The 113,697-nt window shown below is 71.8% G+C and carries 104 protein-coding genes, 3 tRNA genes and 5 pseudogenes (1 of these 112 only partly in view); 66 read left to right on the forward strand and 46 right to left on the reverse strand.

Going from position 1 to position 113,697, the window contains the following annotated elements:
- A protein-coding gene (locus RNL97_RS19280; RefSeq protein WP_313750987.1) for a VOC family protein crosses the window boundary here: on the forward strand, positions 1-86 show its end. It extends 724 nt beyond the left edge of the window; only the last 86 of its 810 coding nucleotides appear in the window; the start codon falls outside the window, past its left edge; the stop codon is at positions 84-86.
- 184 nt (positions 87-270) lie between these two features.
- The gene (locus tag RNL97_RS19285; protein ID WP_030578444.1) at positions 271-2,688 is read left to right on the forward strand and encodes an outer membrane protein assembly factor BamB family protein; all 2,418 of its coding nucleotides are present in this window, start codon (positions 271-273) and stop codon (positions 2,686-2,688) included.
- Between the two features lie 171 nt (positions 2,689-2,859).
- On the opposite strand, the gene RNL97_RS19290 is transcribed toward RNL97_RS19285, so the two are convergent.
- Positions 2,860-3,486, reverse strand: a complete 627-nt coding sequence (locus tag RNL97_RS19290; protein WP_243314748.1) for a hypothetical protein — start codon at positions 3,484-3,486, stop codon at positions 2,860-2,862.
- A 196-nt stretch (positions 3,487-3,682) separates the two neighbouring features.
- Here RNL97_RS19290 and RNL97_RS19295 point away from each other — a divergent pair, with 196 nt between their 5' ends.
- Positions 3,683-4,210: a hypothetical protein gene (locus tag RNL97_RS19295; protein ID WP_030578438.1), complete on the forward strand. Its 528-nt coding sequence runs from the start codon at positions 3,683-3,685 to the stop codon at positions 4,208-4,210.
- Positions 4,211-4,249: 39 nt separating this feature from the next.
- On the opposite strand, the pseudogene RNL97_RS19300 reads toward RNL97_RS19295, so the two are convergent.
- The 3 genes and pseudogenes from RNL97_RS19300 to RNL97_RS19310 all read right to left on the reverse strand — a co-directional run.
- Positions 4,250-4,711 (reverse strand): annotated as a pseudogene (locus RNL97_RS19300) (enoyl-CoA hydratase/isomerase family protein); the annotation flags it as partial.
- A 205-nt stretch (positions 4,712-4,916) separates the two neighbouring features.
- Positions 4,917-5,096 (reverse strand): hypothetical protein, encoded by a 180-nt coding sequence (locus RNL97_RS19305; protein WP_030578431.1) that lies wholly within the window; start codon positions 5,094-5,096, stop codon positions 4,917-4,919.
- Between the two features lie 194 nt (positions 5,097-5,290).
- Positions 5,291-8,254: an AfsR/SARP family transcriptional regulator gene (locus RNL97_RS19310; protein ID WP_243314751.1), complete on the reverse strand. Its 2,964-nt coding sequence runs from the start codon at positions 8,252-8,254 to the stop codon at positions 5,291-5,293.
- Between the two features lie 290 nt (positions 8,255-8,544).
- Here RNL97_RS19310 and RNL97_RS19315 point away from each other — a divergent pair.
- Positions 8,545-9,444 (forward strand): annotated as a pseudogene (locus RNL97_RS19315) (amidohydrolase family protein); the annotation flags it as partial.
- Here RNL97_RS19315 and RNL97_RS19320 read toward each other — a convergent pair.
- Together RNL97_RS19320 and RNL97_RS19325 are read right to left on the reverse strand one after the other, a co-directional pair.
- Positions 9,445-10,269 (reverse strand): MerR family transcriptional regulator, encoded by an 825-nt coding sequence (locus RNL97_RS19320; RefSeq protein ID WP_030578425.1) that lies wholly within the window; start codon positions 10,267-10,269, stop codon positions 9,445-9,447.
- 153 nt (positions 10,270-10,422) lie between these two features.
- Positions 10,423-10,626, reverse strand: a complete 204-nt coding sequence (locus RNL97_RS19325; protein WP_003967102.1) for a cold-shock protein — start codon at positions 10,624-10,626, stop codon at positions 10,423-10,425.
- A gap of 342 nt (positions 10,627-10,968) precedes the next feature.
- Between RNL97_RS19325 and RNL97_RS19330 the strand changes: the two genes are divergently transcribed.
- The 4 genes from RNL97_RS19330 (at position 10,969) to RNL97_RS19345 (ending at position 16,077) form a co-directional block, all read left to right on the forward strand.
- Positions 10,969-11,850 carry a menaquinone biosynthetic enzyme MqnA/MqnD family protein gene (locus RNL97_RS19330; RefSeq protein WP_030578422.1) on the forward strand — a complete coding sequence of 294 codons (882 nt, stop codon included), beginning with the start codon at positions 10,969-10,971 and terminating at the stop codon, positions 11,848-11,850.
- A gap of 276 nt (positions 11,851-12,126) precedes the next feature.
- Entirely contained in the window at positions 12,127-14,112 is a 1,986-nt protein-coding gene (locus RNL97_RS19335; RefSeq protein WP_313750988.1) for a serine/threonine-protein kinase, read from the forward strand.
- A gap of 71 nt (positions 14,113-14,183) precedes the next feature.
- A complete protein-coding gene (mqnC, locus tag RNL97_RS19340) occupies positions 14,184-15,383 on the forward strand; it encodes a cyclic dehypoxanthinyl futalosine synthase (protein WP_030578418.1) in 1,200 nt (399 codons plus the stop codon).
- Positions 15,384-15,390: 7 nt separating this feature from the next.
- Positions 15,391-16,077, forward strand: coding sequence for an imidazolonepropionase-like domain-containing protein (locus RNL97_RS19345; protein ID WP_030578417.1), 687 nt, complete (start codon positions 15,391-15,393; stop codon positions 16,075-16,077).
- Positions 16,078-16,097: 20 nt separating this feature from the next.
- On the opposite strand, the gene RNL97_RS19350 is transcribed toward RNL97_RS19345, so the two are convergent.
- From RNL97_RS19350 to RNL97_RS19360, 3 genes are read right to left on the reverse strand one after another with little or no spacing between them, the layout of a single operon-like run.
- Positions 16,098-17,156 (reverse strand): DUF3152 domain-containing protein, encoded by a 1,059-nt coding sequence (locus RNL97_RS19350; RefSeq protein ID WP_243314755.1) that lies wholly within the window; start codon positions 17,154-17,156, stop codon positions 16,098-16,100.
- Positions 17,153-18,109, reverse strand: coding sequence for a hypothetical protein (locus tag RNL97_RS19355; RefSeq protein ID WP_243314756.1), 957 nt, complete (start codon positions 18,107-18,109; stop codon positions 17,153-17,155). Before RNL97_RS19355 ends, RNL97_RS19350 begins: the two co-directional genes overlap by 4 nt.
- 9 nt (positions 18,110-18,118) lie before the next feature.
- Positions 18,119-18,628, reverse strand: coding sequence for a SigE family RNA polymerase sigma factor (locus RNL97_RS19360; protein WP_078654751.1), 510 nt, complete (start codon positions 18,626-18,628; stop codon positions 18,119-18,121).
- 525 nt (positions 18,629-19,153) lie between these two features.
- Between RNL97_RS19360 and RNL97_RS19365 the strand changes: the two genes are divergently transcribed.
- The 5 genes and pseudogenes from RNL97_RS19365 (at position 19,154) to RNL97_RS19385 (ending at position 23,641) form a co-directional block, all read left to right on the forward strand.
- Positions 19,154-20,047, forward strand: a complete 894-nt coding sequence (locus tag RNL97_RS19365) for an ABC transporter permease (protein ID WP_243314757.1) — start codon at positions 19,154-19,156, stop codon at positions 20,045-20,047.
- Between the two features lie 53 nt (positions 20,048-20,100).
- Positions 20,101-21,152: pseudogene (locus RNL97_RS19370) on the forward strand (taurine ABC transporter substrate-binding protein).
- Positions 21,136-21,963 carry an ABC transporter ATP-binding protein gene (locus RNL97_RS19375; RefSeq protein WP_030578399.1) on the forward strand — a complete coding sequence of 276 codons (828 nt, stop codon included), beginning with the start codon at positions 21,136-21,138 and terminating at the stop codon, positions 21,961-21,963. The pseudogene RNL97_RS19370 and the gene RNL97_RS19375 overlap by 17 nt, the downstream one beginning before the upstream one ends.
- Positions 21,964-21,994: 31 nt before the next feature.
- Positions 21,995-22,918 carry a TauD/TfdA dioxygenase family protein gene (locus tag RNL97_RS19380; RefSeq protein ID WP_243314759.1) on the forward strand — a complete coding sequence of 308 codons (924 nt, stop codon included), beginning with the start codon at positions 21,995-21,997 and terminating at the stop codon, positions 22,916-22,918.
- 30 nt (positions 22,919-22,948) lie between these two features.
- Entirely contained in the window at positions 22,949-23,641 is a 693-nt protein-coding gene (locus RNL97_RS19385; RefSeq protein WP_313750989.1) for a demethylmenaquinone methyltransferase, read from the forward strand.
- On the opposite strand, the pseudogene RNL97_RS19390 reads toward RNL97_RS19385, so the two are convergent.
- From RNL97_RS19390 to RNL97_RS19405, 4 genes and pseudogenes are all read right to left on the reverse strand, one after another.
- Positions 23,638-24,090, reverse strand: a pseudogene (locus tag RNL97_RS19390) (IS5/IS1182 family transposase); the annotation flags it as partial. The gene RNL97_RS19385 and the pseudogene RNL97_RS19390 overlap by 4 nt on opposite strands.
- A gap of 102 nt (positions 24,091-24,192) precedes the next feature.
- Positions 24,193-24,927 (reverse strand): maleylpyruvate isomerase family mycothiol-dependent enzyme, encoded by a 735-nt coding sequence (locus tag RNL97_RS19395; protein ID WP_050499951.1) that lies wholly within the window; start codon positions 24,925-24,927, stop codon positions 24,193-24,195.
- A complete protein-coding gene (locus RNL97_RS19400; protein ID WP_030578384.1) occupies positions 24,924-25,490 on the reverse strand; it encodes a carboxymuconolactone decarboxylase family protein in 567 nt (188 codons plus the stop codon). The genes RNL97_RS19395 and RNL97_RS19400 overlap by 4 nt, the downstream gene beginning before the upstream one ends.
- A 431-nt stretch (positions 25,491-25,921) precedes the next feature.
- Complete coding sequence (locus tag RNL97_RS19405; RefSeq protein ID WP_243314764.1) at positions 25,922-26,449, reverse strand: GNAT family N-acetyltransferase; 528 nt, start codon at positions 26,447-26,449, stop codon at positions 25,922-25,924.
- 97 nt (positions 26,450-26,546) lie between these two features.
- Here RNL97_RS19405 and RNL97_RS19410 point away from each other — a divergent pair, with 97 nt between their 5' ends.
- On the forward strand, positions 26,547-27,830 hold the full coding sequence (locus RNL97_RS19410) for a geranylgeranyl reductase family protein (protein ID WP_030578379.1): 1,284 nt from the start codon (positions 26,547-26,549) through the stop codon (positions 27,828-27,830).
- A 71-nt stretch (positions 27,831-27,901) separates the two neighbouring features.
- On the opposite strand, the gene RNL97_RS19415 is transcribed toward RNL97_RS19410, so the two are convergent.
- A complete protein-coding gene (locus RNL97_RS19415) occupies positions 27,902-28,501 on the reverse strand; it encodes a CGNR zinc finger domain-containing protein (protein WP_313751648.1) in 600 nt (199 codons plus the stop codon).
- A gap of 443 nt (positions 28,502-28,944) precedes the next feature.
- On the opposite strand from RNL97_RS19415, the gene RNL97_RS19420 reads away from it, so the two are divergent.
- Positions 28,945-29,121 carry a hypothetical protein gene (locus tag RNL97_RS19420; RefSeq protein ID WP_199814153.1) on the forward strand — a complete coding sequence of 59 codons (177 nt, stop codon included), beginning with the start codon at positions 28,945-28,947 and terminating at the stop codon, positions 29,119-29,121.
- Between the two features lie 333 nt (positions 29,122-29,454).
- On the forward strand, positions 29,455-30,741 hold the full coding sequence (locus RNL97_RS19425; protein WP_030578373.1) for a Cmx/CmrA family chloramphenicol efflux MFS transporter: 1,287 nt from the start codon (positions 29,455-29,457) through the stop codon (positions 30,739-30,741).
- Between the two features lies 1 nt (position 30,742).
- Here the strand turns inward: RNL97_RS19425 and RNL97_RS19430 are convergent, their stop codons facing one another.
- Entirely contained in the window at positions 30,743-31,600 is an 858-nt protein-coding gene (locus RNL97_RS19430; RefSeq protein ID WP_243314766.1) for a C40 family peptidase, read from the reverse strand.
- 823 nt (positions 31,601-32,423) lie between these two features.
- Here RNL97_RS19430 and RNL97_RS19435 point away from each other — a divergent pair.
- From RNL97_RS19435 to recQ, 15 genes are all read left to right on the forward strand, one after another.
- Positions 32,424-32,783: an NADH-quinone oxidoreductase subunit A gene (locus RNL97_RS19435; protein WP_003967084.1), complete on the forward strand. Its 360-nt coding sequence runs from the start codon at positions 32,424-32,426 to the stop codon at positions 32,781-32,783.
- A gap of 18 nt (positions 32,784-32,801) precedes the next feature.
- Positions 32,802-33,356 carry a NuoB/complex I 20 kDa subunit family protein gene (locus tag RNL97_RS19440; protein ID WP_010060943.1) on the forward strand — a complete coding sequence of 185 codons (555 nt, stop codon included), beginning with the start codon at positions 32,802-32,804 and terminating at the stop codon, positions 33,354-33,356.
- Complete coding sequence (locus RNL97_RS19445; protein ID WP_030578367.1) at positions 33,353-34,084, forward strand: NADH-quinone oxidoreductase subunit C; 732 nt, start codon at positions 33,353-33,355, stop codon at positions 34,082-34,084. Before RNL97_RS19440 ends, RNL97_RS19445 begins: the two co-directional genes overlap by 4 nt.
- Entirely contained in the window at positions 34,084-35,406 is a 1,323-nt protein-coding gene (locus tag RNL97_RS19450) for an NADH-quinone oxidoreductase subunit D (protein ID WP_030578364.1), read from the forward strand. Before RNL97_RS19445 ends, RNL97_RS19450 begins: the two co-directional genes overlap by 1 nt.
- 29 nt (positions 35,407-35,435) lie before the next feature.
- Positions 35,436-36,260, forward strand: coding sequence for an NADH-quinone oxidoreductase subunit NuoE (gene nuoE / locus RNL97_RS19455; RefSeq protein WP_313750991.1), 825 nt, complete (start codon positions 35,436-35,438; stop codon positions 36,258-36,260).
- Complete coding sequence (gene nuoF, locus RNL97_RS19460) at positions 36,257-37,639, forward strand: NADH-quinone oxidoreductase subunit NuoF (RefSeq protein WP_199814152.1); 1,383 nt, start codon at positions 36,257-36,259, stop codon at positions 37,637-37,639. The genes nuoE and nuoF overlap by 4 nt, the downstream gene beginning before the upstream one ends.
- A complete protein-coding gene (locus RNL97_RS19465) occupies positions 37,636-40,146 on the forward strand; it encodes an NADH-quinone oxidoreductase subunit G (protein ID WP_030578355.1) in 2,511 nt (836 codons plus the stop codon). Before nuoF ends, RNL97_RS19465 begins: the two co-directional genes overlap by 4 nt.
- Positions 40,143-41,546, forward strand: coding sequence for an NADH-quinone oxidoreductase subunit NuoH (gene nuoH, locus RNL97_RS19470; protein ID WP_030578352.1), 1,404 nt, complete (start codon positions 40,143-40,145; stop codon positions 41,544-41,546). Before RNL97_RS19465 ends, nuoH begins: the two co-directional genes overlap by 4 nt.
- Positions 41,539-42,237, forward strand: a complete 699-nt coding sequence (gene nuoI, locus RNL97_RS19475) for an NADH-quinone oxidoreductase subunit NuoI (protein WP_032764988.1) — start codon at positions 41,539-41,541, stop codon at positions 42,235-42,237. The genes nuoH and nuoI overlap by 8 nt, the downstream gene beginning before the upstream one ends.
- The gene (locus RNL97_RS19480) at positions 42,234-43,103 is read left to right on the forward strand and encodes an NADH-quinone oxidoreductase subunit J (protein WP_030578346.1); all 870 of its coding nucleotides are present in this window, start codon (positions 42,234-42,236) and stop codon (positions 43,101-43,103) included. Before nuoI ends, RNL97_RS19480 begins: the two co-directional genes overlap by 4 nt.
- Positions 43,100-43,399 (forward strand): NADH-quinone oxidoreductase subunit NuoK, encoded by a 300-nt coding sequence (gene nuoK, locus RNL97_RS19485; protein ID WP_007451729.1) that lies wholly within the window; start codon positions 43,100-43,102, stop codon positions 43,397-43,399. Before RNL97_RS19480 ends, nuoK (RNL97_RS19485) begins: the two co-directional genes overlap by 4 nt.
- 13 nt (positions 43,400-43,412) lie before the next feature.
- Entirely contained in the window at positions 43,413-45,308 is a 1,896-nt protein-coding gene (gene nuoL, locus RNL97_RS19490; RefSeq protein ID WP_243314770.1) for an NADH-quinone oxidoreductase subunit L, read from the forward strand.
- Positions 45,309-45,312: 4 nt separating this feature from the next.
- Entirely contained in the window at positions 45,313-46,884 is a 1,572-nt protein-coding gene (locus RNL97_RS19495) for an NADH-quinone oxidoreductase subunit M (protein ID WP_030578341.1), read from the forward strand.
- Complete coding sequence (gene nuoN / locus RNL97_RS19500; protein ID WP_243314772.1) at positions 46,881-48,545, forward strand: NADH-quinone oxidoreductase subunit NuoN; 1,665 nt, start codon at positions 46,881-46,883, stop codon at positions 48,543-48,545. Before RNL97_RS19495 ends, nuoN begins: the two co-directional genes overlap by 4 nt.
- 166 nt (positions 48,546-48,711) lie before the next feature.
- A complete protein-coding gene (recQ, locus tag RNL97_RS19505; protein WP_030578337.1) occupies positions 48,712-50,733 on the forward strand; it encodes a DNA helicase RecQ in 2,022 nt (673 codons plus the stop codon).
- Positions 50,734-50,959: 226 nt separating this feature from the next.
- Here recQ and RNL97_RS19510 read toward each other — a convergent pair whose 3' ends face one another.
- The 7 genes from RNL97_RS19510 to RNL97_RS19540 all read right to left on the reverse strand — a co-directional run bounded on the left by RNL97_RS19510 (position 50,960) and on the right by RNL97_RS19540 (position 58,023).
- Positions 50,960-51,226 carry a DUF4235 domain-containing protein gene (locus RNL97_RS19510; RefSeq protein WP_030578334.1) on the reverse strand — a complete coding sequence of 89 codons (267 nt, stop codon included), beginning with the start codon at positions 51,224-51,226 and terminating at the stop codon, positions 50,960-50,962.
- Positions 51,223-51,777, reverse strand: coding sequence for a DUF3618 domain-containing protein (locus tag RNL97_RS19515; RefSeq protein ID WP_030578331.1), 555 nt, complete (start codon positions 51,775-51,777; stop codon positions 51,223-51,225). The genes RNL97_RS19510 and RNL97_RS19515 overlap by 4 nt, the downstream gene beginning before the upstream one ends.
- On the reverse strand, positions 51,774-52,190 hold the full coding sequence (locus RNL97_RS19520; protein WP_030578327.1) for a phage holin family protein: 417 nt from the start codon (positions 52,188-52,190) through the stop codon (positions 51,774-51,776). Before RNL97_RS19520 ends, RNL97_RS19515 begins: the two co-directional genes overlap by 4 nt.
- 188 nt (positions 52,191-52,378) lie before the next feature.
- Positions 52,379-53,086, reverse strand: coding sequence for a GOLPH3/VPS74 family protein (locus RNL97_RS19525; RefSeq protein WP_243314773.1), 708 nt, complete (start codon positions 53,084-53,086; stop codon positions 52,379-52,381).
- On the reverse strand, positions 53,083-54,312 hold the full coding sequence (gene fahA, locus RNL97_RS19530; RefSeq protein WP_030578321.1) for a fumarylacetoacetase: 1,230 nt from the start codon (positions 54,310-54,312) through the stop codon (positions 53,083-53,085). Before fahA ends, RNL97_RS19525 begins: the two co-directional genes overlap by 4 nt.
- A 172-nt stretch (positions 54,313-54,484) precedes the next feature.
- Positions 54,485-56,479 carry a CocE/NonD family hydrolase gene (locus RNL97_RS19535; protein WP_030578318.1) on the reverse strand — a complete coding sequence of 665 codons (1,995 nt, stop codon included), beginning with the start codon at positions 56,477-56,479 and terminating at the stop codon, positions 54,485-54,487.
- A gap of 44 nt (positions 56,480-56,523) precedes the next feature.
- Positions 56,524-58,023: a peptide MFS transporter gene (locus RNL97_RS19540; protein ID WP_030578315.1), complete on the reverse strand. Its 1,500-nt coding sequence runs from the start codon at positions 58,021-58,023 to the stop codon at positions 56,524-56,526.
- A gap of 159 nt (positions 58,024-58,182) precedes the next feature.
- On the opposite strand from RNL97_RS19540, the gene RNL97_RS19545 reads away from it, so the two are divergent.
- From RNL97_RS19545 to RNL97_RS19595, 11 genes are all read left to right on the forward strand, one after another.
- Positions 58,183-59,193 (forward strand): polyprenyl synthetase family protein, encoded by a 1,011-nt coding sequence (locus tag RNL97_RS19545; protein ID WP_030578312.1) that lies wholly within the window; start codon positions 58,183-58,185, stop codon positions 59,191-59,193.
- Positions 59,194-59,392: 199 nt separating this feature from the next.
- Positions 59,393-60,649: a LolA family protein gene (locus RNL97_RS19550; RefSeq protein ID WP_243314777.1), complete on the forward strand. Its 1,257-nt coding sequence runs from the start codon at positions 59,393-59,395 to the stop codon at positions 60,647-60,649.
- A 99-nt stretch (positions 60,650-60,748) separates the two neighbouring features.
- Positions 60,749-61,780: an ABC transporter ATP-binding protein gene (locus tag RNL97_RS19555; protein WP_030578306.1), complete on the forward strand. Its 1,032-nt coding sequence runs from the start codon at positions 60,749-60,751 to the stop codon at positions 61,778-61,780.
- Positions 61,767-62,681, forward strand: a complete 915-nt coding sequence (locus RNL97_RS19560; protein ID WP_313750993.1) for an ABC transporter permease — start codon at positions 61,767-61,769, stop codon at positions 62,679-62,681. Before RNL97_RS19555 ends, RNL97_RS19560 begins: the two co-directional genes overlap by 14 nt.
- Before the next feature lie 234 nt (positions 62,682-62,915).
- Entirely contained in the window at positions 62,916-63,506 is a 591-nt protein-coding gene (locus tag RNL97_RS19565) for a TetR/AcrR family transcriptional regulator (RefSeq protein WP_030578299.1), read from the forward strand.
- 348 nt (positions 63,507-63,854) lie between these two features.
- Complete coding sequence (locus tag RNL97_RS19570; protein WP_030578296.1) at positions 63,855-64,460, forward strand: ATP-binding cassette domain-containing protein; 606 nt, start codon at positions 63,855-63,857, stop codon at positions 64,458-64,460.
- On the forward strand, positions 64,457-65,326 hold the full coding sequence (locus RNL97_RS19575; RefSeq protein ID WP_030578293.1) for an ABC transporter permease: 870 nt from the start codon (positions 64,457-64,459) through the stop codon (positions 65,324-65,326). Before RNL97_RS19570 ends, RNL97_RS19575 begins: the two co-directional genes overlap by 4 nt.
- A 192-nt stretch (positions 65,327-65,518) precedes the next feature.
- Positions 65,519-67,237: a polyprenyl diphosphate synthase gene (uppS, locus tag RNL97_RS19580; RefSeq protein WP_398866976.1), complete on the forward strand. Its 1,719-nt coding sequence runs from the start codon at positions 65,519-65,521 to the stop codon at positions 67,235-67,237.
- A 259-nt stretch (positions 67,238-67,496) separates the two neighbouring features.
- The gene (locus tag RNL97_RS19585) at positions 67,497-68,453 is read left to right on the forward strand and encodes an IS481 family transposase (protein ID WP_313750281.1); all 957 of its coding nucleotides are present in this window, start codon (positions 67,497-67,499) and stop codon (positions 68,451-68,453) included.
- A 137-nt stretch (positions 68,454-68,590) separates the two neighbouring features.
- Entirely contained in the window at positions 68,591-70,723 is a 2,133-nt protein-coding gene (locus tag RNL97_RS19590; RefSeq protein ID WP_313750995.1) for an ATP-binding SpoIIE family protein phosphatase, read from the forward strand.
- Between the two features lie 61 nt (positions 70,724-70,784).
- Positions 70,785-71,534 (forward strand): DUF1838 family protein, encoded by a 750-nt coding sequence (locus tag RNL97_RS19595; protein ID WP_030578281.1) that lies wholly within the window; start codon positions 70,785-70,787, stop codon positions 71,532-71,534.
- A 28-nt stretch (positions 71,535-71,562) separates the two neighbouring features.
- Here the strand turns inward: RNL97_RS19595 and RNL97_RS19600 are convergent, their stop codons facing one another.
- From RNL97_RS19600 to RNL97_RS19635, 8 genes and pseudogenes are all read right to left on the reverse strand, one after another.
- On the reverse strand, positions 71,563-72,312 hold the full coding sequence (locus tag RNL97_RS19600) for a calcium-binding protein (RefSeq protein WP_106978390.1): 750 nt from the start codon (positions 72,310-72,312) through the stop codon (positions 71,563-71,565).
- Positions 72,313-72,459: 147 nt separating this feature from the next.
- On the reverse strand, positions 72,460-73,308 hold the full coding sequence (locus RNL97_RS19605) for an HAD family hydrolase (protein WP_030578277.1): 849 nt from the start codon (positions 73,306-73,308) through the stop codon (positions 72,460-72,462).
- A gap of 111 nt (positions 73,309-73,419) precedes the next feature.
- On the reverse strand, positions 73,420-73,887 hold the full coding sequence (locus RNL97_RS19610; protein WP_243314783.1) for a MarR family transcriptional regulator: 468 nt from the start codon (positions 73,885-73,887) through the stop codon (positions 73,420-73,422).
- A 153-nt stretch (positions 73,888-74,040) separates the two neighbouring features.
- Entirely contained in the window at positions 74,041-75,048 is a 1,008-nt protein-coding gene (locus RNL97_RS19615; protein WP_030578275.1) for a 1-aminocyclopropane-1-carboxylate deaminase, read from the reverse strand.
- A gap of 72 nt (positions 75,049-75,120) precedes the next feature.
- Complete coding sequence (locus RNL97_RS19620; RefSeq protein WP_050499950.1) at positions 75,121-75,864, reverse strand: GntR family transcriptional regulator; 744 nt, start codon at positions 75,862-75,864, stop codon at positions 75,121-75,123.
- 453 nt (positions 75,865-76,317) lie between these two features.
- Positions 76,318-76,527, reverse strand: a complete 210-nt coding sequence (locus RNL97_RS19625) for a DUF397 domain-containing protein (protein WP_030578270.1) — start codon at positions 76,525-76,527, stop codon at positions 76,318-76,320.
- Positions 76,524-76,865: pseudogene (locus tag RNL97_RS19630) on the reverse strand (Scr1 family TA system antitoxin-like transcriptional regulator); the annotation flags it as partial. The gene RNL97_RS19625 and the pseudogene RNL97_RS19630, both read right to left, overlap by 4 nt.
- 371 nt (positions 76,866-77,236) lie before the next feature.
- A complete protein-coding gene (locus tag RNL97_RS19635) occupies positions 77,237-78,247 on the reverse strand; it encodes an alpha/beta hydrolase family protein (RefSeq protein ID WP_313750997.1) in 1,011 nt (336 codons plus the stop codon).
- Positions 78,248-78,455: 208 nt separating this feature from the next.
- Here RNL97_RS19635 and RNL97_RS19640 point away from each other — a divergent pair, with 208 nt between their 5' ends.
- Positions 78,456-79,052 (forward strand): TetR/AcrR family transcriptional regulator, encoded by a 597-nt coding sequence (locus tag RNL97_RS19640; protein ID WP_030578255.1) that lies wholly within the window; start codon positions 78,456-78,458, stop codon positions 79,050-79,052.
- A 63-nt stretch (positions 79,053-79,115) separates the two neighbouring features.
- On the opposite strand, the gene RNL97_RS19645 is transcribed toward RNL97_RS19640, so the two are convergent.
- Positions 79,116-79,577, reverse strand: coding sequence for a VOC family protein (locus RNL97_RS19645; RefSeq protein WP_243314787.1), 462 nt, complete (start codon positions 79,575-79,577; stop codon positions 79,116-79,118).
- A 22-nt stretch (positions 79,578-79,599) separates the two neighbouring features.
- Here RNL97_RS19645 and RNL97_RS19650 point away from each other — a divergent pair, with 22 nt between their 5' ends.
- Positions 79,600-80,247, forward strand: a complete 648-nt coding sequence (locus tag RNL97_RS19650; protein ID WP_032764980.1) for a CGNR zinc finger domain-containing protein — start codon at positions 79,600-79,602, stop codon at positions 80,245-80,247.
- Positions 80,248-80,441: 194 nt separating this feature from the next.
- Here the strand turns inward: RNL97_RS19650 and RNL97_RS19655 are convergent, their stop codons facing one another.
- The 4 genes from RNL97_RS19655 to RNL97_RS19670 all read right to left on the reverse strand — a co-directional run bounded on the left by RNL97_RS19655 (position 80,442) and on the right by RNL97_RS19670 (position 84,733).
- Positions 80,442-80,981 carry a hypothetical protein gene (locus RNL97_RS19655; RefSeq protein WP_313750998.1) on the reverse strand — a complete coding sequence of 180 codons (540 nt, stop codon included), beginning with the start codon at positions 80,979-80,981 and terminating at the stop codon, positions 80,442-80,444.
- Between the two features lie 19 nt (positions 80,982-81,000).
- Positions 81,001-82,689, reverse strand: a complete 1,689-nt coding sequence (locus tag RNL97_RS19660) for an FAD-dependent monooxygenase (protein WP_313750999.1) — start codon at positions 82,687-82,689, stop codon at positions 81,001-81,003.
- A gap of 66 nt (positions 82,690-82,755) precedes the next feature.
- Positions 82,756-83,727 (reverse strand): EamA family transporter RarD, encoded by a 972-nt coding sequence (gene rarD / locus RNL97_RS19665; RefSeq protein ID WP_030578240.1) that lies wholly within the window; start codon positions 83,725-83,727, stop codon positions 82,756-82,758.
- A gap of 145 nt (positions 83,728-83,872) precedes the next feature.
- Positions 83,873-84,733: an SDR family oxidoreductase gene (locus tag RNL97_RS19670; RefSeq protein ID WP_243314791.1), complete on the reverse strand. Its 861-nt coding sequence runs from the start codon at positions 84,731-84,733 to the stop codon at positions 83,873-83,875.
- Between the two features lie 105 nt (positions 84,734-84,838).
- Between RNL97_RS19670 and RNL97_RS19675 the strand changes: the two genes are divergently transcribed.
- Positions 84,839-85,303, forward strand: a complete 465-nt coding sequence (locus RNL97_RS19675) for a winged helix-turn-helix transcriptional regulator (RefSeq protein WP_050499949.1) — start codon at positions 84,839-84,841, stop codon at positions 85,301-85,303.
- A gap of 10 nt (positions 85,304-85,313) precedes the next feature.
- Here the strand turns inward: RNL97_RS19675 and RNL97_RS19680 are convergent, their stop codons facing one another.
- The 5 genes from RNL97_RS19680 to RNL97_RS19700 all read right to left on the reverse strand — a co-directional run bounded on the left by RNL97_RS19680 (position 85,314) and on the right by RNL97_RS19700 (position 92,419).
- Positions 85,314-86,387, reverse strand: a complete 1,074-nt coding sequence (locus RNL97_RS19680; protein ID WP_030578231.1) for a 2-oxoacid:ferredoxin oxidoreductase subunit beta — start codon at positions 86,385-86,387, stop codon at positions 85,314-85,316.
- Positions 86,380-88,344: a 2-oxoacid:acceptor oxidoreductase subunit alpha gene (locus RNL97_RS19685; protein WP_010060861.1), complete on the reverse strand. Its 1,965-nt coding sequence runs from the start codon at positions 88,342-88,344 to the stop codon at positions 86,380-86,382. The genes RNL97_RS19680 and RNL97_RS19685 overlap by 8 nt, the downstream gene beginning before the upstream one ends.
- 289 nt (positions 88,345-88,633) lie before the next feature.
- The gene (locus tag RNL97_RS19690; protein ID WP_030578225.1) at positions 88,634-89,293 is read right to left on the reverse strand and encodes a response regulator transcription factor; all 660 of its coding nucleotides are present in this window, start codon (positions 89,291-89,293) and stop codon (positions 88,634-88,636) included.
- 334 nt (positions 89,294-89,627) lie between these two features.
- Positions 89,628-90,989, reverse strand: coding sequence for a sensor histidine kinase (locus tag RNL97_RS19695; RefSeq protein WP_030578222.1), 1,362 nt, complete (start codon positions 90,987-90,989; stop codon positions 89,628-89,630).
- Between the two features lie 248 nt (positions 90,990-91,237).
- Complete coding sequence (locus RNL97_RS19700; protein WP_243314796.1) at positions 91,238-92,419, reverse strand: sensor histidine kinase; 1,182 nt, start codon at positions 92,417-92,419, stop codon at positions 91,238-91,240.
- Between the two features lie 242 nt (positions 92,420-92,661).
- Here RNL97_RS19700 and RNL97_RS19705 point away from each other — a divergent pair, with 242 nt between their 5' ends.
- The 14 genes from RNL97_RS19705 (at position 92,662) to RNL97_RS19770 (ending at position 105,835) form a co-directional block, all read left to right on the forward strand.
- On the forward strand, positions 92,662-93,093 hold the full coding sequence (locus RNL97_RS19705) for an NADH-quinone oxidoreductase subunit A (protein WP_078651958.1): 432 nt from the start codon (positions 92,662-92,664) through the stop codon (positions 93,091-93,093).
- Positions 93,084-93,746: an NADH-quinone oxidoreductase subunit B gene (locus RNL97_RS19710; RefSeq protein WP_030578214.1), complete on the forward strand. Its 663-nt coding sequence runs from the start codon at positions 93,084-93,086 to the stop codon at positions 93,744-93,746. Before RNL97_RS19705 ends, RNL97_RS19710 begins: the two co-directional genes overlap by 10 nt.
- Positions 93,743-95,389, forward strand: a complete 1,647-nt coding sequence (locus RNL97_RS19715) for an NADH-quinone oxidoreductase subunit C (protein WP_313751000.1) — start codon at positions 93,743-93,745, stop codon at positions 95,387-95,389. Before RNL97_RS19710 ends, RNL97_RS19715 begins: the two co-directional genes overlap by 4 nt.
- Positions 95,386-96,354 (forward strand): complex I subunit 1/NuoH family protein, encoded by a 969-nt coding sequence (locus RNL97_RS19720; protein WP_030578196.1) that lies wholly within the window; start codon positions 95,386-95,388, stop codon positions 96,352-96,354. The genes RNL97_RS19715 and RNL97_RS19720 overlap by 4 nt, the downstream gene beginning before the upstream one ends.
- Positions 96,354-96,935 carry a NuoI/complex I 23 kDa subunit family protein gene (locus RNL97_RS19725; protein WP_030578193.1) on the forward strand — a complete coding sequence of 194 codons (582 nt, stop codon included), beginning with the start codon at positions 96,354-96,356 and terminating at the stop codon, positions 96,933-96,935. Before RNL97_RS19720 ends, RNL97_RS19725 begins: the two co-directional genes overlap by 1 nt.
- The gene (locus RNL97_RS19730) at positions 96,935-97,594 is read left to right on the forward strand and encodes an NADH-quinone oxidoreductase subunit J family protein (RefSeq protein ID WP_313751649.1); all 660 of its coding nucleotides are present in this window, start codon (positions 96,935-96,937) and stop codon (positions 97,592-97,594) included. The genes RNL97_RS19725 and RNL97_RS19730 overlap by 1 nt, the downstream gene beginning before the upstream one ends.
- A complete protein-coding gene (gene nuoK, locus RNL97_RS19735) occupies positions 97,594-98,040 on the forward strand; it encodes an NADH-quinone oxidoreductase subunit NuoK (RefSeq protein ID WP_313751001.1) in 447 nt (148 codons plus the stop codon). Before RNL97_RS19730 ends, nuoK (RNL97_RS19735) begins: the two co-directional genes overlap by 1 nt.
- On the forward strand, positions 98,037-100,037 hold the full coding sequence (locus RNL97_RS19740; RefSeq protein ID WP_030578183.1) for an NADH-quinone oxidoreductase subunit 5 family protein: 2,001 nt from the start codon (positions 98,037-98,039) through the stop codon (positions 100,035-100,037). Before nuoK (RNL97_RS19735) ends, RNL97_RS19740 begins: the two co-directional genes overlap by 4 nt.
- Positions 100,034-101,722, forward strand: coding sequence for an NADH-quinone oxidoreductase subunit M (locus RNL97_RS19745; protein WP_030578181.1), 1,689 nt, complete (start codon positions 100,034-100,036; stop codon positions 101,720-101,722). Before RNL97_RS19740 ends, RNL97_RS19745 begins: the two co-directional genes overlap by 4 nt.
- Positions 101,719-103,350: an NADH-quinone oxidoreductase subunit N gene (locus RNL97_RS19750; protein ID WP_030578179.1), complete on the forward strand. Its 1,632-nt coding sequence runs from the start codon at positions 101,719-101,721 to the stop codon at positions 103,348-103,350. The genes RNL97_RS19745 and RNL97_RS19750 overlap by 4 nt, the downstream gene beginning before the upstream one ends.
- Before the next feature lie 116 nt (positions 103,351-103,466).
- Positions 103,467-103,925 carry a large conductance mechanosensitive channel protein MscL gene (gene mscL / locus RNL97_RS19755; RefSeq protein ID WP_030578176.1) on the forward strand — a complete coding sequence of 153 codons (459 nt, stop codon included), beginning with the start codon at positions 103,467-103,469 and terminating at the stop codon, positions 103,923-103,925.
- 296 nt (positions 103,926-104,221) lie between these two features.
- The gene (gene htpX, locus RNL97_RS19760) at positions 104,222-105,085 is read left to right on the forward strand and encodes a zinc metalloprotease HtpX (protein ID WP_313751002.1); all 864 of its coding nucleotides are present in this window, start codon (positions 104,222-104,224) and stop codon (positions 105,083-105,085) included.
- Positions 105,082-105,474, forward strand: a complete 393-nt coding sequence (locus RNL97_RS19765; RefSeq protein WP_030578170.1) for a YccF domain-containing protein — start codon at positions 105,082-105,084, stop codon at positions 105,472-105,474. The genes htpX and RNL97_RS19765 overlap by 4 nt, the downstream gene beginning before the upstream one ends.
- 88 nt (positions 105,475-105,562) lie before the next feature.
- On the forward strand, positions 105,563-105,835 hold the full coding sequence (locus tag RNL97_RS19770) for a GlsB/YeaQ/YmgE family stress response membrane protein (RefSeq protein WP_006126852.1): 273 nt from the start codon (positions 105,563-105,565) through the stop codon (positions 105,833-105,835).
- Between the two features lie 29 nt (positions 105,836-105,864).
- Here RNL97_RS19770 and RNL97_RS19775 read toward each other — a convergent pair whose 3' ends face one another.
- The 3 genes from RNL97_RS19775 to RNL97_RS19785 all read right to left on the reverse strand — a co-directional run bounded on the left by RNL97_RS19775 (position 105,865) and on the right by RNL97_RS19785 (position 107,778).
- A complete protein-coding gene (locus RNL97_RS19775) occupies positions 105,865-106,479 on the reverse strand; it encodes an alpha-ketoglutarate-dependent dioxygenase AlkB family protein (RefSeq protein WP_374115201.1) in 615 nt (204 codons plus the stop codon).
- A 104-nt stretch (positions 106,480-106,583) separates the two neighbouring features.
- Entirely contained in the window at positions 106,584-107,114 is a 531-nt protein-coding gene (locus RNL97_RS19780; protein ID WP_030578164.1) for a methylated-DNA--[protein]-cysteine S-methyltransferase, read from the reverse strand.
- Positions 107,115-107,289: 175 nt separating this feature from the next.
- On the reverse strand, positions 107,290-107,778 hold the full coding sequence (locus tag RNL97_RS19785) for a YajQ family cyclic di-GMP-binding protein (protein WP_030578161.1): 489 nt from the start codon (positions 107,776-107,778) through the stop codon (positions 107,290-107,292).
- 166 nt (positions 107,779-107,944) lie between these two features.
- On the opposite strand from RNL97_RS19785, the gene RNL97_RS19790 reads away from it, so the two are divergent.
- Positions 107,945-108,026 (forward strand) — tRNA-Tyr (locus tag RNL97_RS19790).
- A gap of 105 nt (positions 108,027-108,131) precedes the next feature.
- On the opposite strand, the gene RNL97_RS19795 is transcribed toward RNL97_RS19790, so the two are convergent.
- Both RNL97_RS19795 and RNL97_RS19800 read right to left on the reverse strand, forming a co-directional pair.
- On the reverse strand, positions 108,132-108,788 hold the full coding sequence (locus RNL97_RS19795; RefSeq protein WP_313751004.1) for an SDR family oxidoreductase: 657 nt from the start codon (positions 108,786-108,788) through the stop codon (positions 108,132-108,134).
- 34 nt (positions 108,789-108,822) lie between these two features.
- Complete coding sequence (locus RNL97_RS19800; RefSeq protein ID WP_030578155.1) at positions 108,823-110,118, reverse strand: amidohydrolase family protein; 1,296 nt, start codon at positions 110,116-110,118, stop codon at positions 108,823-108,825.
- Between the two features lie 255 nt (positions 110,119-110,373).
- Between RNL97_RS19800 and RNL97_RS19805 the strand changes: the two genes are divergently transcribed.
- The 6 genes from RNL97_RS19805 (at position 110,374) to RNL97_RS19830 (ending at position 112,964) form a co-directional block, all read left to right on the forward strand.
- Positions 110,374-110,446 (forward strand) — tRNA-Thr (locus tag RNL97_RS19805).
- A gap of 45 nt (positions 110,447-110,491) precedes the next feature.
- Positions 110,492-110,564 (forward strand) — tRNA-Met (locus tag RNL97_RS19810).
- Positions 110,565-110,652: 88 nt separating this feature from the next.
- Positions 110,653-110,817 (forward strand): 50S ribosomal protein L33, encoded by a 165-nt coding sequence (gene rpmG, locus RNL97_RS19815; RefSeq protein ID WP_003956487.1) that lies wholly within the window; start codon positions 110,653-110,655, stop codon positions 110,815-110,817.
- A gap of 124 nt (positions 110,818-110,941) precedes the next feature.
- Complete coding sequence (locus RNL97_RS19820) at positions 110,942-111,394, forward strand: MaoC family dehydratase N-terminal domain-containing protein (RefSeq protein WP_010058828.1); 453 nt, start codon at positions 110,942-110,944, stop codon at positions 111,392-111,394.
- Positions 111,394-111,822, forward strand: coding sequence for a MaoC family dehydratase (locus RNL97_RS19825; protein ID WP_030578152.1), 429 nt, complete (start codon positions 111,394-111,396; stop codon positions 111,820-111,822). The genes RNL97_RS19820 and RNL97_RS19825 overlap by 1 nt, the downstream gene beginning before the upstream one ends.
- An 86-nt stretch (positions 111,823-111,908) precedes the next feature.
- Complete coding sequence (locus RNL97_RS19830) at positions 111,909-112,964, forward strand: UDP-N-acetylmuramate dehydrogenase (protein ID WP_030578149.1); 1,056 nt, start codon at positions 111,909-111,911, stop codon at positions 112,962-112,964.
- A gap of 28 nt (positions 112,965-112,992) precedes the next feature.
- Here the strand turns inward: RNL97_RS19830 and RNL97_RS19835 are convergent, their stop codons facing one another.
- Positions 112,993-113,628, reverse strand: coding sequence for an NAD(P)-dependent oxidoreductase (locus tag RNL97_RS19835; RefSeq protein ID WP_313751005.1), 636 nt, complete (start codon positions 113,626-113,628; stop codon positions 112,993-112,995).
- Positions 113,629-113,697: the final 69 nt, after the last annotated feature.

The following is a 113,697-nucleotide window of genomic DNA, read 5'->3' on the forward strand; positions in this document are numbered from 1 at the left end:
ACATCCCCTACGGGCGGATGGCCGTGCTCCACGACGACCAGGGGGCCGCCTTCGCCGTACTGCAGCCCAGCGAGCTGCTTCCCTGACCGGTGCGGGTGAACCCGGTGTGGACGGATACGGGATGAAGTGACATGGGACACCCCGATCCGCCCCCGGGTTCGCAACCGGGGCCCGAGCCAGGAAGAATCGGGGTGCGCGCAGGGCGGGATTCGACCGGGCGGTAATTCGCGGACTTCGTCGCCGAGGTCCGTACGGGGAGGTGGCAGGCAAGTGGTGGAGCAGCTGACGCAGCACGACCCGAGACGGATCGGCCCGTTCGAGGTGCTGGGACGACTCGGCGCCGGCGGCATGGGGCTGGTCTATCTCGCCCGCTCGGCGTCCGGCCGGCGGGTGGCGATCAAGACGGTGCGGACCGAGCTCGCCGAGGACCAGCTCTTCCGGGTCCGCTTCACGCGCGAGGTCGAGGCCGCCCGCGCCGTCAGCGGGTTCTACACCGCCGCCGTGGTCGACGCCGACCCGCGCGCCGCCGTGCCCTGGCTCGCCACCGCCTACGTGCCCGCGCCCTCGCTCGAGGAGATAGTGAACGAGTGCGGTCCCATGCCGACGCAGGCCGTGCGCTGGCTGGCCGCCGGTATCGCCGAAGCTCTCCAGTCCATCCACGGCGCGGGCCTCGTCCACCGCGACCTGAAGCCGTCCAACGTCCTCGTCGTCGAGGACGGCCCCCGGGTGATCGACTTCGGTATCGCCTCCGGCGTCTCCAACACCCGCCTGACGATGACGAACGTCGCCGTCGGCACACCCGCGTACATGTCGCCCGAACAGGCCCGGGACTCCCGCAGCGTCACCGGGGCCAGCGACATCTTCTCGCTCGGCTCCACCCTGGTCTTCGCCGCCACCGGACACGCGCCCTTCCACGGGGCCAACCCGGTCGAGACGGTGTTCATGCTGCTGCGCGAGGGCCCCGACCTGGAAGGGCTGCCCGACGACCTGCGGCCGCTGATCGAGTCCTGCATGCAGATGGACGCCACCCAGCGGCCCAGCCCCGCCGACCTCCAGGCCCAGCTCGCCCCGCACCTCTTCGCCTCCGGCAGCGACGACAGCGGTACGGCGTCGGCCTGGCTGCCGTCCAGGGCCACCGCGATGATCGATGCGCGCCGGGGCGGCGGGCGGACCGCGCCGCCGGCGGCCCCCGTCTCACCCCCGCCGCCCCCCAGGGCCCCGGAGCGGGACACCGCCTGGCGCAGCGGGGCCGATCTGCGCTCGCCCTCCCCGCTGGCCTCGCCCTCGCCGATGTCCGGCGGGACCGCCCCGGCCCCCTCGGCGGGACCGTCCGCGGCTGCCGACAGCGGGCCCGTCCAGCTGCCCGGCGCGAAGGTGCCGATCGGCCCCGGACCGCGTGCCGGGGACGGGCGCGGGGCGGCCGCCGCGCACCCGGCCCCCGCGACCGGCTGGGTCCGCCCGCCCGCCGGGGCCAACGGCTCGTCCGCCGGGGCCACGGCGCCGGCCTCCCCCGTCCCGGCCCCGGGCCCCGCCCCGGACGCCGCCGCCCCCGACCGCTGGCGGCCCTGGCGGTTCCGCATGTCCAACGACGTGTGGGGCACTCCCGTCGTCTCAGGCGATCTGCTGTACGTGACGTCCTTCGAGGTCCACGCGTTGGACGTGGGCAACGGCCGACGCCAGTTCAAGACCCGGGACGTGGCCTGGGCGATGGCCGTCGAGGGCGGCAGGATCCACGCGTCGGACGGCCCCTCGCTCTACGCGCTGGACGCCATGACCGGCGCGGAGCAGTGGCGCCTGTCGACCGACGCCTGGGTGTACGCCCTCAAGTCCGACCGGGGCACGGTCCTGACCGCGACCCGGGGCGGCGGTGTGCAGGGCTGGGAGGCGTCCAGCGGCGAGAAGCTGTGGGAAGTCACCGGCGCGCAGACCGACTTCGAGACGGCGGAGGCCGGGCCGGTCATCCACGACGGCACGGTGTACGTCTGGCAGGACGCCCGGCTCCGCGCGCTGGACGCCCGTACGGGCCGGGAGCGCTGGTCGTACCCGATCGGCGACGCGGCCTCCTGCGGCGGTGTCCCGGTCCGGGTCACCCCGGCCGGCGACGGCTACGTCTACATCGCGGCGGGCGCCCGGGTGCTGGCGGTGGAGACCGGCTCCGGCCGGGTGCGCTGGCACTTCGAGGCCCCGGCGGTCTTCCTCTCCCCGCCCGCGTTCGCGCCGGGTCCGGCGGTGACCGGCGGCGGGGTGTACCTCGCGGACTACCTCGGCACGGTGTACGCGCTCGACGCGACGACCGGCAAGGACCGCTGGCGGATCGCCACGGAGTCCCGCTCCTCGATCGAACCGGTGCTGGTCGCGGTGGGCAACGTGCATGTCGGCAGCGGCAGCGCGCTGTACACCCTGGACGCGGTCACCGGCACCCCGAAGTGGCGCTTCGCGGCGGGCGGCGACGTGGTGGGCGCGCCGGTGGTGGCGGACGGCCGGGTCCACTTCGGCTCGGCGGACCACGTGCTGTACACCCTGGACGCGGCGGGCGGCCAGCTCCGCTGGAAGCTGGCGACGGGCGGCGAGATCACGGGCTCGCCCGTGGCCCAGGGGGGCGTGGTGTACGCCTGCAGCAAGGACCGCTGCGTGTACGCGCTGGACGCGCTGAAGGGCACGGGCACGGGGAACCGGGCGCGGACCTGAGCGGCCTCTTTCTGCCCTCGATCGCCGGACGGGCCTGATGGTCCCGCCCGCCCGGCGCACCCCCAGCCTGTCCGCCGTTTGAGGACGGAACCCTTGCTGGGGAGGGCGGTGAGCCTGCGTGATTCCAGCCCGTCCGGCGTTTGAGGACGGAACCCTTGGCGGGGGCGGGCGTCAACCCTGCGGAGGCGGCGGCCGGTAGGGCGGGTGCACCGGGTCACGGGGGTCCGGCCCCGTGTACGGGTCCACCTCCGGCTCCGGCCACGGCGACGTCTGCACGGACATCCCCGGCTCCTGCGTCGGCGGCCACGTGTCCACCTGATCCGCCGCCGGCACGGCGAACGGCTCCACCGGCTCCCGCTCCCGCACCGCCCTCCGCTGCCGCCGCCCCCGTCGGCCGCTCATCAGCAACGCCCCGATCAGCATCAGCACCCCGCCCGCCAGCGCATTGGCCACCCCCACCCGCACCCCCGCCCCGTCCCCGCCCACCACCAGCGACCCCGCCGCCTGCCCCTGCCGGATCATCCACAGGATCGTGAAGCCCAGCACCACCAGGCCCGCGAGGGCGACCATGAGCCGCGACCGGAGCACCACGCCCGCGATCACCAGCAGCGCCGCCCCCAGGAACGGCAGCAGGATCGAGACCAGCACCCCCGACTCCACGGGGGTGATCCCCTCGAAGAGGTCCCGCGCCCGGTAGTCGCGCCCGGCCCGGCCGCCGTACCAGTCGCGGAACGGGCTCAGCACGGCGGAGGCGGCGCCGGCCAGGGCGACGAGGGAGCCGAGGACGTTGCGGATCATCGTCAGGCCTCCAGGGGCGTACGTGAACGGGCCCCGGCACCGACGCTACGCCGGGACGATCACCCCCGCCACGCAGACCATGACCGGACCGTGACAGGGTCATGACGTGAACATGGGGTCGCGCACGGCATGCTGAGGGTCACGACGCACGCCGACGGTGCGACGTAGGCATCGACACCCAAGGGGGGCTGCATCCATGATGCGGCGACAGATGAAGCTCGCGGCGGTCCTGGTCGTGGTGGTGCTCGCGCTCACCGGATTCTCGACCGCCAGCAGCGGCGGCAAGGGCAGGAGCGGCAAGAGCAGCAGCTCGGGCGGCGGTGGCTGCTCCAGCTCGAAGAAGAGCAACAACGGCTACCGCGACACGGACTACGACGACGACTACGACGACTCCTCGTCCTCCGGTTCGTCCGGCTCCTACGGAACCCCGACGCCCACCGCCTCCGACGCCCCCGCCGTCCGGGTGATCCGCTGTGCCACGCCGCGCAAGGGCAAGCGCAAGGCGGTCACCTCGTCGCTGGTCGAGCTGCGGGCGAACGAGCCGGGCTCGCAGGCGTACGAGATCGACGTGCGGTTCGTCGACGCCCTGGGCCAGACGGTGGACACCGCCGAGACCACGGCGAACCTCGACGGCGGCGAGGTGCGCACCCTCACCGTGCGGATGGAGAGCCCCGGCAAGGTGTCCCGGGTCAAGCGCTGCGAAGTGACCGCGGTGGCGCTCTGAGCCGACGCGGCCCGACCACGCCGGGGCGACGGGCGGGGATCACCGCACCCGGGGCACCCCGCCGCCGCCCCGCCCCGCGCCCCGCGCCTCGAACAGCTCCGCCTGCCGGTCCGGGGGCAGGTTGCCGAGGGCGAACAGCCCCGGTGCCTGGGCCATCGCCTGGGTCCTGGCCGCCTCCTTCGCGGACCACACCGCCCGGACCGTGCCCTGCACCGCGTCCGTGGGGTGGCCGGCGATCACGGCCGCCGACCGCAGCGCCGCCGCCACCGCTCCGCCCGGCTCCGTCACCTCGCTGACCAGCCCGACCGCGTACGCCCGCGCGGCGCTCACCCGTTCCGCGGTGCCCATCAGGGACATCCGGGCGACCTCCCCCGGCTTCCACAGGTCGTTCGCCTTGGGCCCGATGCGCAGGAGCGGGTCGTCGACGGCGTACGGGGAGGGAGGCTGCGGTACCTCGGCCCCCCGGTCGATCCCGGTGCAGAAGGCGCGCGTTCCGGCTCCGGCGGCTTCACCGTGCGGCTAGGTGGTGAAGGGGGAGCTGCGGGGGCGGGGCAGGGCAGGGTGCGCGGCCTGGAGACCCCCCCCGGGACACGGGTGAGGGGCCCGAGCGTTTCCCCCGTCTCGGGCCCCTCACACATTCCCCCGTACCGCGACCGCGGCGGCTCCCCCTCGGCGTCGCCGTGATCGCTCCCCCTTGGGCCCCCGCTCAGCGCGGGTCCGGCCCCGTCATGTGGCTGTCCAAGGGCTTGACCGTGGGCTCGCCCGTCATGTGGCTGTCCAAGGGCTTGACCGTGGGCTCGCCCGTCATGTGGCTGTCCTCGGGCTTGATGTCGCCCGCCGTCCCGGGCTGAGCCTGGGGCGGCTTGATGTTCTTCGCTTCGCTCATGGGCGGACTCCGTTACTCGGTGCATGGATGGTTGGCGAAGCCCGTCCGGCTGCTCCCCCGTGGGCTGCCGGACGGGCTATTCAGAGCCGTTCACCTTAGTGCTCGGTTCCACTGCAGAAACGCCTGCCCCCCGACGCGACGTGTCGACGGGAGCAAGACTGCACGCCGTCGATAAACGAACGATGAACGTGCTGTCAGCCCTCGCTGGGGGACCTCGTCGACGAGAGCAGACGCGAGACGGACTCGCTCTCAGGAGCCTTCAGTTGCTCGAAGACGGAGAACGCCTCCCGCCAGCAGACCTGTGCCCGGTCGGCCTGCCCTATGCCGTGCAGCGCCTGGCCCAGCACGGTGAGCACATTGGCGCGGCGCCACTCTCCCCCTATGTGGAGCAGGACGGTGAGAGCCTGCTCCGCCAGGGCGGCCGCCTGTGCCGGTTGCTCTGCGGTGAGTTGGACCTCGGCCAGACGGAACAGCGTCATCCCCTCCCAGAGACGCTGGCGGCTTTCCCGGAACACGGCCAGGGCTTCGGTGAGCCGCCCCACCGCCTCTTCCGGCCGGTTCGCACGTGCCAGAGCCAGCCCCAAGGCGTAGCGGCCGTTCGCCAGCCGCAGAGTGAGGCCCATGCGGTTGTAGAGAGCCACGCCCTCCTCTGCCAGCTTCACCGCACTGTCGGTCCGGCCCATGGCGAGATGCACGCGGGAGAGGTTGCACAGAGCACTGGCCTCCCCTGCTTGGTTCCCGTCTGCGCGAAACGCCGTGCAAGCCTGCCTCAGCAGAGTCTCGGCCTCGCCCTGCTGGTTGCGGTAACCGGCGATGATTCCCAGCTCGTTCGGCGCATTGCAGTGCGTCCACACATCGTCCACCAACGGGGCGAGCGATATGGCCCTGCGAGCCTCGTCCTCCGCCTGGTCGAAACGACCAGCCATGCTGTGCACCTGCGCGAGCGTCGTCCGCGCCCGGGCCTCGGCGTACGGGTCGCCGACGGCCACGGCCGCGTCCCTCACCACCGTGGCCGCGGACTCGAACTGACGGGCGTTCGCACCGGACTCGGCGAGATCCTTCGAAGCCAGCAGCAGACCCACCGCCCGCCGGACCGACGCGGCGCCGCGACTCTGCTGCACGCAGGCGAGCAGGCACCCCGCCTCCGTGTACAGCCAGTCCAGGGCCCTTCTGCGGTCGGTGAACAAGAGTCCCTCGTACTCCGTCACTTCCAGGTGGTCCACGGTCCGGTCCCCCGGCCGCTCCAGCGCATAGACCCCCGCCGCCGTGGCCAGATAGAAGTCCAGCAGCCGCGACAACGCCGACTCCCGCTCCACCGCCCGCTCGTCCCGCTCCGCGCATGCACGCGCGTAGAGGCGCACCAGGTCGTGGTAGCGGTAGCGGCCCGGGGCGGCGGATTCCACCAGGCTCGTGTCGACCAGGGCCTCCAGGAGGTCCTCCGCCGCGTGCGGGTCCAGGTTCAGCAGGGCCGCGGCCGCGGCGAGGGAGATGTCCGGGCCGTCCGCGAGGCCCAGGAGGCGGAAGGCGCGGGCCTGGGCCGGTTCCAGTTGGCCGTAGCCGAGTTCGAACGTGGCCTTCACCGCGAGGTCCCCCGCCTGGAGCTCGTCCAGGCGGCGCCGCTCGTCCGCGAGCTTCGCGGCGAGGACCGACACCGTCCAGGTGCGGCGCGCCGCCAGGCGGGAGGCGGCGATGCGGATGGCCAGGGGCAGGAAGCCGCACGCGGCCACCACGTCCAGGGCCGCCTCCCGCTCCGCGCCCACCCGCTCCGCGCCCACGATCCGGGTGAAGAGCTGGAGCGCCTCCTCCGGCGACATCACGTCCAGGTCCACCAGATGCGCCCCGGCCAGGTCCACCATCCGCACCCGGCTCGTCACGAGCGCCGCGCACCCCGGCGTACCGGGCAGCAACGGGCGGATCTGGGCCGCGTCGTGGGCGTTGTCCAGGAGGATCAGGATGCGGCGGCCGTCCAGTGTCGACCGGTACAGCGCGGCCCGCTCGTGCAGCGTGTCCGGGATCGCCGATTCCGCCGTACCGAGGGCGCGCAGGAACGAGCCGAGGACCGTCTCCGGCTCGGCCGCCCGCGCCCCCGCGCCCTGGAGGTCGACGTACAGCTGTCCGTCCGGGAAGTGTCTGCGGGCCTGGTGGGCGACGTGCACGGCGAGGGTGGTCTTGCCCACGCCCCCGATCCCCGCCACCGCGGAGACCGCCATGACCGAGCCTTCGGCCGTGGCCAGCCGGCTGCCCAGCTCCGCCACGAACGCGGACCGGCCGGTGAAGTCGGGCACGGTGGCGGGGAGCTGCGCCGGCCTCAACGGCGCGGGCGCGGGAGCCGGTTCGTCCGCCGGGCGGGCCAGCTCCTCGTCGGCGCGCAGGATCCGCTGCTGGAGCTGGGCCAGTTCGGGTCGCGGATCCACCCCCAGCTCCTCCGCGAGGAGCCGCCGCGTGTCCGCGTACACCGCGAGCGCCTCGGCCTGCCGGCCGCTGCGGTACAGCGCCACCATCAGCAGCTCGCGCAGCCGCTCCCGCAGCGGGTGCGCCGCGGTGAGCGCGGTCAGTTCGGAGACCGCCTCCGCGTGGCAGCCGACCTCCAGGTCCAGGTCGAGCCGCGTCTCGGTGAGCTGGAGCCGCCACTCCTCCAGCCGGGTCCGCTGGTTGTCCGCGTACGGGCCGGGAACGGAGGCCAGCGCCTCGCCGTCCCACAGGCCCAGCACCTTGTTGATCAGGGTGCGCGCCTGGCACCGGTCCCCGGACGCCCGCGCCTTCTCCGCCTCGGCCGCCAGGTCCTGGGCCAGGGTGAGATCCAGCGCGCCCCGGCCGATCCGGATCGCGTACCCGCCCGACTCGCTCACCAGCGTGTCCTGGCCCAGGATCTTGCGCAGCCGGGAGGCGTACGTCCGGATCGTGGCCAGCGCCTGTGAGGGCGGGGCCTCGCCCCAGAACGCGTCGATCAGCTCGCCCGCGGTGGCCGTCCGCCCCTCGCGCAGCAGCAGCGCGGTCAGCAGGGCGCGCTGCTGGGGCGAGCCGGAGGAGAGCAGCTCCGAGCCCCGCCAGGCCCGTACGGGGCCGAGCACGGTGAACCTGAGGGCGTCCGCCGTACCCGGTTTCTCCGGAGCACGCTGCTCCGGTACGCGCACGCGTGGCCCGCTGTCACGGTCCATTGATGCCCCCTGTCCTGCTCGCCTGCCGGTCCCGCTCGTCTGCGGATCCTGCCGGTGGTGCCCGCGCCCGAATGTCCGCCGTGCGCCGAAGTGCGGTGTGCATCCGGATGGCGCGGTACCGCTGGTATCGCGCTCAACAGTCTGCCTTGTCTCGGGCGGGCTCGTCAGCAATGGGTGACGCTCTGCACAAGCCCTCGACAACGATTCGGGAACCATGCCCCGTTCCGGACTCGGCGCGAATGCCGGCACGTGAACTGACGGCTCGTCGGATCGGCGCTGCCGTGGAACGCATGGAGGCCTTCCCGAAGATCATCTCGGTGGACGACCGCACGGTGGAGCCCGCTCATGTCTGGCGGGACCGGCTCCCGTCCGGGTACGCGGACTCCGGCCCGCGCATCGTCCGCGCGCCCCTGAAGGAAATGACCTTCCTGCGCGGAAAGTTGGCGCCCGTGATGGGGGTGAAGGGCGACGACGGGCCGGTCGGGGACTGGTGGGTGTACGAGGACCTGCACCGCCCGCTCACCCGCCTGGACACCGCCGTCGGCTACGACAGGGACGAGATCAGGCTGGAGATCATCACCTACGAGCAGATGCGTCCCGGTTCCTTCTCGGTCCCGGACCGGCTCGCCGACACGGACGTCCACCACGTCCTGTCCGCGCTCTGTTTCCCGACCTTCCCGCGGTTCTGCGGGCAGACGTTCACCGAGGCGAAGGACCGGGAGCCGGGACTCCTCGGGGTGCGCGCGTACAACGACTGGATGGTGGAGGAGTGGTGCGGCCCCGAGGCGCGCGGGCGCCTCATCCCTCTCACCCTCATTCCGCTGTGGGACGCGGAACTCGCCCCCGCCGAGGTACGGCGCAATGCCGCGCGGGGCGTGCGCGCCGTCGCGTTCTCCGAGATACCTCCCCATCTCGGGCTTCCGTCCATACATGCGGACGACTGGGATCCGCTCCTCGCGGCCTGCGACGAGACGGGCACCGTCGTCGCCATGCACATCGGCTCCTCGTCGAGGATGCCGTCCACCTCCGCCGACGCCCCGCCCGCCGTCGGTTCCACCATCACCTTCGCCAACTGCTCCTTCTCGATGGTCGACTGGCTGACGAGCGGCAAGTTCGAACGCTTCCCCAACCTGCGGATCATGTACGCGGAGGGGCAGATCGGCTGGATCCCTCCCCGCGCCCACCGCGCGTCAGGCCTTCGCCACCGGCTCCTGCAGTTCCGTCACCCACTGCCCCCGGTCCGGCGGGCACTCCAGGCTGATCTCGCGGGCGTACCCCGTGGAGCGGTAGCCGTTGGCCTCCAGCCAGCGGGCCAGGGTGTGGGCGGCCGGCAGCACGTCGTCCATCGCGCCCCGGTGCACGATCGCCGCCGCCTCGAACGCCGGCAGCTCCACCACCCGCACCCCCGTGTCCCCGACCGCGCCCACCGGGGCCGACACGGTCACCCCGGCGTGCACGACGATCCCGCCGCCCCCGGGCTCGTCCTCGTACCGCGCGATCCCGGGGCCGGTGGGCCGGACGCCCGCGCCCTCCAGGAGCGGGAAGAGCCGTTCGTACAGCGGACCGATCACCGGCCCGATGTCCTCGGGCTGGTAGCTCGCGGCCGGTGCGGCCAGCTCGGCCACCCGGACCGCCGGAACGGTCTTGATCACGACGTCGTCGGCAGGCATGTGCCCCTCGCTCTCGATCGACCGGAGCCTCGCCTCGACCCGGGCCAGCCGCGCCGTCGCCGCTGCCGCCGCCTCCGCCAGCTCCGCCCGGCGCAGCCGCAGCATGCCGCGCAGCTCCTCGGGGCCCACCTGCTCGTCCAGGACCGCCCCCACCTGCTGGAGCGTGAAGCCGAGGTCCTTGAGCGCGATGATCCGGTTGAGCCGCGTGAGCTGGGCCGCGCCGTAGAGGCGGTAGCCGGTGGCGGGGTCGGTGCGGTCCGGGCGCAGCAGCCCGATGGCGTCGTAATGACGCAGCATCCGGGGCGTCACCCGGCCGTACCTGGCGAAGTCTCCGATGGTGAACATGATGGCTCCACTGCACCCCTTCACACGGGGTCAAGGTCACCCACGCGCGGGACCGGACCGTATACAGGCAGGAGCCCCGCTCCTCCGCCGAAGCGGGGGAGCGGGGCTCCTTGGGTACTGCTCTGTGCGGCCGCGATCGACCGACCCGGGCAACTAGGCCGGGGTGACGTTCTCAGCCTGCGGACCCTTGGGTCCCTGAGTGACGTCGAAGTTCACGACCTGGTTCTCCTCAAGGGAGCGGAACCCGGACGCGTTGATCGCGGAGTAGTGAACGAAGACATCCGGGCCGCCGCCGTCCTGGGCGATGAAGCCGAAGCCCTTTTCAGCGTTGAACCACTTGACGGTTCCGGTAGCCATAAGCCCTCCTTGGGCCAAAGGGTTGCCCTGCTCCAGAACCTGCAAACAAGTCTGAAAACTACAAAAGCCTGCGGGTTACATGCTCCGCAGGCTCTGTACTGCAAGGGAAACCAAACTGCAACTTGCGGGCGAGCCTAGCACGCAGTCTCCGGAGAGCGGTAGAGGGAAAGATCACTTCACCCGAAGGTTTGATCGGCCCGCAGGGGGTCCGGCGAGAGGCCCCCGGAAGCACCCCCGGGAAGCAGCACGGAAGGGGCCGGGAAGAGCCCCGGAGCGGGGCGCGAAAAGGGGTGCGCGGGCCCCGGTGGTGCTCGTGGCCGGATGCGGGTCTAGCCTCGCGATGTGGACAATTCAACCGTCTCCCCCCGCGAAGGCGACGACGACCGTCGCAGCCGGCCCCGCGTCGGCCACATCCAGTTCCTGAACTGCCTCCCGCTCTACTGGGGCCTGGCGCGGACGGGAACCCTGCTCGACCTGGAGCTGTCCAAGGACACCCCGGAGCGGCTCAGCGAGCAGCTGATCAGGGGAGACCTGGACATCGGCCCGGTCACCCTCGTGGAGTACCTGCGCAACGCCGACGACCTGGTGGCCTTCCCCGACATCGCGGTCGGCTGCGACGGGCCCGTCATGTCCTGCGTCATCGTCTCCCAGCTCCCGCTGGAGCAGCTCGACCGGGCCCGGGTCGCGCTCGGCTCGACCTCCCGCACCTCGGTGCGGCTGGCCCAGCTGCTGCTGGCCGAGCGCTACGGCGTCCGGCCCGACTACTACACCTGCCCGCCGGACCTGGGCCTGATGATGCAGGAGGCGGACGCGGCCGTGCTGATCGGCGACGCCGCGCTGCGCGCCAATCTGCACGACGCCCCCCGGCTCGGGCTCCAGGTCCACGACCTGGGCCAGATGTGGAAGGAGTGGACGGGGCTGCCGTTCGTCTTCGCCGTCTGGGCGGCCCGCAAGGACTTCCTCGCCGCGCACCCCGACCGGGCGGCCCAGGTCCACGAGGCGTTCCTCGCCTCCCGGGACCTCTCCCTGGAGGAGGTCACCAAGGTCGCGGAGCAGGCGGCCCGCTGGGAGGCCTTCGACGCGAAGGTGCTGGAGCAGTACTTCACGACGCTCGACTTCCGCTTCGGCCCGGACCAGCTGGCCGGCGTCCGCGAGTTCGCCCGCCGTACGGGCGAGGACACCGGCTACCCGGCGGACGTCCGGGTGGAGCTGCTCGGCGGCTGAAGCGGGGAGCCGGGAAAGGGGGAATTCCCTTTCCCTTCCCGCAGAGGTCTGCCGGATAGGCGTACCGGGCAGTGAATGGTGGGCGGCGGAACAACACATTCACGCCTTTTCCCGGGGCGAAAAGATCCCCTCCTGACCGGAGAAGGGGGAATGGTCCGGCCGTTTCCCGGTGACCGCGCCGGTGGCGCCCCCCTAGGCTTCGGTCCGGGTCCGGACCGGCCACAGGGATTACCGTCCACGGTTTCACCGTCCGCAGGGTTCACAGGGGGAGTCCATATGCAGCCGCTGGAAGCGGGCGAACCGCACACCATCGGTGCCTACCGGCTGCTCGGCAGGCTCGGTGCGGGCGGTATGGGCCGGGTCTATCTCGGCCGCAGCGCTGGCGGACGTACGGTCGCGGTCAAGGTGGTCCACCCCCACTTCGCCCTCGACGAGCAGTTCCGCGCCCGGTTCCGCCGCGAGGTGGAGTCCGCCCGGCGGATCGGCGCCCAGTGGACGGCCCCGGTCCTGGACGCCGACCCGGACGCCCCGGTGCCGTGGGTCGCCACCGGTTACGTCGCCGGGCCGCCGCTCTCCCAGGCGATCACCGAGCACGGACCGCTGCCCGAACACGCGGTCCGCACCCTGGGCGCGGGACTGGCCGAGGCGCTCGCCGTCGTCCACGGGCAGGGCATCGTCCACCGCGATGTGAAGCCCTCCAACGTTCTGCTCGCCCTCGACGGCCCCCGCCTCATCGACTTCGGTATCGCGCGGGCCCTCGGCGCGACCGTCTCGCTCACCTCCACCGGCGTCTCCGTCGGCTCGCCCGGCTACATGGCGCCGGAGCAGATCCGGGGCGGGGACGTCTCGGGCGCGGCCGACGTCTTCTCGCTGGGCGCGGTCCTCGCGTACGCGGCGACGGGCGCCGCCCCCTTCCCCGGCGACTCCTCCGCCGTACTCCTCTACAAGGTGGTCCACGAGGAACCCGAACTGGGCGATCTGGAGGGCGAGCTGCGCGAGGTGGTCGCGGGCTGCCTCGCCAAGGACCCGGCGGACCGGCCCGCCCCGGCCGATCTCGCCCGGGCGCTGGCTCCCGGCGGGGCGGCGGCGATGGTGGCGGGCGGCTGGCTGCCGGGCCGGCTGGTGCGCGAGGTGAGCCGGTCGGCGGTGGCGCTGCTGGACCTGGAACCGCAGGACGCGCCGGTGCAGTCGGGGCCTGTGCCGTTCAGCAGCGCGTCGCTGGGAGCGGGGCCCGGGCACCGCCCCTGGCCCGGGGAGGCCGCACAGAGCCGGACCGGCGCATCCGGCCCGCCCGCCCCCAACGCGCGGGAAACGCCGTACGGGACACCGCGTCCGCAGGAAGCGCCGGGCGAGGCGGCACCGGAGGCGCCGCGCCGAGCGCCGCAGGACGACGTGCCCTACCGGACACCGCATCCGCAGGACGACGCGTACGGGACGCCGCATCCGCAGGACGACTACGGGCCGCCGCCCCCTCCTCCGCCACCGGTGCCTCCGCGTGCCAAGTCCGCCGCTCCCACCGGGCCCCCGCCCCCGGCGCATGCCGGGACCTACCGGCAGGGAGGCGACGGCACGCACGGCACCAGCGGCCTGCCGGGGCCGCGCGGCGGCGACCCCCGCCTCTCCCTCACCGTCAGCGGTGAGACCCGGCAGACCCCCGGCGAGCGCCGCGGCCGCCGGGTCAGCTGCACCGTCGCCCTGGCCGTGGCGGGCGCGCTCGCCGCCGTCACCCTCGGCACCGGTCTGCTCGACGGCCTCTTCCCGGGCGGGGACGCCGACCGGGACCGGGGCAGCGACGCCGCAGCGACCCCGTCGAGGTCCGCCGCCCCGCCGGCGGGGGAGAAGCCGACGCCCTCCGGGTCCGGCGACGCGGGCGAGACCCCGGCCGCCGCCCTGCCGAAGGCGTACGTCGGCACCTGGAAGGGCCCGGTCACCGAGAGGACGACCGGTCTGCCCCACGGCACGCTCACCGCCGTCTTCACCGAGGGGAAGCGCGGGGAGCAGGTCGTCCGGATGAGCACGGCCATCTCCCAGCTCGGCACCACCGTCACCTGCAACAGCGTCGGCACCCTCACCTCCGGCACCGCGAAGGAGCTGACCATCCGCGAGGCCACCGACCCGGACCGCCCCAGCACCCCCGGCCTGTGCACCACCACCGAGGCAGACCTCGTCTTCCGCCTCGCCGGGGACGGCACCCTGGACTACCGCTCGAAGGAACGCGCCGCAGGGCTCCCGTACGGGAAGCTCACCCGGTCCGGCGACTGATCGCGCAAGGGGCTGGCGTACGCTGGATCGGTCCGTGGATCCTCAAAAAACCGCCGAAAGGTGACAGCCCGGTGACCGAGAAGGCCGACCTTCAGCCCGTCCTCGACCGAGCCGCCGAAGGCGGTCGGATCACCCCGGAGGAGGCGCTCGACCTCTACCGGTCCGCGCCGCTGCACGCACTGGGCGCCGCCGCCGACGCCGTACGCCGCCGCCGCTACGCCGGTACGGAACACATCGCGACGTACATCATCGAGCGCAACATCAACTACACCAACGTGTGCGTCACGGCCTGCAAGTTCTGCGCCTTCTACGCCCCGCCCAAGGACACGGCCAAGGGCTGGACCCGCGACCTCGACGACATCCTGCGCCGCTGCGCGGAGACCGTGGAGCTGGGCGGCACCCAGATCATGTTCCAGGGCGGCCACCACCCGGACTTCGGCGTGGAGTACTACGAGGAGCACTTCTCCGCGATCAAGAAGGCGTACCCGCAGCTGGTCATCCACTCGCTCGGCGCCTCCGAGATCGAGCACATGGCCCGGATCTCGAAGGTCTCCGCCGAGGAGGCCATCAGCCGCATCCACGCCGCCGGGCTCGACTCCTTCGCCGGTGCGGGCGCCGAACTGCTGCCCGCCCGGCCGCGCACCGCCATCGCCCCGCTCAAGGAGTCCGGCGAGCGGTGGCTGGAGATCATGGAGATCGCGCACGGCCTCGGTGTCGAGTCGACCTCCACCATGCTGATGGGCACCGGCGAGACCAACGCCGAGCGGATCGAGCACCTGAGGATGATCCGGGACGTGCAGGACCGTACGGGCGGCTTCCGCGCCTTCATCCCGTACACCTACCAGCCGGAGAACAACAAGCTGAAGGGCCGCACGCAGGCCACGCTCTTCGAGTACCTGCGGATGATCGCCATCGCCCGGCTCTTCCTCGACAACGTCGCCCACATCCAGGGCTCCTGGCTCACCACCGGCAAGGAGGTCGGCCAGCTGTCGCTGCACTACGGCGCCGACGACCTCGGCTCGATCATGCTGGAGGAGAACGTCGTCTCCTCGGCCGGCGCCAAGCACCGCTCCAACCGGCTGGAGATCATCGACCTGATCCGCAAGGCGGACCGGGTCCCCGCCCAGCGCGCCACGACGTACGAGCACCTCGTGGTGCACGACGACCCGGCGATGGACCCGGTCGACGAGCGCGTCGTCTCGCACATCTCGTCCACCGCGATCGAGGGCGGCACGGCCCACCCGGAGCTGAAGCTCCTCAACGCCAACTGACGTATCCGTGCTGACGATTCATGCCGCGCCCCTGGTCCTCCCGGTGGGCGCGGCGGCGGTCGCGGACGGGGCGGTCGCGGTGGACGGCGACCGGATCGCCGCCCTCGGTCCGTACGAGGAGGTCGCTGCCGCGCACCCGGCCGCCCGGGTCCGCCGCTGGCCCGGTCTCCTCACCCCCGGACTGCGCCAGGACCGGGCCCGGGAGCTGCTCACCCGCTGCTACCACCCGGACCCGCGCGAGGCCGACGAGCTGGGTGGACTCCCGCTGTGGGGCGAGGAGTTCGAGCGGCTGGCGGCAACGATGGACGCGGCCCGGCGGGCGGGCAGTGTGCGGCGCGGGCTCCAGCGGATGCTGCGCCACGGCACCACGCATGTGGCGGGCCCTTTCGGCGCGGACGGTCCGGCGCTGCGCACGGCCGTCGCCCGGTCGGGTCTGGTCCAGGTCGCGCCTCCGCCCGTGCCGGTACGCGAGAAGTCCGGAAAGCCCCCGCCGGTACGCGAAGGCGTGCCGGACCTGGATCCCTTCGCGGGGGGCGGCGATCTGGCCCGTACGGCACACGGACCGCTGACCGTGGGCGGCCGGGCCGACCTCGCGGTCTTCGACGTGCCCGAGGAGGCGGCCCTGTACGGGGGCGGGCCCCGGCCCTGCGTGGCGACCGTGCTCGCGGGGCGGCTGGTGCACCGCGCCCGCTGAGGCCGGTGCCCCGGCCCTCGTCACGGCACCTTCGGGCCGCCCAGGTAGCGTCCCTCCGCGTCGTACGGCCAGGCGTTGGCGACGCAGCCCTTCAGCCCGTCGATCTGCTGCATCATCGCGGGCGCCGGACGCCCCTTCCCGGGGCAGGTCTCATGGCCGCGCCCCAGCCAGTGGCCGATCTCGTGGTTCACGATCAGCGCCCGGTACTCGGAGACGGGCCCGTCGAACTGCGGTGAACCGAGCTGCCAGCGCTTCAGGTTGACCATCACCTTCTCGCCGCCCCGGCAGTTGACCTCGCCGCGCGTGTTCAGGCCGTACTCGCCGCACATCCGGTCCGTGGTCGCAGGGGTGGCGATCCGGATCACCAGCCCGGCCGATCCGTCGGCGACCTGGCGGAACGAGCGCTCACCGCCGTGGCTCCAGCCGCGCGGGTCGGCGAGGACGGCGGCGATGTCGGCGGCGGCGCGGTCGGGGTCGACGCCAATGCCGTTCTCCACCTCGACCCGGTAGGCGCTGCCCTTGCCCTTCGACGTGACGCCCGCCCGGGCCACCGTGAACGTGCCGGGCCCCGAGGCGGGGATGTCCTCGGGGCCGAGGGCATCACCCTTCCGGGGCGCGTCCGCGCCGGCGGAGGGGGTCGGGGTCGGTGGGGGAGTGGGTTCGGGGGCGTTCTCCAGCGGCTCGGAGGCGTTGTCCGGTCCGCCCGCCGGAGCCGGGGCCGCGTCGGCGGGGCCGCCCCCGTGCTGCCAGGGGCGGCCGACGAGGAGCACCGCGCCCGCCACCACCGCGAGCACCAGCACGGCCAGTGACAGAACCCGCTGCCGGTTCCGCTGCCGCTGCCGCACCCGCGACCGCACCGCCGACCGGGACCGGGGAGCGGAGGCCGACCGGGACCGGGAGCCGGAAGCGGATCCGGAGCGTGACCCGGCACGGCGGGCCGAAGGCGCAGCGGGCAAAGAGCCGTTGCCGGTGGCCCCCGGGGTCCGGGGCGGCGGCACACGCAGCCGGAACGTGTCCTCGTCGCGGACCGGTTCCCCGTACGCGGGCGGCAGCGTGCCGGTCGTGCGGCGGCGCGTCACGAGGCGGCCCCGCCCCACGCCACCGGGTTCTCGTCGGCGTACGCGATCAGCCCCCGGAACCGCGGGCTCTCGGCGACCCGGACGAGGTCCCCGGCGGTGACGGGAGTGCCGCCCGTCCCGGACCGCGCGGGCGACACCGCCAGCGCCACCGCGCTGCGGCCGGACCGGTAGTGGAGGGAGACCTCCGTGACCGTCCGGTCCGCCACGGCCTGCCGGTAGGCCCGGGCGGGGGTGCCGTCATCCAGGGTGAACGCCTCGCAGGTCAGCCCCTGCTCCGGGAGGTCGCGGCAGGCGGGTTCGGGGCTCCCGGGATCCGGGTGCACCGACAGCCGGACGGCGTGCACGACGTCGCCGCGCCGCCCCGCATAGCTGCCCGGGTCGTCGCCGACCGGCCGGACGTCCCCGACCGGCGCGGGCAGCAGCGCGTCCAGGGTCCGGGCCGCCCACTGCCGGAATTCGTCCAGGCGCCGGGCCTCCTCGGGGCCGAGCCCGGGCGGGACCGACAGAGTGGGCGCGGGTGGCCCGGGGGGAGCGGGCGGCACGGCCGCGGACTCCGTCGGCACGGGGGTGGCGGTGGGACTCGGCATGTCGGGGGGTCGCTCCGTACGTCGGGGGGGCGGGGCGGATGGGGAGGCGGGCAGGGAGAGGGACGGTCCGGCAGGCGAAACGGGTTCCGGATCCGGGCCCGACAACAGCCAGGGGCCGAGCACGGAGAGGCCCAGGGTCAGCGCGGTCACCGCGACGAACGCGCCCGCGACCGCGTACCCCCGGCTCCTGACCCGCCGCCGGCGGCCCTCCCGGACGGCGTCGGACACCAGGTCGGACTGGAGGGACAGGGCGCCGGCGGTCCGGTGCAGGGCGTCCCGGAACAGCTCCTCGTCGGGCGTTGCCCCGCCGGGGGCGTCTTCCGCGCGCCCGGGGGGCGGCAGGTGCTCGTGCGGTTCAGGGGTCATGACCGGCCCTCAGCTTCCGGTGGAGTAGAGCTGGACGTCGCCCATCCGGGCGCGCAGGCGGACGAGCGAACGCGAGCACTGGCTCTTCACCGTGGACTCGCTGCACCGCAGCAGCGACGCCACGGTCTCCACGCTCAGGTCGTCCCAGTAGCGCAGGACGACCATCGCCCGTGCCCGAGGCGGGAGTTCGGCGAGGAGGGCGAGCAGGGTGACCCGGAGGTCGGCGCCCGGCGCGGGATTGGGCTGCGGGCGGGGCGCGTTGCGGTTGTGGGCGAGCAGGTCCCGTACGGAGCGGCGGCGTTCGGCCACGAAGGTGCGCACCAGCACGGTCTTGGCGTAGGCGTCGAGGTTGTCCGCCCGGCTCGCCCTGCGCCAGTGCTGGAACAGCTTGGCGAGCGTCGTCTGTGTCAGGTCCTGCGCACCCTCGGTGTCTCCGCACAGCAGGTAGGCCGTCCGGTACAGCCGGCGCTGCCCGGTCCTGGCGTACGCCTCGAACGCGGCGCGCTCGCCGTCCGCCATGGCGGGCTGAGCCCCTGCCGGCATCCGCCCTCCTCTCTCGCTCTCCTCGACCCCCACCCGTTACAGAGCACCCGTGTGCCGAAAAGGTTGAAGAGGAGTGAAGATCAGTTCGAGACGGTGAGTGCGCCCGTCCGCCCACGCGTCCCTGGGCCCGTCCACGTACCGGTCCGGGGGCGTCTCACTCCCTGGCGGATCCTGGTGCGGGCGCGAAGCGCTGTGCTAGAACAGCGCCCGTGACAGTCGATCGTTTTCTGGTGGAGTGCCTCCACATCGATCTCTGCCGCGTCTCCAGCGCATCCTGTTGATGCCGGCCGCGGCATCCTTCGCGATGCCCACGTGATGCCTGCGCGCGTCCCCGGTATCCGCGTCCTTCGCGCCTGATCCCTCTCCGGGTCCCGTCGTCCCTCGCATCCCGCGTCCCCGCGTCCTCGCACCCCGCGTGCTCGGCGCCACCCCCTTGTGTGCCCTCCCGGCCTGCCGCCTCCCGCGGGTCCGGCAAGGCTCCATGACCCCGGAGACCCCTCCATGCCGACCTCCCCGTCCCTGCGGGAACGGACCGCCGACGCCGCCGCTCCCCTGCCCCCGGGCCCGCCGAACCCGGTCGGCGGCCGCCGCCGTCCCCGTCCCGACCGCACCGCCCTGCTGCGCCGGATCGGGCTGCGCGTCCTCGCGCTCGCCGTCCTGCTCGGCGGCTGGCAGCTGGCGACCGCGCTCCAGCTGTGGTCGCCGGTGCTGGTGCCCTCGCCCGCCGCCGTGTGGCGGGCCCTGCTGGAGACCTCCGGGACGCACGACGGCGTCCGGGGCTACCAGGGGCACACCCTGATCGAGCACCTCGGGATCAGCCTGCGCCGGATCTTCATCGGGGCCGGTGCGGGCGTGGCGGCCGGACTCGTGCTCGGCGTCCTCATGGGGACGCTGCCGTGGGTACGGGTGGTGCTGGAGCCCGCCGTGGCGTTCCTGCGGACCCTGCCCCCGCTCGCCTACTTCAGCCTGCTGATCATCTGGTTCGGCATCGACGAGGCGCCCAAGCTGTGGCTGCTGGCGATCGCCGCCATGCCGCCGGTGGCCGTCGCCACCGCGTCCGCCGTGGCGTCCGCGCCGACGGCCCTGGTCGAGGCGGCCCGGGCGATCGGGGCCCGGCGCGGACAGGTCGTCACCTCCGTCGTGCTGCCGTCCGCACTGCCCGAGATCCTCGTCGGCGTCCGGCTCGCCTTCGGCATCGCGTACTCCTCCGTCGTCGCCGCCGAGACCGTCAACGGACTGCCGGGGATCGGCGGCCTGATCCGGGACGCCCAGCGCTACAACCAGTCCGACACGGTCGTCCTCGGCCTCTTCGCCATCGGCATCTCCGGCCTGCTCATCGACGCGGCCCTGCGCCTGCTGTCCGACCGCCTCGCCCCGTGGCGCGGCCGCGCGTAACCGTCCCCTCTACCACCCGGTCTTCCACCCACTGACGTACGAAGGACACGCACATGCCCCGAACACGCGGCCCGCTCCGCCTCACCTTCCTCGCCGTGACCCTCGGCGCCCTGCTGGCGGTGACCGCGTGCGGCCGGGGCGGCGGCTCCGGCGACGGGGGCGACGGCGGCAAGACGATACGCATCGCCTACCAGGCGTTCCCCAGCGGCGATCTGATCGTCAAGGAGAAGGGCTGGCTGGAGAAGGCGCTGCCCGGCTACGACATCAAGTGGACCAAGTTCGACTCCGGGGCCAGCATCAACACCGCCTTCGTCGCCGGTTCCGTGGACCTCGCGGCCATCGGCTCCAGCCCGGTGGCCCGGGGCTCTCCGCGCCGCTGAACATCCCGTACGAGGTCACCTGGGTGCTCGACGTCGCCGGGGACAACGAGGCGCTGGTCGCCCGCGACGGGTCGAAGATCTCCTCCGTGAAGGACCTGGAGGGCAGGAAGGTCGCCACCCCGTTCAGCTCCACCTCCCACTACAGCCTGCTCGCCGCGCTCGACCGGGCCGGGGTGGACGCCTCGAAGGTCCAGCTCCTCGACCTCGAACCGCAGGACATCCTGGCCGCCTGGACACGCGGCGACATCGACGCCACCTACGTCTGGCTGCCGACGCTGGAGGAGCTGAAGAAGACCGGCAAGGTCGTCGTCTCCAGCCGCGAACTCGCCGCGGACGGCAAGCCCACCCTCGACCTCGGGGTCGCCGCCACCCGCTTCCTCAAGGCCCACCCCGACGTGCTGCCCGCCTGGCGCAAGGCCCAGGCGCGAGCGCTCGACCTGATCCACGACGACCCCGACGACGCATCGGCCGCCGTCGGCAAGCAGCTCGGCATCAGCCCGGCCGAGGCGGGCTCCCAGCTCGCGCAGGGCATCTTCCTCAAGCCCGCCCAGCAGGCGGACGCCAAGTGGCTCGGCACCCCCGGCAAGGCCGGCGGCCTGGCGGACAACCTGCACAGCGCCGCGCAGTTCCTCGTCGACCAGAAGCAGATCGACTCCGCGCCGGAGATCGGGGCCCTGCGCAAGGCCATCCACGGGGAAGGGCTCAGCGATGCCGTCAGCCCCTGACCTGAGCAAGGCCCCCGAGGCGGTGTCCGGTACGGAGGGGAGCACCGGCCGGGTCGTCTCCGTACGGGACGTCCGGCACTCCTACGGCCGGGGCGCGGACGCGGTCACCGCCCTCGGTCCGCTCTCCCTGGAGATCCCGGCCGGGGAGTTCCTGGTCCTCGTCGGCCCCTCCGGCTGCGGCAAGAGCACCCTGCTGCGGCTGATCGCGGGCTTCGAGCAGGCCGCCGAAGGCGCGGTCGAGGTGTTCGGGGAGCGCCCGGAACCCGGCGACCAGGCGGGCATCGTGTTCCAGCAGCCGCGCCTCTTCCCCTGGCGGACGGTCGGCGACAACATCGGCCTCGCCCTGAAGTACGCGGGCGTGCCCCGGGCCGAACGGCCGGAGCGGATCGCGGGGTTGCTGGCACGGGTCGGGCTCGCGGACACGGCGGGCCGCCGCGTCTGGCAGATCTCCGGCGGCCAGCAGCAGCGCGTCGCCATCGCCCGCGCCCTGGCGGGCGGCAAGCGGCTCCTGCTGCTCGACGAGCCGTTCGCCGCGCTGGACGCCCTGACCCGGGAGCGGCTCCAGGAGGACCTGCGCACGGTGAGCGCCGAGACCGGGACCACGTCCGTCTTCGTCACCCACAGCGTCGACGAGGCGGTCTTCCTCGGCACCCGCGCGATCGTCCTCACCAACCGTCCGGGGACCGTCGCCCTGGACATCCCGATCGACCTGCCCCGTACCGGCACCGACCCCGACGAACTGCGCGGGCTGCCCGCGTACGCCGCGCTGCGCGCCGAGATCGGCACAGCGGTACGCGAAGCGGCGAGCTGACACCCCGTCGTACAACGAGAGGAGAAGGACCATGACCACCGCGACGACCCCCGTCCTGCGCGACCACCGCATCCCCGCCGACGGCCTCTACGAGGGCCCGCGCACGCTGCGCCGGGTCCCGGAGGGCTGGGCCGACCGCCCGTACGAGCGCTTCCGCCTGGTCCCGCTCGGCCGGGTCATCGGCGCGGAGATCCACGGCGTCGACCTCACCCGCCCGCCGGAGGCGGCCGTGCGCGCCGAGCTGGACCGGGCGTTGCTGGAGTGGAAGGTGCTGTTCTTCCGCGACCAGCACCTCACCTCGCGACAGCAGCGGGCGTTCGCCGGGCTCTGGGGCGAGCTGGAGACCAACCCGCTGCTCGCGACCGGCGACGACCCGGAGGTGGCCCGGCTCGACCGCACCGCCGCCCCCACCTTCGAGAACGTCTGGCACACGGACGTCACCTTCCGCGAGCGCCCCGCCCTCGGCGCGGTCCTCCAGCTGCGCCAGGTGCCTCCGGTGGGCGGGGACACGCTGTGGGCCGACATGGCGGCGGCCTACGACAACCTGCCCGAGGAGGTGAAGGAGCGCATCGAGGGGGCGCGGGCGGTGCACGACTTCATCCCCGGGTTCGCCCGCTTCTACCCGCCGGAGCGGCTGGCGGCGCACCAGGAGGAGTTCCCGCCGGTCGAGCACCCGGTGGTGCGCCGGCATCCGGTCACCGGCCGCCGGACGATCTTCGTCAACGCGTCGTTCACCACGCGGATCGTGGGCTTCGCGCAGGAGGAGAGCGACCGGCTGCTGCGCCTGCTGTTCCAGCAGGCGCACGCCCCGGAGTTCCAGGTGCGGTTCTCCTGGCGGGCGGGTGACGTCGCGTTCTGGGACAACCGGGCCACCCAGCACTACGCGGTCAACGACTACGCCCCGCACCGCCGGGTCGCGGAGCGTGTGGCCATCGCGGGCGACCGCCCTCACTGATCCCGGCGGCGCGGCTGCTTGAATGGAAGGGTGACCCGAGCCTCCCTGGAAAAGCAGCCGCACGAAGTCGCCTCGATGTTCGACGGCGTGGCGGCCAACTACGACCTGACCAACGACGTGATCTCGCTGGGCCAGGCCCGGCTGTGGCGCAAGGCGGTCGCGGCGGCGGTCGACGCCCGCCCCGCGCAGAAGATCCTCGACCTGGCGGCGGGCACCGCGACCTCCTCGCAGCCCTTCGTGAAGGCGGGCGCCTACGTCGTGCCGTGCGACTTCTCGCTCGGCATGCTCAAGGTCGGCAAGGAACGCCACCCGTGGATGCCGTTCACGGCGGGCGACGGGATGAAGCTGCCGTTCAGGGACGAGACGTTCGACGCCGTCACGATCTCCTTCGGGCTGCGCAACATCCAGGACACCGACGTGGCGCTGCGCGAGCTGTACCGGGTGACGAAGCCCGGCGGCCGGGTCGTGATCTGCGAGTTCTCCCAGCCGACCTGGACCCCGTTCCGCACGGTCTACACGGAGTACCTGATGCGGGCGATCCCGCCGGCCGCCCGCGCGGTGTCGTCCAACCCGGACGCGTACGTCTACCTCGCCGAGTCCATCCGCGACTGGCCCGACCAGCCCGCCCTCGCCGCACTGCTCCATAAGGCGGGCTGGTCGAAGGTCGCGTGGCGCAACCTGACCGGCGGCGTGGTGGCCCTGCACCGGGCCACCCGCGCCTAGGCACTGTCCGACAAACGATCTTGGGTGGGCTCGCGGAGCCGGAGGATGAGTGCGGCGAGGTGGAGTCCGGCCTTGTAGCGGGTGGCGAGTTTGTCGAAGCGGGTGCCGATCGCGCGGAACTGCTTGAGGCGGTTGAAGCAGCGTTCGACCACGTTGCAGGCCTGGTCAAGCTCTCGGTCGGAGGCCGGCGGTCTGCCGCCGGCCCGACCGCGCCGCACACGGTTTGCCTTCTGGTCCGCCCGCTCCGGAATCACTGCCCGGATGCCCCTGTGCCGCAGGGACTGGCGGATCGCCCGGACACGTCCTAACCCGTACGGGAGAATCTGGCCCTGTTCTTCCTCAACCTCGGGGTCCGTAACGGTCCCCGGTGCGCCGAAGCGGTCCTGGCCAGGACCGGACAGGTCGACCGGCGCAGCGACACCGCCGCCTTCACCGAGGACACGACCCGCCTCGTCGACCGGTACGGCGGCACCACCGCCCGCGACTTCGACCTGATCGCCTTCTCCACCGCACTGTTCGGCACCACCCGGAACGCCGGGTGGCGACGACCGTCAGGTGCCGGAATGCCGGTCCGGCTCCATGGGGGTGGGCGCCGCCTCTTCGACCGCGCGCGTCGGCGGTGTGAAGGGGCCCCACGTGAACGCGGGCAGCCACGATGCCGGCGAGGTACTCCAGGACAGCTCAGCGATCTGACGGACCGTGCGTCGTCCCGTCAGAGAGCGGAAGACGTCCAGACTGCCGCCGAAGAGCGTGGCGGCCGGTTCACCCTTCCCAGCCGTCCACTCCCGGTCGGGTGTCCGGACGCGCAACGTCGGCAGGCCGCGTTCGTGCAGCGACATGGTGAAGCCCCCCACAGCGAGATCCAGCGCGTCGGCGAGGGCGGGGGAACCATCGGGCGGGGGCAGCCCGAGTGCCGTACGGAGATCGAGCTCATGCGAGAGCACGTCCAGCGGAAGGATGCGGCGACGCAGCCAATCCGCGCGCGCCAGAACTCCCGGCAGATGCTCCTCCAGCGCAGCCCAGGTGTCGACGAGTTCGTGGACAGGAATCCCTGGAGGCGGGGGTGGCGGGTCACTGAGCTCGCCCGGATACTCGTCGACGGCCATCCGACAGACCAGGACGAGGTGGCTGACAAGATCACGCACGCTCCAGCCGGGACAGGCCGGCACGGGGAGCTCCGCGACCGACAGATCCGAGGTGACGAGCCGCGTGATGTTCTCCCGGCAGGCACGGTAGGCCAGGTGATGCGCCAGGTCCGGTACCGGACTGCGGGCCGTGTCGGTCATGCGGCAGTCTCCTGTATGCCGGTAGGGGTTCCGGCCCGGTAGCCGTCCGTCACGATCCGCCGAGTTGCCTGCGCGTAGTACTCGTCATCCTTGGGCAGCTCGGTCGCGAGGCCGCTGACGTAACGGTTGTACATGCAGAACGCCGCGGCGATCAGAACGGTGTCGTGCAGGTCCGTGTCGTCAGCGCCCTCGCCGCGGGCCGCCGCGATCGCTCGGTCGGATACCGGACGCGCGGCGCTCTGGACCTCTGCGGCCACGTCCAGCAGCGCGCGCAGCCGCCCGCTGATCGGCGCGGTACCGGGGTCGGCCAGCACGTCCTGGACCAGTTCCCGGCCTCCCGCCAGTTGCGCGGCCGCGAAGGCCGCGTGCGAGGAGGCGCAGAACTCGGTGCCGTTGAGCCGCGAGACGTACGCCGCGATCAGCTCGCGTTCGCCCGGTTCGAGCGAGGACGGTGCCCTGAGCAGAGCGTTCGCCAGGTCACCCAGCGGTCCGCCGGTGTCGGGCCGGTGGACCATCAAACCGATGATTCCGGGGAGATCGCTGTTCAGCGCGATGTGGGGCACGGCTCGTCCTTTGGAGAAGGGGGAGACAGATGTGCGGTGACCATCGCGGGGCCGCTGAACAAAGGGGCCTTCGCGATGCGAGGACGCTAGTGAACCCTCCGGTCGGTGGCAACCGTGCGCTGAGGCGAAGAAGTTCCCGCTGTCACGGCCGAGCCTCCGACCGGCCGTCAGCGCGTGCCGACCGGCCCTTCCTCGATCATGTCGCTGAGCAGCGGCATCTGCTCCACACGCCCCGGGGAGGTCGGCGCCGCGCACGCCGGGAGCGTTCACGGGGCCGTGCGCCGGCCCGGGGGCGACCGGGAACAGGTTCTCGAAAGGAGAGCACTTCGGAAGAAGCCACCCCGTGTGCGGTGCTGTGCAATGGGCCACCGTTCCCCGACCGTGGAGATATCAGACATGGCCCAGAACCGGCCTGAGTCACTCGCGGGCTCTCACAATTCCAGCCGGAAGCAGACGGCTTCCTGGCCGCGCGGGGTGTCGTACGACTCGGCCCGCCGCATCCCGAGCCGCGCCGCGACCGCCATCGACCGGGCGTTACGGGAGTGGATCATCGCGACCACCTCGCTCACCCCGACCGCCCGCACCCGCTCCAGCGCGGCGCGGGCGGCGGCGGTGGCGTACCCGCGCCCCCACGCCTCGCGCCCCAGCCGCCACCCGATCTCGATCGCCCCGACCGGACCGTAGTGGGCGTGCGGCCACGGCTGCGCCCCGGTGAAGCCCAGCACGGTGCCGGCCTCGTCCGTGAGCGTCCACAGGCAGTAGCCGAGCTCCGCGTCGTGGCGGCGCTGGCGGGCGGTGAGCTCCTCGTACACGGAGAAGTCCGCCCGCCGGCCGCCGAAGAACTCCATCACCTCGGGGTCGTCGAAGACCCGGTACCAGGTCAGGGCGTCTTCGTCGGTCGGAACACGGAGGCGTACGGCGGGGGCCGAAGCGTGGGGCGTGGCAGGCGCGATCGACATGAGGGAGCCCTTCGGAGGGTTGGTTCGCAGGCCCCCATAGACTGCACGGGACATGTGCCGCGCGGCACGCGAATTCGAGTCTTCGGGAGATCCGACCGTGACCGAGCCCCTCTCCGAGCACAGCGCGGATGTCATCGTCGTCGGAGCGGGCCCTGCCGGGTCCACGACCGCGTACTACCTCGCCAAGGCCGGACTCGACGTCCTGCTGCTGGAAAAGACGGCCTTCCCCCGGGAGAAGGTCTGCGGCGACGGGCTCACGCCCCGCGCCACGAAACAGCTCGTCGCCATGGGGATCGACATTTCCGAGGAGGCGGGCTGGCTGCGCAACAAGGGCCTGCGCATCATCGGCGGCGGCGTCCGCCTCCAGCTCGACTGGCCGGACCTCGCCTCCTACCCGGACTACGGCCTGGTCCGTAAGCGCGACGACTTCGACGAGCAGCTGGCCCGCCAGGCGCAGAAGGCGGGCGCCCGCCTTCACGAGCGCTGCAACGTCGGCGCGCCCATCCGCGACGAGCGCACGGGCCGCATCACCGGCGTCGAGGCGAAGATCGGCGAGGAGAAGACGCCGGTCACCTTCCACGCCCCGCTCGTCGTCGCCGCCGACGGCAACTCCACCCGCCTCTCCCTCGCGATGGGCCTGCACCGCCGCGACGACCGCCCGATGGGCGTCGCCGTCCGTACGTACTTCACCTCGCCCCGCCACGACGACGACTACCTGGAGTCCTGGCTGGAGCTGTGGGACCGGCGCGGCGCCGAGGACCGGCTGCTGCCCGGCTACGGCTGGATCTTCGGCATGGGCGACGGCACCTCCAACGTCGGCCTCGGCATCCTCAACTCCTCCTCCGCCTTCAAGGAGCTGGACTGGCGCGAGGTCCTCAAGGCCTGGTGCGCCTCGATGCCGGAGGACTGGGGCTACACCCCGGAGAACATGACGATGCCCATCCGGGGCGCGGCCCTCCCCATGGCCTTCAACCGCCAGCCGCACTACACCAAGGGCCTCCTCCTCGTCGGCGACGCGGGCGGCATGGTCAACCCGTTCAACGGCGAGGGCATCGCGTACGCCATGGAGTCCGGCCAGATCGCGGCCGACGTCATCGTCCAGGCCCATGCCCGCGCCACGCCCGCCCAGCGCGAACTGGCCCTGAACAACTACCCGAAGGTCCTCAAGGAGACCTACGGGGGCTACTACACGATGGGCCGCGCCTTCGTGAAGCTGATCGGCAACCCGAAGGTCATGAAGGTCGCCACCCAGCGCGGCCTGACCCACCCGCTGCTGATGAAGTTCACGCTCAAGATGCTCGCCAACCTGACCGACCCGCAGGGCGGCGACGCGATGGACCGCATCATCAACGGCCTGTCGAAGGTGGCGCCGAAGGCCTGAGGGGCTACGGACCGGGGTGGGACCCGTACCGTCTCCTTCGCAGGGTTCGAGGAGGTGGACCGGTTGTGGTCCTACACGCGGTCGACAGGGCCGTCGCCCGCCGCACGCGCGCGTTCGTAGTGGCGGGCCACCCGGGCCCGGTTGCCGCAGGACGGCGTGCACCACTCCTGGCGGCCGTGGCTCTTGACGAAATACCGGACGCAGCGCGGCGCGCGGCAGGCGCGCAGGTGCTCGCGCTGCGGCCCGCTCAGGAAGTCGACGGCGTCGCGCGCCAGCCCGGCCACCAGCCGTACGCCCGGGGCGTCCTCGGCCGACAGCAGCCCTGATGCGGGGGCCTCGCCGGCGGGCCAGAGCAGTTGGGGAGCCACGGGCTCCCGGGCGGCCGCCGCGTTGAGCAGGGTCAGCGCCTCGTCGACGGGCAGCAGGCGGTGGGCGTCGGCCGGGCTCGGCGGGGCCGGGCTGACCACCCGCGCGAACAGGGCCCGGACGGCCCGCCGTACGTCGACGACCGCCTCTCTCAACGCCTCGTCGACGACCGGGTCCCCGGTGGCGCCGGCGGTGGCCAGGAGGCCGGGCTGCTGCTGGAGCCAGCGATGCGCGCCCCGGGCCGAGTCCAGGTCGTCGAGGACCCCACCGTCCCCGTCGTGGCGGATGGTGCCCACCAGTTCCATGACGGGCCGCTGTGCCACTGCTCGTTCCCTCCTCCGCCTCTCGGACGTTCCCGTCCCTCGAACGTCCGTGCCTCCCACTTTAAAGTCCTAATGCAAGAAAGAAAATAAGCGTTAACCGGGGGACCGGGTTCACCCCATCGCCGGAACCGCCCCCACTTCCGTGTCGTCCTCCGACCCACCGGACGACGCCCGAACCCGGCCCCCCGCATCACGCCGGGGGTTAATCCTCGGCCCCGCGGGTGATCGTGTGCGATGATTTGCGCGCCTGCCGGGCCCCGTCGGTGGCCCGGGCCGGCCGACGTCCGCCCCCGCCACCCGTGGCGGCACGCGGTGCGTGCCACTCTCTTTGACGCACCCTCATATCGCATCCTCTTATCGAACGCAGGCCGGCGGGGCACGGAACAAGCCGCTACAGCGCTGCTCGACCCCAAGGACAGACAGTCATGACCACCGCTTCCCTGCCCCAGCACCAGGACCTCTTCCTGGAGCCCCGCTTCGCCGTGGACCCGACCGCGCCGGACGACGACGAGGACTTCGACGCCGCGTACGACGCGCTCCCCGCGCCCACCACCTCGGCCCGGGAGCAGGACCGGTCGAACCGCCGCCCCCGCCGACGGTAGGATTTCGTCCCATGGCCAGCCCCGAGTCGGACAGACTCCGGCCACCGGTGCGCCGGTGGCCGTGTCCGTGCTGAGCTCCGCCGGCTGACCCCTCCCGGGTCACCGGTCCCTCCGCCACGGTTCCACGCTCGCCGGATCACCGCGGGTGCGGGCCGTTTCCTCTCGCGTACGTGCTGAAGCACCGCCGTACGAGTTCGTGCCACCGGCCGATCACCGCCGGGCACTTCTTCGCGCAGCCCCGCCGGACCTCCGGCGCGGCCGTCCGCGCGGCCCGTATCCCCGCACCCGGTCTGTCTGTCCATCCGACGGTTCCGTCCAAGGGGCTACTCACCCATGCCAATCGCCGTCTACGTCCTCGGGCTCGCGGTCTTCGCCCAGGGCACCTCCGAGTTCATGCTGTCCGGGCTCCTCTCCGGCATCGCCGCCGACCTCGACGTCTCCCTCTCCGCCGCCGGCCTCCTCACCTCCGCGTTCGCCGTCGGCATGGTCGTCGGCGCACCCGTCATGGCGCTGTCCAGCCGCACCTGGCCGCGCCGCCGCGCGCTGCTCCTCTTCCTCGCGGTGTTCGTCGCCGTCCACGCCGCCGGTGCTCTCACCCCCGGTTACGGGGTGCTCCTCGCGACCCGTTTCGTCGGGGCCCTCGCCAACGCGGGGTTCTGGGCGGTCGCGCTGAGCACCGCCGTCGCGATGGTCCCCGACCGGCTGAAGGGCCGGGCCGCCGCCGTGGTGGTCGGCGGGGTGACGGTCGCCTGCGTGGTGGGCGTACCGGCCGGCGCGGTGCTGGGGGAGCGGTGGGGCTGGCGGTCGGCCTTCTGGGCGGTCGCGATCGTCTCGCTGCCTGCCTTCCTCGCGGTCTGGCGTTCCGTCCCGGGCGGGGGCGGTAGGGGGGCTACGGCCGGTGGCGCCGCTTCCGTAGCCGCGCCTGCTCCCGTGCCCGGGCCCGCTCTCGTCTCCGTACGCGACGAACTGCGCGTCCTGTTCGGCCCCCGGCTGCGGCCGGTCCTGCTCACGATGGCCCTGGTGCAGGGGGCGACCTTCTGCACGTTCTCCTATCTGGAGCCGCTCCTCACCCGGGAGACGGGCCTGGGTGCGGGGTGGGTGCCGGTGGCCCTGGCGCTCTTCGGGGCGGGGGCGTTCGCCGGGGTCACGGCGGCCGGCCGGTACGCGGACGCCCACCCGGTCGCCGTCGTCGCCACGGGCATGGCCGCTCTTACCGTCGGCTGGTCGGCGCTGGCGCTTACGGCGGGCAGCCCGGTGCTCGCCCTGGCCCTGGTCCCGCTGCTCGGCCTGCTCGCCTTCGGTACGGGCACCGCCCTCATCACGCGGGTCCTGGGCCTCGCCCCCGACGCCCCGACGCTGGCCGGTGCCTTCTCGACGACCGCGTTCAACCTGGGGGCGACGGTGGGCCCGTGGGCCGGCGGTCTGGCCTTGGACGCGGGGTTCGGCCACCGGGCGCCGGTCGGGGTGAGCGCCCTGCTGATGGTGGTCGCGCTGCTCGTCGCGGCGGCCACGGCGAAGAGCCGCCGCCCCCGAGCGGGGGAGCGGCGGCTCTCAGCGGTGAACCGGAGCGCCCGGGGGCGCCGCGGATCGCCGGGAGAACACCCGGGGACCCGCTTGTGAATCAGAGAACGCGGACCGCGCCGGTCGGCCGGTCGTAGTCCATGGAGCGCTGCACCGTGCCGGTGCTGGAGTTCTGCGCACCGACGAACTCGCCGCCACCGACGTAGATCGCCACGTGGTACGCGCTGCCCGCGCCGCCCCAGTACAGGATGTCGCCGGGCTGGAGGTTGTCCAGGGAGACCTGGGTCCCGGCGGTCGACTGGGACTGGGAGACACGCGGCAGGTCGATGCCCGCCGTGCGGTAGGCGGCCTGGACGAGGCCCGAGCAGTCCCACGCGTTGGGGCCGGTGCCGCCGGAGACGTACGCGTCGCCGACCTGGGCCTTGGCGAACGCCACGATGGAGGCGGCCGAACCGCTCACGTTCGAGGAGGAGGAGGAGGAGGAGGACGGGGCGGAGGCGGAGGCGGAGCTGCCGGAGTCCGAGGAGCCGGCGGAGGCGCTGAGCGTCGTGCGCTCGGAGGTCCGGGAGGCGCGCTCGGCACGCTCCTGCGCCTCTGCCTCGGCCTTCGCGGCGGCTTCGGCCTTCTTCTCGGCCTCGGCCTTGCGAACGGCCTCGGCGTGGGCCTTCTTGGCCGCCTTCGCGGCCTTCTCGGCGGCGGCGTCCTCGCTGGCCTGCTTCTCCAGGTCGAGGGCGACCTGCTGCGTGGCCTGGGCGGAGGCGGCGACAGCGGTGGAGAGGCCGTCCGTGATCGTGGGCATCTCGATCGTCCGGGTCACCGGCTCGGCCTGGGCCGGACCGGCGGCACCCGCGACCGCGATGGTGCTGAGGAAGCCACCGGCAACTCCGGCCCGCAGTGCCGACTTCGAGGCGCGCTGACGGGGCTTCCGGTGGCTGGGTATGTGAGCGGTGTGGGACATGGGTACTAGCGCTATCAGGGCTGTAGGGGTCCCATCAAGAAACGTGTGTTGCGACACAGTTACGTTCGGAATCTGTGAATCCGCTTTCTGAGCACCTTTATTGACGCCGTAACGGGCAAAACGGGCAGTGGCGATCAGGCCCGTGATCACTGCCTTTCGGCAATACGCCCGAATTGCCCGCCACTTACCATCCGTTCACACCGATGGCCAAGCCCGGTTTCCTTGCGGGAGGGGGTAGGTGGCGCAGGTCACAGTGTGCGGGTGCCGAGGGAGGCAACCCTCGCGCCCGTGACGCGCGTGGGCGGGTCCCAGGGGCGGCCGCCTTCGCGCGGGCGGCGAGGAGATGCCGGGCAGGCGCTCCGGAGGGTCGCCCGGCGTCCGCTCCCTCTCCGTTCCGGAAGTTCGTGAATGCGCGCACATGTCCCCTTCGGTCCCGGCCGCCCCTCGTCCGGGTGAGCATCGAAGTCGACCGGTTCCCTTATCACTATCGGCCCGTCCACCGCCAATTTGCTTGTACAGGCCGTCCATTGATAGCGCGGCACGCCTTTGACCAGCGGTAACGCCGTCGAATGTCACGTCTCGTGATCACTCGGCCGCTTCGCGTACGAAGATCACCGCTCATACGACTTCATGATCCTTCGTCAGGTGGTGGAGATCACAAAGTCGTTGTCGTACCCCGTGTCGCAGATCACAGGGGACCGGGCATAGGATGCGGGGCAGTCGGGCTTGTGAACTGCCTCACATGTGCACGATCTTGGTGAGGTGGCGAGCCGGTCGCCCGATGCGGTCCAAAGGTCAAGGACGACTGGAAGGAGCGAGGAGCGTGAATGCCTACGCGCCCATCCTCGTGCTCGGCGCCCTCGGGGCAGGGTTTGCGATCTTCTCCGTGGTCATGGCCACGCTTATCGGCCCCAAGCGCTACAACCGGGCAAAGCTCGAAGCGTACGAGTGCGGTATCGAACCCACCCCGACTCCGGCCGGAGGCGGCCGCTTTCCCATCAAGTACTACCTGACGGCGATGCTTTTCATCGTCTTCGACATCGAGATCGTCTTCCTCTATCCCTGGGCGGTCTCCTTCGACGCCCTGGGGATCTTCGGGCTCGTGGAGATGCTGCTCTTCGTGCTCACCGTCTTCGTCGCCTACGCGTATGTGTGGCGTCGCGGCGGCCTGGAATGGGACTGAGGGGCTGAGGGGCACACCATGGGACTCGAAGAGAAACTGCCGAGCGGCTTCGTTCTGACCACGGTCGAGCAGGCCGCGGGCTGGGTGCGGAAAGCCTCCGTCTTCCCGGCCACGTTCGGACTGGCCTGCTGCGCCATCGAGATGATGACGACCGGCGCGGGCCGCTACGACCTGGCCCGGTTCGGGATGGAGGTCTTCCGCGGATCACCGCGCCAGGCGGACCTGATGATCGTCGCGGGCCGGGTGAGCCAGAAGATGGCGCCCGTCCTGCGACAGGTCTACGACCAGATGCCGAATCCCAAGTGGGTCATCTCCATGGGGGTTTGCGCATCATCTGGCGGTATGTTCAACAATTACGCCATTGTGCAGGGTGTTGATCACATTGTGCCGGTGGATATCTATTTGCCGGGTTGTCCGCCCCGTCCCGAGATGCTGCTGGACGCCATCCTCAAGCTCCACCAGAAGATCCAGGGCTCCAAGCTCGGGGTCAACGCGGAGGAGGCCGCCCGCGAGGCGGAGGAAGCGGCCCTCAAGGCGCTGCCCCTGATCGAGATGAAGGGGCTGCTGCGGTGACCGAGAACCCCAACGCCAACGGCGACGAGCGAAACGGCAACGCCGTACCCGCGCCGCGCGACACCGGCGGCGAGGTCATCCGCGTCCGCAAGGGCATGTTCGGCGCGAACAACGGCGGCGACACCTCCGGCTACGGCGGCCTCATCCGCACCGTCACTCTGCCGGGAGCCGCCTCCCGGCCCTACGGCGGCTGGTTCGACGAGGTGGCCGACGAGCTCGAAGGGGCCCTGGAGGAACAGGACCTGCTCCCCGCCAACGCCATCGAGAAGACCGTCGTCGACCGCGACGAGCTGACCTTCCACATCGCGCGCGAACACCTGGTCCAGGTCGCCCGCACCCTGCGCGACGACCCCGCCCTGCGCTTCGAGCTCTGCACGGGCGTCAGCGGCGTCCACTTCCCGGGCGACAAGGGCCGCGAACTGCACGCCGTCTACCACCTGCGCTCGCTCACCCACGGCCGGATCATCCGGCTGGAGGTGTCCGCCCCGGACAGCGACCCGCACATCCCGTCGCTCGTCGCGGTCTACCCGACCAACGACTGGCACGAGCGCGAGGCGTACGACTTCTTCGGCCTCATCTTCGACGGGCACCCCGCCCTGACCCGGATCATGATGCCGGACGACTGGCAGGGCTTCCCGCAGCGCAAGGACTACCCGCTCGGCGGCATCGCCGTCGAGTACAAGGGCGCCCAGATCCCGGCTCCGGACCAGCGGAGGTCGTACTCCTGATGACCACTCCCCACGCAACACCTCGCGCCACGACCGAGGGGACCGTATATACGGTCACCGGCGGCGACTGGGACGAGGTCGTCGAATCCGCCGTGAAGTCCGACGACGAACGCATCATCGTCAACATGGGACCCCAGCACCCGTCCACGCACGGCGTGCTCCGCCTCATCCTGGAGATCGACGGCGAGACCGTCACCGAGGCCCGCTGCGGCATCGGCTACCTCCACACCGGCATCGAGAAGAACCTCGAATTCCGCAACTGGACACAGGGCACCACCTTCGTCACGCGCATGGACTACCTGACGCCGTTCTTCAACGAGACGGCGTACTGCCTGGGCGTCGAGAAGCTCCTCGGCATCGAGGACCAGATCCCCGACCGGGCCACCGTCCTGCGCGTCCTGCTGATGGAGCTCAACCGGCTCTCCTCGCACCTGGTCTGCATCGCCACCGGCGGCATGGAGCTCGGCGCGACCACGATCATGATCTACGGCTTCCGCGATCGTGAACTGGTTCTCGACCTCTTCGAGCTCTTCACCGGACTGCGCATGAACCACGCGTTCGTCCGCCCCGGCGGCCTCGCCCAGGACCTCCCCCCGGGCGCGGTCGACCAGCTGCGCGAGTTCATCAGGACCATGAAGAAGAACCTGCCGGAGTACGACAAGCTCGCCACCGGCAACCCCATCTTCAAGGCCCGTATGCAGGACGTCGGCTACCTCGACCTCACCGGCTGCATGGCGCTCGGCGCCACCGGCCCGGTGCTGCGCTCCGCCGGCCTCCCGCACGACCTGCGCAAGACCGACCCGTACTGCGGCTACGAGACCTACGACTTCGAGGTCCCCACCGCCGACACCTGCGACTCCTACGGACGCTTCCTCATCCGGCTGGAGGAGATGCGCCAGTCGCTGCGGATCATCGAGCAGTGCGTCGAGCGCCTGGAGCCGGGGCCGGTCATGGTCGCCGACAAGAAGATCGCCTGGCCCGCCCAGCTCGCGCTCGGCCCCGACGGTCTCGGCAACTCGCTCGACCACATCCGGAACATCATGGGCACCTCCATGGAAGCCCTGATCCACCACTTCAAGCTGGTGACCGAGGGATTCCGGGTCCCCGCCGGACAGACGTACACCGCCGTCGAGTCCCCCAAGGGCGAACTCGGCGTGCACGTCGTCTCCGACGGCGGCACCCGCCCCTACCGGGTCCACTTCCGCGACCCGTCCTTCACCAACCTGCAGGCCATGGCGGCGATGTGCGAAGGCGGCCAGGTCGCCGACGTCATCGTCGCCGTCGCGTCCATCGACCCCGTGATGGGAGGCGTCGACCGGTGACCACCTCACGCCAAGACGTCAGTCTGGGGATGCCGCAGCTCCCCGCCACGCCCTACCCGGCCGAGGTACGCGCCCGGCTCGACGCCGATGCCGAGGAGGTGCTCGCCCGCTACCCCGGCAGCCGCTCCGCCCTGCTGCCGCTGCTGCACCTCGTGCAGTCCGAGGAGGGGTACGTCTCCCGTACGGGCATCGCCTTCTGCGCCGAGACGCTCGGCCTCACCACCGCCGAGGTCACCGCCGTCTCCACCTTCTACTCCATGTACCGGCGCAGGCCGAGCGGCGACTACCAGGTCGGCGTGTGCACCAACACCCTGTGCGCGGTCATGGGCGGCGACGCCATCTTCGACACGCTCAAGGAGCACCTCGGGGTCGGCAACAACGAGACCACCGAGGACGGCAAGGTCACCCTCGAACACATCGAGTGCAACGCCGCCTGCGACTTCGCACCCGTCGTGATGGTCAACTGGGAGTTCTTCGACAACCAGACGCCCGAGAGCGCCACGCAGCTCGTCGACGACCTGATCGCCGGCCGGACCGTCGAGCCGACCCGGGGCGCCCCCCTCTGCTCGTACAAGGAGACCGCCCGCATCCTCGCCGGCTTCCCCGACGAGCGCCCCGGCGCCGTCGAGGCCACCGGCGGCGCGGGCCCCGCCTCCCTGATCGGGCTGAAGCTCGCCAAGGGCGAGGCGCCCCCCAAGGCGCGCGTGGTCTCCCCGCGCGCCGGACAGCCCCAGGACGGGCAGCCGCACGACCCTTCGCCGTCCGAGCACCTCAGTTCGCACGACGCACCGCTGCAGACCTCGGCCTCCGACCCGGAGCACCCGGCCGGGCCCGCAGCCGAGGAGGGGGAGTGATGACCTTGGCCGCCGAGATCGACCACAACGGGACGAGCCCCGAGAAGCTGCTCGCCCCCGTCCTCTCCTCCTTCTGGGACCAGCCCGAATCCTGGACGCTGGACACCTACCGCCGCCACGAGGGCTACGAAGGGCTGCGCAAAGCGCTGGCCATGGCGCCCGACGATCTCATCGCGTACGTCAAGGACTCCGGTCTGCGCGGCCGCGGTGGCGCGGGCTTCCCCACCGGGATGAAGTGGCAGTTCATCCCGCAGGGCGACGGCAAACCGCACTATCTGGTGGTCAACGCCGACGAGTCGGAGCCGGGGACCTGCAAGGACATCCCGCTCCTCTTCGCCAACCCGCACAGCCTCATCGAGGGCATCGTGATCGCCTGTTACGCGATCCGTTCGTCCCACGCGTTCATCTACTTGCGCGGTGAGGTCGTCCCCGTGCTGCGACGACTGCACGAGGCGGTACGAGAGGCGTACGAGGCGGGTTATCTGGGGACGGACATCCTGGGTTCAGGACTCGATCTGGAACTCACGGTGCACGCGGGCGCGGGTGCGTACATCTGTGGTGAGGAAACCGCGCTGCTCGACTCTCTCGAAGGACGGCGTGGCCAGCCCCGGCTGCGGCCCCCCTTCCCCGCGGTCGCCGGTCTGTACGCCTGCCCCACTGTGGTGAACAACGTCGAGTCCATCGCGTCGGTTCCCGCGATCCTGAACAGGGGCAAGGACTGGTTCAAGTCGATGGGCAGCGAGAAGTCCCCGGGCTTCACGCTCTACTCGCTCAGCGGCCATGTCACCAGCCCCGGCCAGTACGAGGCCCCGCTCGGCATCACGCTCCGCCAGCTCCTCGACATGAGCGGCGGCATGCGGGCCGGGCACCGGCTGAAGTTCTGGACGCCGGGCGGCTCCTCCACCCCGATGTTCACCGAGGAGCACCTCGACGTCCCCCTCGACTACGAGGGCGTCGGCGCCGCCGGGTCCATGCTCGGCACCAAGGCGCTCCAGTGCTTCGACGAGACGACCTGCGTCGTGCGGGCCGTCACCCGCTGGACCGAGTTCTACGCCCACGAGTCCTGCGGCAAGTGCACTCCCTGCCGCGAAGGGACGTACTGGCTGGTTCAGTTGCTCCGCGACATCGAGGCCGGCAAGGGCGAGATGGCCGACCTCGACAAGCTCAACGACATCGCCGACAACATCAACGGCAAGTCGTTCTGCGCGCTCGGCGACGGCGCGGCCTCGCCGATCTTCTCCTCGCTCAAGTACTTCCGCGAGGAGTACGAGCAGCACATCACCGGCAAGGGCTGCCCCTTCGACCCCGCCCGGTCCACGGCCTGGGCCGACGACAAGAACACCGACGGCAAGAACGCTCACCGGGGGGTGAACGCATGACAGTCACCACGAGTGCGCCCTCCGGGGGCGGCGAGGCGGCGGTTCCGCCCGAGGACCTGGTCACGCTGACCATCGACGGCATCGAGATCAGCGTCCCCAAGGGAACCCTGGTCATCCGGGCCGCCGAACTCCTCGGCATCGAGATCCCGCGCTTCTGCGACCACCCGCTCCTCGACCCGGCCGGCGCCTGCCGCCAGTGCATCGTCGAGGTCGAGGGCCAGCGCAAGCCGATGGCCTCCTGCACCATCACCTGCACCGACGGCATGGTCGTCAAGTCGCAGATCACCTCTCCTGTCGCCGAGAAGGCGCAGAAGGGCGTGATGGAGCTGCTGCTGATCAACCACCCGCTGGACTGCCCCGTCTGCGACAAGGGCGGCGAGTGCCCGCTCCAGAACCAGGCGATGTCGCACGGCGGCGCCGACTCCCGCTTCGAGGGCCGGAAGCGGACCTTCGAGAAGCCCGTCCCGATCTCCACCCAGGTGCTGCTGGACCGTGAGCGGTGCGTGCTCTGCGCGCGCTGCACCCGGTTCTCCAACCAGGTGGCGGGCGACCCGATGATCGAGCTGATCGAGCGCGGCGCGCTCCAGCAGGTCGGCACCGGCGAGGGCGACCCCTTCGAGTCGTACTTCTCCGGCAACACCATCCAGATCTGCCCGGTCGGCGCGCTGACCTCGGCGGCGTACCGGTTCCGCTCCCGCCCCTTCGACCTGGTCTCCACACCGTCGGTGTGCGAGCAGTGCTCGGGCGGCTGCGGGATGCGCACCGACCACCGGCGCGGCAAGGTCATGCGCCGCCTCGCGGCCAACGAGCCCGAGGTCAACGAGGAGTGGATCTGCGACAAGGGGAGGTTCGGCTTCCGCTACGCCCAGCAGCGCGACCGCCTCACCACCCCGCTCGTCCGCAACGCCGACGGCGAGCTGGAACCGGCGAGCTGGCCCGAGGCGCTGGAAGCCGCGGCGGCCGGACTCCTCGCCGCCCGCGGCCGCACCGGCGTCCTGACCGGTGGCCGGCTGACCGTCGAGGACTCCTACGCGTACAGCAAGTTCGCCCGGGTCGCCCTCGACACCAACGACATCGACTTCCGCTCCCGCGTCCACAGCGCCGAGGAGGCCGACTTCCTGGCCGCCCGCGTCGCCGGACGCGGCCGGGACCTCGACGGCGCAGGCGTCACGTACACCGCGCTGGAGAAGGCCCCCGCGGTCCTCCTCGTCGGGTTCGAGTCCGAGGAGGAGGCCCCCGGCGTCTTCCTCAGGCTGCGCAAGGCCCACCGCAAGAGCGGCCAGAGGACCTTCGCGCTCGCCTCGCACGCCACCCGGGGCCTGGAGAAGGCGGGCGGCACCCTGCTCCCCGCCGCCCCCGGCACCGAGACCGAGTGGCTGGACGCGCTCGCGGGCGGCGTCGGCCTGGAGGCCGAAGGGGCCGCGGCCGCCGAGGCGTTGCGCGGTGAGCACGCGCTGATCATCGTCGGCGAGCGGCTCGCGGGCGTGCCCGGCGCACTGTCCGCCGCGATCCGCACCGCCACCGCCACCGGTGCACGCCTGGTGTGGATTCCGCGCCGGGCGGGCGACCGGGGCGCGATCGAGGCCGGTGCGCTCCCCTCGCTGCTGCCCGGTGGCCGCCCGGCCACCGACCCGCGCGCCCGCGCCGAGGTAGCGGAGCTGTGGCGGCTGCCCGAACTGCCCTCCCGGCACGGCCGCGACACCGGCCAGATCGTCGAGGCCGCGGCCACCGGCGAACTGGGCGCGCTGCTCGTCGCCGGGGTCGGCGTCGAGGACCTGCCCGACCCGAACCGCGCCCTCCAGGCGCTGGACGAGGTCGGTTTCCTGGTCTCCCTCGAGCTGCGGCCGAGCGCGGTCACCGCCCGCGCGGACGTGGTCTTCCCGGTCGCCGCCGTCGCGGAGAAGTCCGGCACCTTCCTCAACTGGGAGGGCCGGGTCCGGATGTTCCAGGCGGCGCTGAAGCCCGAGCAGATGCCCAGGACGCTCGCGCCGACCGACTCCCGGGTGCTGCACATGCTGGCCGACGCCATGGACGTGCACTTCGCGCTCCCGGACCTGACCGCGGCCCGCCGCGAGCTGGACCGGCTCGGCGGCTGGGAGGGCGGCCACGCGGACGACCCGCGCGAGGGCGCGCAGCCGCTGCCCCGGCCCGGCGACGGCGAGGCGGTCCTCGCGGGCCACCGCATGCTGCTCGACCTCGGCCGGCTCCAGGAGGGCGACACCGCACTCGCCGGAACCCGGCACGCGGCCGTCGCCCGGCTCTCGGCGGCCACCGCCGCCGAGACCGGCGTCAAGGACGGCGACCTGCTCGCCGTCACCGGACCCGCCGGCACCGTCGAACTGCCGCTCGCCGTCACCGACATGCCGGACCGGGTGGTCTGGGTGCCGCTGAACTCGGTGGGACGCGGCATCCCCGCCGACACCGGCGTGAACCCGGGCGGCCTGGTGCGGATCGGCCCCGGCGCCGCACCGGGCGCTCCCGTCGAACCATCGGAGGTACGAGCGTGACTGGCCTCGCCGCACTCACGACGGCGCCCGAGGGCGTCGTCCTCGCCGCCGAGGATCTCTCGATGTTCGGCACCGACCCCTGGTGGCTCGTCGTCATCAAGGCGGTCTTCTGCTTCGCGTTCCTGATGGTGACCGTGCTGTTCTCCATCGTGTGGGAGCGCAAGGTCGTCGCCTGGATGCAGTTGCGCGTCGGCCCCAACCGCAACGGCCCCTGGGGCATGCTCCAGTCGCTCGCCGACGGCATCAAGCTGATGCTGAAGGAAGACGTCATCGTCAAGCGGGCCGACAAGGCCGTCTACATCCTGGCGCCCATCGTCGCGGCGATCCCGGCGTTCATGGCCATCGCGGTCATCCCGTTCGGTCCCGCCGACAACCAGGTGTCGATCTTCGGCCACCGTACGACGATGCAGCTCACCGACCTCCCGATCGCGATGCTCTACATCCTCGCGGTCGCCTCGGTCGGCATCTACGGCCTCGTGCTCGCGGGCTGGTCCTCCGGATCGACGTACCCGCTCCTCGGCGGTCTGCGCTCCTGCGCCCAGATGATCAGCTACGAGATCGCGATGGGCGCCGCGTTCGCCTCGGTGTTCCTCTACTCCGGGTCGATGTCGACCTCGGCGATCGTGGAGGCGCAGGCGGACCGGTGGTTCGTCATCCTGCTGCCGGTCTCCTTCATCATCTACATCATCACGATGGTCGGGGAGACGAACCGGGCCCCGTTCGACATGCCGGAGTCCGAGGGCGACCTCGTCGGCGGGTTCAACACCGAGTACTCCTCGATCAAGTTCGCGATGTTCATGCTCGCCGAGTACGTCAACATGGTCACCGTCTCCGCGGTCTCCGTGACCCTCTTCCTCGGCGGCTGGCGGGCTCCGTACCCGGTCAGCACCTTCTGGGAGGGCGCGAACCAGGGCTGGTGGCCGATGCTCTGGTTCGTCCTCAAGGTCCAGCTGCTGCTGTTCTTCTTCATCTGGCTGCGCGGCACCCTGCCCCGGGTCCGCTACGACCAGCTGATGAAGCTCGGCTGGAAGGTCCTCATCCCGGTCTCCGTGGTCTGGCTGATGCTCGTCGCCACCGTCCGCGCCCTGCGCAACGAGGGCTACGACTTCTCCCGGATCGTGCTGTACGTCGGCGCGGCCGTGATCGCGATCCTGCTGATCTCCTTCGTCGTCGACATGTTCCGCGACCGCAAGAGGCGGACCGAGGTGGAAGCGGCCGGGCCCGAGCCCGCCTTCGACCCGATGGCGGGCGGGTTCCCGGTGCCGCCGCTGCCCGGACAGAGCCTGCCGCCGGTGCCCAGGCGCACTCCACGACGTGAGCGGGAGCTCGTTGTCAGTGGTGGACCGGATACTCAGAGTGACGGAAACGCGAGTGACGGAAAGGAGGCCGGCGGTGTCTGAGAAACCAGAGCTCACGGGCTCATCGGGATCCGCTGGGTCCTCGGGCCGGGCGGAGGAGTCGGGGGAGAAGTTCCAGAACCCGGTGGCCGGCTTCGGCGTGACCTTCAAGGCCATGTTCAAGAAGCGGCTCACCGAGCAGTATCCGGAGACGCCGAAGGTGACGGCGCCCCGCTTCCACGGCCGCCACCAGCTCAACCGTCACCCGGACGGCCTGGAGAAGTGCGTCGGCTGCGAGCTGTGCGCCTGGGCGTGTCCCGCCGACGCGATCTACGTGGAGGGCGCGGACAACACCGAGGAGGAGCGCTACTCCCCGGGCGAGCGCTACGGCCGCGTCTACCAGATCAACTACGCGCGCTGCATCCTGTGCGGACTGTGCATCGAGGCATGCCCCACCCGGGCGCTGACGATGACGAACGAGTTCGAGCTGGCCAACACCACCCGCGAGAGCCTCATCTACACCAAGGACGAGCTGCTCGCGGGGTTGCAGGAGGGCATGGTCGACAGCCCGCACGCGATCTACCCCGGCATGGACGAACAGGACTACTACCGGGGCGTGGTCACCGAGGCCGCCCCCGGTACGGTCCGGCAGACGGCCGTGTCCAAGGGCGAGGGCGACAAGCCCGACGAGGACCCCATCGAGTCCACCCGGGCCGCCGACGCCACCCGGCACGACAAGGGGGTGGGCGCGTGAACGCGCTGGCCGCAGCCACCACCACCTCCACCGGCGAGGCCGTCCAGTTCTGGATCCTGGGCACTGTCGCCGTGATCGGCGCGCTCTCCACGGTCCTGCTGAAGAGGGCGGTGCACAGCGCGCTCTCGCTCGCCGGCACCATGATCGTCCTCGCGGTGTTCTACCTCGCCAACGGGGCCTATTTCCTCGGCATCGTCCAGATCGTCGTCTACACCGGCGCGATCATGATGCTGTTCCTCTTCGTCGTCATGCTCGTCGGCGTCACCGCGGCGGACTCCCTCAAGGAGACCCTCAAGGGGCAGCGCTGGCTGGCCGCCGGATGCTCCCTCGGCTTCGGCATCCTGCTGATCGCCGGCATCGGCAACGCCTCGCTCTCCACGTTCAACGGGCTCGGCGCGGCCAACGCCCGGCACGGCGGCAACGTCGAGGGACTGGCCAACCTCATCTTCACCAAGTACGTCTTCGCCTTCGAGATCACCGGCGCCCTGCTGATCACGGCGACGGTCGGCGCGATGGTGCTCACCCACCGCGAGCGCACCGAACGGGCCAAGACCCAGCGGGAGCTGGCCGAGCAGCGCGTCCGCGAGGGCAAGCACCTCCCGCCGCTCCCCGCCCCCGGCGTCTACGCCCGGCACAACGCGGTGGACATCCCCGGTCTGCTGCCCGACGGCACGCCGTCCGACCTCACCGTCATGCAGACGCTGCGGGAGCGCGGTCAGATCCGGGACGTCTCGCAGAAGTCCCTCGCCGACCTCAAGGCCCTGGAGCAGCGCTCCGGGGAGCGGCTCGGACGTGAGGACGCGGACGCCGTGACACGCGGGGCAGCTCCCGCGTCCGCGGCGGAGAATTCGGAGGCCGCCCAGTGAACCCGGTCAACTACCTCTACCTCGCGGCCCTGCTCTTCGCGATCGGCGCCTCCGGGGTGCTGATCCGGCGGAACGCGATCGTGGTGTTCATGTGCGTCGAGCTGATGCTCAACGCCTGCAATCTGGCGCTCGTCACGTTCTCCCGGATGCACGGCAACCTCGACGGGCAGATCGTCGCGTTCTTCACGATGGTCGTCGCCGCCGCGGAAGTCGTCGTCGGACTCGCGATCATCGTGTCGTTGTTCCGCTCCCGCCACTCGGCCTCGGTCGACGACGCCAGCCTGATGAAGCTGTAAGGGGTCGGAAAACGTGGAGAACCTGATTGCGCTGCTCGTCGCGGCGCCCCTGCTCGGAGCGGCGGTCCTGCTCTGCGGCGGCCGCCGGCTCGACAAGACCGGCCACTGGCTCGGCACCGCGCTCGCCGCCGCCTCGTTCGTCGTCGGACTGATCCTCTTCACCGACATGCTGGGGAAGGGCGCCGAGGACCGGGCCCTGCACCAGCACCTGTTCAGCTGGATTCCGGTCGAGGGCTTCCAGGCCGACATCGCCTTCCAGCTCGACCAGTTGTCGATGACGTTCGTCCTGCTCATCACCGGTGTGGGCACGCTGATCCACATCTACTCCATCGGTTACATGGAGCACGACGAGCGCAGGCGCCGCTTCTTCGGCTATCTCAACCTGTTCCTCGCGGCGATGCTCATCCTGGTCATCGCCGACAACTACCTGCTGCTGTACGTCGGGTGGGAGGGCGTCGGTCTGGCGTCGTTCCTGCTCATCGGCTTCTGGCAGCACAAGCCCACCGCGGCCACCGCCGCGAAGAAGGCCTTCCTGGTCAACCGGGTCGGCGACATGGGCCTGTCGATCGCCATCATGCTGATGTTCACCACCTTCGGCACCTTCGCCTTCGGGCCGGTGCTGGAGTCGGCGGGCGAGACGAGCCAGGGCAAGCTGACGGCCATCGGCCTGATGCTGCTGCTGGCCGCCTGCGGCAAGTCGGCCCAGGTGCCGCTGCAGTCCTGGCTCGGTGACGCGATGGAGGGCCCGACCCCGGTCTCCGCCCTCATCCACGCCGCGACCATGGTCACCGCCGGTGTCTATCTGATCGTCCGCTCCGGCGCGATCTTCAACGCCGCCCCGGACGCCCAGCTGGTCGTCGTCATCGTCGGTGCGGTCACGCTGATCTTCGGTGCGATCGTCGGTTGCGCGAAGGACGACATCAAGAAGGCGCTGGCCGGCTCCACGATGTCGCAGATCGGGTACATGATCCTCGCCGCGGGCCTCGGCCCCATCGGCTACATCTTCGCGATCATGCACCTGGTGACGCACGGCTTCTTCAAGGCCGGGCTCTTCCTCGGCGCGGGCTCCGTCATGCACGGCATGAACGACGAGGTCGACATGCGCAAGTACGGCGGCCTGCGGACGTACATGCCGGTCACCTTCGTCACCTTCGGGCTCGGCTATCTGGCCATCATCGGCTTCCCCGGCCTGTCCGGCTTCTTCTCCAAGGACAAGATCATCGAGGCGGCCTTCGCCAAGGGCGGCACCGAGGGCTGGATCCTCGGCTCGGTCGCCCTCCTGGGCGCCGCGATCACCGCGTTCTACATGACGCGCGTGATGCTGATGACCTTCTTCGGCGAGAAGCGCTGGCAGCCGGACGCGGACGGCCACGAGCCGCACCCGCACGAGTCCCCGAAGTCGATGACCATCCCGATGATCGTGCTGGCCTTCGGGTCGGTCTTCGCGGGCGGCTTCTTCGCCATCGGCGACCGGTTCGTCAACTGGCTGGAGCCGGTAACCGGTTACGACCACGGGCACTCCCCGCTGAGCGCGGCCACGGTCACCGGAGCCACCGTGGTGGCCCTGGTCGTCGGCGTCGGCATCGCCTGGGCGATGTACGGCCGCAAGCCCGTCCCGGTGCTCGCCCCGCGCGGCTCGGTCCTCACCCGGGCCGCCCGCCGCGATCTCCTCCAGGACGACTTCAACCACGTGGTCCTGGTCCGCGGCGGTGAGCACCTCACCCGCTCGCTGGTCTACGTGGACCACTCCCTGGTCGACGGCGTCGTCAACGGTACGGCCGCGTCCGTCGGCGGGCTCTCCGGCCGGATGCGCAAGCTCCAGAACGGCTACGCCCGCACCTACGCGGTCTCGATGTTCGGCGGTACGGCGGTCGTCATCGCCGCGACCCTGCTGATGAGGGCGGTCTGATCACATGTCCTTTCCCCTCCTGACCGCGACGGCGGCGCTCCCGGCGATCGGTGCGATCGCCACCGCCGCCGTCCCCGCCGCACGGAGCACCGCGGCCAAATGGCTCGCGCTGCTCTTCTCGCTCGGCACGCTCGTCCTGGCGGCGGTCGTCTTCCTCCGCTTCGAGCCGGGCGGCGACCGCTACCAGCTCACCGAGTCGCGGGCCTGGATCGCCGACTTCGGCGTCCGGTACGAACTGGGCGTCGACGGCATCGGGGTGGCGCTCCTCGGCCTCACCGCGCTGCTGATCCCGTTCGTCATCGTCGCCGCCTGGCACGACGCCGACCCCCTGGAGACGAAGTCCACCCGCTGGCGTCCGACGCAGGGCTTCTTCGCCCTGATCCTCATGGTCGAGGCCATGGTGATCCTGTCGTTCGTCGCGACGGACGTCTTCCTCTTCTACATCCTGTTCGAAGCCATGCTCATCCCGATGTACTTCCTCATCGGCGGCTTCGGCGACCGGGCCCACGCGGGCAGCGACGAGAGCGCGGCGACCCAGCGGTCGTACGCGGCGGTCAAGTTCCTCCTCTACAACCTGGCCGGCGGTCTGATCATGCTGGCCGCGGTCATCGGCCTCTACGTGGTCGCGGGCAGCTTCTCGCTCTCCGAGATCGCCGAGGCCCGCGCCAACGGCTCCCTGGAGATGGCGACCAGCACCGAGCGGTGGCTGTTCCTCGGGTTCTTCTTCGCCTTCGCGGTGAAGGCCCCGCTGTGGCCGCTGCACACCTGGCTGCCCAACGCGATGGGCGAGGCGACCGCCCCGGTCGCCGTGCTGATCACCGCGATCGTCGACAAGGTCGGCACCTTCGCGATGCTCCGCTTCTGCCTCGGGCTCTTCCCGGAGGCCAGCAAGTGGGCGACGCCGGTGGTCATCACCCTGGCGCTGATCTCCATCGTCTACGGGGCGCTCCTCGCGGTAGGCCAGCGCGACATCAAGCGGCTCATCGCCTACGCCTCGATCTCGCACTTCGGCTTCATCATCCTGGGCATCTTCGCGATGACCAGCCAGGGCCAGTCGGGCGCCACGCTCTACATGGTCAACCACGGCATCTCCACGGCCGCGCTGCTGCTGGTCGCCGGCTTCCTGATCACCCGGCGCGGCTCGCGGCTCATCGCGGACTACGGCGGGGTGCAGAAGGTCGCCCCCGTGCTGGCCGGGACGTTCCTCATCGGCGGGCTCGCCACCCTGTCGCTGCCCGGACTCGCCCCGTTCGTCAGTGAGTTCCTGGTCCTGGTCGGCACGTTCAGCGCGTATCCGGTGGCCGGCATCATCGCCACCTCCGGCATCGTGCTCGCAGCCCTCTACGTCCTGGTCCTCTACCAGCGCACGATGACCGGCCCGGTGCAGGAATCGGTCCGCTCCATGCCGGACCTCCGGGCTCGGGAGCTGGCGGTCGCGGTCCCGCTGATCGCCGTGCTGATCTTCCTGGGCGTCTTCCCGAAGCCGCTCACCGAGGTCGTCAACCCGGCCGTGGAGCACACCATGTCCGACGTACAGAAGAAGGACCCCCAGCCCGAGGTGGAGGCCGCCAAGTGAGCGCAACAGCTGTCCACAGTCTGTGGACGACGGCGAGCGGGGTGACAGCGGCGGCGCCGGGCGACTCGTTCACGGCGCCGAAGATCGAGTACACCCAGCTGATGCCGGTCCTGATCATCGTGGTCGCCGCCGTCCTGGGCATCCTGGTCGAGGCCTTCGTGCCGCGCCGGGCCCGCTACCACACCCAGCTCTTCCTGACCGTGGTGGCGGTCGCCGCGTCGTTCGCCGCGATCGTCGGCCTGGCCGCCGGGGGATACGGCACCACGAAGGCCCGGATCGCGGCCATGGGCGCCATCGCGATCGACGGCCCCACCCTGTTCCTGCAAGGCACCATTCTCCTGGTCGCCATGGTGGCGGTGTTCACCTTCGCCGAACGCCGGCTCGACCCCAGCAGTCACGGCAACCGCGTCGACTCGTTCGCCGCCCAGCCCGGGGCCGTACCGGGCGGCGAAGGCGAGAAGGCCGCGGTCCGGGCCGGGTTCACCACCACCGAGGTCTTCCCGCTGCTCCTGTTCTCGGTGGCGGGGCTGCTGGTCTTCCCGGCCGCCAACGACCTGCTGACCCTCTTCATCGCCCTGGAAGTCTTCTCGCTCCCGCTCTACCTCCTGTGCGCCGTCGCCCGCCGCAAGCGGCTGATGTCGCAGGAGGCGGCCGTGAAGTACTTCCTGCTCGGCGCGTTCTCCTCGGCGTTCCTCCTCTTCGGGATCGCCCTCATCTACGGCTACGCGGGCTCCCTCTCGTACGCCGAGATCGCCAACGTGGTCGACGGCTCGGTCCTGGAGATCGACCCGGCCCTGGCCGACACCATGGGCAACGACGCGCTGCTGCTCATCGGCGGCGCGATGATCCTGACCGGCCTGCTCTTCAAGGTCGGCGCGGTCCCGTTCCACATGTGGACCCCGGACGTCTACCAGGGCGCCCCGACCCCGGTCACCGGCTTCATGGCCGCCGCGACGAAGGTCGCCGCGTTCGGTGCGCTGCTGCGCCTGCTGTACGTGGCGCTGCCGGGCCTCACCTGGGACCTGCGGCCGGTCATGTGGGCGGTGGCGATCGTCACGATGCTGGGCGGCGCGATCGTCGCGATCACCCAGACCGACATCAAGCGGCTGCTGGCCTACTCCTCGATCGCGCACGCGGGCTTCATCCTCGCGGGCGTCATCGCGGCCAACCCGGAGGGCATCTCCTCGGTCCTCTTCTACCTGCTCGCCTACTCCTTCGTGACGGTCGGCGCGTTCGCCGTGGTCACGCTGGTGCGGGACGCGGGCGGGGAGGCCACCCACCTGTCGAAGTGGGCCGGCCTCGGCCGCCGCTCGCCGCTGGTGGCGGCGGTCTTCGCGGTGTTCCTGCTGGCCTTCGCGGGCATCCCGCTGACCTCCGGGTTCTCCGGCAAGTTCGCGGTGTTCAAGGCGGCAGCCGAGGGCGGGGCCGGGGCGCTGGTCGTCGTCGGTGTGATCTCGTCGGCCGTCGCGGCGTTCTTCTACATCCGTGTGATCGTCCTCATGTTCTTCAGCGAGCCGAAGGCGGACGGCCCCACGGTCGCCGTCCCGTCCCCGCTGACCATGACGACGATCGCGGTCGGCGTCGTCGTCACCCTGGTGCTGGGCCTGGCCCCGCAGTACTTCCTGGACCTGGCCGGCCAGGCGGGGGTCTTCGTGCGGTAGCCCGCGCGGGAAGCTCCGCAGTATGAGCGACGGCAGCGCCGGACGGTCGGTTGTCCACAGACCGTCCGGCGTTGTCGTCGGCTCCGCCTATCGTGGACGGGGACGGGAGCAGGACGGACAGGGCCGGGCGTGCGGACCCTCGGGGGACAGAGCATTGGGCGTGAGCATGGACCAGACCACCGGCACGGTGACCGACACCGGCGCGGGCGGCGAGAGCGAGGCGCGGCGGACGCTGCACCGCGTCTTCGGGTACGAGTCGTTCCGCGGCGAGCAGGGCGCGATCATCGAGCATGTGGTGGCGGGCGGCGACGCGGTCGTGCTCATGCCCACCGGCGGTGGAAAGTCCCTCTGCTACCAGATCCCGTCCCTGGTCCGGCGGGGCACCGGCATCGTCGTCTCCCCGCTGATCGCCCTCATGCAGGACCAGGTCGACGCCCTGCGGGCGCTCGGCGTCCGGGCCGGCTTCATGAACTCCACGCAGGACTTCGACGAGCGCCGCTCGATGGAGGCGCAGTTCCTCGCGGGCGAGCTGGACATCCTCTACCTGGCGCCCGAGCGGCTGCGCCTGGACTCCACGCTCTCCCTGCTGGCCCGGGGCGAGGTCTCCGTCTTCGCGATCGACGAGGCGCACTGCGTCGCCCAGTGGGGCCACGACTTCCGCCCGGACTATCTGGCGCTCTCCGTGCTCGGCGAGCGCTGGCCGGACGTCCCGCGCATCGCCCTGACGGCGACCGCGACGAACGCCACGCACGAGGAGATCACCCGCCGGCTCGGCATGCCGGACGCGAAGCACTTCGTCGCCAGCTTCGACCGGCCGAACATCCAGTACCGGATCGTGCCGAAGGCCGACCCCAAGAAGCAGCTGCTCTCCTTCCTCAAGGAGGAGCACGACGGGGACGCGGGCATCGTCTACTGCCTCTCGCGCAACTCCACCGAGAAGACCGCGGAGTATCTGACCCGCAACGGCATCGACGCCGTGCCGTACCACGCGGGCCTGGACGCCTCCACCCGCGCCGCGCACCAGGCGCGGTTCCTCCGGGAGGAGGGGCTCGTCGTCGTCGCGACGATCGCGTTCGGCATGGGCATCGACAAGCCTGACGTGCGTTTCGTCGCCCACATCGACCTGCCCAAGTCCGTCGAGGGGTATTACCAGGAGACCGGCCGCGCGGGCCGTGACGGGGAGCCGTCGACGGCCTGGATGGCGTACGGACTCCAGGACGTCGTCCAGCAGCGCAAGCTCATCCAGGGCGGCGAGGGCGACGAGGCCTTCCGCCGCCGGGCCGCCTCCCATCTCGACTCGATGCTGGCCCTGTGCGAGACGGTCCAGTGCCGCAGGGCCCAGCTGCTGACCTACTTCGGCCAGGAGCCCACGGCCTCCGCCTGCGGCAACTGCGACACCTGTCTCACCCCGCCGGAGACGTGGGACGGCACGATCGTCTCCCAGAAGCTGCTCTCCACGGTGGTGCGGCTGAAGCGCGAGCGGAACCAGAAGTTCGGCGCGGGCCAGATCATCGACATCCTGCTGGGCCGCAAGACCGCGAAGGTCATCCAGTTCGACCACGACCAGCTCTCCGTCTTCGGCATCGGCGAGGAGCTGGCCGAGGCGGAGTGGCGCGGAGTGGTCCGCCAACTGCTGGCCCAGGGACTGCTGGCGGTCGAGGGCGAGTACGGCACGCTGGTCCTGACCGAGGAGAGCGCGACGGTGCTGGGCCGGGAGCGGGAGGTGCTGCTCCGCAAGGAGCCGAAGAAGCCGACGTCCCGCTCGTCGTCCTCGGCTGGCGGCGGCAGGGGCGCCAAGGGCAAGGCGGCCGCCGCCGACCTCCCCGAGTCCGCCGTCCCGGTCTTCGAGGCACTTCGCGCCTGGCGCGGGGCGACGGCGAAGGAACAGGGCGTCCCGGCGTATGTGATCTTCCACGACGCGACGCTGCGGGAGATCGCGACCCTCCACCCGACGACGGTCGGGGAGCTGGGAGGCATCAGCGGCCTGGGCGAGAAGAAGCTCGCGACGTACGGGGAGGGCGTGCTGGAGGTCCTGGCCCAGACGTCCCCCGCAGCGGCCCCGCAGACCCCTGCGGCCCCGGCCCCCGCAACCGGCACGGCGTCCCCGGCCCGCACCGCGACCCCGGCCGCCCCGCAGCACGGCGACCCCGAGTTCACCTGGGACGAGGAACCGCCCGAGTACGAGTGAGGCGCGTACCGGGCGGCGGTGCCGACAGGGCGGCGGGACCTGCTCCGGGTCCGCCGCCCGGCTGCGGCGGGCCGTGATCGCCGTCAGATCCAGGTCCATGGTGAGATCGCCCTGCTCGTCCGGGACGCCGAACACCCGGGGCCCGGGCGCTGAGCCGGGGACCCGCTCCCGTCCCGCCCGGCCTACCGGGGGCGGCCGGGACGGGTCAGGCGGGCACCGCCGCGGGTCACGCCGGCCAGGTGCCTGTGACGCGCCGGGCCGCCTGGGCGCCCGAGCGTTCGACGGTGGCCTTGACCACGGCGAAGATCGCGCCCTGTACGGCGGCGGCGAGAAGGATCTGGCGCCACGGACGGTCCTCGTCGAGGGCGTCGGGGGCGTCGCCCTCGCCTTCGATGACCTTCCACGTCTGTTTGAACACGGCGCTCGCGATCATGCCGCTGACCGCGCCGAGAGCGAACCCCATCGGCTTGTAGGCGAGCTTGGACGCCTTCACTTCTTACCTCCCCGGCCGCGGCGTATCAGCAGGAAGGCGACCAGCAGTGCGCCTCCGGCGAGGAGCGGGGCCCGGTTGGCGCGGGCGCCCTTCGCGGCGCGGTCCGCCTTCTCCAGCAGCGGGTCGGGGGTCCGGTCCACCGCGAACTGCCCGGCCCGGGCCGCGCTTTCACGCACCTGCGTGGCGGCCTGTGCGGTCTTCTCCTGCACGGGGTCCGGAGTCCTGTCCTTCACCGCCTGTGCGGCCTGCGCTGTCTTCTCCCGGATCTGGGCGGTGGCCGACGCGGCGTGTTCCTTGACCGCCGCGGTCTTCTCGGCGGCCAGCTCCCTCAGTTCGGCAGACTTCTCCGCGGCCTGCTCCTTCAGCTCGGCCGTCTTCTCGGCGGCCTGCTTCTTCGCCGTCGCGGCCTTCTCCTTCGCCTGCGCCTTGACGTCGGCCTTGCCCGCCAATGCCTCGACGGTCCGGCCGAGTTCGTCGCGCGTGCTCTCGACCTGCTGGCGCAGTTCCTCGGGGGTGGGCGAACCCATCGTGTTCTGCGACTCGTCGTTCATCGGTGAGCCCTCTCCTTGACCTCGGCCAGATCGGCCTTGACGCTGTCGATGGTCTGCTCAGGGGCGGGGGTTCCGGCCCGGGCGACCTGCTTCTTCCCCGCAAGGGCGGCCGCTCCGGCCACCGCGGCCAGCACCGCCGTGACGACGAGCGCCGCCGCCCACAGGGGAAGGGCCAGCGCGAGCGCGGCGATGCAGGTCGCCACGAGGGCCTGGGCCGCCAGGACGCCGACGATTCCCGCGGCGCCGAACAGGCCGCCGCCCTTACCGAAGCGCCTGCCCTTCTCCGCCATCTCCGAACGTGCCAGCCGCATTTCCTCGCGGACCAGTTCCGATATCTGCTGCGAGGCACGTGAGACGAGAACGCCCACCGGCTCATCGCCGGTGGTGGGGGTCTGCCGTCCTGCTGTGCTCATGAGGTCACTTGGCCCTTCCCGGTCGGAATCGGCACGCGAAAGCGGAGCGCCGCGATGGAACCTCCGCATCCGGATGTGTGCTGCTGTCGCCCGGGTACCCTCCGACCGCGTTCGCACTCATCCCGCGGCGAGACACCGGAAACACTCCCCGGCCGGTTCCCTGTCGGCGCCGGCCTCGGGTGGGCCCATCAGTCCCCGCCGCCTCCGCAGCCGCCCCCGCCTCCGTCGCTCCAGCCTCCGCCGTCGCCGCTCCCGCCGCTGGACTGGTTCTGGCGGACGTTGTGGTGGACCGCCGAGGCGAACCACAGGGCGCGGCGTACGGTCTTCATCGCGGAGCGGCCTTCGCGGCCGGCGGTGGTGAGGGTGCCGGCGAGGCCGGCCGCCGAGACGAGCCCGGCCAGGGCGCGGCTGCGCTGGTCCGGGAAGCCCCGGGCCTCCGCCTGGCCGAAGCGCCAGCGGGTCGCGCCGGTCAGGTCGGGGTCGCCCGGGAAGTGGCGCTGGTAGGGGAAGAGGCCCAGGAAGCGGCGGGTCTCGCGGCGCAGGAGGCCGCGTTCCACCAGGTGGTCCAGGTGGCGTTCCTCGGCGTTGCGGCCGTGCAGCCGGATCCAGCTCTTGGCGCTGGTCCCCGGGCGGAAGCGCTTCTTCTTGTCGGGCGGCGGGTCGAGCGTGCGCAGCAGCGAGGCGAGCAGCGGGTGGGCCGGGTCCAGGGGGTCGACCACCTGGACCCGGCCGCGCTCCTCGCGTATCCGGCCCTGGAGCTCCAGCTCGGCGAGGACCGCGCCCGCCGTGCCGTACCGCAGATACGCGCGGTCGCAGAGCGGTTTGCCGCGCTCGGGGTCCAGCGTCAGCAGGAGCAGTTCCTCGGGCAGGGTCAGGGCGGAGGTGTCCTGCGTCATGGCGCGGTGACGATCCTTCCGGTGACGTCACCGAGGCCCACGCGGGTGCCGTGCGGGCCGGGGGCCCAGGCGGTCAGCGTGACCGTGTCGCCGTCCTCCAGGAACGTCCGCTTGCCCTCGGTCAGTTCGAGCGCGTCGCGGCCGTTCCAGGTCAGCTCCAGGAGCGAGCCGCGCTGGGCCGGCTCGGGGCCGCTGACCGTGCCGGAGCCGTACAGGTCGCCGGTGCGCAGCGACGCGCCGTTGACCGTCATGTGCGCGAGCTGCTGGGCCGCCGTCCAGTACATCGAGGCGAACGGCGGCTCGGCGACGGCCCGGCCGTTGATCTCGACGGTGATCCGGATGTCGAAGCCGCCCGGCTCCTCGTCCTCGGCGTCGTCGAGGTAGGGAAGGAGCGGGACGTCCCGGGCGGGCGGGGCGGTGCGGGCCGCGTCCAGGGCCTCCAGCGGGGTGACCCAGGCGGAGACGGAGGTGGCGAAGGACTTGCCGAGGAACGGGCCGAGCGGCACGTACTCCCAGGCCTGGAGGTCGCGCGCGGACCAGTCGTTGAGGAGCGAGAGCCCGAAGACGTGCTCGCGGAAGTCGGCCAGCGGGACCGGGGTGCCGTGCGCGGAGGGGACGCCGACGACGAAGCCGACCTCGGCCTCGATGTCGAGCTTCACCGAGGGCCCGAAGACGGGGGCCGGGTCGGTGGGGGTCTTGCGCTGGCCGCTGGGGCGTACGACGTCGGTGCCGGAGACCACGACGGTGCCGGAGCGGCCGTGGTAACCGATCGGCAGGTGCTTCCAGTTGGGGGTCAGCGCGTCGCCGTCCGGCCGGAAGATCCTGCCGACGTTGGTGGCGTGGTGCTCGCTGGCGTAGAAGTCGACGTAGTCCGCCACCTCGTACGGCAGGTGCAGGGTGACCGCGTCCACCGGGTGCAGCAGCGGCTCGATGTCCGCGCGGTGGGCGGGGACGGTCAGCCAGGCGGTGAGCGCGCGGCGCACATCGCTCCAGGCGGTGCGGCCCGCCGCGAGCAGCGGCATCAGGCTCGGCTGGGCCAGCAGTCCCGCGTAGGGGGAGCCCAGCGCGTGGGCGGCGGCCCCGGCGTCCAGGACGTGGTTTCCGATACGGACGCCGACCCGGCGGACGTCGGGGTGGTCGGGGGTGGAGAACACACCGTACGGAAGGTTGTGCGGGCCGAAGGGGTCGCCCTCGGCCAGATCGAGCGGACTGCTCTGCTCGGGCATGTGGTGCTGCCTCGCTTTCCAGGTCGCGTTGGGGGACACGTTACGTCGGGGCTCCTACCCAGCGGCAGTGCCCTGACCATCCCCAACTGTGCGTATTGCCCGGAAAGTTCATCGCTTCCCGCCGGTCCCTCCGGGAGATCCGGGGGGACCGGGTGGGAAACACGTACGCCGCTCAGCCCGCCGTGCGCGGAATGCGCTTCTCCCAGGTGCGGTGGAAGACGACCTCCTCGCCGTCCTTGCAGATCACCTCGTCGGAGGTGATGAAATCGTGCTCGTCGGCCGCGATCTCGGAGCGGGTCTCGATCCGTGCGTCCCAGGCCGCCTCGGGACGGTGCAGCCGGATCGTCCAGTCGCTGCGGGTCCGTGCGGAGAGCGGGTCGTCCTGCTGGATCGTGTACGTCTCCAGGGCGTCCTCGGTGAATTCGAGGCCGTCGGGGTAGACGCGCGTGCCGCCGTAGCGGGGATCGACCTCCAGGCGCCATTCGCCCTTGGCGACATCCCGGACGACGAGGCGTTCGGGGCGCGGCTCCTCCAGGGTGACCGGGTGGACCACGCCGAGCGGTTCGGACTGTTCCGGTTCGCCGAAGGTGATCGCCGGGTCCTCGGTGTGGCGGCGCACCGGCAGCTCGACGAAGCTCCCGTCGGCGTCCAGGGTGAAGCCCGCCGAACCGGCCTGGGGCCAGATCCAGGGCCAGTACGCGGACGAGATCGCGATCCGGATGCGGTGGCCGGGCGGGAAGGTGTGCCCGATGCCGTTGAGGTCGAAGACCACGTCCTCACTCTCGCCGGGCGTCCAGTCGTCGGTGCGGTCGCGGCCGTGCCGGGCGGCGAGGTTGAGGACGCCCCGGGTGACGAGCGTCGAGGCGCCGTCGGGGGCGACGTCGCAGAGCCGGGCGATGGCCTGGCCGCGGGTTGCGTCCATCCGGATGCGGAGCCTCACCCGGGGGCGGCCGAGGATCTCGATCGGCGCGTCCGTGACGGGGAATTCGAACGACACCGATTTGGCGTCCTCGTCCCGCTGGTCCGGGGGCAGGTCCGCCTCGTTGCCGAACGGGAAGAAGCGGCCCGCGTCCAGGCCGGTCTGCTGCGGCGAGGCGACGATCCGCTCGCCGCCCTGGAGGGCGTACGCCACCGGGTTCACGTTCTCCGAGGGCCAGGAGGCGTCCCCGACCCAGCGGCCGGGCAGCGTCTCGTACACCGTGGCGGGCGGGTGCGAGCCGCTGATCCAGGACCGCAGCAGCGGCTCCCGCATCACGCCCGTCTCCTTTCCCTTGAGGTGCTGGTCCCACCAGCGCAGCGTCTCCTGGAGGAAGCCGATCGCGGGCCCCGGCGGCAGGCCGCGGTCAGGGTACTGGTGCGACCACGGCCCGATGATCCCCCGCACCTGACCGGGGTCGAGGTGCTCGACGAGCCGCAGGACGGTGTCGCGGTACGGGTCGTGCCAGCCTCCGACCGCCAGGACGCTCGCCTTGATCGCGCCGTAGTCCTCGCAGACGCTGCCGTGCTTCCAGTAGGCGTCGCGGCTCTGGTGGGCGAGCCAGGTGTGGCTGAAGGGCTCGACCGCCTCCAGTCGCTTCAGCCACATCTCCTTCCACTCGTCGCCGACCTGCGCCGGGTCCGGCGGGCGGCAGACGAAGGCGAGCATGGTGGCCGCCCAGGCGTGCATGTCCACGGCGAGGACCGAGCCGCCCATGTAGTGGACGTCGTTGTCGTAGCGGTCGTCGGCCGAGCAGACGGTGACGATCGCCTTCAGCGGCTCGGGGGCGAGCGCGGCGATCTGGAGCGAGTTGAAGCCGCCCCAGGAGATCCCGAACATCCCGACCCGGCCCGAGCACCACTCCTGCTGGGCCAGCCAGTGGATGACGGCGACCCCGTCGGCCAGCTCCTGCGCGTCGTACTCGTCGCCCGGCAGCCCCTCGCTGTTGCCGTGCCCCCGGACGTCGACCCGTACGGAGGCGTAGCCGTGGCCCGCGTACCAGGGGTGGCGCTGCCAGTCGCGGGGCGCGGTCCAGTCGCTGAGCCGGTAGGGCAGGTACTCCAGGAGGGCGGGGACCGGTTCGTCGGTCAGCGGCCGCCAGATCCGGGCGTAGAGCCGGGTGCCGTCGGGCAGCGGGATGCGGACGTCCTCGTGGGTGGTCTCGTACGGGAAGTCGGTCGTGATGTTCATGGGTCACCTCGGTGGGGGGCGGGGTGCTGGAGAGGCGTACAGGGTCAGTGGACGGGGTGCATCGTGCGCTTCAGCCAGGGCGCGGCCAGGATCATCGCCACGCCGGCCGCGACCGCGATCGCCCCGTTGACGCCGAAGTACGCGGGGTTGGAGACCTCGCCGTACAGCTTCACGATCTGGGCCTGGATGCCGTTGGCCAGGGCGAGGGAGAGGAACCACAGGGCCATCGTCTGGCTGGCGAACGCCTTCGGGGCGAGCTTGGTGGTGGCGGACATCCCGGAGGTCTCCAGCAGGATGTCGCCGAGCCCGAGCAGCAGGTACGAGCCGACGATCCACCAGGCCGCCATGCGGTACGTGTCGTCGGCGTGCCCGGAGGTCGGCAGGACCATCAGGAGGAAGGAGAGCCCGCCGAGGATCACACCGAACGCGATCTTGTTGGAGGCGTGCGGCTGGCGGGTGCCCATCCGGGCCCAGACGGCGGCGACGACCGGGGCGAGCGCGACCTCGAAGGCGCCGAGCGCGGAGGCGTACCAGCTGGCCGGGAAGGTGAAGCCGAGGATCTCGGTCCGGGCGTTGGTCGACGCGAGCAGCATCATCGTCGAGTACGCCTGGAAGAGGATGAAGTTGAAGACGACGGACCCGAGGAAGAGGACGACGTACGGGCGGAGCCTGCCGCGCTCCTCGGCGGTGACCCGGGGGGAGCGGAACATCACCGCGAAGTAGACGACCGGGGCGATCACCGAGACGACGGTGAGCACGTCGACGAAGCGGTCCATCGTCAGCCAGCCCGCCAGGGCCAGCGCGGTGGCGGCGAGGGCGACCACGACCGCCCCGCCGACGATCAGCAGGACCGCGCGGCGCATCGCCTCGGGGGCCAGCGCGAACTCGGCCGCGTGCTTGCGCCCGGCCAGGTGACGGCGGCCCGCGACGTACTGGATCAGACCGAAGGTCATGCCGATCGCGGCGGCCGAGAAGCCCCAGTGCCAGCTCCAGTGCTCGCCGAGCCAGCCGGTGATCAGCGGTCCGGCGAACGCGCCGATGTTGATGCCCATGTAGTAGAGGGCGAAGCCGGCGTCGCGCCGTTCGTCGTCGGTGCGGTAGAGCTTGCCGACCATGGAGGCCACATTGGGCTTGAGCAGGCCCGTTCCGGCGCTGATCAGGCCGAGACCCACCCAGGTCATGGCGTCGGTGGGGACGGCCATGGAGTAGTGGCCGCAGGCGATGAGGACGCCGCCGTAGAGCACGGCCCGGTACGAGCCGAGGATCCGGTCGGCCAGCCAGCCACCCGCCACGGAGACCAGATAGACCAGCGTCCCGTAGGCGGCGGAGACGGACGCGGCGGTGCCGGGGTCCATGCCCATGCCGCCGTCTCTGACGGTGTCGGCGAAGAACAGCACCAGAATGGCCTGCATGCCCAGGAACGAGAACCGTTCCCAGACCTCCAGGCCGGACAGGGTCATCAGGCCCCGCGGCTGCCCGAAGAAGGCGTGGTCGTCCTCGGGCGGCGGCTGGGTCGGCTCGGTGGCGGCGGTGCTGTGGGACAAAACAGTGACTCCTGATCGTATGAGCTGATCCCGAACATACCGGCGGTCATGGGAAGCCGCCCACGGTGATCCATAGAGGACCGGATACGCTGAAGTCGATTCGAGAGACAGCGACACATCGACATTGCGTGTGATCGTCAGCAGACAGGAGATGCCCCCGTGACCGTCGTCGGGCCGTTCGGACTGCACGTGCGGGACCAGGCTCTTGAGGCCGATGTCCAGTCGGGCCTGGCCGCTGTCGAGGCAGGGCTGCTCGAAGCCACCAAGAGCGATGTCCCGTTCATCACGGACGCCGCCCAGCACCTGGTGCGTGCCGGGGGCAAGAGGTTCCGTCCCTTGCTGGTCATGCTCGCGTCACAGTTCGGGGATCCCGACGCGCCGGGAGTCGTCCCCTCGGCCGTCGTCGTCGAGCTCACCCATCTGGCCACGCTCTACCACGACGACGTGATGGACGAGGCCGACGTGCGGCGCGGGGTGCCCAGCGCCAACACCCGCTGGGGCAACTCGGTCGCCGTCCTCACCGGCGACTTCCTCTTCGCCCGCGCCTCCCACATCCTGGCCGACCTCGGCCCCGATGCCGTCCGCATCCAGGCGGAGGCCTTCGAGCGGCTCGTCACCGGCCAGATCCTGGAGACCGCGGGCCCGCGCGACGGCCGCGACCCGGTCGACCACTACCTGGACGTGCTCAGCGGCAAGACCGGCTCGCTGGTCGCCGTCTCCGGCCGGTTCGGGGCGCTGATGTCCGGCGCCGACGAGCGGACCGTGGACGTCCTCACCCAGTACGGGGAACGGCTCGGCATCGCCTTCCAGCTCGCCGACGACGTCCTCGACATCGCCTCCGACTCCCACGAGTCCGGCAAGACCCCCGGCACCGACCTGCGCGAGGGCATCCCGACGCTCCCGGTCCTGCGGCTGCGCGCCCAGGCGGCGGCCGAGGGCAAGCCCGACGACCTGGAGCTCGTGGAACTGCTCGACGGTGACCTGAGCAGCGACGACGCCCTGGCCGAGGTGCTGCGCCGGCTGCGCGCCCACCCGGCGCTGGAGCAGGCCCGCCAGGACACCGTGCGCTACGCCCAGGAGGCGCGCGCCACGCTCGCCCCGCTGCCCGAGGGGTACGCGAAGGCCGCGCTGGAGGAGCTGTGCGACGCCGTGGTGCATCGCGCGGGCTGAGGCCGCGCCCGACCCTGCCCGCCGCCGGCTGAGGCGGTGTCACCGGGTGGCCCACCCCTACGGGATGGCGTACACGCCCCCTTCGGTTGTCATACCGGAGCAGTAGGCGGAGTTGATTCCCCGGGCTGACGCTTCGAACCGTCCGATTTGGTCAGATGGTTATCAACGGAAGCCGCCGACCACGGAGGTAGGGCACACCATGGCACCGAACGACAGCGCAGAGACCACCGGCGAGGCCACGAGCACTGTCGTGGGCCGCCGGAAGGCGGCGCGCTACATCGTCCCCGTCGCAGTCGCGGGGGTGGCGGCCGCGACCATCGGTCTCGTCCCGGCGCTCGCGAGCTCGGGCGACCCGGACCTGCCGAAGATCAGCGCACAGGAACTCATCGAGAAGATCGCCGCTTCCGACGAGGAGCAGCTCTCCGGCACGTTCAAGATCAGCACCGATCTCGGCCTGCCCTTGGACGGCCTCGCGGGCTCGCTCGTACCGGGCGGCGAGGGCGGCGGCGACAAGGACGGCGGCGCGGCGGCCCCGCAGGACAAGCTCATGGAGCTGACGTCCGGCACGCACACGCTGCGGGTGGCCGCCGACGGCCCGGAGCGGCAGAAGCTCTCCATCCTCGGGGACGCGTCCGAGTACAGCGTCATCCACAACCGGGGCGAGGTCTGGGCGTACGACAGCAAGTCCGACGAGGTCTACCACGCCGAGGCCCCCGAGGGCCGGGAGGGCGGCCACGCGGAGAAGGCTCCGAAGGCGCCCGAGGGTGCTCCGGCCACCCCGAAGGACTTCGCCGAGCAGGCGCTCGCGGCGGCCGGGGACACCACATCGGTGACCGTGGACGGTACGGCGCAGGTCGCCGGGCGGGACGCGTACCAGCTGCTGATCAAGCCGAAGCAGTCCGGTTCGACGATCGGCTCGGTCCGGATCGCCGTGGACGCCGAGAACGGCGTACCGCTGAAGTTCACCCTGTCCGCGGCGAGCGGCGGCAAGGCCGTGGTCGACGCCGGGTTCACCAAGGTCGACTTCTCCAAGCCTGCGGCGTCCACGTTCGCCTTCACGCCGCCCAAGGGCGCCGAGGTGACCGAGGCCGACGAGCCGGCGACCGGCAAGGACGAGCGCGGAGCGGCGCAGAAGGCGCTGCCCGGACAGCTGGCCGAGCTGGACGGCTTCGCGGGCGAGGGGGGCTTCAACGTCATCGGGAAGGGCTGGACCTCGATCGCCGAGATCAAGTCGCCCGACGGCAAGGGCCTCCCCGAGGCGGGCTCGGGCGACATGCCGGCCGAGGCGCAGGGCTTCCTCGACGCGCTCGGCGACAAGGTCACCGGGAAGTTCGGCTCGGGCACGGTCTTCAAGACGCGCCTGGTCAACGCCCTGATGACGGATGACGGCTCGGTGTACGTCGGAGCGGTGACGAAGGACGCGCTGGTGCGTGCGGCCGACGCCGCCGCGAAGTAGAACCTTTCCAGGGGCACCCTGGACACCCGGCCGCCGCGGCCTCCACGCACCCGCGTGGAGGCCGCGGCGGCCCCGCGCTCACTGGGAGGTGCGACCGCCATGACGGACACAGCGGCCGGGGCCGGGGACGCGGCGGAGGGGCGTGCGGTCGTCACGGGTGCGGCGTCCGGGCACCCCGCGCCGGACGCCGCCGACGCCCCCGTCATCCGCACCCGCGGCCTGACCAAGCGCTACCGGGGCGGTCAGCTCGCCGTGGACGGCCTCGACCTGACCGTGCCGGCCGGCAGCGTCTTCGGTTTCCTCGGCCCCAACGGCTCCGGGAAGACCACCACGATCCGGATGCTGATGGGCCTCATCGACCCGACGTCCGGCACCGCCGAGGTGCTCGGCCGCCCGATGCCGGAGGCCGCCCGTACGGTGCTGCCGGAGGTCGGCGCGCTGATCGAGGGGCCCGCGCTGTACGGCTTCCTGAACGGCCGGGACAACCTCCTGCGGTACGACCGGGCCGACCCGACCGCCGACCCGCGCACCCGCCGGGCCCGCGTCGGGACGGCCCTGGCACGGGTCGGCCTCGCCGCCGCCTCCGGGAAGAAGGCCAAGGCGTACTCGCTCGGCATGAAACAGCGCCTCGGGCTCGCCGCCGCCCTGCTCCGGCCACGCCGGCTGCTGGTCCTGGACGAGCCGACCAACGGCCTCGACCCGCAGGGCATGCGCGAGATCCGTCTCCTGGTCCGGGAGCTGGCGTCCGAGGGCACCACCGTGTTCCTCTCCTCCCACCTCCTGGACGAGATCGAGCAGGTCTGCACGCACGCTGCGGTGATGGCCCGGGGCCGGCTGATCGTCCAGGGACCGGTCGCCGACCTCGCCGCGAGCGCCCGGGGCCGGCTCACCGTCACCACCCCCGACCCCGGGGACGCGGTTCGCATCCTCAAGGAGCACGGGGTCACCGGCCTGAGCACCGACGGCGACCGGCTGACCGCCGACGCCCCGCCCGCCGCCGTGGACCTCGCCGACCTCAACGCGGCGCTGGTGGGCGGCGGGGTGCGGGTGCGGTTCTTCGGCGTCGAGCGGGGTTCGCTGGAGGACGCCTTCGTCGCACTCACGGGAGAGGGATTCGATGTCGCAGGCTGAACGGGCGCGGCTCCGTCATTCCGGGGGCCCGGGCCATCCGCAGGGCTCCCGCAGTCCGCTGTGGACGCTGGGTCTCCTCCGCTCCGAGATCACCACGCTGCTGCGCCGCCACCGGACCTACGCCCTGCTCGCCGTCCTCGCCGCCGTACCCGTACTGATCGGCGTCGCGGTCCGGATCGAGACGGGCGGCGGCGGTGGTGGCGGGGAGGGCGGTCCGGACGGCGGGGCGGGCCCGGCCTTCCTCGCCCAGGTCACCAACAACGGCTTCTTCCTGGTCTTCGCGGCCCTCGCCGCGACGCTCCCGGTCTTCCTGCCGATGGCGGTCGGCGTCGTCGCGGGCGACGCGATCGCGGGCGAGGCGAACAACGGCACCCTGCGCTATCTGCTGGTCGCCCCGGCGGGCCGGACCCGGCTGCTGCTCGTGAAGTACGCCTCCGTCCTCGTCTTCTGCCTGGCCGCGACTCTGGTCGTGGCGGTGTCGGCGCTGGCGGTGGGCGCGCTGCTGTTCCCGGTGGGGGACGTCACCACGATCTCGGGGACCCGGATCGGCTTCGGTGAGGGGCTGGTGCGTGCGGCGCTGACCGCGCTGGTCGTCGCGGTGTCGCTGACCGGGTTCGCCGCGATCGGGCTGTTCGTCTCGACGCTGACCGGCAGTGGGATCGGGGCGATGGCGGCCACGGTCGGACTGCTGATCACGGTGCAGATCCTGGACAGCATTCCGCAGCTGAGCGGGGTGCACCCGTATCTGTTCGGGCACTACTGGATGTCGTTCGCTGACGTCCTGCGCGAACCGGTCTACTGGGACGACCTGAGCAAGAACTTCCAGCTGCAGGGGCTGTACGTCGCGGTGTTCGGCTCGGCGGCCTGGGCCCGCTTCACGGCGAAGGACATCACGGCGTGAGGGACGCCCCGAGGGAGCGCAAGAGCGCCTGGCCGGATCGGATCGCCGGGGTCCGCCCGCGCCGTCGGCCGGGCGAGCCGTCCCCCGATCGGCTCGTCGCGGCACGAACGGCACGAACGGTGCGGACAACGTCACGACACGACACGGTACGTTCCGTTTCCGCCTGGGTATGGTGCGGTCTTTGACGACGAGATGTCAACAAGAGATTGGCTTGAACCCCCCTATGCTCACCGAATGATCACATCGCCGAGCAGTGTGCGACGCAGCGAACGATCACGCCGCGCGATCCTGCGGTCCGCCCTCGACCTCTGTACGGAGCGGGGGTACGGGCACGTCACGATAGAGGCCATCGCGGCCGACGCCGGGGTCAGCAAGAAGACGATCTACCGCTGGTGGCCGTCGAAGGGCGCGGTCCTGCTGGAGGCGTTCACGGACGCCCTGATCGACGCCACCCCGTTCGTGGACACCGGCGACATCGGCGCCGACCTGCGCTTCCACGTCGCCGGCGCGGTGAAACTGCTCTCGGTCCCGCCCTTCGGCCCCGCCTACGCGGGCATCCTCTCCGAGCTGCACCACGACGACCTCCTGGCCCAGCAGTTGCGGGAACAGCTGGTCGACCCGCGCGTCGAGGAGGCGATCGGCCGGCTCCGCGGCGCCCAGGAGCAGGGCCAGATCCCGCCCGGCGCGGACCTCCCGCTGGCGGTGGAGATGCTGTACGGCCCCGTCTACTACCGCCATGTGCTGCGCAAGCCCGTCCAGGACGAGGAGACGATCGCCGCGCTGGTGGACCATGTCCTGCGGTCGCTGCGCGCGCCGGGGTACTGAGGCCGCTGCCGCCCTGGTCGTCGCGGCCCGCTCGTACCGGCTCCGGACGCGTCCCGCCCGACCGCGCCCCGTTGCAGGAAGCACTCCAGGATCAGCGGCAGGTCCTGCGGCCACTCCTGGAGGCGGGACTTCCTGCGGGCGGCGATGACGCACGGGCGGGGCCGTGCCGTGGTGCGGGGGGACGACGACCTGGTGGCCAGCCAGGGCGCCGCCGCGCCCGGGCCCCCCTCCACACGCCGGCCGGTACTCCGGCGTCGGACCGTCGACATGCGGCCCGTATCTTCTCCGCGCCGTGGTCGTTGGGAAACCGGGTCGTGGTCAGTCCGGTTGTCATGGGGGGAGGCGGGTGTGGAGGTAAGCGATGTGCATCATGCCTACCGTCAGCGTGTGGTCCTGCGGGGCATTGACGTACGGCTTCGGGCAGGGACGTTGTGCGGGATCGTCGGGGAGAACGGCGCCGGTAAATCAACTCTGCTGAAGATCCTCTCCGGTGAGTTGCGGCCCTCACGCGGCACGGTCCGTCATGGTGGTCGGTTCGGTTACTGCCCGCAGCACGTGGTCCTCAACGACGCGCTCACCGTCCGGCAGCACCTGACGTTCTTCCAGAGGGCCTATCGCCTGGCAGACCTGCGCTATGCCGAGCAGGTCATGGACGTGCTGGGGTTCGCCGGTTACGCCGATGAGCGGGTCGGGATCCTCAGCGGCGGGACGCGGCAGAAGCTGAACGTGACGCTGGCGCTGATGCACGATCCCCAGGTGCTGCTGCTGGATGAGCCGTACCAGGGGTTCGACTGGGACACCTACCAGCGGTTCTGGGACCTGGCCGCACGACTGCGGGATGCGGGCCGCTCCGTCCTGGTCGTCTCCCACCTGGCGTACGACACCGAGCGCCTGGACGAGCTGTGGCGTCTGGAGGGCGGGGTTCTGCGCTCGGACCAGGCGGTGGCCGCGTGAGGTTTCACCTGTCCCGGTTCGCTCTCGCTACCGGCTTCGCGCTGACCGAGCACGGCCGGAACCGGTTCGCCATGGTCCTCGTGATCCTCTTCGTCCCCCTGTGGACGACTCTGGCCTATCTGGCGATGCCCGACACCCCGGCGCGCATGCGGCTGCACGCCACCGGGGAGACGCTGGCGCCGCACGGCAACGAACTGACGGAGATCAGCGGTGCACTCAACGCGGTCACCCTGATCACGGGTTTCATGATGTTCGCCGCCACTTTCTCCGGTAACCGCTTCGACCGCCGGCTGGCGATGGCCGGCTATCCCCGGGCCCACCTCGTCCTGGCCAAGGTCACCGCACTGGCGCTGATCTCGGCTGCGGTCGCCGCCTACGCCACCGCAGTCACCTGCCTGGCCTGGACACCCCGCCAGCCCCTGCTGCTCGCCGCCGCCCTGTTCACCGCCGGCCTCACCTACGGTGCCCTCGGCGTCGGCTTCGGCTCGGTGCTGCGCCGGGAGGTCGAGGGCATGTTCGCCATCGTCATGACCAGCATCATCGACCTCGCCCTGCAAAACCCGATCACGAGCTCGGGAGCCGACACCCCGCTCATGCGCTACCTGCCCTCTTACGGAGCCATGCAGGCCAGTACGGCGGCGGGATTCTCCACCAACCCGGTGCCGCGCCACCTGGCCCTCCAGCTGCTCTGGTTCGCGGGAGCGGCCTTGATCGCTCTGGTGGGCTTTGGCCGCAGCACCCGCAGCACCCTCCCCGCCCGAGCACAGGCCCCTGAGCCTGCCCCGGGAAGCGGCGCACCCAGTCCCTCCGTGCCGCGAGGAACAACCGCACCACCCGTCACGGCGTCCGGCCCGGAAACACACTGAGGTCCCCTTCCCGACATGCGCACGCACCGGCAGCCCGCCCCCGCACACCCTGCTCCGGCCTCGCCCACGCGGCCGGAGCAGCCTTTCGCCCCTTCGCCGAGCGGCCAGACCCCGCCTTTGCGGGTGGCCTATCGGGTGTGCCGCCACGTCACACGAGCGCACGATCCCGCGATTTACGCCCTCGTCCAACTGATGCCGACCGTACTGCGTCCGGCGTGCTGGGCGTTGTGGGCGGCCGCCACCGTCCTGGACGACCTGGCAGACGAACCGGAAGCAGAGCCGGCCGAGCGCGCGGCCCGCGTCGAGGCGTGGACCGGGGCGCTGCAGCACGACCTGGCGGCGGGGACGAGCACCGATCCGGTCCGCTACGCGCTGGTGGACGCGGCGGGACGGTGGCGTATGGACCTGACCGGTCTACAGGGCGCCATGGTCCAGACGCGGGACGACACCCACGGTCTGCGCTTTGCCGACTGGGACGCGTGGCGGGTCTGGTGCAACAAGGAGGTCGTGCCCTGGGTCGAGCAGGTGCGGCACCTGTTCGAGCAGGCCGGTGCGCCGATGAGGTTACGGCTGGACCGGCAAGCAGATTATGAGCGTTTCGTCGACGGTGCCCAGCTCACTGACGTCCTGACCGACCTGAGCACCGACCTTGCCCAGGGCCTGCTGCTCCTGCCGCAGGAAGCTCTGGAGCCCTTCCCCGGCGCCGAGGAGGATCTGCTCCGGGGCCGGTGGAGTCCTGCCGTCGCGGCCCTGATCACCCAGCTGGCAGCCCTGGCGCGCCGGCGGGTGACCAGGCCCGCCATGACCACAGGAATGCATCCCGGTGCCGCCATCGTGCTCGAAACGGCGGCCGGCCTCTTGCGGGCCCAGCTCGACGCCGTCGAAGCGGCCGGTCCGGCCCTGCTGCAACGTGCCCCGCGTCCTTCCGTCGTGGCCCGCGCGCGCGTGCTGGTCCCCGCCCGCCTGCGCTCAACCCTGGCCTGGAGCCTGACTCCCCTGACCGCACCGACCGTGCCGGGCCCGCGACGCCCCAAAGGCGCAGTGACAAGCGCGGGTCCGGCAGCCGAGAACGCCGGCCTGCTGCCACCGCCCTCCCACCCGAGTGGTGCCCGGCCTCCGGCGATTCCCGCCGGCCGGATGCCCGCCCACGTGGCGGTCATCATGGACGGCAACGGCCGCTGGGCCGAGGAGCACGGTCTGCGACGCTCCGACGGTCACCGTGCCGGCACCGCCGCTGTCCGCGAGATCGTTTACGGCGCCTTGGAGATCGGTCTGCGCCATCTGACTCTCTACGCCTTCTCCACCGAGAACTGGAAACGCGACGCAGAGGAAGTCACGGCGATCCTGGCTACGCTCCAGAGCGAACTCGACGAAGCCCCTTTCCGTGACCTGGACGTGCGCCAGCGCTGGTCCGGCCGTCCCAACAAACTGCCCGAAGACCTCGTCGACTCGCTCAGGCGCGAAGAAGCCCGCACCCGCGCCCGCACCGGACTGACACTCACCGTGTGCATCAACTACGGCGGCCGCGACGAGATCACCCAGGCCGCCGCAGCACTCGCCCGGGCAGCCCGAGAAGGCGAAGTGGACCCCGACCACCTCAACGAGGACGACTTCGCCCGCCATCTGCCCCACCCCGACATGCCGGAGGCCGACCTGCTGTGGCGCACCGGCAACGAGCAGCGCACCTCCAACTTCCTGCCCTGGCACGCCGCGTACGCGGAGCTGTACTTCACCCCCGGCTACTGGCCCGACATGGACCGGCGTGACCTGTGGCAGGCCATCGCCGAGTACAGCCGACGCCAACGCCGCCACGGCGCCGTTCCCGCCCCCATCGCCTCCGCCGAGAACAACCGGCCATCCCCGCACGTCCACCCGGCCCCCTGTCCACTGACGCGTGCCGGCTCGGAGTAACCCGTTGTTCCGCCCCGGACCAGCGGTTGGCGTGTCTTTGCGGGTCGCGCCAGGACATGGTGCTCTCGCCGGTGAACGGGATCTCACCAGGGTTCACCGGCCGATGCTGCGGACACCGATGCTGCAAGACAGGTCATACGTCAGACACGCCCTAGGTGTATTGATCACGAGCGTTGTTAACGCCGACCGGGCTTGATCATGGCGAAGACCTCCGGTGTGGTGGAGGTGTCTAGGCTCCACACCACACACGGAGGTCTTCGTGTCCCACCGTAATGCCCGGCTGACCGTTCACGGCAGGCGAATCCTGGTCGATCGCGTCCTCGGTGGGCGGCCAGTTGCCCATGTGGCGGCCGAAATGGGCATATCCAGGCCTACCGCCCACAAGTGGATCCGCCGTTGGCGCGCGGAGGGTGACTCGGGCCTGGCCGACCGCTCCAGCAGGCCCCATCGCACACCGCACCGCACCCCACGGGCCGTCGAGGCTCGCGTCTGCGACCTCCGCAGGACCCGCAAGCTCGGCCCCGCCCGCATCGGCCCGGTCCTGGGCCTGCCCGCCTCGACCGTGCACCGGATCCTGACCCGCCACAGTCTGAACCGGCTGTCCTGGATCGACCGTCCGACCGGCACCCTGATCCGCCGCTACGAACGCGACCGGCCCGGCGAGCTGATCCACATCGACGTGAAGAAGCTCGGCCGGATCCCCGACGGCGGCGGTCACAGGACCCTGGGCCGCCAGGCCGGCCGCGCCACCCGCAGCAACATGGGCTTCGACTACATCCACTCTGCCGTCGACGACCATTCCCGCCTGGCCTACAGCGAGATCCACCCCGACGAGAAGGTCGCGACCTGCGCGGGCTTCCTCACCCGCGCAGCCGCCTTCTTCCACCGCCAGGGCATCCCCCGCATCGAGCGGGTCCTGACGGACAACGCCTGGGCCTACCGCAAGGGCCTGGCCTGGAGGAACGCCCTCGCGGACCTCGGCGCCACAGGCAAGCTGACCCGGGCCTACCGGCCCCAGACCAACGGCAAGGTCGAACGCTTCAACCGCACCCTGCTCGACGAATGGGCCTACATCCGGCCCTACACCGCCAACACCGAGCGGGCCGAAGCCCTGGCAGACTTCCTCCACACCTACAACCACCACCGCAGCCACACCGCACTCGGCGGCCACCCACCCATCACCCGTGTCAACAACCCTGCGGGTCAATACACCTAGGCCCAGCTGCCCCCGGCACCCTTGCCGTCACACCCCTGGCGCCCACCGGTGGCCGGGTCCGGTGCGGCGGGTGATGCTGGACCGGGGCGTGCCGGAACCGGTAGTCGGCGCGCCGGAACCGGAGGGTGGGTGGACCCGTGTCGGACAGCGAGACCCCGGCCGGACCCGAGACGCCCGCGACGGCGGGAGACGGCCTCGACAAGGCGCTTCTCACGACGCTGTTCACCCAGTCCGCCGTCGGTCTCGTCGTGCTCGACCCGCAGCTCCGCCTGGTACACGCCAACTCGCTCGTCGAAGGCGCGGAGACCCGGGAGTACATGGGAAGACGCTTCACCGAGGCTGTCCGGCTCGACGACCCGGTCGGAGCCGAGCAGCTCATGAAGCGGGTACTGGCCGGTGAGGGCCCGGTGCGCGAGTACCTCGTGCGGGGCCGGCTGCGCCGGATCCCCGGCGACCGGCAGTTCCTGACCTCCTTCTACCGCCTGGGCGGCCCCGGCGGCCCCGACACCCCCGCCCTCGGCCTGGTGGTCGCGTTCTTCGACGTCACCGAGCGGGAACGGGCCCGGGCCAGGGAAGCCGCGCTGGCTGCTGTGCGGGACGCGGTCGGCGGGTCGCTCGACGTCGCCGCCACCTGCCGTGCCTTCGCCGACGCCCTGACGCCGGGCTTCGCCGACCTCGCCGTCGTGGAGGTGGTGGACGACGTCCTGCGCGGCTCCGAGCCACCGGTGGGACCGATGCGGCCCGGAACCCCCCTGCGCCGCGCCGCCAGCGGCCGGTGCGACGCCGTCCGGGACACGGGGGAGGGCGGGCGCGGCTCCCGGCGGCGGTCTGACGGAACGACCCGCCACCTTCCCGTCCGTACGCCGTACGCGCTCGCCGCCGCGGACCTGCGGGCCCGGCTCGTCCGGCTCGGCCCCGACACCCCGTGGCTCGGCACCGACCCGGACGGGGCGCGCGCCGTCGCGGAGACCGGCGCGCACTCCTTGATCGTCGTGCCCCTCACCCTGCGGGGCGGGGTCCTCGGAATGGTCAGCCTCTACCGCTGCGGGGCGGCCGAGCCCTTCGACGAGGACGACGTCTCCCTGGCGGTCGCGGCGGCCTCCCGGGCGGCCCTCGGCATCGACAACGCCCGCCGGTACGAGCGCGAGCACGTGATCGCGTCGACGGTCCAGCGGAGGCTGCTCCCGCAGGCCGAACGGCAGCAGGCGGCCGTCGACACCGCGCACGTCCTGCTGCCCGGCCGGGACAGCGGCTGCTGGTTCGACGCCATCGCCCTGTCCGGCGCCCGTACCGCGCTCGTCGTCGGCGGCGTCGCGGGCGAGGGCCTCCAGTCGGCCATCGCCATGGGCCAGTTGCGTACGGTCATCCAGGCGCTGGCGGGCCTCGACCTGGAGCCGGAGGAAGTCCTCGCCCGGCTCAAGGACACCGCCGACCGCCTCGCCCACGAACGTGTCTCCCTGCCCCCCGCCGACGGCCTCCACGAGGAACCCCTGAGCGCGGGCTGCGTCTACGGCGTGTACGACCCGTTCACCCGCACCTGCACCGTCGCCCGCGCCGGGCACCCCGCGCCGCTGATCGTCGGCCCCGACGGACGGGCGGTCCCCCTCGACGTACCGGAGGGGCCCGGCCTCTTCTCCGCCGACAGCGCCCTCTTCGCCCCCGCCTCCGTCACCCTGGAGGAGGGCAGCCTCCTCGCGTTCTTCACCGCCGACCTGCTCTCCGGCGACCGCGCCGCCGAACGCATCACCCAGACCCTCGCCCGGCCGGGCCGCAGCCTCCAGCAGCTCGGCGACGACATCGTGTACGCGCTGCCGGACGACACCCGCGCCGCCGGTGCGGCCCTGCTCCTGGCCCGTACGGGTACGGTCTGCGACCACCGGGTCGCCACCTGGGACCTCGCCGACGAGGACACGACGCCCGCCACCGCCCGGGTGCTCGTCCGCGACCGGCTCCAGGGCTGGGGCCTGGACGAGGACACCGTGGACGCGACCGAGCTGATCGTCAGCGAGCTCGTCACCAACGCGGTCCGCTACGGCACCCCGCCGCTGCGCCTGCGCCTCCTGCTGGACTCCACGCTCACCTGCGAGGTCCACGACGGCTCCACGGCCGCCCCGCACCTGCGGCACGCCCGGACCGTCGACGAGGGCGGCCGGGGCCTGTTCATCGTCTCCCGCCTCGCCTCCCACTGGGGAGCGCGCCACGGTCCGGACGGCAAGGTGCTGTGGACCGAGCAGGAGCTGCCGGACGGTCCGGAGGCGCCGGTGGGGTGAGTCGCGCCCACCGGGGCCTCCGGATCGCGCAGGGCTGCCCGTATCGCGCAGAGTGGTCCCCATGACGACCCCCGCGGAACTGCTCCGCTCCTTCGCTCGCACCCGCGCCTCCCTCGACGGCGAGGAGGTCACGTACTGGTGGTCCGGAGACGTCTACTCCTGGGCCCCCGACGAGCCCTACCGGCGGGTCTTCGGCTTCGAGGGCCTCAACGTCTCCCGCCTGGTGGAGGACGTGGAGGCCGGGCCGGACGCGTACCAACTGCTCACCCGTGAAGCCGCGTTCTACCTGGATCCGGCCAGCCGCGAGATCCTGGAGACCTGGCAGGACCTGCCGGTGGTGCACGTCTGGAACGATCCGGCCAACCAGAAGTGGCGCCCCTTCCCGGTCCCGGCGACCGACCTCGGGGACCAGGTCTGCTTCAGTCTGGAGATCCCGCTCGCCTACCCGTCGCCGCTGCCGGTGGCCCAGTACCCGGTGCACTCGGCGGGGGACACCTACAGGGCCCTGGAACTCTTCCAGTTCTTCGCGGACCGCGCCGATCTGGCGGGCCCGGCCCCCGGCGTCCCGGCCACGATGTCGTGGAGCCGGATGTCCCCGTGGCTGCCGTGGATGGCCCGGGGGCAGCGGCCCGGCGGTCTCACCTTCCACTGCCGGGGCCGCAAGCTCGGCGCGTACACCGAGGTCCCCGAGCGCACCCGGGCCTACATCGCCGACCGCCACCCGGAGTTCGCACACGCCCCCAAGCGGTGGAGCGAGCCGAACGAGACGAGCTGGACCTACTTCCGCAAGCTCAACCCGCCGCAGGGATGAGGCGGTTCGGGGACCGTGTGACAGCGGTTCAGGGGAGCGTGATGTTCCGGCCCGGGCCGCCGGCGACCGTGTCCTTCCCGGAGCCGCCGACGATCACATCGTCGCCCGCCTCGCCGTGCAGCATGTCGTCGCCGGAGCCGCCGAGGAGGACGTCGTCGCCCTCCCCGCCCATGACGTGATCGTCGCCCGGGCCCGCGTACACGACGTCCCTGCCGTCGTACGCCTCGATCATGTCGTCGCCCCGGCCGCCCCACAGCAACTGGTCGCCGTCGACGGCCATCAGGTGGTCCCTGCCGTCGCCGCCGTCGAGGACGACGCGCCCCATGACCATGTCGTCGCCCGCGTCGCCCCGTACGGTGTGCGCCGTGTGCGCGTGCAGCATGTCGTCACCGGGGCCGCCGCTGACGGTGGCGACCCCGGGGTCGCTGGTGGCGATCTCGTCGTCGCCGTCGCCGAGGAACACGTCGATCCGGTCCGGCCGGGCGCTGTCGGTGGGCAGTTCGCAGACGACGTACGTCTCGACACCCGGCTCCAGGTACGTGCAGTGGTCGCCGGGCAGGAGCGGAACGGAATCCCGGAAGCCGATCCGCCGGACCCCGTCGCCCTGGTCCATCGGGACCACATGGAGGTCGTTGACCTGCCCCGGGGCGGCGGTGAAGGTGACCGACTGCTTCGCCCGGTCGGCGCCGACCCGGGCCTTGGCCCCGGCGGTGGTGGGAGCGGCGACGGCCGGGGACACGGCGAGGCCGGTGGCGAGCAGGGTCACGACGGCCGACATCCTCTTGCGCTTCACGACAACTCCTCGGTGGGTCCGTGGGGGTCCGCCCCCCTGCCTTCACGGAGCAGGGGGAGGGCAGGTGCACGTCAAGCGCCGCGCGTGGCGGTGGGGTCGCCACGCGGGCGACCGCAGCCTACCCGTCTTGGTCTAGACCAAACCAGGGTCCGGGGTGGGAGACTGTGCGCCGCGGGTGCCGAACAGCCGCTCCAGGACCACCGCGACCCCGTCCTCCGTATTCGACAGGGTCACCTCGTCGGCCGCCGCGCGCAGCTCCGGGTGGGCGTTGCCCATGGCCACCCGGAGCCCCGAACCGGCGAACAACGGGAGGTCGTTGGGCATGTCGCCGAACGCGACGGTCCGCTCGGCCCCGATGCCCAGCAGCTCGGCGGCGGCCGCGAGACCCGTGCCCTTGTCCACCCCGCGCGGAGCCAGCTCCACCGTGCCGGGCCCCGCCATGGTCACCGTCGCCAGCTCGCCCACGGCCCCGCGTGCGGCGGCGGCCAGCGCGTCGTCGCCCAGCTCCGGGTGGCGCACCAGCACCTTGATGACGGGCCGCTCCCACAACGCCTCGCGAGAGCCGACGTGGTGGGCGGGCAGCGTCGGATTCGGCATCCGGTAGCCGGCCTCGATCAGGGTCGCCCCGTCCACGCCGTCCTGGTCCACGGCGGCGAACACGGCCCCGACCTCCGCCTCGATCTTGCCGAGCGCGGTGTCGGCGGCCTCCCGGTCCAGGGCGACGGACCGCAGCAGCCGCCCGGCGTCCGCGTCGTAGAGCTGGGTGCCCTGCCCGCAGACGACGAGCCCGGTGTACGCGAGGTCCGCGAGCAGCGCCCGTATGCCGGGGACGGGCCGCCCGGTCACGATCAGATGCCGGGCGCCGGAAGCGGCGGCGAGGCCGAGCGCGGCACGGGACCGGGCGCTGACGGTGTCGTCGGGGCGCAGCAGGGTGCCGTCCAGGTCCGTGGCGACGAGGGCATATGCGGGAGGCGTGGGCATGGCCCCACCCTAGAAGGCCCCGAACGGCTGCTTGCCCGCGAGGGGCAGGCCGGATATAGGGGCGCGCTGCCGGTTCGCCACTGCCGGGCCGCTGCTGCGGTGCCGCCGCTGTCAGGCGGCTGTCCCGCCGGCGTTGCGCACCAGCCGCCGCAGCACCTTCACGGTGGTGACGTAGTCCGCGTCGGGGATCCCTTCGTGGAGCGCGGCGCGGATCGCGGGGGCGTTGCGCTTGAGGTCGAGGCGCGCCTGCTCCCCCTCCTCTGTGATCCACAGCCGGTCGTCCGCGTCCCGCCGCAGCCGGCCCCGCCGTACGAGCGCCTCGGCCTCGACCGCGAGGTCGTCCTCGGGCCGGATGTACGAGGCCATCGCCCGCTGAAGCTCGGGGAGGGTCATTCCCGCGCCGTCGGGTGAGATGTCGGCGGCCGACAGATTGCGCAGCAGCCAGAACTGGGGCTGGGTGTACCCCTTCTCCGCCTGCCGCTTCCGGGTGTACGCGATCAGCGCCTCGTAGGCGACTCCGGCCCAGTAGGCGGCGGGCTGGGCGGCGAGTTCGGCGTCGGACGGCTGGTGATCGGTCATGACATCCCCTCCCTCGGTGCTGTGGGGGCCCCGTGGGGCCTCGCGGCAACCGTAGAACCTCAAGCATGGTTGAGGGCAAGGGGATCGTCCTGCCTGGCCGGCGGGGACCGGGCCCGCCCCCGGGCCCAGCACGCGCCCGGGCCGGCGCGGACGTCAGGCGAAGATTCCGCTGTAGGCGTTGAGGGCCGGCTGGCCGCCGAGGTGGGCGTACAGGACGTTGGAGTCCTCGGGGATCTCGCCACCGCGGACCAGGTCGATGAGTCCGGCCATGGACTTGCCCTCGTAGACCGGGTCGATGATCATCCCTTCGAGCCGGCCGGTGAGCTTGATGGCGTCCACCGTGGACGCCACGGGCACACCGTAGAGCTCGCCCGCCCAGCCTTCCAGGACGGTGATCTCGTCGTCCTCCAGATCCCGCCCGAGACCGATGAGTCCGGCGGTGGCACGGGCGATCCTCGCCACCTGGTCACGGGTCTCGGCGAGCTTCGCGGACGCATCGATGCCCAGGACCCGCCGCGGCCGGTCCTGGCCCGCGAACCCGGCGATCATGCCTGCCTGGGTGCTGCCGGTGACGCTGCACACCACGACGGTGTCGAAGAAGACGCCCAACTCCTCCTCCTGCCGCTGTACTTCGCGCGCCCAGTTCGCGAAGCCGAGACCGCCGAGGGGATGGTCGGATCCGCCGGCCGGAATGGCGTACGGGGTGCCGCCCGCGGCCCGTACGTCGTGCAGGGCCTGACGCCAGCTGTCCTTGACGCCGATGCCGAAGCCCGCCTGCACCAGGCGCACGTCCGCGCCCATGATGCGGGACAACAGGATGTTGCCGACCTTGTCGTTGACCGCGTCGGGCCAGTCCACCCAGCTCTCCTGGATCAGGACCGCCTTCAGGCCGGCGCGGGCGGCCACGGCCGCCACCTGCCGTGTGTGGTTGGACTGCACGCCGCCGATGCTGACGAGCGTGTCCGCGCCCTGCCGGAGGGCGTCGGGGAGCAGGTACTCCAGTTTGCGGGTCTTGTTGCCGCCGTAGGCGAGGCCGGCGTTGCAGTCCTCCCGCTTGGCCCAGATGCGCGCACCGCCGAGATGCTCGCTGAGCCGGTCCAGCGGATGCACCGGGCTGGGGCCGAACAGCAGGGGGTAACGCTCGAAGTCGTCCAGGGACATCGCGGGCTCCTCGTGGGCGTGGGTGTGGACGGGTCCGGCGCGGCCCGGCGACGAGCCGCGTGGCACGGGCGTTCAGGAAACTCCAAACGTGCTGCTCGGCCCACCGCCGGGCCGTGGCGTGCCGGGCCGTTTCTCGGTGGCGGCCCCCGCTCCTGCCTCCGGCCATGCGTCGAGCAGCGGCAGCAGCGTCTGCCAGTTCGCCCGGGTCGCGGCCACCGCACCCTCGACGTCCCCGGCCGCGCACAGCGCGATGATCCGGTCGTGCTGGGCGACCGACCCGCGCCCGCTCAGCGAGGAGAAGCGCAGCCGCTCCAGGCGTCGCAGTACGGGCGTGAACTGGTCGAGAACGGTGGCGACGGCCTCGTTGGCGCCCGCGGTCACGGCGACGCGGTGGAACGCGTCGTCGGCCTCCAGCGCCCCGTCCGCGTCGTTGCGCCGCAGGGCGTCGGCGAAGCGCGCGTTCGCCTCGCGCATCGCGTCGAGCTCGACCGCCCCCAGCTGCGGGACCGCCTCCCGCACGGCGAGTTCGTGCATGGCGGAGGTGACCGACTGCGCGGCCCGGACGGCGCGGACGTCGAGCGGGCTCACGAGGGTGTGGCGGCCGGGCTTCGTCTGCACGAGCCCCGCCTGCTCCAGCCGGCCCAGCGCCTCACGCACCGGCGTGCGGCTGACCCCGAGCCAGTCGGCCAGGTCACCGTCGTTGAGACGCTCGCCGGGCGCGAGCGTGCCGTCGACGATGGCGTCACGGATGGCCCGGTAGGCGCTCTCGCGGAGGAGCGACCGGGAGACGAGGCCTCGGCTCTGCGGAACTGGCATGCAATATATTGCATGCCGCGCAGGGGTGGGCTGTCAAGGGCGGTGAACGCGGCGGCGTGTGCGGTGCGGTCATGATCCGGTCCGCCGCTCCGGGCTGGGCAGGTCCGGTGCGCTGCGGTTCGGGAAGCAGGTCACCAGGGCGAGGGAGGGGAAGACCGTGCGCGCCGAGGGACAGGCCCCCGCCCCGCGCGAGCAGGTCGACCGCCGCCCTGACGCGGGATGCCAGCCTGGTCGTCTCCTGGTCCTGCTCGGCGGCGAACAGGGGTGCGAACTCGGCGTCGGCTTCACGGTCTGCCCCCTGGTGATCCGGTGTCCGGTGGCCTGCTCCGACGGCGGCGGTCGGTGCCAGGAGGATCAAGGGCATCGAGTTTCGGTTGCTGGACATCGAGAACGGGATGGCGAAGCCCCACCGTGCCTGCACGGTGGGGCTGTTGCTCTGCCGGCTCGCGCGGCTCAGACGCTGCCGAAGCCTCCGCCCCGGACACCCGCGACGAAGGCGCTGAACGCGGCGGCGGGGACGGTGAGGGCCGGGCCGCTCACGTTCTTGGAGTCGCGGACGGGGACGATGCCGTGCGGGGCGGCGAGGTTGGTGGCGACCTCGACGCACTGGCCGCCGTTTTCGCTGTAGGAGGACGTGAACCAACGGGGGGTCTCGGTTGTCACGGGGTGCCCTTTCGCAACTGCCTGAACATGTCAACGGACGCGGCCTGGGAGGGAGCGAGCGCCTGCATCTGATGGTAGGCCGTCAGATGCTGCACCACCGAGCCACTTTCACGCTCCAGATAGCCCTGCTGCGCCGACTCCGCGTACGACATGAGCGAGCGGTCGGGCATGGTCAGGATGTAGAGCGGCAGACTGAAGGGGCGGTGCTCTCCCATGGTGAACGGCACGACCTGGATCATGGTGTTGGGCTGCTCGGCGAAGTCGATGAGCCGGTCCGTCTGCGCCTTCATGACCTCCGGCCCGCCGACCGGTCGGCGCAGGCAGCGTCCGTCAGGGACGGCGACGCCTGCGTGCTGTACGACCGGCATCCGGCCGCGCACTCCTGGGACGTGACGGATCCCCTCGCCGATCTGATGGCGGACCGGATCCGGGAGGAGGTGCGGCGGGAGCGCGAGGGCGGCGGGGCCGGCGGGGAGGGTGCCCGGGGCGGCGCCTAACGCCGCTTGCGGCCGACGGCGTTGCGCAGGCCGCCGGTGAGCGTGCCGACGCCGGTGCGCAGGCCGATGAGTCGAGGGTGCTGCCCACGCCGCGAGCAGCCCGCCTGAACGCCCTCGCCAGGCGCTCGTCCATCGTGCCCCCGTCCCCCTCGGTCGTGCGCGTCTTCGCGGACGACGCCTCTGCCACGGTCGGGGTTGCCGGGCCGGGGCGGTTAGCGGCGGTGCTTCGACTCGACCCGTCCGAACGCCTCCGGGCCCGTCGCGTGCGCCTCGACGGCCGTCCGCCACGCGGCGTCGTCGGCGTACAGCACGCTGCGCAGGTAGGCCGAGGCGAGGTGGGCGAGGGCGGCGACGCGTGCGGGGTTCTCGTCGGTCGTCTCGGCGACGTCGTATCCGGAGATCCCGCCGAGGCCGTGTTCCGCTTCGAAGAGGGTGAGCAGGGTCTTCGGGCCGGGGGCGAGGACGTACGGGTCGGCGTGCCACTCCGGGCCCATGACCGTCAGATGGCCGGACTGGTCCTTCTCGCCCGCGACCACGAGTGCGGGCGTCGCCATCCGGGAGAAGTCCGTGGTGGTGAGGAACGGCAGCGCCTCCGCCATGGACGGGGTGATCGCGTCGCCGCCCCGGCCGGGCCCGGCCAGCACCACCCCCGCCTTGATCCGGGGATCGGCCAGGTCCACCTCCGTACCGTCGGCCGGATCGGTGAGGCGCGCGCCCAGCAGGAGGCTCGCCGTGTGGGCGCCCATCGAGTGACCGGCGACGGCGATCCGGTCCGGGTCCAGGCGGCCGGCGAGTCCGGGGACTCCCGCCTCGATCTCGTCGAACCGGTCGATGAGGCGGGACACGTCCTCGGCGCGGGAGCGCCAGTGCATGGGCGCGCCGGGGGTCTCGGGCGGCAGGTCGAGCGTCGTCGAGCTGAGATGGGTCGGCTGGATCACGGCGAACCCGTGCGCTGCCCAGAAGGCGACGAGGGGAGCGTATCCGTTGAGCGAGGAGAGGTTGTTCGAGAAGCCCTGGCCGTGCGAGAGCAGGATGACCGGCAGCCGGTTCCCGTCCCCGGGCGCCTCGGTGCCGGCCGCGGGCAGCGGCAGGGAAACGCGGAACTCCAGGTCCACGGCGCGGTCGGGGGTGGGCAGCGCCAGCGGGGCGACGGACAGGACGGGGGAGGCGGGGCGCCCGAAGGTGTCGGTCGTGCGAGGTGCGGAGGTACGGGAGGTACGCATGGGGAAGCCCTTCCGGGAGGCCCCTGCCGCGGATCCGAAGGGTGGCAGGGCAGGGGAGTGGAAACGTCCGGCTTCGGCTAAAGTGAAGCGGAGCGTTGTTCCATTTACGATACGGAGCGCTGTTCCGCTTTGTCAACGGCGATGTCCGGCGACGGATTCCCGCGGTGGTTTCCCGGGGTGGCGGACCAGGTGAGGAGAGGGGTGCGCGGTGGCTGCCGCCGATGAAGCCGGAGGGGCGTCCGCCCGGCCGAAGCGGGCCGACGCGGTGCGCAATCAGCAGACGCTGCTCGCCGCCGCCGCGGAGGTCTTCGTGGCCTCGGGGGTCGACGCGCCGATCCGCGAGATCGCCAAGCGGGCCGGGGTCGGTATGGGAACGATCTACCGGCACTTCCCGACCCGGGCGGACCTGGTGGTAGCCGTCTACCGCCACCAGGTCGAGGCCTGCGCCGAGGCCGGGCCTGTTCTGCTGGCCGAGGAGGAGTCCCCGTTCGCCGCGCTGGAGCGGTGGGTGGACCTCTTCGTCGACTTCCTGGTCACGAAGCATGGGCTCGCCGACGCGCTGCGCTCGGACAGCGGCGGCTTCGAGGTGCTGCACGCCTACTTCCTCGACCGCCTGGTGCCCGTCTGCGGGCAGCTGCTCGACGCGGCGGTCGGCGCCGGAGAGGCCCGGCCCGGCATCGAGCCCTATGAGCTGATGCGCGGGGTCGGGAATCTGTGCGTGGGGCGGGACGGCGACCCGCGTTACGATCCGCGGCGGCTGGTGGACCTGCTGCTGCGCGGTCTGCGGGAGGTGCGGTCGTCCTGAGGTGAGGGCGGCCGGGTCCGGCAGGTGGGCGGCCCGGGTGTTCGATCCGGGCCGGGCCGGCGCTCAGTTCAGGCAGAACTCGTTGCCCTCGGGGTCCGTCATGACGATCCAGCTTCCGCCCTGTTCGTCGACCGTGCGCAGCGCCCGCGCGCCCAGCGCCGTCAGCCGTTGCGCCTCCGCGTCGCGCTGCCCCGGGGCGGAGTGCACGTCGATGTGGATGCGGTTCTTCACCGTCTTCGGCTCCGGTACCCGCTGGAACAGCAGCCGCCGCCCCTGCCCCGTACCGCTGACCTCGTCGTACGGGTCGTCCGGGTGCCGGGCCGCCGCCAGGTCGAGCCAGGCGCGGCGGCCGTGGGCATGGGTCGTGATGGCCTCGGGTACGGCTCCGGCCGCGAGCAGCTGCTCGACCAGCGGGCTGTTGTCCTCGACGGCGTAGCCCAGGGCCTCCGCCCAGAATCCGGCCTGGGCGTGCGGGTCGGCGCTGTCGATCACGAGCTTCCAGGGCAGTGGCCGTGTCTGCGTCATGGAAACCGTTTATAGTGGTTACATGGGCGGAAGGGCAACCAACACGCCGGGGCTGTTGCTGCGGCACCCGGACGGCAGTTCGTTCCGGTTCGATCCGGGCGCGCTCTGTCTGGAGCTGCTGCCGACCGGTGGGCCCGGCCCGCTGTCGTACTTCGAGGTGCTGCACGAGCCGGCCGACCTGGTGCGCTGGGCGGAGGAGAGCCGGCTGCCGGGCGGGCTCGGCGGCGGATCCGGTGAAGGTGAGGGGCTCGTCGTGAGCGCGGCGGAGGTGGCGGACGCGCGGGCGCTGCGTGATGCGCTCTGGCGGATCACGGAGAGCTGGGTGCGGGAAGCGCCTCCGGCCCCGGACGACCTCGCCACCCTCAACGACGCGGCGGCCCGGCCGTCGCTGACGTCCCGGCTGACCGTGGGCGGTGAGCGGTCGTGGACGCCGGGCGGCACCGGTACCGAGCTGCTGTCCACCGTCGCCCGCGATGCGGTCGACCTGTTCACCGGGGCGTACGCCCACCGGATCCGCGCCTGCGGCGCGCACGACTGCGCTCTGCTGTTCGTGGACACCTCCCGCCCCGGCAAGCGCCGCTGGTGCTCGATGGAGCGCTGCGGCAACCGGCACAAGGTCCGCGCCCACCGTGCCCGGCTCACCGTCTCCGACGGGGAAGCCGTCGACTGACCCGCACCGACAGACGCACCGGCAGGCGAGGGGTGTCCGCCGTGCCGGCCGGACTCACACAGGCCCCGACAGCTCCGATGACCGGAGCGTGCTGCCCTTCCCCCAGGAACGCCTGGCGAGCGCCGGGGAGCGGCTTACGCACTGGAAGAGGGTGCTGGACCGGATCGAGGCCGCGCTGACCTGAGGCATTTTGGCTATGCCGCGCCCGCGTCCGGGGGAGGGGCGGGGCAGGCGGGGCATGTGTGCCCGTCGATCGCGGCCAGCAGACGCGTCGCCGCCGCGCGCAGGGCCTGCGCGGGGGAGGGAACCCCGGGCCCGGGTGTGTCGGGCGGGCCGGCTGTGCGGCGTGCCTCGCGCGTATCCACCACCGCGGCGGCCAGCCGGACGGCCGTGCCGCGCCCCTCGGCCACCGCCTCGTGCGCGCCGCGGGTCCACGCCGGGTGCTCGGGGTTTCCGGCGGCCAGGATCGTGGCGAGCAGGTCCAGAACGCCCGCCCGGTCCCGGACCGTGTCCGTCGCCGCCAGCTCCCAGAGGAACGGCACCGTCGCCGCCGTCGAGTCGAAGACGGGCGGGGTTCCGATCCACCGCTCCAGGTCGTTCAGCGCCTCGTCCGAGGACGGCCTATCGCCCCAGGCGATCCGCGACAGCACCCCGGGAACCTGGGACGCGGAGCCGTACGCATGCTGCAGCTCGTGCCACCGCACGTTCCTCATGGCTCCCAGGACAGTCCCCATCCGGGCACTCAATCAGCCTTTACCGGCGGCGTCCACCGATGCCGGAGAACCGTTCCGCGGACCGGCCCCCGGACCCTTCCGCGGCCCGGCCCGCTCCGTGGAGCCGGCGCAGATACGCGTGTACGGAGCGGGCGTCGTCCGCCGGGGCGGACAGCCCCAGATGGTGGTCGGGTCGGACGACCACGACGGTGCTCGTGTCCGTACCCTCGGAGGCTCCCCTGCCGTACGCGGCGGCGGCGTGGCCCTCGTCGTCGACGACCGCCGCTCCCGAGCCCGAGGTCGCGCGGTCCTCGTGCGCCGCGTACACGCGGCAGGTCCGCACCCCGGACTCGCCGTACGAGGCCGCCACCTCGTCCAGGACCGCCGCGCTGCCCGGGCCGAAACCGAGGACGGTGGTGCGGGTGCCGGCGAAGACGCGGTGGAGGCGGGTGCGGGCCCCGGTGCCGGCGTCCACGCACGGGGCGTCGGGGGCCCGGTCGCCGGGCTGCGGGGCGTCCGGCGCGACGTCGTCGGCGGCCTGCGGGGCGTCGGCGTGGCCCCGGGCCAGGGAGCTCCAGCGGTAGCCGACGCCCAGGCCCGTCATGTCCGGGGTGATCGCCGCGTCCAGGCCGCCGCCGGGCCGGCGGATCGCCTCCAGCGTGGCCCTCAGCCGCTCCGAGGTGAGGTCCAGGGTCCGGGCGGCCACGGGAAGCCGCTCCTCCTCGTACGTGTCCAGCAGCTCCGCGCCCGCGTGACCGGCGAGCACCAGACCCAGCTTCCAGCCCAGGTTGAACGCGTCCTGAATGCCGGTGTTCATGCCGAGGCCGCCCGCGACGGCGTGGACGTGCGCCGCGTCGCCCGCGAGGAAGACCCGCCCGGCACGGAAACGGTCCGCCATGCGCACGTTGACCCGGTACGTCGACAGCAGCTCGGCCCGCGTCAGGGCCCGGCCGGGCAGCGCGGTGTGGCGGGCGAGCAGCCGCCGGAACCCGTCGGCGCTGGGCGCGAGCGGCCGGCCCCGCCCGTCCCGCTCCGGCCCGGCCTGGAACCACCAGCCCGTCCGCGTACCGGGGATCGGACAGAGCATGACAGCGCCGTCCTCGTCGAACCACTGGTGCCAGCGGGTACGGTCCAGGGCGCCGTCGGCCAGGTCGACATCGCCGCAGACCATCACCTGGTCCTCGGCGGTGGTCCCCTCGAACCCGATCCCGAGCAGCTTCCGTACGGCGCTGTGGGCGCCGTCGCACCCGACGACGTACCGCGCGCGTTCCGTCCGGCCCTCCGCGAACGTCACGTCCACGTGCCGCCCGCCGGGCCCCTCCGTCAGTCCCGTGGCCTCGCGGCCCAGCTCGACGCGGACGCCGTACCCGGCCAGCCGGTCGCGGAGGATCTCCTCCAGCCGCCACTGGGCGATCAGCCGGCCCCGGCCGTAGGGGGCGTCCGGGGACGGTGCGCAGTGCGCCCACGGATCGGTCTCCGCGACCGGGAGGCGGTCGCGGTACTTCAGCATCGGCAGCGGGGCCGAACCGGCGGCGAGCACCTCCTCGGCCACCCCGAGGCCGTCCAGGATCTCCAGGGACCGGGCGTTGGGTCCCTTGGCGCGCGAGGTGCGAGGAGGCACGGGGGACCGGTCCACGATCCGTACGGCGGCCCCGCGCCGGGCCAGATCGCAGGCCAGTACCAGCCCGGTGGGTCCCGCTCCCACGATGAGTACGTCGGTCATGCCCATGCCTCTCCTTCGGTCACGCTTCCGGTCGCCCGTGACCAGAGAAACGTAACCAAGTAAGAAAAGCAACTAGGTAATCTTTTGTTGAGCGGGGTTCGGGGTCGCGGTCGCCGGGGCTGCGGCCGCCGTCGCCAGCAGCTCCGCCGCCAGCGCCCGGTTGCGCCGTGCGGTGCGCAGCGCGTCCCAGGTCAGCAGCGCCAGGGCGAGCCAGACGAGGGCGAACCCGGCCCACCGCTCGGGCGGCATCGCCTCGTGGAAGTACAGGACGCCCAGACCGAACTGGAAGACCGGAGCCAGGTACTGGAGGAGCCCCAGCGTGGACAGCGGCACACGGATCGCCGCCGCGCCGAAGCAGATCAGCGGGAGCGCGGTGACGATGCCCGTCGCGGCGAGCAGGAACCCGTGCCCCGCGCCCCCGGCCGTGAACGTCGACCCGCCGGTCGCGGCCAGCCAGAGCAGGAAGCCGAGCGCGGGCACGAAGAGCACGGCGGTCTCGGCGGCCAGGGACTCCAGACCGCCCATGTTCACCTTCTTCTTCACCAGGCCGTACGTGGCGAAGGAGAACGCCAGCACCAGCGAGACCCAGGGCGGCTTGCCGTACCCGATCGCCAGGACGAGGACGGCGGCCGCACTGGTGGCCACCGCGACCCACTGGGCGGGCCGCAGCCGCTCGCCCAGCAGCAGGACGCCCAGGGCGATGGTGACCAGCGGATTGATGAAGTAGCCGAGCGAGGCCTCGACGACGTGCCCGTTGTTCACGGCCCAGATGTACAGGCCCCAGTTGACGGAGATCGTCGCCGCCGCCACCGATATCAGGCCCAGCTTGCGCCGGTCGCGGACCAGCTCGCCGATCCAGGCCCAGCGGCGGACGGCCAGCAGGGCGACGGCGACGACGCCCAGCGACCAGACCATCCGGTGGGCGAGGATCTCGATCGCCCCGGAGGGTTCGAGCAGCGGCCAGAACAGCGGGACCAGGCCCCACATCCCGTACGCGCCGATTCCGTACAGCAGGCCCGCCCGCTGCTCGTTCTTGCCCTCCACGTGTGCCCTCCCGGCCTGCCCGCGCGCGCCGGCCGTATCCGGCCGACGGCACGACGGTAGCGCCGGAAGGGCTTCGTGTCATAGCCGTCTCACGGAAACGCTCATGACAGTGCCGCGTGTGAGGTCTGAGGGGGCGCGTCGCGGCTCAGGCGGCGGAGAGGGCGGCGCGCACGGTCTCGGCGAGGGGTGTGGTCGGACGGCCGATGAGCCGGGCGAGGTCGCCGCTCGTCCCCGCGAGGCGCCCGCGCTCGATCGCCTCGTCGACGTCGACGAGGATCGCGGCGAAGCCCTCGGGCAGCCCCGCGCCGACCAGGATCTCCTGGTGCGCGGCGGCCGGGACGTTGTTGTACGCGATCGTCTCGCCGGTCAGCTCGGAGATCACCGCAGCGTACTCGGCGAGCGACCAGGCGGTGTCGCCGCTCAGCTCGTAGGCCGTGTTCAGGTGGCCGTCGCCGGTCAGGACGGCGGCCGCGGCGGCGGCGTAGTCGGCCCGGGTGGCGGAGGCGACGCGGCCCTCGCCCGCGTTGGCCACGACCGCGCGGTGCTCCAGGACCGGGGCCAGGTTGGCGGTGTAGTTCTCCGTGTACCAGCCGTTGCGCAGGAAGGTGTACGGCAGCCCGGAGTCGAGGATCAGCTGCTCGGTGGCTTTGTGCTCGTCGGCCAGGGCGAAGTCCGCGTCCGGTCCGCCGAGGATGCCGGTGTACGCGAGCTGGGCGACGCCCGCCGCCCTGGCCGCGTCGATGACCGCGGCGTGCTGCGCCACCCGCCGGCCCACCTCGCTGCCGGAGATCAGCAGCACCCGGTCGCCGGACCGGAAGGCTCCGGCGAGGGTCTCGGGGGCGCTGTAGTCCGCGATGCGCAGCTCCACGCCCCGGGCGGCCAGTGCGGCGGCCTTCTCCTTGTCGCGCACGACCGCGACGACCTCGCCGGCCGGGACCGTGGCCAGCAGGGCGTCGACGACGAGGCGGCCGAGTGCGCCAGTGGCTCCGGTGACAACGATGCTCATGGGGGGCTCCGATTTCGATCAGCTGGTGCGTTTCCGCGCTTCTGACACCATCCTAGGGGAAGCGCTAACTCTGAGAAAGTACCCACTTTGAAGTAAGGTACTGGCATGGCAGTGAGTGACGTGCGTGCAGCGGGTGGGGTGAGCGCGGTGGGGGCGGTGAGCAGGGTCGGGGGCGGCAAGCAGCCCATGTGCCCGTCCCGGCTGATCCTGGAGCATGTGACGAGCCGCTGGGGCGTGCTCGTTCTGGTGGCGCTGCTGGAGCGCTCGTACCGCTTCAGCGAACTGCGCCGCGAGGTGGGCGGCGTCAGCGAGAAGATGCTGGCCCAGACCCTTCAGACGCTTGAGCGCGACGGTTTCGTCCACCGGGACGCGAAGCCGGTGATCCCGCCGCGGGTGGACTACACGCTCACGCCGCTCGGTAACGAGGCCGCCGAACAGGTGCGGGCCCTCGCCCGCTGGACCGAACGCCAGGTGGACGCGGTGCGGGCGGCACGCGAGGCATACGACGGGGCCCGGGCCCGATCCTGCGGGGATCGGGCCCGGGCCCCGGGCGGTGTGCCGATGGGCTGACGGCGCCGGCTCAGCCGATGACCGTCCAGGTGTCGTTGCCCGCGAGGAGCGAGCCGAGGTCGCCCTTGCCGTCGCGATCGACGGCGGCGTCCAGCTGGTCCGACATCAGAGTGTCGTAGACGGGCCGCTCGACACTGCGCAGCACCCCGATCGGGGTGTGGTGCAGCGTGTCCGCGTCGGCGAGCCGGGACAGCGCGAACGCCGTCGTGGGCGATTGCGCGTGGGCGTCGTGGACGAGGACCTGTGAGCGGTTCTCCTCAGTGACGGCCACGACCTGGAGGTCGCCGGTGGCCGGATCGCGGACGACGCCCTTGGGCTCCTGGGAGCCGAAGAGGATCGGCTGCCCGTGTTCGAGGCGGATCACGGCCTCGGCGGCCTGTTCCTTGTCCTTCAGGACCTCGAAAGCGCCGTCGTTGAAGATGTTGCAGTTCTGGTAGATCTCCACCAGCGCCGTGCCGGAGTGCTCGGCGGCCGCGCGCAGCACGCTCGTGAGGTGCTTGCGGTCGGAGTCGACCGTCCGCGCCACGAACGTCGCCTCCGCGCCGATGGCCAGCGACACCGGGTTGAAGGGAGCGTCGAGCGACCCCATCGGCGTCGACTTGGTGATCTTGCCCAGCTCGGAGGTCGGGCTGTACTGGCCCTTCGTCAGCCCGTAGATCCGGTTGTTGAACAGCAGGATCTTGAGGTTGACGTTGCGGCGCAGGGCGTGGATGAGGTGGTTGCCGCCGATGGAGAGCGCGTCGCCGTCACCGGTGACCACCCACACCGACAGATCCCGGCGGGAGGTGGCGAGCCCGGTCGCGATGGACGGGGCCCGGCCGTGGATGGAGTGCATCCCGTACGTGTTCATGTAGTACGGGAAGCGGGAGGAGCAGCCGATGCCGGAGACGAAGGTGATGTTCTCCTTCGCCAGCCCCAGCTCCGGCATGAAGCCCTGGACGGCGGCGAGGACCGCGTAGTCGCCGCAGCCGGGGCACCAGCGCACTTCCTGGTCCGACTTGAAGTCCTTCATGGACTGCTTCGCCTCGGCCTTCGGCACCAGCTGCAGCAGTTCGTTGTGCCGCAGTTCGTCGGTGTCAGGCATCGATGGCCTCCTTGAGGGCCGTGGCGAGCTGCTCGGCCTTGAACGGCATTCCGTTGACCTGGTTGTAGCTGTGGGCGTCGACCAGATACTTCGCCCGCAGCAGCATCGCGAGCTGGCCGAGGTTCATCTCCGGCACGACGACCTTGTCGTAGCGCTTCAGTACCTCGCCGAGATTCTTCGGGAAGGGGTTGAGATGGCGCAGGTGGGCCTGGGCGATGGGCGCCCCCGCGGCGCGCAGGCGGCGTACGGCGGCGGTGATCGGCCCGTACGTCGACCCCCAGCCGAGCACCAGCGTCGCCGCCCCGGCCGGGTCGTCGACCTCGAGGTCGGGAACCTCGATGCCGTCGACCTTGGCCTGGCGCGTGCGGACCATGAAGTCGTGGTTGGCCGGGTCGTAGGAGATGTTGCCGGTGCCGTCCTGCTTCTCGATCCCGCCGATGCGGTGCTCCAGGCCGGCCGTCCCGGGGACCGCCCAGGGGCGGGCCAGGGTCTGCGGGTCGCGCTTGTAGGGCCAGAAGACCTCGGTGCCGTCGGCCAGGGCGTGGTTCGGCCCGGTGGCGAACGGCGTCTTGAGGTCGGGCAGCGAGTCCGTCTCCGGGATGCGCCAGGGCTCGGAGCCGTTGGCCAGATAGCCGTCGGAGAGCAGGAAGACCGGCGTCCGGTACGTCAGGGCGATCCGGGCCGCGTCGATCGCGGCGTCGAAGCAGTCCGCCGGGGTCTGCGGGGCCACGATCGGAACCGGGGCCTCACCGTTCCTGCCGTACATCGCCTGGAGCAGGTCGGCCTGCTCGGTCTTGGTCGGCAGCCCGGTCGACGGACCGCCGCGCTGGATGTCGATGATCAGCAGCGGCAGCTCCAGGGAGACCGCGAGCCCGATCGTCTCCGACTTCAGCGCCACACCGGGGCCGGACGTCGTCGTGACGCCCAGCGCCCCGCCGAACGCGGCTCCCAGCGCCGCCCCGATCCCGGCGATCTCGTCCTCGGCCTGGAAGGTCCGCACACCGAAGTTCTTGTGCCGGGACAGCTCGTGCAGGATGTCCGAGGCCGGGGTGATCGGATACGAGCCCAGGTAGAGCGGCAGGTCCGCCAGCTGCCCGGCGGCGATCAGGCCGTAGGACAGGGCGAGGTTCCCCGAGATGTTGCGGTAGGTGCCGGTGGGGAAGGCCTGTGATGCCGGGGCGACCTCGTAGGAGACCGCGAAGTCCTCCGTCGTCTCGCCGAAATTCCACCCGGCCCGGAAGGCCGCGACATTCGCCTCGGCGATCTCCGGCTTCTTCGCGAACTTGGCCCGCAGGAACGCCTCGGTCCCCTCGGTCGGCCGGTGGTACATCCACGACAGCAGCCCGAGCGCGAACATGTTCTTGGACCGCTCGGCCTCCTTGCGGGGGAGCCCGAACTCCTTCAGCGCTTCCAGCGTCAACGTCGTCAGCGGCACCGGGTGGACGTTGTAGGCCTCCAGCGAACCGTCCTCCAGCGGACTGGTCGCATACCCCACCTTCGCCATCGGCCGCTTCGTGAACTCGTCGGTGTTCACGATGATTTCCGCGCCGCGCGGTACGTCGTCGATGTTCGCCTTCAGCGCGGCGGGATTCATCGCGACCAGGACGTTGGGGGCGTCGCCCGGAGTAAGAATGTCATGATCGGCAAAGTGGAGCTGAAAGGAGGAGACCCCCGGCAGCGTGCCTGCGGGGGCGCGGATCTCTGCCGGGAAGTTCGGCAGGGTGGAGAGATCGTTGCCGAAGGAAGCGGTCTCCGAGGTGAACCGGTCACCCGTGAGTTGCATACCGTCACCCGAGTCGCCCGCGAATCGGATGATCACCCGGTCCAGGCGGCGGACTTCCTTCCCGTCGCCGCCCGTGGTTCCCGTCGTACCTGACAGGGGCGCTCGCTGGCCCCCGAGGACGGCGTCGTTGGCCTCATCGGCCTTCTCTGCCGCACTACTGACCTGGCTCGTCACTGAACTGGACCTCCCTTGGGGCGGCGGTTCGGAACCGTCCGGCGGCCGGCGGATCCCGGAGGCCACCCTACGTCTGCGTAGGTTGCCCTCCAGAAACCGATCATATGGTGGACGCTGTTTTGAGACACCCTTTTAGTAAGGCTTGTCATGCTATGCCGACCCTCGATCGTGGGATGGAGATGCCTGCCCTCTGGGCCTTTGGCCCTAGGTCCCTCACCTTCTCCGCCCCCACCCGGGGCGCCTTCGGGCACTTCTTCGACTGCTCAATATCTGGCAGAGTGTCAGGTCTCTAGGAGTTCAGGTAGGTCAGCACGGCGAGGACGCGCCGGTGGTCGCCGTCGCTGGGTGAGAGCCCCAGCTTCAGAAAGATGTTGCTGACGTGCTTCTCGACCGCCCCGTCGCTCACCACGAGCTGCCGGGCGATGGCGGAGTTCGTCCGGCCCTCGGCCATCAGACCGAGGACCTCCCGCTCGCGCGGCGTCAGCCCGGCCAGCACATCCTGCTTGCGGCTGCGGCCCAGCAGCTGCGCCACCACTTCCGGGTCCAGCGCCGTCCCGCCCTGCGCCACCCGGACGACCGCGTCCACGAACTCGCGGACCTCGGCCACCCGGTCCTTCAGCAGATACCCCACCCCGCGGCTGCTGCCTGCCAGCAGCTCCGTGGCGTACTGCTCCTCCACGTACTGGGAGAGGACCAGCACCCCGATGCCCGGGTAGTCCTTCCGCAGCCGCACTGCCGCGCGCACTCCCTCGTCGGTGTGCGTCGGTGGCATCCGCACGTCGGCGACCACCACATCGGGAAGCGCCTGCTCGGCGTCGAGCTCCGCCACGGTCTTGAGCAGCGCCTCCGCGTCCCTGACCCCCGCGACCACGTCGTGCCCGAGATCGGTGAGCAGCCGGGTGAGCCCCTCCCGGAGCAGGACCGAATCCTCGGCGATGACCACGCGCACCCTGTTCTCCACGTTCTCCACGACTGCGAGTCCCCCACTTTTCGAATATGCCGCGTTGCCCGCGGCCTCGCACGCCGACGCCCGACCCACCGTGCGCCGGGCCTCGACCGTCCCAGCATCCCAGGACCCGGACTCGGATGGGGGACCTGTGGATAACCCACGCGGACCGGTGAGGGGGAGAGGGCCGGGGAAGGGGATGGCAAGGGCAAGTGCAACGACAAGAAGAAGAGGGGAGAAGGAGAGGCAGGGGCGCAGCGGGAAAGGGGCCGGCCCGGTGGGAAGAGGGGGCCGGCCCCGGCAAGGAGCGAGGGAGGGACGAGGTCGCTCGTCCGGGTCAGCCGCGCCAGGGCAGCTCGGCTGTGACCGTCGTCGGGCCGCCGGTCGGGGAGTCGACCACCAGCACCCCGTCCACGGCGTCCAGCCGCTCCGCCAGTCCGGCCAGACCGCCGCCCGAGGCCGGCGACGCCCCACCCCGGCCGTTGTCCGTGACCTGGAGCATCAGCCGGTCGCCCGCCCGCCACACATCGACCGTGGCCCGGGTCGCCCGGGCGTGCTTGCTGATGTTCTGGAGCAGCTCCGAGACGGTGAAATACGCGATCCCCTCGATCGCCTGCGCCGGACGCGCGTCCAGGTCCACCTCGACGGTCACAGGCACGGTGCAGCGGGAGGCTATCGCCGAGAGCGCGGCGTCCAGGCCCCGGTCGGTGAGGACGGCGGGGTGGATGCCGCGGGCCAGGTCGCGCAGCTCCTGCAGGGCCACCTTCACCTCGCCATGCGCCTCGTCGACCATGCGGGCCGCGGCCTCGGGATCGTCGGCGAGCTTCTCCTTCGCCAGGCCCAGATCCATCGCGAGGGCGACCAGACGGGCCTGGGCGCCGTCGTGCAGGTCGCGTTCGATCCGGCGCAGGTCGGCGGCGGCGGTGTCCACCACCACGCCCCGGTCCGACTCCAGCTCGGAGACCCGGGTGGCCAGCCGGGAGGGCCCCAGCAGTCCGGTGACCATCAGGCGGTCCACCGTCAGCAGACCCCGCACGACCCAGGGCGCCGCCATCACCAGCACCAGTCCCACCGCCCCGGTCACCGCCAGCTCGGCGGGCGTGTTCAGATACTCCTCGTGGGTGCGGTCCCCGTACAACTGGATGCCGTCCTGCCCGGCGAACATCGGGAAGAACCAGAACCACAGCGGGTAGGTCAGCGCCGCCAGACCGTACGTCCAGAACGAGATCGCGACGACGAATGTGAACGTGGCCCACGGGAAGTGCAGCAGCGTGTACAGCAGGTGCCGCCAGGACGCCCCGCTCTTGAGCACCGCCCCCATCCAGGACATCGGGCCGCCGGTCTTCCCCCGTACCCGCTCCGGATCTGCCACCTCCACCCGCAGCAGCGCCCGCGCCCGGTGCCGCTCCAGCGTCCCGAAGCCCCGGCACACGGCGAGGCCGACGGCGAGGACCGGTATCCCGACGAAGGTGACCATCAGGCCCGCGCTCAACGACGTCATGGTGACCGCGAAGACGAACATCACCGTGCTGAGCGGGAAGCTCAGCAGCGCGTAGAGGAGCTCGCTCCAGGCACGGGCCTCCAGCGGCGCACGCAGCGGCGCGGGGAGGAAATGCCTCGTCCGGGTCTTCACCCCGAAGCCGGGGGCGGAACCCTCGTGCTTCCGGTCCCGCGTGTCCGGTCCGTATGCCGTGGCCATGAGTCCCGTCCGTTCCGTCTCTGTCTCAGTCTCTCAGTGGGCTGTCCGTGGGGTGTGCGCCGCCGTGGCGCCGGAGGCGGCCCGTGACCACGGACCGCTCTTCCCCCGTTCTCCCTCCAGGGTGCTGGCCGGCGGCCTTCCGCACCATGAGGTCCCTCTCCGTATCCGACCGGGGGTTTTCCCTACCCCCGGTCGGATACGGAGGTCATGCCGTCCGTGCGGTCACGCGTCCGTGCGGTCATGCCGTTTCATGCGGCCGCGACGGTCCGGTCGCGCCAGGGCAGCTCGGCGGTGACGGTCGTCGGCCCGCCCTCCGGCGAGTCCACGACGAACACCCCGTCGACCGCGTCGAGCCGCTCGGCGAGCCCGGCCAGCCCCGAACCGCCGTCCAACCGGGCCCCGCCCCCGCCGTCGTCCGTGACCTGGAGCATCAGCCGGTCCCCCGACCGCCACACGTCGACGGAGGCCGACCGCGCACCGCTGTGCTTGCTGATGTTCTGAAGGAGCTCCGAGACGGTGAAATACGCGATCCCCTCGATCGCCTCGGCCGGACGTCCCCGAAGCCCCACCGACACCTTGACCGGGACCGTGCAGCGGGAGGCGATGGCGGAGAGTGCGGCGTCCAGGCCCCGGTCGGTGAGGACGGCGGGGTGGATGCCGCGGGCCAGGTCGCGCAGCTCCTGCAGGGCCACCTTGATCTCGCCGTGGGCCTCGTCGACCATGCGGGCCGCGGCCTCGGGGTCGTCGGTGAGCTTCTCCTTCGCCAGGCCGAGCCCCATGGCGAGGGCGACCAGGCGGGCCTGGGCGCCGTCGTGCAGGTCGCGTTCGATCCGGCGCAGGTCGGCGGCGGCGGTGTCCACCACCACGCCCCGGTCCGACTCCAGCTCGGCGATACGCCGCTCCAACTCGTCCGACGGGGACAGCAGCCCGCGCACCATCGACCGGTCCACCGTCGTCAGCCCCCGCGCGATGAACGGCAGCACCGGCCACAGGACGAACAGGCTCACCACCGTCACCGCGAACGTCAGCACCCCCCACGGCAGTCGGACGAACCCGTACAACAACGCCCGCCAGCCCACCGGGTCCTTCAGCCCCGCCCAGAGCCGGACGAAGAACCCCTGGTCCCGGTGGCCGCGCCCCAGCGGACTCGGCTCCTCCACCCGCACGCCGAGCATCCACCGCGCCCGCCGCCGCTCCAGCCCGCCCAGCAGCCGAGAGCCCTGGAGCCCGCCGACCAGCAGCGGCAGACCGATCACGGTGAGGGACAGTCCGGCGCCCACGCTGATCACAACAACGCTGTAGACGAACCCGACGACGGCCACCGGCAGATTGGCGAGCAGATACGCGATCTCCCGCCAGGTCCACCGGTCGAGGGCGAAGCGGGCAGGCGGCAGCCGGTCGGGGTCCGGCAGGGAGGGGCTCATGGTCATACCCCCAGCCTGCCGGGCCCCACCCACGCACACCATGGGGCTCGTGGGTGGGGGTGAAGTAGGGATAACCCCACCCGATGTCCGACGCGGCTGCTTACGCTCCGTTTAGCAGGCCCTAGACTCCCGTGCGTACAGAACCCGTGTGCACGCAACGGGCACGCGGACAGACGCGGACGACGAGGGAGCGAGGGGCGGACGTGGCCGACGTTACGGACGTGACCGGCGTGGCGGACGCGGCGGGCATGACCGGGGTGTCCGGCGTTCCGGTGTCCGGCGTTCCGGGGGACGGACCCACCGCACTCGCCTCCGAGTACTTCCAGAGCTATTCGGTCATCGGCCTGCTCGCCCTGGTCGGCGTCCTGTTCGTCGCCGTGGCCTTCGGGGCCGGGCGACTGCTGCGCCCCATCGTGCCCACCCCGGAGAAGCTGCTCACCTACGAATGCGGCGTCGACCCGGTCGGCGAGGGCTGGGCGCACACCCAGGTGCGCTACTACGTCTACGCGTTCCTGTACGTGATCTTCGCGGTCGACTCCATCTTCCTTTTCCCGTGGGCCACGGTGTTCGCGGCGCCGGGGTACGGCGCGACGACCCTGGTCGAAATGTTCATCTTCCTCGGCTTCCTGGCCGTGGGACTGCTCTACGCATGGAAGAAGGGCGTCCTCGCATGGGCCTGACGAGCCGGCCGAACCCCGCGTCGCAGCAGCCCGCGTCCCCGCCTCCCGCCGACCCGGTCCTCCTCCCCGAGCCCAAGCGCCTCGGCGTGCTCTCGCGGCTCGCACCGGAGCCGATGAAGGTCGTCCTCAACTGGGGCCGCCGTTACAGCCTCTGGGTCTTCAACTTCGGACTCGCCTGCTGTGCCATCGAGTTCATCGCCGCGTCCATGGCCCGCCACGATTTCATCCGGCTCGGGGTGATCCCGTTCGCCCCCGGACCCCGTCAGGCCGACCTCATGATCGTGTCCGGCACGGTGACGGACAAGATGGCCCCGGCCGTGAAGCGGCTGTACGAGCAGATGCCCGAACCGAAGTACGTCATCTCCTTCGGCGCCTGCTCCAACTGCGGCGGCCCCTACTGGGACTCGTACTCCGTGACCAAGGGTGTCGACCAGATCATCCCCGTCGATGTGTACGTACCCGGCTGCCCGCCCAGGCCCGAAGCGCTGCTCCAGGGCATCCTCAAGCTCCAGGAGAAGATCGCGCGGGAATCCCTCGCCGAGCGGTACGCCTCCGGTGGGACAGGTGGCGGGCCGTCCACCGAGGCCCTGCGCAGCGGTCTCGTCGCCGCGCCGGCGGCCGCTTCCCGACCGGACGAGGAGGGGCGGCGATGAGCGATCGCGACCAGCACGCGGAGTCCGCTGCCGGGGCCGAGGCATACGACCGGCTGCCGGACGCGGTCACCGACGTGTTCGGCGACGAGGCCACGGCGGAGTCGTCGTACGACCTGCTGACCGTCGACGTCCCCGCCGCCGACTGGCTCACCGCGCTGCAGACCGCCCGCGACGAACTCGGGTGCACCTATTTCGACTGGCTCAGCGCCGTGGACGAACCGGGCGTCGGCTTCCGCGTCTGCGCCCATGTAGCGGCCCTCGGCACGGGTACGGTGCGGCGGCTGATGGTCCGCACGACCGTGCCGCACGACGCGGCGGTGCTGCCCAGCGCCATCGACGTGTACGCGGGCGCGGCCTGGCACGAGCGCGAGACGCACGAGATGTTCGGCGTCGCGTTCGACGGCCACCCCCATCTCGTACCGCTGCTGCTGCCGGAAGGCTTCGAAGGCCACCCGCTGCGCAAGGACTTCGTCCTGGCCGCGCGCGTCGCGAAGGCCTGGCCCGGGGCGAAGGAGCCCGGGGAGCCGGCAGAGGGCCACACCGGTCCCAAGCGACGCGCGATGCTCCCGCCCGGCGTCCCCGACCCCAACGAATGGGGCCCTCTGAAGGGACAACTCCCCCCGGCCGCCGCCCGCCCGACCCGGGCCGCCCGCCCCGCGGCCGACCGCCCGCCCCGCCGCACCCGCACGGCGGGCGAGGGCTCGGCGGCACAACGCGCCACGACACCCGGCCCGAAGGCCACCGCGCCGCCTGGTACGGCTGCCCCCATGACCTCCGGCACGCAGGCGCCCGACGTGGCCGGTGCCGCTGCCCGGGAGGCCCCCACGGCGGCCGGTGCGCGGACACCCGCCCCCACGACACCGGCGACCCCTGCGTCCCCGGACGTGCCCGCGTCTGCGGGGGCACCCGATGGGCCCGAGGCCCCGGGGACTCCCGCCGCGACCCGTCCCCGCCGGTCCCGGTCGGCTTCAGAGGGCTCGGCCGGCCAGCAGCCGCCCGCCGATGGTCCCGCGGAGGCCCCGCCCGCCCCGGCACGCCGTTCCCGCTCGGCGTCGGATGGTTCGGCGAGCCAACGCCCGGAGCCGGACGGGGAAGGGACCACCCCGGCAGGCCGTTCCCGCTCGGCGTCGGACGGCTCGGCCGGCCGGCGTCCCGAGCCGGGCGAATCACCCGCGCCGCCGACGGCCGGCCCGCGCCGTTCCCGCTCCGCCTCCGGAGGCTCGGCCAGCCGGCGTTCGGCGTCGGGCGCGACCGAGGGCACGCCGTCGCGTCCGCCCCGGGTGCGCAGCACGGACGCCCCGTGGCACGACGCGCAGCCGGCCTTCGACGAACCGGAGGGGCCGGAGGCCGAGTCTCCGGACGCGCCTTCCCAGCCCTTCCGGCGTTCGCTGAGCGGGGACACGGGGGCGGAGCCCCCGGTTCGGGAAGGGGCGGGCAGGGGAGAAGCCCCGCGCAGCGGCCCCACCCCCACCCCCACCCCCACGCCCAGCGACAACCCGGAACCGAGCGACGCCCCGGACTCCGGCAACGCCTCAGACCCGAGCGACACCTCGGACCCCAGCGACAAGCCCACCCCCGACGAACAACCCCCCACCCCAGACAGCCCCGCTCCAGACCACCCCGCCGGAGGCGATCCCGAGTGAACGACGTGTCCGACGTCGCCCTCCGTCTGGCCGTCGTCTTCGTCGTGTTCCTGGTCGCCCCCCTCCTCGTGGGCCAGACGGAACACAAGGTGATGGCCCACATGCAGGGCCGCCTGGGCCCCATGTACGCAGGCGGCTTCCACGGCTGGGCCCAGCTCGTCGCGGACGGCGTGAAGTTCGCGCAGAAGGAGGACGTGGTCCCGGCCGCCGCCGACCGCCGTGTCTTCCAGCTCGCCCCCGCCGTCGCCCTCCTCCCGTACCTCCTCGTCCTCGCCGTCATCCCCCTCGGCCCCGGCGACGGCGCGGTCGGCCAGGTCGTCGACGCGGGCATCTTCTTCGTACTCGCCGTCATGGGCATCGGCGTCCTCGGCTCGCTCATGGCCGGCTGGGCATCCGCCAACAAGTTCTCCCTGCTCGGCGGTCTCCGTACCGCCGCGCAACTCCTCTCCTACGAGCTGCCGATGCTCCTGGCCGCCGCCTCCGTGGCCATGGCGGCCGGCACGGTCTCCCTCACCGGCATCCTCGACGCCTTCGCGTGGTGGTGGCTGCCCTGGCAGATCGTCGGCGCCCTGGTCTTCTTCGTGGCCGGACTCGCCGAACTCCAGCGGCCGCCGTTCGACATGCCGGTGGCCGACTCCGAGATCATCTTCGGCGCGTACACCGAGTACACCGGTCTGCGCTTCGCCCTGTTCCTCCTCGCCGAGTACGCGGGCATCGTCATCCTGTGCGCCCTGACCACCGTCCTCTTCCTCGGCGGCTGGCACGGCCCGTTCGGCGCCGACGGACTCGGGTGGCTCTGGACCCTCCTCAAGACCGCCCTCCTCGCGTTCGTCGTCATCTGGCTGCGCGTCAGCTACCCGCGCCTGCGTGAGGACCAGTTGCAGAAGCTCGCCTGGACCACCCTCGTCCCGCTCGCCCTCGCGCAGATCGCGCTCACCGGCATCGTGAAGGTGGCGATCAACTGATGCCCCCGATCCCCGGATCCGGCCTGGCCAAAGGTCTTGCCGTCACCCTGCGCACGATGACGAAGAAGACCGTCACCGCGCAGTACCCGGACACCCAGCCCGAACTCCCGCCCCGCTCCCGGGGCGTCATCGGGCTGTTCGAGGAGAACTGCACGGTCTGCATGCTCTGCGCCCGTGAGTGCCCCGACTGGTGCATCTACATCGACTCCCACAAGGAGACGTCGCCGCCCGCCGCCCCCGGCGGCCGTGAGCGCAGCCGGAACGTCCTCGACCGCTTCGCCATCGACTTCTCCCTCTGCATGTACTGCGGTATCTGCATCGAGGTCTGCCCCTTCGACGCGCTGTTCTGGTCACCCGAGTTCGAGTACGCGGAGACGGACATCCACGAACTCACCCACGAGCGGGACAAGCTCCGCGCGTGGATGTGGACCGTGCCGGAGCCGCCCGCCCTCGACCCCGGCGCCGAGGAGCCCAAGGAGATCGCCGCCGCCCGCAAGGCCGCGGACAAGATCGCCGCCCAACGCGCACAGGAACAGCAGGAACACCGCCAACAGCCGGACGAAGAGGGAGGAACCGCGTGATGCTGCACACCGCTCCTCCGCTGCTCACCTCCGCCGCGGGCGACCACCCCGGCTTCCTCTCCCCGTCCGGCGTCGAGATCGCGTTCCTCCTCGTCGGCCTCGCCACCCTCGGCGCCGCCGTCATCACCGTCACCACCAGGCAACTGGTGCACGCCGCGCTCTGGCTCGTCGTCGCGCTCGGCGGACTGGCCGTCGAGTACCTCCTGCTCACCGCGGAGTTCATCGCCTGGGTCCAGGTACTGATCTACGTCGGCTCCATCGTCGTCCTCCTCCTCTTCGGCCTGATGCTCACCCGGGCCCCCATCGGACGCTCCCCGGACGCCGACTCGGGCAACCGGTCGGTGGCCTTCGGTGTGGCCCTCGCCTCGGCCGCCGCCCTCGTCTGGGTCGTCGTGGACGCCTTCCGCACGACGTGGATCGACCTCGACGGGCCGGTCCAGGGCTCCACCGCCGTCACCGGAGCCTTCCTCTTCCGGAACTGGGTCCTCCCCTTCGAGGCGCTCTCCGTCCTCCTGCTCGCCGCTCTCGTCGGCGCGATCGTCCTGTCCCGCAAACGCGACACGGGCACGGGCACGGACTCCACGGGCCGCCGCGGCCCGACCAGCACGCCCGGCACACCCGGCACACCCGGCACACCCGGCAAGGAGCAGCAGCGCTGATGCACCTCGCCTATCCCGCCGTTCTCGCCGCCCTCCTCTTCTGCGTCGGCCTCTACGGTGTCCTCGCCCGCCGCAACGCGATCCTGGTCCTGATGTCCGTCGAGCTGATGCTCAACGCCGTCAACCTCAACCTCGTGGCCTTCGACGTCTGGCTCCGCGACACCCTCCACTCCGGCCAGGCCCTCACGCTCTTCACCATCGCCATCGCCGCCGCGGAGATCGGCATCGGTCTCGCGATCGTCCTGGCCGTCTACCGCAACCGGGGCACCTCCGACATCGACCGGCTCCGCGACACCGCCGAGACGGACGAGGCGGAAACACTCCCCGAGACCGCAGAGACCGCCACCGCCGTGACCGCCACCGCCGTGACCGGCGCCGCCGGGACGACCTCCGCCGAAGCGAACGAGTCCCCGGGGAAGACGAAGAAGGCAGAGGCCACCAGGTGACCACCACGACCCTCGCCGCCCTCGTCCCCCTCCTCCCGTTCCTCGGCGCCCTCGGCGGGCTCGCCGTCGGGCGCACCGCCCCCGGCTTCGTCCGCCCGCTGGCGATCCTCCCCACCCTCACCGCGGCCGTCCTCGCCGTGCTCGTCGCCGTCCGCCAGGGCGGCGGCCGAGCCCTCGACGCCGCGACCCAGCTCACGCCCACCGGCTCGGTCCCGATCGACCTGGCGCTGCACCTCGACGGCTTCGCCGTGCTGGTCGCCGTCCTCGTCACCGTCGTCGCCACGTGCGTACAGCTCTACTCCACGGCCTACCTCCGCGACGACGCCCGCTACCCCTCCTACGCGGCCCTCGTCTCCCTCTTCACCTCCGCGATGCTCCTGGTCGTCTACTCCGGCGACCTGATGGTGCTCCTGGTCGGCTGGGAGATCATGGGCATTTGCTCGTACTTCCTCGTCGGCCACTACTGGGAGACGCCCGAAGCCCGGGCCGCCTCCCTCAAGGCCTTCCTGGTCACCAAACTCGGCGACGTCCCCTTCCTGATCGGCCTGTTCGCGCTCGCCGCCGACACCGGCAGCTTCCGGATCACCAAGATCCTCGCCGCCGTCGCCCACGGCGGGCTGGAGCACCCCACGCTCATCGCCCTGCTGCTCCTCGCGGGCGTCGCGGGCAAGTCGGCGCAGTTCCCCCTGCACACCTGGCTGCCCGACGCGATGGCCGGCCCCACCCCCGTCTCCGCGCTCATCCACGCCGCGACGATGGTCGCCGCCGGCATCTACTTCGTGGCCCGCCTGCTGCCCGTCTTCGCGGCCTCCGGCGCGGCGCTCGTCGTCCTCGCCGTGATGGCCGCCGTCACGATGATCGGGTCCGGACTCGCCGCCCTCGCCCAGGACGACATCAAACGCGTCCTCGCCTACTCGACGATCGGTCAGCTCGGCTACATGTCGGGCGCCCTCGCCGTCGGCGACCGGGGCGCGGCCGTCTTCCACCTCATCTCGCACGGTGCGTTCAAAGCCGTCCTCTTCCTCGCCGCGGGCGTCGTCATCCACGCCGCGGGCACCAACTCGCTCGCCGCCATGTCCCGGATGAGCGGCCTCGCCCGCCGTATCCCCGACGCCTACTGGACGATGACCGTCGCGCTCCTCGCGCTGGCCGCCATCCCGCCGTTCGCCGGCTTCTTCTCCAAGGAAGCCGTCCTCGTCGCCGCCGAGCACACCGCGCTGGGGGACCGGACCGTCGCCCCGGCCGCCGCGGGCTGGACGATCCTGATCGCCGGGCTCCTCGCCGCCGTCCTGACCGCCTCCTACGCCGTACGCCTCTGGCTCCTCGCCTTCCGCGGCCGCGGGGCCGAAATCCCCGACCACGGCAAGCAGCCCCTCGCCATGACCTCCGTCCTGTGGATCCTGGCCGTCCCCACCATCGGCTTCGGCCTCACCGCCGGCCTGCTCGGCGACTGGTTCGACGGGCACGGCCTCACGCCGTCCCTCACCACCGCCGTCCTCTCGACCGGCGTCACGCTCGTCGGCGGCCTCGTCACCTACGGCGCCTGGCGGCACACCACCGCCCTTGCCGCCCGAACCCCCATCGGGGCCGTGGCCGCCCACCCGGGCGCCGAACCCGCTCTCGTCGAAGCCGAGGCCATGACGTCCCACACCGCCGTCTACGGCACCATCGCGGACGCCCCCGACCCGGCCGACCCCGGCAGGCTCCTCCTGGGCCCGCTGCACCGCCACGCGGTCACCGGCTTCCACCTCGACGCCCTGTACACGGCGCTGTTCGTCCGGCCGGTCCGGGCAGCCGCCCACCTCGTCCGCTTCCTGGACCGCGAGGTCGTCGACACCTACGTCAACGGGACGGGCGCCGTCACCCGCCTCCTCGGCACCGCGGTCCGCCGGGCCCAGACCGGCAACGTGCAGACCTACGTCAGCGCCCTGCTCGCCGGGTCCCTCGCCCTGGCGATCGCCGCCGTCGTCTTCGCCAACGTCAACGCGGGGTCGTGACCGTGATCGATATCAGCCCGTCCGTGATGCAGTTCCTCCTGGCGTTCATCGTCGTCGCCCCGCTCCTCGGCGCCCTCGCGGCCCTGCTGCCCGCCCCGCCCGGGCTCAAGGGGAAGAACCCCGACCAGGCCGTGCTCCGCCACGGCGTGACCGTCACCGGGGCCGTCCTCGTCGCCGCGATCGTCCTGGCCGCGGGCTTCGACCACGACCACCCCGCCACGATGCAGGCGACCACCGACATCAGCTGGATCCCGGCGCTCGACGTCCGCATCCACCTCGGCATCGACGGCATCTCGCTCCCCCTCCTGGTCCTGACCGCGCTGCTGACCTTCCTCTGCGCGCTGTACAGCTACTTCAAGCTGCCCGCGGGCCCCTCACCGAAGGCGTTCGTCGCCCTCGTCCTCGTCCTGGAGTCCGGCACCCTCGCCACCTTCGCCGTCCTCGACCTGCTGCTCTTCTTCCTCGCCTTCGAGATGGTCCTCATCCCGATGTACTTCCTCATCGCCCGCTGGGGCGGCGACCAACGGCAGGCGGCCGCATGGAAGTTCATCCTCTACACGCTGCTCGGCTCGGTCGTCATGCTGCTCGGCCTCCTCCTCATCGGGTTGAAGAGCGGCACTTTCGACATGGTGGCACTCGCCACTGACAACGGCCGCGGCCTCACCACATCCGTGCAGGTCATCGCCGTACTCGCGATCGGCCTCGGGCTCGCCGTGAAGACCCCGATGTGGCCCCTGCACAGCTGGCTTCCCGACGCCCACACCGCCGCCCCGACCGTCGGATCCGTCCTCCTCGCCGGGGTCCTGCTGAAGATGGGAACGTACGGGTTCGTCCGGATCCTGCTCCCCGTCGCGCCGGACGGCATGCGCACCTTCGCGCCCTACCTCGCCGCGTTCGCCGTCGTCGGCATCGTCTACGGATCCCTCGCCTGCCTGGCCCTGGCCCGTACCGGCGCCAAGGGTGACCTCAAGCGGCTCATCGCGTACTCCTCCGTCGGCCACATGGGCTTCGTCCTGCTGGGCATCGCCACCATGACCCCCACCGGAGTCAACGGCGCGCTCTTCGCCAACATCGCCCACGGCCTCATCACCGGCCTGCTGTTCTTCCTGGTCGGCGCCGTCAAGGACCGCTACGGCACCGCCGACCTCGACACCCTCGCCGGAGCGAGGGGAGCCGCCCTCTACGGCCGGGCCCCCCGCCTCGGCGCGCTGCTCGCCTTCGCCGCCGTCGCCTCGCTCGGCCTGCCCGGACTCGCCGGGTTCTGGGGCGAGATGCTCACCCTGTTCGGCGCGTACAGCCCCGCCGAAGGCCTCAGCCGCCCCGCGTTCCGCACCTTCATGGCCATCGGGGCGTTCGGCACCCTGCTCACCGCCGCGTACATGCTCATCGTCGTCCGCCGCGTCTGCATGGGCGAGCACGCGCCCCACTCCCGACTGTCGCCCGACGAGCAGACCCCTCAAGCGGCGGACGGCCCCCAGCAGTCCGGAGCCGCCGGCTCCCCGTCGTCCGGAGGCGCCGGCCCCCGAACGGCCACCACCCCGCAGCTCGCCGACATCCACCCGTACGAAGCCGCCGCCTGGACCCCGCTGGCCGCGCTCACCGTCGTCGCCGGCCTCTGGCCCGCCGTCCTCCTCGGTCTCACCGACCCCGCCGTGCAGCAGCTTCTCGCAGGAGGCAAGTCGTGACCGCGGACCTCAGCACCACCGCCGGAAGCCTCGTCGCACAGGCCCCGGCCACGACGGCCCCCGGCACCGACGACGCCGCCGGAAGCCTCGTCGCGGCCGACGTCCCCAGCGTCGTCCAGTCCATCGACTGGCTCGCCATCGCGCCCCCCACCCTCACCGCGCTGGCCGCCCTGGCCGTCCTCGTCGCCGACCTGTTCCTGCCGGCCCACCGCAAACGGCTCCTCGGGTACGCCACCCTCATCGCGCTCGCCGCCGCCCTGGCGTTCCTCATCCCTCTGCGCTCCGGAGACCGGACCACCTTCTGCGTCACCACCGGCGCCCAGGCCTGCAGCTACGCCGCCGACCACTTCACCGTCGTCATCCAGGCCCTGGTCCTCGGCGGCGCGTTCCTCACCGTCCTGCTCTCACTCGACGACACCCGCGAGCTGCCGGCGGGGGAGTACTGGTTCCTGCTCCTGGCCTCCGCCTCGGGAGCGGCCCTGCTGCCCGCCTCCCGTGACCTCGCCACGCTCGTCGTCGCCCTCGAAGTCGCCTCCCTCCCCGCGTTCGCCCTCGTCGGCATCAAACGCGGCGACCGGCGCTCCTCCGAGGCCGCGCTGAAGTTCTTCCTCTCCTCCGTCGTCGCCACCGCCGTCATGCTCCTCGGCGTCAGCTTCGTGTACGCGGCCACCGGCACCCTGCACCTCACCGAGATCGCCGACCGTCTCGACGACGTCGCCCCGGTCCTCGACACCCTCGCCAAGACGGGGGTGGCCCTCACGCTCGTCGGCTTCGCCTTCAAGACGGCCGCCGCGCCCTTCCACTCCTGGGTCCCCGACACCTACGTCGGCGCGCCCCTCCCGATCGCCGCTTATCTCTCCGTGGTGGGGAAGGCCGTAGGGTTTTCGGGCCTCATTCTGGTGACCGTCATCGCGTTCCCCTCCTATGCGGACGTCTGGGGGCCCGCCCTCGCCGTCCTCGCCGCGCTCACCATGACCGTCGGCAACGTCGCGGCCCTCCGCCAGAACGCCACCCGCGCCCGCAGCGCCGTCCGCCTCCTCGCCTGGTCCTCCGTCGCCCAGGCCGGCTACCTCCTGGTCCCGATCGCCGCCGCCGCGTACTCCAGCGACGAACAGATCGGCTCCACCGTGGCGTACGCCCTCATGTACGCGGTGGTGAACCTGGGCGCGTTCGCGGTCGCCGCCCTCGTCGCCCGTACGCGCCCCGGCAACCGGCTCTCCGACTACCGGGGCCTGTACGCCACCCGGCCCCTCGCCGCCCTGGCCCTCGGGTTCTTCCTGCTCTGCCTGGCCGGACTGCCGCCCGGCATCATCGGGCTCTTCGCAAAGGTCACCGTCTTCTCGGCGGCGGTCGACGCGGGCCTCGGCTGGCTCGCCGTCGTCATGGCCGTCAACGTGGTGATCGCTCTCTACTACTACCTTCAGTGGACCGCGATCCTCTTCCGCACGCCGGACGGGGACCCGGAAACGGCCGGGCAGGACACCGGATCCCCGGCCTCCGCGCCGCCCCGCCGATTCCGCGCACCCACCCCGCTCACCACGGCGATCGTCCTCACATCCACCGCCGGAATCCTGCTGTCGGGGGCCCCGCAGGCCGTCCTGCGCTTCGCCGCCGTCAGCCTCTTCTGAGGGCGCTCGACCCCGCAAGATCGGTTTGCCCGCGGTGCCCGCCGCAGGGCATGGTCTTGGCTGCATACGACACGTACTCGGCGTGGACGCGTTGGGGAAAACGAGGAGCGAGAGCAGTGCTGAACGGGTTCAAGGACTTCATCCTGCGCGGGAATGTCATCTCGATGGCGATCGGTCTCGCCGTCGGTGCCGCCTTCACCGCCGTCGTCACCGGCTTCAGCAACGCCTTCATCACCCCGCTCATCGGTCTCGCCACCCGCGGCACCGGCGACTTCAGCAAGGCCTCCTACAAGGTCGACGGAGTCGTCTTCCCCTACGGCCTCTTCATCAGCGCCGCCATCGCCTTCCTGATCACCGCCGCGGTCCTCTACTTCTGCGTCGTGGTCCCCATGGCCAAGGTCCAGAACCGCTTCGCGAAGGAAGAGGCCGTCGACATCAAGGCCGCCCTCCGCGACTGCCCGCGCTGCTTCAGCGAGATCCCCGCGGTCGCCTCCCGCTGCGGCCACTGCACCAGCGAGGTCGAGCCCGACCCCGAGGCAGTCTCCCTCGCCAAGCTCCCCGCACAGCAGCACTGACAGCACAGCAGCCACCGACCCCCCGGCAGCACCGACCCCGCAGAGGGCGGTACCGCCCCACCGAGTCACCCCGCACCATCAGGACGGCCCGCCGCCACCCGTACGGCCCAGCGTCACTCCGTACGGGGCCGGGGGCCCGACCGGCGCGAACACGCGGCACAGCCCCCGCCCTCCGGCCGCACGCACAAGGGAACTAGCTCCTCTCGCCTGGCGTTGACCAGTACAGGAGGCTCCACTGGGGAGTGGAGCACCACCATGCAAAGGGTTCCCCTGCTGCACCACTTGGAGGGCGTACCGTGCACCGCCGGCACAACGGGCTCAAGACCGCCGTACTCCTCGGGGGACTGTCCGCACTCATCATCGTCATCGGCAGTTTCTTCGGACGTACGGGACTGATCGTCGCGCTCCTGGTCGCCGTGGGCACCAACGCGTACGCGTACTGGAACAGCGACAAACTGGCCCTGCGGGCCATGCGCGCCCGCCCCGTCAGCGAATTCGAGGCGCCGCAGCTCTACCGCATCGTGCGCGAGCTCTCCACGGCCGCCCGTCAGCCCATGCCGCGCCTCTACATCTCCCCGACCCAGGCGCCCAACGCCTTCGCCACCGGGCGCAATCCGCGCAACGCCGCCGTCTGCTGCACCGAGGGCATCCTCCAGATCCTCGACGAACGCGAGCTGCGCGGCGTCCTCGGCCATGAGCTCAGCCATGTCTACAACCGGGACATCCTCATCTCGTCCGTCGCCGGAGCCCTCGCCTCCGTCGTGATGTTCCTGGTCAACTTCGCCTGGCTCATCCCGGTGGGCCGCTCCAACGACGAGGAGGGGCCGGGCCTCCTCGGCATGCTCCTGATCATGATCCTGGGGCCGCTCGCCGCCTCCGTCATCCAGCTCGCCGTCAGCCGCTCCCGGGAGTACGAGGCCGACGCCTCCGGGGCCCAGCTCACCGGCGACCCGCTGGCGCTCGCCAGCGCCCTGCGCAAGCTCGACGCCGGGACGAAACAGCTCCCGCTGCCGCCCGAGCCCAGGATCGAGACCGCGAGCCACATGATGATCGCGAACCCCTTCCGCCCTGGTCAGGGGATGGCGAAAATGTTCTCGACGCACCCGCCGATGGCGGAGCGCATCACCCGACTCGAACAGATGGCAGGTCACCGCCCGTGAAAACCATCCTGAACGTCATCTGGCTGGTCCTCTGCGGATTCTGGATGTTCCTCGGCTACCTGCTCGCCGGCGTCCTGCTCTGCATCACCATCATCGGCATCCCCTTCGGCGTGGCCGCCTTCCGGATCGGCGTCTACGCCCTCTGGCCGTTCGGCCACACCGTCGTCGACCGCCGGGACGCGGGTTCGCCCTCCTGCGTGGGCAACGTCCTCTGGCTGATCCTCGCCGGCTGGTGGCTCGCCCTCGGCCACATCACCACCGGCATCGCGCTGTGCATCACCATCATCGGGATCCCCCTGGGCATCGCCAACTTCAAGCTGATCCCCGTCTCCCTCATGCCCTTCGGCAAGGAGATCGTCCCCACGGACCAGCCCTTCGCCACCCGCTGACCGGTCGAGCCCGGCGACCCCCGAGCAACCGAACACCTGCCCACCGCGTCTTGGACTTCAAGACGAAGCAAGGGGTAGGTGCAGCGACATGGGCATCATCAGTTGGATCATTCTCGGCCTGCTCGCCGGACTCATAGCCAAGATCCTTCTCCCGGGACGTGACCCGGGCGGCATCATCGGCACCACTCTCATCGGCATCGCCGGGGCCTTCGTCGGCGGCTGGCTCTCCAGCCAGTTCCTCGACCGCCCCATCAGCAACGACTTCTACGACACCGCGACCTGGATCGCCGCCATCGCCGGCTCCCTGGTCCTGCTGATCGCCTATCGGCTGCTGTTCGGCCACTCCCGCGACCGCCGCTGACCGCCGCCGGCCGGGTCGAGCCCCGCTCCCTACGCGTCCCCCGACGCCATCCCGGTCTCCCGCAGCGTCAGGTTCAACCGGCCGGCCCGCAGCCCCGCTGCCGGGTCGGCCGTTCCCGTGTACACCTTCGGCACTCCGTGGAAAGCGAACCGCGACGGCCCGCCGAACACGAACAGATCCCCGGACGCCAACTCCACATCCGTGTACGGCTGCCCGCGTCCCTCGGTGTTCCCGAAGCGGAACACGCACCTCGCCCCGATGCTCAACGACACCACAGGAGCGCTCGACCACTCCTCCCTGTCCTGGTGCATCCCCATCCGCGCGGCGTCGTCATAGAAGTTGATCAGCGCGGTGTCCGGTGCGAACGCCTGGGCCGCGCCCTCGTCCCCGTACGCCTCGGCCACCGCCGCCCGCCCCAGGTCGCCCAGCCAGTCCGGGAACGCGGCCACCCGGGCGCCGTTCACATCGTCGGCCGTACGCGCGTACCGGTACGGCTGCCAGTGCCACCCCAGGCACACCGTCCGCACCGACATCACCCCGCCACCCGGCAGCAGGGTGTGCCGGAACGGGACCGGCCCCCGCGCCCACTGACGGCACGCCACCACCAACTCCGCCCGCTGCTCCACCGAAAGCCACTCCGGCACATGGACGGCCCCCGGCGCCACGACCGTACGCGGCCGCCGGAACAGACCGTCCGAGGAGAGACCGTCGGAAGAGAGGCCGTCGGAGGGCGGCGGGGGCGTGGGCGTCACGGCTCGGACCGCCCCGCCCCGCCTTCGATCCCCAGCAGCAGCCTCTTTTGCTCCAGCCCGCCCGCGTACCCCCGCAGCGCCCCGTCCGCCCCGATCACCCGGTGGCACGGCCGCACCACCAGCAGCGGATTGCGCCCGATCGCCGTGCCCACGGCCCGTACCCCCGCGCCCGAGGCGCCGACCTGTGCGGCGACGTCCCCGTACGACACCGTGCTTCCGTACGGGATCGACTCCAGCACCGCCCAGACCCGCCGCTGGAACTCCGTGCCCAGGCCCTCGGCCAACGGCACCTCGAACCGCGTCGAACGCCCCGCGAAGTACGCCTCCAACTGCCGGGCGACGTCCGTGAACGCCTCGGGGGCGTGCCGCCAGCCGTCCTGGACGACCGCGCCGCCTTTCTGGCCGGGCACGGACAACGAACGCAGCCGGACGCCACCGGCCGTATCCGGTTCGTCCGCCGCCGCCTCGCCGACCAGCAGCAACTCGCCCAGCGGGCTCTCCACCCGCGCGTACACCGTCGTCGTCATGGCTTCTCACTTCCCCGGTCCGTACGGCCAGTCTGCGCCCGTCCGCCCACCGTCACCGGCGGTATTCGGACATCGCATCCGCGCGCTCCGCACGGGCCGCAAACGCGGAGAGGCACGCCGTCGAGGCCGGCCCCGGCGGTGTGCCCCCGCTGTGTGCGGCAGTCGACTGCCGCGACTACCGGTAGTTCACGAACTGGATCGCGAACTCGAAGTCCTTGCCCTTCAACAGCGCCTGAACGGCCTGGAGGTCGTCGCGGCTCTTCGAGCTGACGCGCAGCTCGTCGCCCTGGACCTGCGCCTTGACGCCCTTCGGGCCCTCGTCGCGGATCGCCTTCGCCACCTTCTTGGCGTTCTCCTGGGAGATGCCTTCCTCGATCGTGGCGAAGATCTTGTACTCCTTGCCGGAGAGCTGCGGCTCGCCGGCGTCCAGCGACTTCAGCGAGATGCCGCGCTTGATCAGCTTGGACTGGAAGATGTCGAGGATGGCCTTGACGCGCTCCTCGCCGTTCGCCTCCATCAGGATCTTCTCGCCCGACCACGAGATCGAGGCGCCCGTGCCCTTGAAGTCGTATCGCTGGGAGATCTCCTTGGCGGCCTGGTTGAGGGCGTTGTCGACCTCCTGCCGCTCGACCTTCGAGACGATGTCGAAACTGGAGTCGGCCATGACGTGTGGCTCCTTGCGTCGAATGTGCGTGGGGATACAGGCCGAAGCCTAGCCACCGCCGCACCCGCCGGGCGCTGATCAATCAGGTGGCGGAGCACCCCTGGCCATCGGGTATTGTTTACGTCGTCGCCAAGGAGCTCACCACGAGATCCAACGCGTCGTTCGAGGCGGTGTGCCCGAGTGGCCAAAGGGAGCAGACTGTAAATCTGCCGGCTCAGCCTACCCAGGTTCGAACCCTGGCGCCGCCACGCGAACGAAGCCCCCGACCGGTTATCCGGTCGGGGGCTTCCTCGTTGTCCGAAGCAGTCGCACCGGAGCCGCTGCCCGGGCCCGGTTCCGTCGCCCGGGAGGTCTCAGTTGCCCGCGACGTCCTTCACGGCCACCGTCACCGGCACGTTCCCGGAGATCGCCTCCAGGGTGAGGCCCGCCGTCGCCGGGTTGTCCAGCAGTTCCACCAGCGTGGCCGCCACGTCGTCGCGGGGGATCGGGCCACGGCCCGTGGAGGCGGCCAGGAGGACCTGGCCGGTGCCCGCGTCGTTGGTCAGCATCCCGGGGCGCAGGATCGTCCAGTCCAGCGCGGTGCGGGAGCGTACGGCCGCGTCCGCGGCGCCCTTGGCCCGCAGGTACACGTCGAAGACCTCGTCGCCGGGGTGGTCGGGGTCGGCGCCCATCGAGGAGACGACGAGGTAGCGGCGGACGCCCGCCGCCTCGGCCGCGTCGGCGAACAGCACGGCCGCGTCGCGGTCGACGGTGTCCTTGCGGGCGGTGCCGCTGTTCGGCCCGGCGCCCGCCGCGAAGACGGCCGCGTCCGCGCCGCGCAGCACCTCCGCGGTCTGCTCCACGGTGGCCGATTCGAGGTCCAGCACGACGGGTTCGGCGCCGGCGTCGGTCAGGTCCTGACTCTGTTGGGGGTTGCGGATGATCCCTACGGCTTCATCCCCGCGTGCGGCGAGCAGCCGCTCCAGCCGCAGTGCGATCTGTCCGTGTCCACCTGCGATGACAATGCGCATACCCCCGACCGTACGCCCGGGGGCGGGCTCGCGCTCAGTTCCTCGGCCCGGCGCCGGGGTCGGGCCGCCCCTGGCGCGGAAGTCCGCCGGGGCCCGCGGCGGCCTCGGCTCCGGAGTCGCAGTACTCGCGTACGGCGCTGGTACGGGCCACGATCCGGCCGCGGTGGATGACGATGCGGCTGTACCCGAGGGAGAGCGCCGCGGAGAGCCGTTCGCCGCGTACGGCGAGGAGTTCGGCCGGGAAGCCCGCCTCGACGCGTACGTCGGGCAGGCCGAGTGCCGCGCGGGCGCTCGTGGAGACCAGGGCGTACGCCTGTTCGGCGCGCAGCCCCGCCTGCGAGGCGAGGAGGTAGGCCGCTTCGAGCGGATCGCCGCGGCCGACCGGATTGGCCGTGTCCCGCAGCGCGCCGCCGCCCGCCGTGACGTGCACGCCGGCGGAGCGCAGAAGGCGTACGGGGGCGGTCGTCCGGCGCTCGGAACCGGTGCATCCGCCCTGGGGCAGGCAGACCACGGTGATCCCGGCGGCGGCGAGCCGGTCGGCGGCGCGGGCCGCGGCGTCCAGGGGCAGGTGGGCCAGGCCGGCGCAGGGGCCGAGGGCGACACCCGGGCGCAGTCCGGCGGCCATCGCCGCGAGCCGGGCCAGGCGGGCTGGGTCGTCGGCGTCGGTGTGCAGGTCGACGGGGCACCCGTGCTCGGCGGCGATCTCCAGGACGGCTTCGGTGTAGCCCGTGGGGTCGGGGTCGAGGTCGGGGCAGCCGCCGACGACGGCCGCGCCCATCTTCACCGCGTCCCTGAGCATCGCGAGGCTGTCCGCTCCGGCGACGCCGGTGAGGAGCCGGGGGACCGCGACGGGCATGACGTCGGCGAGGCCGCGCAGGGCGCGCCGGGTCTGCAGGACGGCTTCGAGCGGGGCGAGGCCCTGGACGTCTCCGACGCGGACGTGGGTGCGCAGGGCGGTGGCGCCGTGGCCGAGCTGGAGGAGGGCCGCCTCCGTGGCGCGGCGCTGGATGTCCTCGGCGCGGTGGGACGCGGGGCCCGGGCTCTCGGGGCCCAGGCTGTCCGCGGTGAGGGCGGTGTCGCTGTGGGCATGGGGCTCGGCCGGGGCGGGGAGCAGCAGATAGCCGCGGAGGTCGATCCGGGGCCCGCGGGCGGTGAGGCTGCCCGCCGTGCCGACGGCCTCGATCCGGCTGCCGCTCAGGCGTACGTCCACGGCCCGGCCGTCGGCGAGACGGGCGCCGCCGAGGACGAGGGCGGGGGTGTCGGCGGTGGTGGCCGCGTCGGCGCTCTCGGGCGCGTTGTCGTCGGGCCGCCGTGGCTGGCTGTCAGGCATCGCGCTCCTGGGAGGGGTGCAAGATCGCACGGAGTGACCACACCCTAGGGGCGTGCGGGGGCGGCTTCCGGGAGGAGCGGAATAGTCGTACCGGTGCGCCTGCGTCGGCCGCGGACCGGGCCCGGTCCGGATGCGGAGCCGTCCTGGATCAAGACCTGATCAGGGGGTGTGCGAGGCCCCGGGCTGGGGGCCGGAGGGTGCGGCACAAACGGATTTGGGCAACCGGCCGAGGACCGTGTAATGTCTTCATCGCTCGCCCCAATAGCTCAGTCGGTAGAGCGTCTCCATGGTAAGGAGAAGGTCTGCGGTTCGATTCCGCATTGGGGCTCTGGTGATCGGGAATCCCCGTTTCGGCGGGGGGACTCATCATCAAAGCGGTGTAGCTCAGTCGGTAGAGCAAGCGGCTCATAATCGCTGTGTCACCGGTTCAAGTCCGGTCACCGCTACTAACGGTAGCCGATTGTTGGGTCGGTCCTTCGATCGGCTACCCTTTTATGCGTTCATCCGTCCAACGTCCGTCCAAGGAGCACTCACGTGGCTGCCACCGACGTCCGCCCGAAGATCACGCTGGCCTGCGTGGAGTGCAAGGAGCGGAACTACATCACCAAGAAGAACCGGCGTAACAACCCGGACCGTCTTGAGATGAAGAAGCACTGCCCGCGCTGCAACTCGCACACCGCGCACCGCGAAACGCGCTGAATCAGGCTCGTACACGAGGCCGTCCCCTTTGGGGGCGGCCTCGTGTCGTTGTATGAGGTCGCTCCCCGCACGGGGGCGTGCCCTTGTCCGTCTTTCATCAGGTTTCTCAGGAGGTAGCGAGCTGATGGCGCTCGACCAGTCCTTCGTGGGGCGGACCTATCCGCCCACTCCGGCGTACGAGGTCGGCCGGGAGAAGATCCGCGAGTTCGCCGAGGCGGTGGGCGACACCCACCCGGCGTACGTCGACCGGGAAGCCGCCCGTGCGCTCGGTCACGCCGATGTGATCGCGCCGCCCACGTTCGTCTTCTCGATCACCTACCGGGCCGCCGGAGTGGTGGTGCAGGATCCGCAGCTGGGCCTGGACTACAGCCGCGTGGTCCACGGGGACCAGAAGTTCCGTTACGTGCGTCCGGTGCGGGCGGGGGACCGGCTGACGGTCACGTCGACGATCGAGAGCATCAAGTCCCTGGCGGGCAACGACGTTCTCGACATTCGCGGGGATGTGCACGACGAGGCCGGCGAGCTGGTGGTCACGGCGGTCACGAAGCTGGTGGCGCGCGCCGCCGAGGAGGCGTGATGACGGCGAAGGTCTCTTACGGGTCGGTCGAGGTCGGTACGGAGCTGCCGGCGCAGTCGTTCCCGGTGACGCGGGCCGCGCTCGTGCAGTACGCGGGGGCCTCGGGCGACTTCAACCCGATCCACTGGAACGAGAAGTTCGCGCGCGAGGTCGGACTGCCGGACGTGATCGCGCACGGCATGTTCACGATGGCCGAGGCGGTCCGGGTCGTCACGGACTGGGCCGGTGACCCGGGTGCGGTCGTCGACTACGGGGTGCGGTTCACCAAGCCGGTCGTCGTGCCCAACGACGACAAGGGCGCGCTGATCGAGGTCAGCGGCAAGGTGGCGGCGAAGCTGGACGACAACCTGGTCCGGGTGGACCTGGTCGCCATGTGCGACGGCAAGAAGGTGCTGGGGATGTCCCGGGCCGTGGTCCGGCTCGTCTGAGACGCGGCCGTCCGAGTCGCCGGATCCCGGCGTACGGTCCGTGGCCCCGCACGAGCGGCGGGGGCGCGGACCGTACTCTTGTCCCCGTGCAGGAACTCCACGACGCCCCCCTCGCCCCCCTGACCACCTTCCGGCTCGGCGGCCCCGCCGCCCGGCTGCTGACCGCCACGACGGACGCCGAGGTGATCGCCGCCGTCCGGGAGGCCGACGCGAGCGGCACCCCGCTGCTGGTCATCGGCGGCGGCTCCAACCTGGTCATCGGGGACAAGGGCTTCGAGGGCACCGCGCTGCGCATCGCCACGAAGGGCTTCGAGCTCTCCGGTACGTCACTGGAGCTGGCGGCCGGAGAGGTGTGGACCGACGCGGTCGCCCGGACCGTAGAGGCGGGCCTCGCGGGCGTCGAGTGCCTGGCGGGCATCCCCGGGTCCGCGGGCGCGACCCCCATTCAGAACGTCGGCGCGTACGGACAGGAGGTGTCCTCCACCATCACGGAGGTCGTCGCCTACGACCGGCGCACCCAGGAGACCGTGACGATTCCGAACGCGGAGTGCGCCTTCTCGTACCGTCACAGCCGCTTCAAGGCCGAACCCGACCGGTTCGTGGTGCTGCGTGTCCGATTCGAGCTGGAAGAGGCCGACGGGTTTTCCGCGCCCCTCAAGTACCCCGAAACGGCCAGGGCCATGGGCGTCGAGCAGGGCGACCGCGTGCCGCTGCCGGCCGCCCGCGAGACCGTCCTGCGGCTGCGCGCGGGCAAGGGCATGGTGCTGGACCCGGAGGACCACGACACCTGGTCCGCGGGGTCCTTCTTCACCAACCCGATCCTCGAACCGGCCGCCTTCCAGGAGTTCCTCGGCCGGGTCCTCGAACGCCTCGGGCCGGACGTGACGCCCCCGGCGTTCCCCGCCGAGGACGGCCGTACCAAGACCTCGGCGGCCTGGCTGATCGACCGGGCCGGCTTCACCAAGGGGTACGGCAGCGGCCCCGCCCGGATCTCCACCAAGCACACCCTCGCCCTCACCAACCGGGGCGCGGCCACCACCGAGGATCTGCTCGCCCTGGCCCGCGAGGTCGTCGCCGGGGTGCACGCGGCCTTCGGCGTCACCCTGGTCAACGAGCCGGTGACGGTCGGCGTCAGCCTGTAGTGCCGCGGACGCGCGGGGGCGTACGCGGTCAGTACGCGATGCCCACACCCTGCTTGACGGCCGCCGGGTCGTCGATCAGCGCGAGCATCGCGTGCGCCACGTCGCCGCGGGAGATGGTCCGGCTGCTGCGCGGCGTGCCGCCCACGACCTTCCGGTAGACACCCGTGCGCGGCCCGTCCGTCAGCCTCGGCGGGCGCACCGCGGTCCAGTCCGTGGCGCTGGCGGCCAGCACCGCCTCCATCCGGGCGAGATCGGCGTACAGATCCGCGAACACCGCCCCGACCAGCTTGAGCGACAGCCGGTCGACCAGCGGGTCGCCCGCCGCCTTCGGCCCGACCGGCACCGCGCTCACCGCCAGCAGCCGCCGGGTGCCCTCGGCCTCCATCGCCGACACGATCCGCCCGGTGAGCCGCTCGGCGACGCCGTTCGCCTTCCGGTCGCGCGAACCCAGCCCCGAGAGCACCGCGTCGCGCCCCGCCACCGCCGCCCGCACCGCCGCCTCGTCGTCCAGCCGGACGGCACCGTGCAGCGCCGCGCGGTCCAGCGCTTCCGGGAGCCGGTCCGGGTCCCGGACCACGACGGTCACCTCGTGGCCCGCTTCGAGCGCCTGGCCCGTGATCTTCTGGCCGACACCGCCGGTCGCCCCGAACACGGTGATCTTCATGGCGCGCCCCTCAGGAGTGGGTGAGTGTTTACTAACCTCTAGAGTGGGTGACCTCCCACCCGGTCGTCA

Origin of the sequence: Streptomyces parvus (assembly GCF_032121415.1) — a bacterium.
Lineage (GTDB): Bacteria > Actinomycetota > Actinomycetes > Streptomycetales > Streptomycetaceae > Streptomyces > Streptomyces globisporus_A.

Coding starts and splice junctions, on each gene's coding strand:
- RNL97_RS19290 (WP_243314748.1), bottom strand. CDS start 3,486: ATGATCCGCAACGTCCTCGGCTCCCTCGTCGCCCTGGCCGGCGCCGCC.
- RNL97_RS19295 (WP_030578438.1), top strand. CDS start 3,683: ATGATGCGGCGACAGATGAAGCTCGCGGCGGTCCTGGTCGTGGTGGTG.
- RNL97_RS19305 (WP_030578431.1), bottom strand. CDS start 5,096: ATGAGCGAAGCGAAGAACATCAAGCCGCCCCAGGCTCAGCCCGGGACG.
- RNL97_RS19310 (WP_243314751.1), bottom strand. CDS start 8,254: ATGGACCGTGACAGCGGGCCACGCGTGCGCGTACCGGAGCAGCGTGCT.
- RNL97_RS19320 (WP_030578425.1), bottom strand. CDS start 10,269: ATGTTCACCATCGGAGACTTCGCCAGGTACGGCCGGGTGACGCCCCGG.
- RNL97_RS19325 (WP_003967102.1), bottom strand. CDS start 10,626: ATGGCTACCGGAACCGTCAAGTGGTTCAACGCTGAAAAGGGCTTCGGC.
- RNL97_RS19335 (WP_313750988.1), top strand. CDS start 12,127: ATGCAGCCGCTGGAAGCGGGCGAACCGCACACCATCGGTGCCTACCGG.
- RNL97_RS19355 (WP_243314756.1), bottom strand. CDS start 18,109: ATGACCCCTGAACCGCACGAGCACCTGCCGCCCCCCGGGCGCGCGGAA.
- RNL97_RS19360 (WP_078654751.1), bottom strand. CDS start 18,628: ATGGCGGACGGCGAGCGCGCCGCGTTCGAGGCGTACGCCAGGACCGGG.
- RNL97_RS19365 (WP_243314757.1), top strand. CDS start 19,154: ATGCCGACCTCCCCGTCCCTGCGGGAACGGACCGCCGACGCCGCCGCT.
- RNL97_RS19375 (WP_030578399.1), top strand. CDS start 21,136: ATGCCGTCAGCCCCTGACCTGAGCAAGGCCCCCGAGGCGGTGTCCGGT.
- RNL97_RS19380 (WP_243314759.1), top strand. CDS start 21,995: ATGACCACCGCGACGACCCCCGTCCTGCGCGACCACCGCATCCCCGCC.
- RNL97_RS19395 (WP_050499951.1), bottom strand. CDS start 24,927: ATGACCGACACGGCCCGCAGTCCGGTACCGGACCTGGCGCATCACCTG.
- RNL97_RS19405 (WP_243314764.1), bottom strand. CDS start 26,449: ATGTCGATCGCGCCTGCCACGCCCCACGCTTCGGCCCCCGCCGTACGC.
- RNL97_RS19415 (WP_313751648.1), bottom strand. CDS start 28,501: ATGGAACTGGTGGGCACCATCCGCCACGACGGGGACGGTGGGGTCCTC.
- RNL97_RS19420 (WP_199814153.1), top strand. CDS start 28,945: ATGACCACCGCTTCCCTGCCCCAGCACCAGGACCTCTTCCTGGAGCCC.
- RNL97_RS19425 (WP_030578373.1), top strand. CDS start 29,455: ATGCCAATCGCCGTCTACGTCCTCGGGCTCGCGGTCTTCGCCCAGGGC.
- RNL97_RS19430 (WP_243314766.1), bottom strand. CDS start 31,600: ATGTCCCACACCGCTCACATACCCAGCCACCGGAAGCCCCGTCAGCGC.
- RNL97_RS19440 (WP_010060943.1), top strand. CDS start 32,802: ATGGGACTCGAAGAGAAACTGCCGAGCGGCTTCGTTCTGACCACGGTC.
- RNL97_RS19450 (WP_030578364.1), top strand. CDS start 34,084: ATGACCACTCCCCACGCAACACCTCGCGCCACGACCGAGGGGACCGTA.
- nuoE (WP_313750991.1), top strand. CDS start 35,436: ATGCCGCAGCTCCCCGCCACGCCCTACCCGGCCGAGGTACGCGCCCGG.
- RNL97_RS19465 (WP_030578355.1), top strand. CDS start 37,636: ATGACAGTCACCACGAGTGCGCCCTCCGGGGGCGGCGAGGCGGCGGTT.
- RNL97_RS19495 (WP_030578341.1), top strand. CDS start 45,313: ATGTCCTTTCCCCTCCTGACCGCGACGGCGGCGCTCCCGGCGATCGGT.
- recQ (WP_030578337.1), top strand. CDS start 48,712: ATGGACCAGACCACCGGCACGGTGACCGACACCGGCGCGGGCGGCGAG.
- RNL97_RS19515 (WP_030578331.1), bottom strand. CDS start 51,777: ATGAACGACGAGTCGCAGAACACGATGGGTTCGCCCACCCCCGAGGAA.
- RNL97_RS19520 (WP_030578327.1), bottom strand. CDS start 52,190: ATGAGCACAGCAGGACGGCAGACCCCCACCACCGGCGATGAGCCGGTG.
- RNL97_RS19525 (WP_243314773.1), bottom strand. CDS start 53,086: ATGACGCAGGACACCTCCGCCCTGACCCTGCCCGAGGAACTGCTCCTG.
- fahA (WP_030578321.1), bottom strand. CDS start 54,312: ATGCCCGAGCAGAGCAGTCCGCTCGATCTGGCCGAGGGCGACCCCTTC.
- RNL97_RS19535 (WP_030578318.1), bottom strand. CDS start 56,479: ATGAACATCACGACCGACTTCCCGTACGAGACCACCCACGAGGACGTC.
- RNL97_RS19550 (WP_243314777.1), top strand. CDS start 59,393: ATGGCACCGAACGACAGCGCAGAGACCACCGGCGAGGCCACGAGCACT.
- RNL97_RS19555 (WP_030578306.1), top strand. CDS start 60,749: ATGACGGACACAGCGGCCGGGGCCGGGGACGCGGCGGAGGGGCGTGCG.
- RNL97_RS19560 (WP_313750993.1), top strand. CDS start 61,767: ATGTCGCAGGCTGAACGGGCGCGGCTCCGTCATTCCGGGGGCCCGGGC.
- RNL97_RS19565 (WP_030578299.1), top strand. CDS start 62,916: ATGATCACATCGCCGAGCAGTGTGCGACGCAGCGAACGATCACGCCGC.
- uppS (WP_398866976.1), top strand. CDS start 65,519: ATGCCGACCGTACTGCGTCCGGCGTGCTGGGCGTTGTGGGCGGCCGCC.
- RNL97_RS19595 (WP_030578281.1), top strand. CDS start 70,785: ATGACGACCCCCGCGGAACTGCTCCGCTCCTTCGCTCGCACCCGCGCC.
- RNL97_RS19600 (WP_106978390.1), bottom strand. CDS start 72,312: ATGTCGGCCGTCGTGACCCTGCTCGCCACCGGCCTCGCCGTGTCCCCG.
- RNL97_RS19605 (WP_030578277.1), bottom strand. CDS start 73,308: ATGCCCACGCCTCCCGCATATGCCCTCGTCGCCACGGACCTGGACGGC.
- RNL97_RS19610 (WP_243314783.1), bottom strand. CDS start 73,887: ATGACCGATCACCAGCCGTCCGACGCCGAACTCGCCGCCCAGCCCGCC.
- RNL97_RS19615 (WP_030578275.1), bottom strand. CDS start 75,048: ATGTCCCTGGACGACTTCGAGCGTTACCCCCTGCTGTTCGGCCCCAGC.
- RNL97_RS19620 (WP_050499950.1), bottom strand. CDS start 75,864: ATGCCAGTTCCGCAGAGCCGAGGCCTCGTCTCCCGGTCGCTCCTCCGC.
- RNL97_RS19635 (WP_313750997.1), bottom strand. CDS start 78,247: ATGCGTACCTCCCGTACCTCCGCACCTCGCACGACCGACACCTTCGGG.
- RNL97_RS19645 (WP_243314787.1), bottom strand. CDS start 79,577: ATGACGCAGACACGGCCACTGCCCTGGAAGCTCGTGATCGACAGCGCC.
- RNL97_RS19650 (WP_032764980.1), top strand. CDS start 79,600: ATGGGCGGAAGGGCAACCAACACGCCGGGGCTGTTGCTGCGGCACCCG.
- RNL97_RS19655 (WP_313750998.1), bottom strand. CDS start 80,981: ATGGGGACTGTCCTGGGAGCCATGAGGAACGTGCGGTGGCACGAGCTG.
- RNL97_RS19660 (WP_313750999.1), bottom strand. CDS start 82,689: ATGGGCATGACCGACGTACTCATCGTGGGAGCGGGACCCACCGGGCTG.
- RNL97_RS19670 (WP_243314791.1), bottom strand. CDS start 84,733: ATGAGCATCGTTGTCACCGGAGCCACTGGCGCACTCGGCCGCCTCGTC.
- RNL97_RS19675 (WP_050499949.1), top strand. CDS start 84,839: ATGGCAGTGAGTGACGTGCGTGCAGCGGGTGGGGTGAGCGCGGTGGGG.
- RNL97_RS19680 (WP_030578231.1), bottom strand. CDS start 86,387: ATGCCTGACACCGACGAACTGCGGCACAACGAACTGCTGCAGCTGGTG.
- RNL97_RS19695 (WP_030578222.1), bottom strand. CDS start 90,989: ATGGCCACGGCATACGGACCGGACACGCGGGACCGGAAGCACGAGGGT.
- RNL97_RS19700 (WP_243314796.1), bottom strand. CDS start 92,419: ATGACCATGAGCCCCTCCCTGCCGGACCCCGACCGGCTGCCGCCTGCC.
- RNL97_RS19705 (WP_078651958.1), top strand. CDS start 92,662: ATGACCGGGGTGTCCGGCGTTCCGGTGTCCGGCGTTCCGGGGGACGGA.
- RNL97_RS19710 (WP_030578214.1), top strand. CDS start 93,084: ATGGGCCTGACGAGCCGGCCGAACCCCGCGTCGCAGCAGCCCGCGTCC.
- RNL97_RS19715 (WP_313751000.1), top strand. CDS start 93,743: ATGAGCGATCGCGACCAGCACGCGGAGTCCGCTGCCGGGGCCGAGGCA.
- RNL97_RS19725 (WP_030578193.1), top strand. CDS start 96,354: ATGCCCCCGATCCCCGGATCCGGCCTGGCCAAAGGTCTTGCCGTCACC.
- RNL97_RS19730 (WP_313751649.1), top strand. CDS start 96,935: ATGCTGCACACCGCTCCTCCGCTGCTCACCTCCGCCGCGGGCGACCAC.
- nuoK (WP_313751001.1), top strand. CDS start 97,594: ATGCACCTCGCCTATCCCGCCGTTCTCGCCGCCCTCCTCTTCTGCGTC.
- RNL97_RS19770 (WP_006126852.1), top strand. CDS start 105,563: ATGGGCATCATCAGTTGGATCATTCTCGGCCTGCTCGCCGGACTCATA.
- RNL97_RS19780 (WP_030578164.1), bottom strand. CDS start 107,114: ATGACGACGACGGTGTACGCGCGGGTGGAGAGCCCGCTGGGCGAGTTG.
- RNL97_RS19785 (WP_030578161.1), bottom strand. CDS start 107,778: ATGGCCGACTCCAGTTTCGACATCGTCTCGAAGGTCGAGCGGCAGGAG.
- RNL97_RS19795 (WP_313751004.1), bottom strand. CDS start 108,788: ATGCGCATTGTCATCGCAGGTGGACACGGACAGATCGCACTGCGGCTG.
- RNL97_RS19800 (WP_030578155.1), bottom strand. CDS start 110,118: ATGCCTGACAGCCAGCCACGGCGGCCCGACGACAACGCGCCCGAGAGC.
- RNL97_RS19820 (WP_010058828.1), top strand. CDS start 110,942: ATGGCGCTCGACCAGTCCTTCGTGGGGCGGACCTATCCGCCCACTCCG.
- RNL97_RS19825 (WP_030578152.1), top strand. CDS start 111,394: ATGACGGCGAAGGTCTCTTACGGGTCGGTCGAGGTCGGTACGGAGCTG.
- RNL97_RS19835 (WP_313751005.1), bottom strand. CDS start 113,628: ATGAAGATCACCGTGTTCGGGGCGACCGGCGGTGTCGGCCAGAAGATC.